General features: G+C 47.6%; 85 protein-coding genes (2 of these 85 running past the window's edge). 39 read left to right on the top strand and 46 right to left on the bottom strand.

What is annotated here, in order from left to right; all coding sequences use genetic code 11:
• Together ACOMHB_RS10385 and ACOMHB_RS10390 are read right to left on the bottom strand one after the other, a co-directional pair.
• Positions 1–171: the start of a hypothetical protein gene (locus ACOMHB_RS10385; RefSeq protein WP_448216559.1), read on the bottom strand. The gene continues 750 nt to the left of window position 1, outside the view; only the first 171 of its 921 coding nucleotides appear in the window; its start codon is at positions 169–171; its stop codon lies beyond the left edge, outside the window.
• Between the two features lie 470 nt (positions 172–641).
• Positions 642–1,877 (bottom strand): hypothetical protein, encoded by a 1,236-nt coding sequence (locus ACOMHB_RS10390; RefSeq protein ID WP_448216560.1) that lies wholly within the window; start codon positions 1,875–1,877, stop codon positions 642–644.
• A gap of 570 nt (positions 1,878–2,447) precedes the next feature.
• Here ACOMHB_RS10390 and thrS point away from each other — a divergent pair.
• The 4 genes from thrS (at position 2,448) to rplT (ending at position 5,781) form a co-directional block, all read left to right on the top strand.
• Entirely contained in the window at positions 2,448–4,370 is a 1,923-nt protein-coding gene (gene thrS, locus ACOMHB_RS10395) for a threonine--tRNA ligase (RefSeq protein ID WP_422133191.1), read from the top strand.
• 35 nt (positions 4,371–4,405) lie between these two features.
• A complete protein-coding gene (infC, locus tag ACOMHB_RS10400) occupies positions 4,406–4,996 on the top strand; it encodes a translation initiation factor IF-3 (protein ID WP_448216561.1) in 591 nt (196 codons plus the stop codon).
• A 200-nt stretch (positions 4,997–5,196) separates the two neighbouring features.
• A complete protein-coding gene (rpmI, locus tag ACOMHB_RS10405; RefSeq protein WP_034837404.1) occupies positions 5,197–5,388 on the top strand; it encodes a 50S ribosomal protein L35 in 192 nt (63 codons plus the stop codon).
• A 36-nt stretch (positions 5,389–5,424) separates the two neighbouring features.
• A complete protein-coding gene (rplT, locus tag ACOMHB_RS10410) occupies positions 5,425–5,781 on the top strand; it encodes a 50S ribosomal protein L20 (RefSeq protein WP_257254376.1) in 357 nt (118 codons plus the stop codon).
• 69 nt (positions 5,782–5,850) lie between these two features.
• Here rplT and smrA read toward each other — a convergent pair whose 3' ends face one another.
• The 6 genes from smrA to thiS all read right to left on the bottom strand — a co-directional run bounded on the left by smrA (position 5,851) and on the right by thiS (position 10,291).
• A complete protein-coding gene (smrA, locus tag ACOMHB_RS10415; protein ID WP_448216562.1) occupies positions 5,851–6,429 on the bottom strand; it encodes a DNA endonuclease SmrA in 579 nt (192 codons plus the stop codon).
• A 149-nt stretch (positions 6,430–6,578) separates the two neighbouring features.
• Positions 6,579–7,451: a hypothetical protein gene (locus ACOMHB_RS10420; RefSeq protein ID WP_448216563.1), complete on the bottom strand. Its 873-nt coding sequence runs from the start codon at positions 7,449–7,451 to the stop codon at positions 6,579–6,581.
• A gap of 92 nt (positions 7,452–7,543) precedes the next feature.
• Positions 7,544–8,002, bottom strand: coding sequence for a type III secretion system chaperone (locus ACOMHB_RS10425; protein WP_448216564.1), 459 nt, complete (start codon positions 8,000–8,002; stop codon positions 7,544–7,546).
• Between the two features lie 148 nt (positions 8,003–8,150).
• Positions 8,151–9,266, bottom strand: a complete 1,116-nt coding sequence (thiH, locus tag ACOMHB_RS10430) for a 2-iminoacetate synthase ThiH (RefSeq protein WP_448216565.1) — start codon at positions 9,264–9,266, stop codon at positions 8,151–8,153.
• Positions 9,266–10,033: a thiazole synthase gene (locus tag ACOMHB_RS10435; RefSeq protein ID WP_448218628.1), complete on the bottom strand. Its 768-nt coding sequence runs from the start codon at positions 10,031–10,033 to the stop codon at positions 9,266–9,268. Before ACOMHB_RS10435 ends, thiH begins: the two co-directional genes overlap by 1 nt.
• A 57-nt stretch (positions 10,034–10,090) precedes the next feature.
• Positions 10,091–10,291, bottom strand: a complete 201-nt coding sequence (thiS, locus tag ACOMHB_RS10440) for a sulfur carrier protein ThiS (RefSeq protein ID WP_448216566.1) — start codon at positions 10,289–10,291, stop codon at positions 10,091–10,093.
• 240 nt (positions 10,292–10,531) lie between these two features.
• Between thiS and ACOMHB_RS10445 the strand changes: the two genes are divergently transcribed.
• From ACOMHB_RS10445 to ACOMHB_RS10470, 6 genes are all read left to right on the top strand, one after another.
• Positions 10,532–11,110, top strand: coding sequence for a hypothetical protein (locus ACOMHB_RS10445; protein WP_448216567.1), 579 nt, complete (start codon positions 10,532–10,534; stop codon positions 11,108–11,110).
• A 375-nt stretch (positions 11,111–11,485) separates the two neighbouring features.
• Positions 11,486–13,990, top strand: a complete 2,505-nt coding sequence (locus tag ACOMHB_RS10450; RefSeq protein WP_448216568.1) for a DnaA ATPase domain-containing protein — start codon at positions 11,486–11,488, stop codon at positions 13,988–13,990.
• A 227-nt stretch (positions 13,991–14,217) separates the two neighbouring features.
• Entirely contained in the window at positions 14,218–15,246 is a 1,029-nt protein-coding gene (gene pheS, locus ACOMHB_RS10455) for a phenylalanine--tRNA ligase subunit alpha (RefSeq protein ID WP_448216569.1), read from the top strand.
• Positions 15,247–15,290: 44 nt separating this feature from the next.
• A complete protein-coding gene (gene pheT / locus ACOMHB_RS10460) occupies positions 15,291–17,669 on the top strand; it encodes a phenylalanine--tRNA ligase subunit beta (RefSeq protein ID WP_448216570.1) in 2,379 nt (792 codons plus the stop codon).
• A gap of 89 nt (positions 17,670–17,758) precedes the next feature.
• Positions 17,759–18,070, top strand: coding sequence for an integration host factor subunit alpha (ihfA, locus tag ACOMHB_RS10465; protein WP_317145884.1), 312 nt, complete (start codon positions 17,759–17,761; stop codon positions 18,068–18,070).
• The gene (locus ACOMHB_RS10470) at positions 18,042–18,410 is read left to right on the top strand and encodes a MerR family transcriptional regulator (protein WP_317145885.1); all 369 of its coding nucleotides are present in this window, start codon (positions 18,042–18,044) and stop codon (positions 18,408–18,410) included. Before ihfA ends, ACOMHB_RS10470 begins: the two co-directional genes overlap by 29 nt.
• A 41-nt stretch (positions 18,411–18,451) precedes the next feature.
• Here ACOMHB_RS10470 and ACOMHB_RS10475 read toward each other — a convergent pair whose 3' ends face one another.
• Positions 18,452–20,689 (bottom strand): tyrosine-protein phosphatase, encoded by a 2,238-nt coding sequence (locus ACOMHB_RS10475; RefSeq protein WP_448216571.1) that lies wholly within the window; start codon positions 20,687–20,689, stop codon positions 18,452–18,454.
• Positions 20,690–20,866: 177 nt separating this feature from the next.
• Between ACOMHB_RS10475 and ACOMHB_RS10480 the strand changes: the two genes are divergently transcribed.
• Positions 20,867–22,228 (top strand): substrate-binding domain-containing protein, encoded by a 1,362-nt coding sequence (locus ACOMHB_RS10480; RefSeq protein WP_448216572.1) that lies wholly within the window; start codon positions 20,867–20,869, stop codon positions 22,226–22,228.
• A 78-nt stretch (positions 22,229–22,306) separates the two neighbouring features.
• Here the strand turns inward: ACOMHB_RS10480 and ACOMHB_RS10485 are convergent, their stop codons facing one another.
• Positions 22,307–22,912 carry a YecA/YgfB family protein gene (locus tag ACOMHB_RS10485; protein ID WP_422133203.1) on the bottom strand — a complete coding sequence of 202 codons (606 nt, stop codon included), beginning with the start codon at positions 22,910–22,912 and terminating at the stop codon, positions 22,307–22,309.
• A 156-nt stretch (positions 22,913–23,068) separates the two neighbouring features.
• On the opposite strand from ACOMHB_RS10485, the gene recQ reads away from it, so the two are divergent.
• Both recQ and ACOMHB_RS10495 read left to right on the top strand, forming a co-directional pair.
• Positions 23,069–24,898, top strand: coding sequence for a DNA helicase RecQ (gene recQ / locus ACOMHB_RS10490; protein ID WP_448216573.1), 1,830 nt, complete (start codon positions 23,069–23,071; stop codon positions 24,896–24,898).
• Positions 24,899–24,983: 85 nt separating this feature from the next.
• Positions 24,984–26,723: a glycoside hydrolase family 36 protein gene (locus ACOMHB_RS10495; protein WP_448216574.1), complete on the top strand. Its 1,740-nt coding sequence runs from the start codon at positions 24,984–24,986 to the stop codon at positions 26,721–26,723.
• Positions 26,724–26,861: 138 nt separating this feature from the next.
• Here the strand turns inward: ACOMHB_RS10495 and ACOMHB_RS10500 are convergent, their stop codons facing one another.
• The 3 genes from ACOMHB_RS10500 to ACOMHB_RS10510 all read right to left on the bottom strand — a co-directional run bounded on the left by ACOMHB_RS10500 (position 26,862) and on the right by ACOMHB_RS10510 (position 30,133).
• A complete protein-coding gene (locus tag ACOMHB_RS10500; protein ID WP_448216575.1) occupies positions 26,862–28,514 on the bottom strand; it encodes an AMP-binding protein in 1,653 nt (550 codons plus the stop codon).
• Between the two features lie 351 nt (positions 28,515–28,865).
• Positions 28,866–29,378: a SprT family zinc-dependent metalloprotease gene (locus ACOMHB_RS10505; RefSeq protein WP_448216576.1), complete on the bottom strand. Its 513-nt coding sequence runs from the start codon at positions 29,376–29,378 to the stop codon at positions 28,866–28,868.
• A gap of 143 nt (positions 29,379–29,521) precedes the next feature.
• Positions 29,522–30,133, bottom strand: coding sequence for a Yip1 family protein (locus ACOMHB_RS10510; RefSeq protein WP_448216577.1), 612 nt, complete (start codon positions 30,131–30,133; stop codon positions 29,522–29,524).
• Positions 30,134–30,566: 433 nt separating this feature from the next.
• Here ACOMHB_RS10510 and ACOMHB_RS10515 point away from each other — a divergent pair, with 433 nt between their 5' ends.
• The gene (locus tag ACOMHB_RS10515; RefSeq protein WP_422409105.1) at positions 30,567–31,400 is read left to right on the top strand and encodes a glucosaminidase domain-containing protein; all 834 of its coding nucleotides are present in this window, start codon (positions 30,567–30,569) and stop codon (positions 31,398–31,400) included.
• A gap of 187 nt (positions 31,401–31,587) precedes the next feature.
• On the opposite strand, the gene ttcA is transcribed toward ACOMHB_RS10515, so the two are convergent.
• Entirely contained in the window at positions 31,588–32,508 is a 921-nt protein-coding gene (gene ttcA / locus ACOMHB_RS10520; RefSeq protein ID WP_448216578.1) for a tRNA 2-thiocytidine(32) synthetase TtcA, read from the bottom strand.
• 355 nt (positions 32,509–32,863) lie between these two features.
• Here ttcA and ACOMHB_RS10525 point away from each other — a divergent pair, with 355 nt between their 5' ends.
• Positions 32,864–33,199, top strand: a complete 336-nt coding sequence (locus ACOMHB_RS10525) for a TraR/DksA family transcriptional regulator (RefSeq protein ID WP_317145896.1) — start codon at positions 32,864–32,866, stop codon at positions 33,197–33,199.
• Positions 33,200–33,204: 5 nt separating this feature from the next.
• On the opposite strand, the gene ACOMHB_RS10530 is transcribed toward ACOMHB_RS10525, so the two are convergent.
• The 3 genes from ACOMHB_RS10530 to fnr form a co-directional block, all read right to left on the bottom strand.
• Positions 33,205–33,732 (bottom strand): hypothetical protein, encoded by a 528-nt coding sequence (locus tag ACOMHB_RS10530; RefSeq protein WP_448216579.1) that lies wholly within the window; start codon positions 33,730–33,732, stop codon positions 33,205–33,207.
• Between the two features lie 410 nt (positions 33,733–34,142).
• Positions 34,143–34,685, bottom strand: coding sequence for an adenine phosphoribosyltransferase (locus ACOMHB_RS10535; protein ID WP_448216580.1), 543 nt, complete (start codon positions 34,683–34,685; stop codon positions 34,143–34,145).
• Positions 34,686–34,716: 31 nt separating this feature from the next.
• On the bottom strand, positions 34,717–35,475 hold the full coding sequence (fnr, locus tag ACOMHB_RS10540; protein WP_422133212.1) for a fumarate/nitrate reduction transcriptional regulator Fnr: 759 nt from the start codon (positions 35,473–35,475) through the stop codon (positions 34,717–34,719).
• A 318-nt stretch (positions 35,476–35,793) separates the two neighbouring features.
• Between fnr and ACOMHB_RS10545 the strand changes: the two genes are divergently transcribed.
• Together ACOMHB_RS10545 and ACOMHB_RS10550 are read left to right on the top strand one after the other, a co-directional pair.
• Positions 35,794–40,026 (top strand): hypothetical protein, encoded by a 4,233-nt coding sequence (locus ACOMHB_RS10545; protein ID WP_448216581.1) that lies wholly within the window; start codon positions 35,794–35,796, stop codon positions 40,024–40,026.
• Positions 40,027–40,136: 110 nt separating this feature from the next.
• The gene (locus ACOMHB_RS10550) at positions 40,137–41,711 is read left to right on the top strand and encodes an autotransporter outer membrane beta-barrel domain-containing protein (protein WP_448216582.1); all 1,575 of its coding nucleotides are present in this window, start codon (positions 40,137–40,139) and stop codon (positions 41,709–41,711) included.
• A gap of 99 nt (positions 41,712–41,810) precedes the next feature.
• On the opposite strand, the gene hemN is transcribed toward ACOMHB_RS10550, so the two are convergent.
• Positions 41,811–43,202, bottom strand: a complete 1,392-nt coding sequence (hemN, locus tag ACOMHB_RS10555; protein ID WP_448216583.1) for an oxygen-independent coproporphyrinogen III oxidase — start codon at positions 43,200–43,202, stop codon at positions 41,811–41,813.
• Positions 43,203–43,607: 405 nt separating this feature from the next.
• On the opposite strand from hemN, the gene ACOMHB_RS10560 reads away from it, so the two are divergent.
• The 3 genes from ACOMHB_RS10560 (at position 43,608) to ACOMHB_RS10570 (ending at position 46,304) form a co-directional block, all read left to right on the top strand.
• Positions 43,608–44,705 (top strand): hypothetical protein, encoded by a 1,098-nt coding sequence (locus tag ACOMHB_RS10560; protein ID WP_448216584.1) that lies wholly within the window; start codon positions 43,608–43,610, stop codon positions 44,703–44,705.
• Between the two features lie 207 nt (positions 44,706–44,912).
• Positions 44,913–45,503, top strand: coding sequence for a hypothetical protein (locus tag ACOMHB_RS10565; protein WP_448216585.1), 591 nt, complete (start codon positions 44,913–44,915; stop codon positions 45,501–45,503).
• Between the two features lie 270 nt (positions 45,504–45,773).
• Positions 45,774–46,304, top strand: coding sequence for a DUF3605 domain-containing protein (locus ACOMHB_RS10570; RefSeq protein WP_448216586.1), 531 nt, complete (start codon positions 45,774–45,776; stop codon positions 46,302–46,304).
• 19 nt (positions 46,305–46,323) lie between these two features.
• On the opposite strand, the gene ACOMHB_RS10575 is transcribed toward ACOMHB_RS10570, so the two are convergent.
• The 10 genes from ACOMHB_RS10575 to ACOMHB_RS10620 form a co-directional block, all read right to left on the bottom strand.
• Complete coding sequence (locus ACOMHB_RS10575; protein WP_448216587.1) at positions 46,324–47,037, bottom strand: sulfite exporter TauE/SafE family protein; 714 nt, start codon at positions 47,035–47,037, stop codon at positions 46,324–46,326.
• A gap of 66 nt (positions 47,038–47,103) precedes the next feature.
• On the bottom strand, positions 47,104–47,277 hold the full coding sequence (gene ccoS / locus ACOMHB_RS10580) for a cbb3-type cytochrome oxidase assembly protein CcoS (RefSeq protein ID WP_422133221.1): 174 nt from the start codon (positions 47,275–47,277) through the stop codon (positions 47,104–47,106).
• A 6-nt stretch (positions 47,278–47,283) separates the two neighbouring features.
• A complete protein-coding gene (locus ACOMHB_RS10585; protein WP_448216588.1) occupies positions 47,284–49,782 on the bottom strand; it encodes a heavy metal translocating P-type ATPase in 2,499 nt (832 codons plus the stop codon).
• A 19-nt stretch (positions 49,783–49,801) separates the two neighbouring features.
• A complete protein-coding gene (locus ACOMHB_RS10590) occupies positions 49,802–50,380 on the bottom strand; it encodes a FixH family protein (RefSeq protein WP_422133223.1) in 579 nt (192 codons plus the stop codon).
• An 18-nt stretch (positions 50,381–50,398) separates the two neighbouring features.
• Complete coding sequence (gene ccoG, locus ACOMHB_RS10595) at positions 50,399–51,799, bottom strand: cytochrome c oxidase accessory protein CcoG (protein WP_448216589.1); 1,401 nt, start codon at positions 51,797–51,799, stop codon at positions 50,399–50,401.
• A 363-nt stretch (positions 51,800–52,162) separates the two neighbouring features.
• Positions 52,163–53,083, bottom strand: a complete 921-nt coding sequence (gene ccoP / locus ACOMHB_RS10600) for a cytochrome-c oxidase, cbb3-type subunit III (RefSeq protein ID WP_422133225.1) — start codon at positions 53,081–53,083, stop codon at positions 52,163–52,165.
• Positions 53,083–53,295 carry a cbb3-type cytochrome oxidase subunit 3 gene (locus ACOMHB_RS10605; protein WP_422133226.1) on the bottom strand — a complete coding sequence of 71 codons (213 nt, stop codon included), beginning with the start codon at positions 53,293–53,295 and terminating at the stop codon, positions 53,083–53,085. The genes ccoP and ACOMHB_RS10605 overlap by 1 nt, the downstream gene beginning before the upstream one ends.
• Before the next feature lie 5 nt (positions 53,296–53,300).
• Positions 53,301–53,912, bottom strand: coding sequence for a cytochrome-c oxidase, cbb3-type subunit II (gene ccoO, locus ACOMHB_RS10610; RefSeq protein ID WP_422133227.1), 612 nt, complete (start codon positions 53,910–53,912; stop codon positions 53,301–53,303).
• 15 nt (positions 53,913–53,927) lie between these two features.
• Positions 53,928–55,370, bottom strand: a complete 1,443-nt coding sequence (gene ccoN, locus ACOMHB_RS10615) for a cytochrome-c oxidase, cbb3-type subunit I (protein WP_448216590.1) — start codon at positions 55,368–55,370, stop codon at positions 53,928–53,930.
• 722 nt (positions 55,371–56,092) lie between these two features.
• Positions 56,093–57,277: a hypothetical protein gene (locus tag ACOMHB_RS10620; RefSeq protein ID WP_448216591.1), complete on the bottom strand. Its 1,185-nt coding sequence runs from the start codon at positions 57,275–57,277 to the stop codon at positions 56,093–56,095.
• Between the two features lie 291 nt (positions 57,278–57,568).
• On the opposite strand from ACOMHB_RS10620, the gene ACOMHB_RS10625 reads away from it, so the two are divergent.
• From ACOMHB_RS10625 to ACOMHB_RS10635, 3 genes are all read left to right on the top strand, one after another.
• On the top strand, positions 57,569–57,880 hold the full coding sequence (locus ACOMHB_RS10625) for a transcriptional regulator (protein ID WP_448216592.1): 312 nt from the start codon (positions 57,569–57,571) through the stop codon (positions 57,878–57,880).
• Positions 57,873–58,160, top strand: coding sequence for a helix-turn-helix domain-containing protein (locus ACOMHB_RS10630; protein WP_422133231.1), 288 nt, complete (start codon positions 57,873–57,875; stop codon positions 58,158–58,160). The genes ACOMHB_RS10625 and ACOMHB_RS10630 overlap by 8 nt, the downstream gene beginning before the upstream one ends.
• 97 nt (positions 58,161–58,257) lie before the next feature.
• On the top strand, positions 58,258–59,241 hold the full coding sequence (locus ACOMHB_RS10635; protein WP_448216593.1) for a transposase: 984 nt from the start codon (positions 58,258–58,260) through the stop codon (positions 59,239–59,241).
• A 35-nt stretch (positions 59,242–59,276) separates the two neighbouring features.
• On the opposite strand, the gene ACOMHB_RS10640 is transcribed toward ACOMHB_RS10635, so the two are convergent.
• The gene (locus tag ACOMHB_RS10640; RefSeq protein ID WP_448216594.1) at positions 59,277–59,927 is read right to left on the bottom strand and encodes a hypothetical protein; all 651 of its coding nucleotides are present in this window, start codon (positions 59,925–59,927) and stop codon (positions 59,277–59,279) included.
• Positions 59,928–60,406: 479 nt separating this feature from the next.
• On the opposite strand from ACOMHB_RS10640, the gene ACOMHB_RS10645 reads away from it, so the two are divergent.
• Both ACOMHB_RS10645 and ACOMHB_RS10650 read left to right on the top strand, forming a co-directional pair.
• Entirely contained in the window at positions 60,407–62,104 is a 1,698-nt protein-coding gene (locus tag ACOMHB_RS10645) for a hypothetical protein (protein WP_448216595.1), read from the top strand.
• A 304-nt stretch (positions 62,105–62,408) separates the two neighbouring features.
• Positions 62,409–63,008, top strand: a complete 600-nt coding sequence (locus ACOMHB_RS10650) for a hypothetical protein (protein ID WP_448216596.1) — start codon at positions 62,409–62,411, stop codon at positions 63,006–63,008.
• A gap of 158 nt (positions 63,009–63,166) precedes the next feature.
• Here the strand turns inward: ACOMHB_RS10650 and ACOMHB_RS10655 are convergent, their stop codons facing one another.
• From ACOMHB_RS10655 to ACOMHB_RS10675, 5 genes are all read right to left on the bottom strand, one after another.
• Positions 63,167–64,294: an ABC transporter permease gene (locus ACOMHB_RS10655; protein WP_448216597.1), complete on the bottom strand. Its 1,128-nt coding sequence runs from the start codon at positions 64,292–64,294 to the stop codon at positions 63,167–63,169.
• Entirely contained in the window at positions 64,294–65,169 is an 876-nt protein-coding gene (locus ACOMHB_RS10660; RefSeq protein ID WP_448218629.1) for an ABC transporter ATP-binding protein, read from the bottom strand. Before ACOMHB_RS10660 ends, ACOMHB_RS10655 begins: the two co-directional genes overlap by 1 nt.
• Positions 65,170–65,219: 50 nt before the next feature.
• The gene (locus ACOMHB_RS10665; RefSeq protein WP_448216598.1) at positions 65,220–66,224 is read right to left on the bottom strand and encodes an HlyD family secretion protein; all 1,005 of its coding nucleotides are present in this window, start codon (positions 66,222–66,224) and stop codon (positions 65,220–65,222) included.
• A gap of 152 nt (positions 66,225–66,376) precedes the next feature.
• A complete protein-coding gene (locus ACOMHB_RS10670; protein WP_448216599.1) occupies positions 66,377–67,300 on the bottom strand; it encodes a Dyp-type peroxidase in 924 nt (307 codons plus the stop codon).
• Positions 67,301–67,401: 101 nt separating this feature from the next.
• Positions 67,402–68,883: an MATE family efflux transporter gene (locus ACOMHB_RS10675; RefSeq protein ID WP_448216600.1), complete on the bottom strand. Its 1,482-nt coding sequence runs from the start codon at positions 68,881–68,883 to the stop codon at positions 67,402–67,404.
• Between the two features lie 198 nt (positions 68,884–69,081).
• Here ACOMHB_RS10675 and ACOMHB_RS10680 point away from each other — a divergent pair, with 198 nt between their 5' ends.
• The 6 genes from ACOMHB_RS10680 (at position 69,082) to ACOMHB_RS10705 (ending at position 77,205) form a co-directional block, all read left to right on the top strand.
• The gene (locus tag ACOMHB_RS10680; protein ID WP_448216601.1) at positions 69,082–69,732 is read left to right on the top strand and encodes an alpha/beta family hydrolase; all 651 of its coding nucleotides are present in this window, start codon (positions 69,082–69,084) and stop codon (positions 69,730–69,732) included.
• Between the two features lie 46 nt (positions 69,733–69,778).
• Positions 69,779–71,104 carry an MATE family efflux transporter gene (locus ACOMHB_RS10685; RefSeq protein ID WP_448216602.1) on the top strand — a complete coding sequence of 442 codons (1,326 nt, stop codon included), beginning with the start codon at positions 69,779–69,781 and terminating at the stop codon, positions 71,102–71,104.
• 11 nt (positions 71,105–71,115) lie between these two features.
• On the top strand, positions 71,116–71,361 hold the full coding sequence (gene tusA / locus ACOMHB_RS10690; RefSeq protein WP_448216603.1) for a sulfurtransferase TusA: 246 nt from the start codon (positions 71,116–71,118) through the stop codon (positions 71,359–71,361).
• Positions 71,362–71,668: 307 nt separating this feature from the next.
• Entirely contained in the window at positions 71,669–72,436 is a 768-nt protein-coding gene (locus ACOMHB_RS10695; protein WP_422133243.1) for a DUF5020 family protein, read from the top strand.
• 603 nt (positions 72,437–73,039) lie between these two features.
• The gene (locus ACOMHB_RS10700) at positions 73,040–76,087 is read left to right on the top strand and encodes a death domain-containing protein (protein WP_448216604.1); all 3,048 of its coding nucleotides are present in this window, start codon (positions 73,040–73,042) and stop codon (positions 76,085–76,087) included.
• Between the two features lie 332 nt (positions 76,088–76,419).
• Entirely contained in the window at positions 76,420–77,205 is a 786-nt protein-coding gene (locus tag ACOMHB_RS10705) for a hypothetical protein (RefSeq protein ID WP_448216605.1), read from the top strand.
• 255 nt (positions 77,206–77,460) lie between these two features.
• On the opposite strand, the gene ACOMHB_RS10710 is transcribed toward ACOMHB_RS10705, so the two are convergent.
• The 3 genes from ACOMHB_RS10710 to ACOMHB_RS10720 all read right to left on the bottom strand — a co-directional run bounded on the left by ACOMHB_RS10710 (position 77,461) and on the right by ACOMHB_RS10720 (position 81,298).
• A complete protein-coding gene (locus tag ACOMHB_RS10710) occupies positions 77,461–78,828 on the bottom strand; it encodes a hypothetical protein (protein WP_448216606.1) in 1,368 nt (455 codons plus the stop codon).
• Between the two features lie 179 nt (positions 78,829–79,007).
• On the bottom strand, positions 79,008–80,411 hold the full coding sequence (locus ACOMHB_RS10715) for a hypothetical protein (RefSeq protein ID WP_448216607.1): 1,404 nt from the start codon (positions 80,409–80,411) through the stop codon (positions 79,008–79,010).
• Positions 80,411–81,298 carry a protein kinase domain-containing protein gene (locus ACOMHB_RS10720; protein WP_448216608.1) on the bottom strand — a complete coding sequence of 296 codons (888 nt, stop codon included), beginning with the start codon at positions 81,296–81,298 and terminating at the stop codon, positions 80,411–80,413. The genes ACOMHB_RS10715 and ACOMHB_RS10720 overlap by 1 nt, the downstream gene beginning before the upstream one ends.
• 601 nt (positions 81,299–81,899) lie before the next feature.
• Here ACOMHB_RS10720 and ACOMHB_RS10725 point away from each other — a divergent pair.
• The 4 genes from ACOMHB_RS10725 to ACOMHB_RS10740 all read left to right on the top strand — a co-directional run bounded on the left by ACOMHB_RS10725 (position 81,900) and on the right by ACOMHB_RS10740 (position 84,062).
• The gene (locus ACOMHB_RS10725; protein ID WP_448216609.1) at positions 81,900–82,304 is read left to right on the top strand and encodes a hypothetical protein; all 405 of its coding nucleotides are present in this window, start codon (positions 81,900–81,902) and stop codon (positions 82,302–82,304) included.
• A gap of 238 nt (positions 82,305–82,542) precedes the next feature.
• Positions 82,543–82,890 (top strand): hypothetical protein, encoded by a 348-nt coding sequence (locus tag ACOMHB_RS10730; protein WP_448216610.1) that lies wholly within the window; start codon positions 82,543–82,545, stop codon positions 82,888–82,890.
• Between the two features lie 190 nt (positions 82,891–83,080).
• A complete protein-coding gene (locus tag ACOMHB_RS10735; protein WP_448216611.1) occupies positions 83,081–83,428 on the top strand; it encodes a hypothetical protein in 348 nt (115 codons plus the stop codon).
• A gap of 217 nt (positions 83,429–83,645) precedes the next feature.
• Positions 83,646–84,062: a hypothetical protein gene (locus tag ACOMHB_RS10740; RefSeq protein WP_448216612.1), complete on the top strand. Its 417-nt coding sequence runs from the start codon at positions 83,646–83,648 to the stop codon at positions 84,060–84,062.
• A 106-nt stretch (positions 84,063–84,168) separates the two neighbouring features.
• On the opposite strand, the gene ACOMHB_RS10745 is transcribed toward ACOMHB_RS10740, so the two are convergent.
• A complete protein-coding gene (locus tag ACOMHB_RS10745) occupies positions 84,169–84,858 on the bottom strand; it encodes a hypothetical protein (RefSeq protein WP_422133253.1) in 690 nt (229 codons plus the stop codon).
• A gap of 81 nt (positions 84,859–84,939) precedes the next feature.
• Positions 84,940–86,004 (bottom strand): DUF3080 family protein, encoded by a 1,065-nt coding sequence (locus ACOMHB_RS10750; RefSeq protein ID WP_448216613.1) that lies wholly within the window; start codon positions 86,002–86,004, stop codon positions 84,940–84,942.
• A 142-nt stretch (positions 86,005–86,146) separates the two neighbouring features.
• Here ACOMHB_RS10750 and pdxB point away from each other — a divergent pair, with 142 nt between their 5' ends.
• From pdxB to ACOMHB_RS10770, 4 genes are all read left to right on the top strand, one after another.
• Entirely contained in the window at positions 86,147–87,298 is a 1,152-nt protein-coding gene (pdxB, locus tag ACOMHB_RS10755) for a 4-phosphoerythronate dehydrogenase PdxB (protein WP_448216614.1), read from the top strand.
• Between the two features lie 109 nt (positions 87,299–87,407).
• The gene (locus ACOMHB_RS10760) at positions 87,408–87,803 is read left to right on the top strand and encodes a disulfide bond formation protein B (protein ID WP_448216615.1); all 396 of its coding nucleotides are present in this window, start codon (positions 87,408–87,410) and stop codon (positions 87,801–87,803) included.
• Positions 87,804–88,172: 369 nt separating this feature from the next.
• On the top strand, positions 88,173–89,030 hold the full coding sequence (locus ACOMHB_RS10765) for a hypothetical protein (protein WP_448216616.1): 858 nt from the start codon (positions 88,173–88,175) through the stop codon (positions 89,028–89,030).
• Between the two features lie 398 nt (positions 89,031–89,428).
• The gene (locus ACOMHB_RS10770; RefSeq protein WP_448216617.1) at positions 89,429–89,623 is read left to right on the top strand and encodes a DUF3955 domain-containing protein; all 195 of its coding nucleotides are present in this window, start codon (positions 89,429–89,431) and stop codon (positions 89,621–89,623) included.
• Positions 89,624–89,720: 97 nt separating this feature from the next.
• On the opposite strand, the gene ACOMHB_RS10775 is transcribed toward ACOMHB_RS10770, so the two are convergent.
• The 7 genes from ACOMHB_RS10775 to ACOMHB_RS10805 all read right to left on the bottom strand — a co-directional run.
• Positions 89,721–90,650 carry a hypothetical protein gene (locus tag ACOMHB_RS10775; protein ID WP_448216618.1) on the bottom strand — a complete coding sequence of 310 codons (930 nt, stop codon included), beginning with the start codon at positions 90,648–90,650 and terminating at the stop codon, positions 89,721–89,723.
• Between the two features lie 454 nt (positions 90,651–91,104).
• A complete protein-coding gene (locus ACOMHB_RS10780) occupies positions 91,105–92,175 on the bottom strand; it encodes a hypothetical protein (protein WP_448216619.1) in 1,071 nt (356 codons plus the stop codon).
• A 406-nt stretch (positions 92,176–92,581) separates the two neighbouring features.
• Positions 92,582–94,303: a bifunctional protein-serine/threonine kinase/phosphatase gene (locus ACOMHB_RS10785; protein WP_448216620.1), complete on the bottom strand. Its 1,722-nt coding sequence runs from the start codon at positions 94,301–94,303 to the stop codon at positions 92,582–92,584.
• Positions 94,304–94,570: 267 nt separating this feature from the next.
• Positions 94,571–95,980, bottom strand: a complete 1,410-nt coding sequence (locus tag ACOMHB_RS10790; protein ID WP_448216621.1) for an HlyD family type I secretion periplasmic adaptor subunit — start codon at positions 95,978–95,980, stop codon at positions 94,571–94,573.
• Positions 95,973–98,102 (bottom strand): type I secretion system permease/ATPase, encoded by a 2,130-nt coding sequence (locus tag ACOMHB_RS10795; RefSeq protein WP_448216622.1) that lies wholly within the window; start codon positions 98,100–98,102, stop codon positions 95,973–95,975. The genes ACOMHB_RS10790 and ACOMHB_RS10795 overlap by 8 nt, the downstream gene beginning before the upstream one ends.
• A 367-nt stretch (positions 98,103–98,469) precedes the next feature.
• Positions 98,470–107,343, bottom strand: coding sequence for a hypothetical protein (locus tag ACOMHB_RS10800; RefSeq protein ID WP_448216623.1), 8,874 nt, complete (start codon positions 107,341–107,343; stop codon positions 98,470–98,472).
• A 785-nt stretch (positions 107,344–108,128) separates the two neighbouring features.
• On the bottom strand, positions 108,129–115,343 hold the 3' portion of the coding sequence (locus ACOMHB_RS10805; RefSeq protein WP_448216624.1) for a hypothetical protein. Its footprint extends 2,538 nt past the window's final position; 7,215 of the gene's 9,753 nt are visible here — the last part of the coding sequence; the start codon falls outside the window, past its right edge — the gene reads right to left on this strand; the stop codon is at positions 108,129–108,131.

Raw genomic sequence — 115,343 nt, forward strand, 5'->3', positions numbered from 1 at the left:
AGAGCCCTCAAGGAGTACGAACATCTCCACGCCTTCCATAATCCAGATAGCAACGCTGGTAAGAAGCGGCTCGGTACCTTGTTTGCTTTTTTTGGCGACAGTTGCAGTAGAGCTTTCACATCCCAGTTTATCTTTAATGGCGTTAAAGTCAGAGCTGTTGCTATAAAACACAGTTGAGTTATTCGGGTTGTTGATTTCTGAGCAGACAAAGGCTTTCAGCTTTCCTCTGTTCTCCCCGCAGCTGATATCGTCTGATGCTGTCTGCGGCAGTCTGGTGCTCATGGAAACCCTATCCGGTACTATGATATTGAATTTTGAAGCAGGTGTGCTTCCGTTAACTGCTGAAGCCACTGTGGAGTAGTCAGATTTAACTAATTCTGAAGTATTCAGAGCAGGACTAGCCAGAGCTGAATGAACAGAAACATAAGCAATCATCGTCGATATTAAGAGCACAAGACAGGTTTTTGACCGTTGCATTGGATGTGTCTCCATGAGCGGGCTGACTGATATAAATTGAATTCAGATAAGCTGGTTTGAACACATTCGTATTGGCTCGAGTAGGTATAGTAAATTTGGGATGAAACGCAACTCGTTTGCATTTACAGGATGACCCAGCAGCCCAAGAGAGAGCTTGTATGGGATTACAACCCCGATGCCTCTGCGCTATCAGGCGTTAACAGACCAATACCTGTGGGTTGCACTCTGTGGATAATAAGATAGAGGCTTGCAAGAGTTACCACTGTAAAATAGCCCAGGCCGGACGTTAAGGTGATAACCGTAGGATCGGGTCTGTATCCAAAGGGAGCAATAATCGACATTGGCAGTTTTTTATCGCTGAGTATCTCATAGCCATCGCCCACCGTTGTTTGTTTGCCCAAATCCCAGACAGTAGCGGATTCACCGGCAATTTTTTCAAAATCATGCCAGGCTCCCGAGAACAGTCCGGCCCCGAGACTGGCTATTACAAACCATGAGAGCTTCTGCAAAAAGACACTGTTGGTTTTCGGGTTGAATTCTATGAGTTTTGAAGCAATGATCCCCATAGGGATTAAACCCAATAGGCCGGCCTCGTAATTTTTATTAAGGATCAGCGGTACAGTAGTGAGAGCGGCATTACCGGTTTCGCGAAACGTGTTCGAGATAACATTTATCAGTAACGCCGATAAGACGAGTTCTTTTTTACCTGCAATGCCTCCAACCATCCCAATAGCCCAGCCACCAATGCAGAGACTGGCTTTTAATTTTGTTAACCCGTTAATAAGTTGAATCCATTTCTCGGGAATTTCCTTACCGGATTCCGCGTTTGCAGCGCCGATGCCGTAAAGGCTACCCGTAGTGATGAAGCTGGTCAGATACGCTGTGTACAAAATCTGCTTTCTGGCTCCGGGGCTAACTTTTATAGAGGCACTAAGCAGTATAAACATCTCCACGCCCTCGCGAACCCAGATGGAAATACTGCTCACCCAGCGGTCGTAATCGGGTTTATTTTTTATGGTCTCTTCTGGAAGGGGGACGTCACATCCCAGATGATTTTTAATATTGTTCAAGTGAGAGCTGTTGCCATAAACGAAAGTTGAGTTACTTGGCAGGTTGATTAGTGAGCAGATAAAGCCCGTCAGTCCACCTTGGTTTTTCCTGAAAAGGATATCGTCTGATGATGTCAGGGGCAGCCTGATACCCAGGGAAACCGTACTCGATGAGCTGACATTAAATTCTGAAACGATTGCAGGCTCACTGAAATTTGAAGAAAAGGTGGAACTTTCAAGATTGACTGACGCCGTCGTATTTATGTCAGTTTTAGCCAAAGCCGAATGACTCAGGATATAAACAATCAGCGTCGATATTAAAAGCAGACGATCAGGTTTTAATAACTGCATTGGATGGTTCTCCATCAACAGGCTGATTGATATAAACTGAATTCGGCTCGACCGGCTTGTCGTGGCTCGGGTAGGTATAGACAATGTAAGATGAAATGCAACTTGTTCGGATTTACTTGAAGCTTCCGGAATTTTTACTTTCTGGCTGAGCATGCTGAGCTATCCCTCCCGGAAGGCTGTCGCAAAAGTACTGAGCTTCTCACTCTTTCCGGTTAAAGAGCTCCCACGTTGGGAGGATACTTCTCCATTCTTGCCTTTAAAAACTCAAGAGCCCTGTTGAGGTTATCTTTTTCCTGACTTGACACAGGCTGTGAAAAACTCAAAATAATAATCTTTCGGCTTTTCTTTGCTAAATACTAATGACTGTCCGAAGATTTTCTCCTTTCGATCGGTGAGAAAATCCAAGCATCCCCTGGTATGGGTTGCCACTGGTACAAAAGTTCTCAGCCTCTGGTATGGGCTGGCAAGAACGTTGAGCAAGCAGCCTTCGGTACAGGTTGCCACTGAAGATGAACACAATGCCAATAGCGGCAAAAGCCCTGGCGGCAAAAAATTAAGGAATATCTCCTCATGCCTGTAATTACGCTTCCCGACGGCAGCAAGCGCGAATTTGCTGACGCCGTTTCTGTCATGGAAGTGGCCCAGGATATTGGTCCGGGCCTGGCCAAGGCGACTCTGGCGGGTCGTATTAATGGTGAGCTGGTAGATGCCAGTGCCAAAATCACCGATGACTCTGAGCTGGCTATTATCACTTCCCGTGACGAAGAAGGTGTTGAGGTGATCCGTCACTCAACGGCTCACCTGCTTGCAATGGCCACTCAGGATCTGTACCCCGGTGCCCAGGTCACTATTGGTCCCGTGATTGATAATGGCTTCTATTATGACTTCTCCTATGAGCGGGCATTTAACCTCGAAGACCTGGAGAAGATTGAAAAGCGCATGGCTGAGCTGGCAAAGCAGGATCTGGGGATTGAGCGAGTGGTGATGACTCGTGACGAAGCCATTAGTGCTTTCAAAGCCATGGGTGAAGAGTACAAGGTCGAGATCATTAATGACCTGCCGAAAAATGAAGTGATTTCTGTTTACCGTCAGGGTGAGTGGATGGATCTTTGCCGTGGCCCACATGTTCCCTCAACAGGTAAGCTGAAAGCCTTCAAACTGATGCGTGTGGCCGGTGCTTACTGGCGTGGTGATTCCAGCAACGAAATGCTGACCCGTATCTATGGAACGGCCTGGGAAGACAAGAAAGCCCTGAAAGCTTACCTGCAGCGTCTGGAAGAAGCGGAGAAGCGTGATCACCGTAAATTGGGTAAGAAGCTGGACCTGTTCCATATGCAGGAAGAAGCACCGGGCATGGTGTTTTGGCACCCCAATGGCTGGGCCATCTATCAGGAACTGGAACAGTACATGCGTAAAAAGCAGATTATGCATGGCTACAAAGAGATCAGAACGCCTCAGCTGGTGGATCGCTCCCTCTGGGAAAAATCCGGTCACTGGGACAAGTTTCAGGACGACATGTTCACCACCAATTCGGAAGAGCGTGATATTGCTGTTAAGCCCATGAACTGCCCGTGTCACGTCCAGGTCTTCAATCAGGGGCTGAAAAGCTACCGTGATCTGCCGCTGCGACTGGCGGAATTTGGTTCCTGTCATCGTAACGAGCCATCTGGTGCGCTTCATGGAATCATGCGTGTCCGTGGCTTTGTTCAGGACGATGCCCATATTTTCGCAACAGAAGATCAGATTCAGTCGGAAGTGGCTGCTTTTATTGATTTCCTCCATGAGGTGTATGAGGATTTTGGCTTCAGTCGTGAAAACATGCTTTACAAACTGTCTACGCGTCCTGAAAAGCGCGTAGGTTCTGATGAAATCTGGGATAAAGCCGAAAAAGCCCTGGCCGATGCTCTGGATGCACAGGCGCTGCCATGGGAAGAACTACCGGGTGAAGGTGCTTTCTACGGACCAAAAATCGAATTTTCCCTGAAAGACTGCATTGGCCGGGTGTGGCAGTGTGGTACGATTCAGGTGGATTTCTCGATGCCGGGCCGTCTGGGTGCTGAATATGTCGATGAAAGCGGTGAACGCAAAACACCGGTCATGCTCCACAGGGCGATTCTGGGGTCGTTTGAGCGGTTCATCGGCATACTCATTGAACACTATGAAGGGGCCATGCCGCCATGGCTGGCTCCCAAGCAGGTTGCCATCCTCAACATTACTGACAGACAGGCTTCTTATGCGGTAGAACTGGAAAAAATGTTGATGGAAAAGGGAGTTAGGGTAAAAGCGGACTTGAGAAACGAGAAGATCGGCTTTAAAATCCGCGAGCATACCTTAAATAAGGTGCCTTATTTGCTGGTTATTGGCGATAAGGAAATGGAAAACAGAACCGTTGCTGTGCGTACCCGCACAGGTGAAGACCTGGGTACCATGCCTGTAGAGGCATTCAAGGAGCGCCTTGCAGCGGATATCAGCAAGCGTGGCCGTACTGCGTAATTAATCTGTAACGGGCTTGTCGATCTTGATGTTAAATGTCGACGAGCCCTTTCGCACAGGCTGCCTTTACAGGAGATACACCCATCAGACGTAACAGCTTCCGCGATCGTCGCCCGCAGAAGGCGCCGATTAATGAGAATATCCGTGCCAAAGAAGTCCGTCTAATAGGAGCCGATGGCTCTCAGGTAGGGGTGGTCGATACCCGTGACGCTTTGTCCATGGCCCAGGAAGCAGGGCTGGATCTGGTTGAAATTAATGCAACCAGCGAACCGCCAGTCTGTAAGATCCTTGACTACGGCAAGCATCAGTACGAGCAAAAGAAGCAGAAAGCCGCAGCCAAGAAGAAACAGGTTCAGACCCAGGTGAAAGAAGTCAAGTTTCGCCCGGGCACAGAGGAAGGGGATTACCAGGTAAAACTGCGCAACCTGGTACGTTTCCTGACAGAGGGCAACAAGGCGAAGGTTTCTCTTCGTTATCGTGGTCGTGAGATGGCTCACCAGCAGCTGGGCATGGAACTGATGAACCGGGTTGAAAAAGATCTGGAAGAGATTGGTACCGTTGAACAGCGTCCAAAGATGGAAGGTCGTCAACTGATCATGGTTATTGCCCCGAAAAAGAAGAAGTGATTTGAGTATGAAAAACCGGTCACTGCCTCAGTGGCCGGTTTTTCATGTCCTGGATGAGGCTTTTCTACACAGAAAATTTTCTCCCGGATTAAACGACAGTCGCTTTTATTTTTAATATCCCGACACCTCCTGGCCCTGAAACGGGCGCCGCTTTCCAAGATGAGAAGGGGTAGGTGGTCGCGAATGCGGAGTGCTTTTTCATGCCAAAAATGAAAACCAACAGTGGTGCCGCCAAGCGTTTCAAAAAAACGGCCAGCGGTTACAAGCGTAAGGGTGCCTTCAAGAGTCACATCCTGACCAAAATGACCACCAAGCGTAAGCGTCAGCTGCGTGGTACCTCCATGGTAACACCTGCTGACCAGGGCCTCGTTAAGCGTATGCTGCGCGACTAATCGCTTTATAGATCATTTTTTTCGGAGATATAGCTCATGGCACGTGTAAAACGTGGTGTAATCGCGCGCAAGCGTCACAAGAAAGTTCTCAAGGCCGCCAAAGGTTACTACGGAGCACGTTCACGTGTATTTCGCGTAGCCAAACAGGCTGTAACCAAAGCTGGTCAGTATGCTTACCGCGATCGTCGTCAGCGTAAACGTCAGTTCCGTGCTTTGTGGATTGCCCGTATCAATGCCGGTGCGCGCACCAACGGTCTGTCTTACAGTCGTTTCATCGCGGGTCTGAAAAAGTCTGCGATCGAAATCGACCGTAAGGTTCTGGCTGATCTGGCTGTGCACGACAAGGCTGTTTTCGGTCAGCTGGTTGAAAAGGCTAAAGCTTCTCTGGCTTGAGCCTGATTCATATCAGCCTTTAACGGGGTTATGGTTTTCCATAACCCCGTTTTATTTGTTGGGTCAGAATCAGGCGGTGCGTTTGGAGTGACGCTCCCGGTTTTCCAGTTTTTTTCTTTCACTCTTTCTTAGCACCACATACAGCGCCGCAGAACCGCCATGAAACTTTAATGCGGTATGAAAGCAGAGTACCTGATCCATTTCCCGCAGCCAGGTGTTGACGTAGCTTTTAATGATGGCCGGGGGATTAGTGTTCAGGCCCCGGCCATGATTGATAATGAGTGAGCGAAGCTCGTGTTGCTGACAGTCGTTGATGAAGTCAAAAACCGCTTTTCGAGCCTCAGCCGCTGTGTGATTATGCAGGTCGAGTCTGGCTTCAATGTCGTATTTGCCCAGTCTCATTTTCTTGAAAACACCTTCCTGAACACCGGAGCGTTTATATTCCAGGTGATCGTAAGGCTGGACTCTTTTCGGGTTATCCAGAGATAAAAAATTAGGGTCATTCAGCTCAGCCTGGGCTGCCTTCCTTCTCAGGGCCTGACCGGGAGTCGCTGTCTGATGTTTCTTGAGGTTCGCTTTGGTGCGGCTTTTCAGGGGAGCCACTCCCTCCATTTCCTGAAGGAACAGATCCTGGTCATCGTAACTCATAGCTTTGTACTTTTGCTGGAACGGTCAGAGGTGCTCCCCGGTCAGGAAATTTGACATTGGGGCACACCTTAATGGCTTTTGATATTACTCGTTTTTGTGTATCTGGAGAACCATAACCGTTTCGAACGTCTTATGTGGGAAACCTGAATTCACGAAAAGCCCGTCTTTTCATAGTCTCTGGCGTACATAGCAACGGGTTTTCCGATGACTTTATCCTGAAAAAAACGGTCATGCTTTTCCAGATTCAATGCAAACTCATCTTCCACAGGCTGGTAATGGATGATGGCTTCACTGGCGTCTTGCTGTTTTTCCTCGTCCAGAGAGTTAATGATATGCTTGCTCAGGAGCTCACTGGAAAAGCATCTGGCTTGTAAAACCTTATCCTGTGAGACCGCTGCATAAGCCGCCTGTGCTCCGCCTTTTTCGTAGCCCGATAATTTCAGAGTCCAGCCTTTAAAGGCACTGTTTTTCTTCATCAGGCTCTGAACCTGCCTGGTGAGTTCACTGGCTTGCCTGAAACTTTCAGGCACACTTTTTCGCCTTGCGTTTCTCAGATTTCGTACCCAGCGCACGAGAGTAAACGCTTTTTTGAACCTTCCAGTATGAGAAAGCTCATCCGGTTTTTTCAGGGCATCCCAGCTGCCAAAAACAATGCGAACTTCGGGTGGACTGGTTTTGGGGTTACGAAGAATATAGGCAGTGAGCCCGGTTTTCTTGTCGAACACACAGCCTTCGGATCCTTTGGTGGATAATCCGGCTGCTTTGCCAGCATTCAGGGCGAGAGGGCGATCAGTATCCCAGGACTTAAGTTCATTCAGGATCTTTTTGTCTTTTAATCCCCAGTCGTCTATTGACTTTTCGTAAGGGTAAGCGGCAATCCTTGCCTCAACGGCCATAGCTTCACCCATTCGCCAGTTATTTCTGGGAGTACCTTTATCCGGAGTCAGAGTTCCTACGTGATGCTGCCAGGGGTTGGTCAATGATGCAAAATTTCCAATATAACCCGGAGGTGAGTTTGTCATTGGTTTGAGCTTGGGCTTTTGAGTATCTTCACTTCTACTGTTTGCTTCTGCGTATCTACTTGCAGATAAACCTGCTCCAAAGAAGACTCCTCTCATTGTGCTATCCCTCCAGCAGGTGATGAGTTGTAGGCAAGCTCCTGCTCTTCTTCTGTCAGTTCCCGGGTTAATGTGCTGGCGAGCTCTATGAAGCCAAGCACCAGGTTATTGAAAGTCTCATGGGTCAGACTGCCGACAGGGTGACTGGTCATAAGGTGCAAACCTATTCCATCCTGGTCCGTATAAAACCAGGCACCTTTGAGCTTGTCTGGGGCTCCGTTGAGAGACAACAGCTGCATTGCTCTGGCGGCCTGTAGCTCAGGATCTGTTGGCATGGGTGCCAGCATGCGGTGCAGCAGTAACAGATCACTGTTTTCAGGTAACTCTATGATCACTGCGATCTCATTGTGCTCGTCTACCAGAGCGCAGGTGTTGTCTTCTGTGGTCAGGTCATGACCAATATGTTCACCAAAGTCCTTTAAAAACTCTTTAAATTGTTCGTAAGGCTCAATCATAGCCGGGCTCTCCATAGCAAATCATTAGTGTTTGGTTCGGCTTGGATAAATGAAATTGAAGGGTTTGGCGGAAGAGCTATGTATCATCAGGCTGTCAGAGCCTGTCTTAATGACCAGGCCCGACAATCAGATCATGAGATGACTTGGGTTAGTGGCTATAACTGCGGTCCCAATCCTTCCAGACCGGTTCCAGACCTTTTGATTTAATCGCAGCTGCAACCACTTCAGGACGACGGTTGTCGTCGATGGCGAACTGTTCCAGAGATTCTTCGGCACCATTGGCATAACCGCCAGGTTGAGTGCTTGAGAAAGCGCTCATGGCGGTAATACCCAGAGGCAATACATTGTCTCTGAACGATTCCGACTCTCGAGTGGACAGTGACAGTTCCGCTTCCGGTTTAAACAGGCGGTAAGCACAGATCAGCTGTACCAGTTGTCTGTCTGAAATGACGGAAACGGGCTGGAATTCACCTTCGCAGGGGCGCAGTCTGGGAAAAGAGATGGAGTATCGGGTTTTCCAGTAGGTCTTTTCCAGGTAGTCGAGGTGTGCGGCGACCATGGCAGAGTCTGTACGCCAGTCTTCCAGACCAATCAGGGCGCCCACACCAATTTTGTCGATGCCTGCTCTGCCGAGTCTGTCAGCGGTTTCCAGACGATAGTCGAAATCCATCTTGCTGCCTCGCAGGTGGTATTTGCCGTAGGCCGGGCGATTGTAAGTCTCCTGGTAAACCAGCACGGCGTCCAGTCCCAGCGCCATCAACTCTTCGTATTCGCTCTGTTCCAGAGGTTGTACTTCCAGCGTAATGTGGGAAAAGTGCAATCTGACTTTGTCCAGTACGGTTTTGAAATATTCGGTGCCCACCGTGCCCTGGGCTTCGCCAGTCACCAGCAGGATATGATCAAACCCCATGGCTTTGATGGCTTTCAGTTCCCGGTCCAGCTCTTCCGTGCTCAGGGTTTTGCGTCGAATTTTGTTGTCAAGGCTGAAACCACAGTAGGTACAGATGTTGGTGCACTTGTTGGACAGGTACAAGGGAATGTACATCTGAACTGTATTGCCAAAACGCTGGCGGGTGAGTGCCATGCTTTTCTGTGCCATCTGTTCCAGGTAAGGTTCAGCCGCTGGGGAGATGAGCGACAGAAACTGATCATGGGCCAGTCTGCCGGTGGACAGGGCATGTTCGACATCCGCAGCGGTTTTGCTGAGGATGCTCATCCTGATTTCATCCCAGTTTAACTGGTTAAACGTGTCTACAAATGACATTAAAAGTCTTCCAGAAATGCAGTCAGTGGGCTGCTTGCCTGAGCCTGGTGCGAACGTATTCCGAGGCCAGCCTCGTAAGCTCGTCTGCCAGCTGTCACGGCTTCCCTGAAAGCAATACCCATGGCTACCGGGTCATTTGAAACAGCAATGGCTGTATTCACCAGCACGGCGTCAGCTCCGATTTCCATCGCTTTAGCGGCGTCGGAAGGGCTGCCAATACCGGCATCTACAACCACAGGGACCTGGCTCTGCTCGATAATGATGTTCAGAAACGCCTCGGTTTTCAGGCCCAGGTTGCTGCCAATGGGTGCCCCGAGAGGCATAACCGCAGCGGCACCCGCTTCTTCCAGTCTCTTGCACAAGACCGGGTCAGCGTGAACATAAGGTAGAACAACAAATCCCAGTTCGACAAGTTCTTCGCAGGCTTTTAGTGTTTCGATGGGGTCAGGCAGTAAATATTTAGGGTCCGGGTGAATTTCCAGTTTTAGCCAGTTGGTCTGCAGGGCTTCTCTGGCCAGCTGGGCTGCATAGACGGCTTCTTTGGCGTTGCGGGCACCGGAAGTATTGGGCAGCAGGTTAACACCTGCTTCAATCAGGGGTGAGAGAATATCATCCTGATCATTACTCAGGTCCACTCGCTTAAGTGCCATGGTCACCAGTTCGCTCTGTGAAGCCCTGATGGCTTCAGCCATGGTCTGGCTGTTATTGAATTTCCCGGTACCGGTAAACAGGCGAGAATGGAAGGTTTTATCAGCAATGGTCAGCATACCAGCCCTGTAGTTCGATAAATTGTCGGTCATTCGAAGTGCGATTTCTGCGCGCTATCAGCCACCTGCGGTAGCCTTGATCAGGGTGATACGGTCACCTTCTTCTACTTTTCTGCGGGGCCATTGGGAGCGACTGACGACCTCTTGATTGACCGCAAGTGCCACGCCCTTTTCAGCCTGATTGATCTGTTCCAGCAGCTGCTCGAGCGTCAGAGGGGCTTCAAAGCTCAGGGGCTGGTCATTAACAAAAAATTGCATAGATCATTCTGGGAGGTTTTGAAAACAGGGGGGGAAGTTTAAAGCAAATTCTTCTCCGGATAAATGGTGGGCAGTCAGGAGCCGTTCTTGTGATCTCGGTCAGCCTTTTTGAGCGGCGTAGCGAGACTTGCCATGGCAGGGCTTATGGGCTAGTGGATAGGGTCAGAGACGAGAATATTGAACTTAAAACTGAAAAACAGGTTAAACAGTTTACATATATGCAATGACTTGAGGTTGTATATGGTTTTCAGAAAAATAGTAACCGCTTTAGCTTTTCTGGCTGCATCGGTATGTTATGCGGATTCATCGGTATGTTACCCTGATTCACTAATAACTGTTAAGACAAACAGCTTGCCGTTATCGGATTCATTTAAGGCTTACATTGAGCATAACCTGCCACAGGCTTTGAATAAAAGATGTTCTACTCCAGAACGTGTTTCTGCGTTAATTCGAAATGAATTGTTTTCAAATGGTTATGTTGCAACACCGGAGGATGTTGTTTTTTCGGTGCAGTATATCTTCGATAAAAAACTTTCTGGGAATCAACTGATTACTTCGGACGCCTGGTCATCAACAATAAAAGTTTTTAGCACTTATCATGAGCAGATAGACTGTGGAGCAGGCTTGGGAGTCGAGGAAAAAGACTATTTATCTATAAGCCAGCGTAAGCTTTCTCGCTTTGTTAGTGCATTAAACAGAGAATTGAATGGCTATGAGCTAGGAAGTGGCTTGTTTTTTATATTGGTTCAGCCAAGCTCGCAGTTCCCGGGAAAAAAGAATATATTTCATTGCGATGTCCTTTATTCAAAACACAGGTAGATGGAAGGTTTTAAATCACAGCAACGTCACTGCCCTGGCTGAAGTTGAGTCAGCTGCCAATGCCGCTGATCTGGACCAGGTCGGGCAAGGCTCCTTGGCAAAAAAGGCGAGCTTGATCAAAAGGTTAGGTCTGACCTGATGCGATATTTAGTAGATTATGTTGCAAGTTCCTGAAACGGGCACCTCCATTTGGCAATGAACTAAATCATTTCCTGGTTGTCAAAACTATTAAGACGATAGTTTCAGTACCATATAATTCGCACGTTCTCTTGAGATGACCTGAAATACTGTCAGGCAGGACTGAACAGGCTGACTAAATGAGCTGACTTCAAGAAGGTATTAACAGCAAACATAAGTGAATGGAGGATAAGAAATATGGATATTAAACCTGAAGGCTTTCAACCCGGCACATATTTTCAGCCCAGAGCAGAGGATGTTAAATATACTAAATTGGATTCTGACGAAAGTTCCACGAGAAAATTTTCGGTTAACCCTTCAAGGTGTGTATCACCTGTGCGATTTGATTCTTCAGATTCGCAAGCTTTAACCGCAATCGATATCGAGCGAGAAGAGAAACCGATACATAAACCTGTTTTGTCCAGGCGCGTATCATCTTTGCTATCAGGTGATGAGAAGAAATCAGTTTCAAATAATGTCTCGGACGACGATACTGCTACTTTGAACGATCATCTCAACTCTATACGTCAGATAATCCCCACTTACAAACCCTTTCCGAAAAGTCGCAGCACTAAGTCCGTGGCTGAGCAGTTCGCCGAGAATACAATTGACTGGCTCCAGCTCAGTAACACATCCTACGCTGATCGGGACTCAGTTGAGACAAGCTTTCAGCGTCGAGTGGAAGGTTCTGAAGCAGGAGAAGAACCATTTCAGGATGATTTTTGTATCAAGAAATATCGGACCCAAGTAGAAAAAAAACGTCTGGGTATTTTTTATCCTGAGGATTATCGGACTCACGAACTTCCCGGTCTGTCAAAAAGTTCATACCTCGGGAAGCACTCACTGCCGGAATATTTTGACATAACGAACAAGTATAACTTTGTAGCAATGGATAATGGCTATAAACCAAGTGAGCGTCTGAATGCTTTTTTTCATGGCCCTACCATTGCAGACTGTGCAACGACCCTTTCGGCCTGTCAGTATCGGGCCATTGAAACCATCATTGGCACCGACGAATTCGACCGCATCTTTGGCGCACCGATCTCAAAGTTCAGGATTCCAGTCACCCTTTTCGGTCACATGTCCCAAGTTATTGGATGCTTCTCAAAGGGTGAATATGTCAATCGGATCAAGTACAGCAACCCTCTCTATAGTCTGTTTGAGTATCTCGAGTTTTACAAAGGTTCAGGGAGTAATGAGCAGTCAGAGCTGAAAATAAAAAAGGGTGATATCCTCTATATTCAGGGCGTAGAAGGCTACGATTTGAAGCACGCAACTGGTGATGCTGTCGGTTTTAATCTGGTATGCACCGGGCAAAACAACAGCGGACAGAATCTCTATCTGGGGTTTGGTCCGGGTGAATTTGATGAACCGAAAACCTACGAGCAGGTCAAAAAAATACTGATTGATGGCTACAATAGACCACAGGGTCCTGAGACAATCCTCGCCATTAAAGAAGGGAAACCAAGCTATAAAGAGTGGACCGACGATATCCTGCCCTTCGATCACCCTATTGGTGGTATCACTATCGTGGCTCGATTTAATACTGTGACCTGGGAAAATTTTTTGTCCGAGTGTGATCAAGTCTGGCACCGTCAACCGCTTTTGTCTGTCACTCGGGCTATGGAACCAAAGCCGGTGCACCAGGTGTCACGTTTCCATACTGAAAATCTTGATGCTGATATAGATCAATTCGAACCCCGCTCAACACAGCAGGAACTGATGCATGAGACGGCCCTGAAGTTCACGCGCGCTGTGATTAATAATCAGGGTGGAGCCTCGTATAAAAAGCCCATGGGACTGTTCCTGACCGGATCACCGGGACTAGGAAAAACACATCTTTGTGTAGCTGTCACCAAAAAAGCAGCCGACTATGGTGTCAACACCCTGTATCTGGACGCAGATAAGGCAGGCGAACTGTATCAGTGCTTCCAGGGTAATGAATGGGATAGCAAGATCGAGGAAATGCTTGCCGGTAAAGATTTGGTGGTAATCGATGATGCTAACGGCGGTCACTTTAGCAAACAACTTCTGGCAAAAACAATGAAACATGTGATGACTGCTCAGAAAGCTATCATGGTCAGTTCAAATCATCATATTCCTGTCAAAGCTGAATTCCTTGGCGATATCGAGCCCTTAACCAGGTATGCCCATAATTTTCTTTACCTTAGTGATTTGCAGGGAGACAGTTGCCGTTCCCAATGGTGGCACAGCCCTGATGTACAGGCTGCTGATGCAATAGCGCAACTGGGTCAGTATCATGGCCGCAATGCGGCAGGAGTGATCACTGAGCATGCCGTACCAATAGAGGAAATGGCCAGAGTACTCAGTATTCCAGCTGATCGGATCCGCCAGGTGGGCCCTCCCGTATTACCTGGAACAGAATTTCTAAGCCAGGATTTCCATTTCAGCCATTTATCCAAAACGGAGCATCAGGCTGTTTTTATGGAGTGTAATTTTACTGTTAGTAGTACTTGGATAAAGCAGTTCTTAAATGTTGTTCAGAAAGTACACGACGAAGGCTTGAAGCTGGTAGTGAAAACCAATAACCGCACATTATTCTTGGAAGCTGTAATGGATTATTTAAAATTTCTTCAACTTCTAAATGGGGAGGTTCGTATCGGAGAGCGGCTAAAGTATATGTTCCCGGACTTTTCGGAATCCGGACCGCAGGAGCAGCCTGACAGACTTAAGCGTCCTTAGCTAGGATCGCGATAAATTGAGGATAAAAATTTCTGATTCCGAGGAGAATAGCGAGCTATTTGACGAGGGAGCAGGAATTTTCAGGCCGATTTATCGCAGTACTGTTATGAATGTCAGGGCTTTCCTGTACTGGTGAAATCTGTCCTGCAAGTAAATCTATTCAAACCCTTCCTCAACCGCTAGAATTGGCGGTTTATTTTCTCTACGCATCGGTTATCAGGAATCCCATGGAGAATCTGGAAACACTTGTTTCACCTATAGTCGTCTCTGCCCTGGCTGAAGTTGAGTCAGCTGCCAATGCCGCTGATCTGGACCAGGTTCGGGTACGGTTTCTTGGCAAAAAAGGCGAGCTGACCCAGCTGTTGAAAGGACTGGGCAAACTGTCTCCGGAAGAACGTCCGAAAGCGGGCGGCTTTATTAACGAAGCCAAGCAGCAGGTTCAGGCCGCCCTGGATGTGAAACGTGAAGGTCTGGAAAAAGTGGCTCTGGAAGCTCGCCTGGCCAGTGAAACCATTGATGTCACCCTGTCCGGCCGTAGCCAGAACCTGGGGACGGTGCACCCTGTTACCCGCACCATGGAGCGTATCACCGATTACTTCGGCAACATCGGCTTTGAAGTGGCCCAGGGGCCGGAAATCGAAGACGATTACCACAACTTCGAAGCGTTGAATATTCCCGGTCATCACCCGGCCCGTGCCATGCACGATACTTTTTACTTCAATGACAACACCGTTCTGAGAACCCACACCTCTCCGGTTCAGGTTCGTGTCATGGAGGCCCTGAGCAAGGCCGGTGAGAAACCTCCTATTGCCATTGTTTGCCCGGGCAAGGTTTACCGTTGCGATTCCGACCAGACTCACAGCCCGATGTTTCATCAGGTCGAAGGTCTTTATGTGGCAGAGAAAGTCAGTTTTGCTGACCTGAGGAGTGTTCTCAGTGACTTTCTGAGGGTGTTCTTTGAGCGTGACGACTTGAAAGTCCGCTTCCGTCCGTCCTACTTTCCGTTCACTGAGCCTTCTGCAGAAGTGGACATCGAGTGGGGACGCAATGAAGACGGTTCCATCAAGTGGCTGGAGGTTCTGGGCTGCGGTATGGTCCACCCGAAAGTGTTTGAATACTCCGGTATTGATACCAGCAAGTACACAGGCTTTGCCTTCGGTCTGGGGGTTGAGCGTTTTGCCATGCTCCGTTACGGCGTAAACGATTTACGTCAGTTTTTCGATAATGACCTGCGCTTCCTGAGCCAGTTCAATTAACGGTTTGCGGCGATCAGATCGAATAACGGAGTTGAGAAAAGTCTATGAAATTCAGTGAACAATGGTTACGTCAGTGGGTTGCCCTGGAAGCGGACACTCAGGAGCTGGTAGATAAGATCACCATGGCTGGCCTGGAAGTGGACGACGTTGACCCGGTAGCAGGCGAGTTTTCCGGTGTGGTTGTGGGTGAAATTGTTGCCTGTGAACAACACCCGGATGCTGACAAATTGCGTGTCACCCGTGTCAGTACTGGTTCAGAAGAGTTCCAGGTGGTTTGTGGTGCGCCTAATGCCCGTGTGGGTATTCGTGTACCTTTTGCAACAGTCGGTTCCGTTCTGCCGGGCAATTTCAAAATCAAGAAAGCCAAACTGCGTGGTGTTGAATCTTTTGGCATGCTTTGTGCGGAAGAAGAGTTGGGTATGGCTGAATCTTCAGACGGCCTGATGGAGCTGCCAGCGGATGCTACTGTGGGTCAGGATATCCGAGAGTACCTGAACCTTGATGACAGGATTATTGATGTTGACCTGACGCCAAACCGGGGTGACTGTTTGAGCATTGCGGGTCTGGCCCGGGAAGTCAGTGCGAACTTCCTGGCTGACGTCAGCGAGGTTCAGGTTGAGCCGGTAGCTCCGACCATTGATGATACTTTTAAGGTGGTTGTTGAATCCAGGGAAGGGGCGCCACGATTTCTGACCCGTATCCTGAAAGATGTTGATGTTACTCAACCTACCCCTTTGTGGATGGTTGAGCGCCTGCGTCGTTCCGGTATTCGCTCCATTGATCCCGTTGTCGATGTGACCGCTTATGTCATGCTGGAGCTGGGTCAGCCTATGCACGGTTATGATCTGGATACCCTGAAGGGTTCCCTGGTTGTTCGCATGGCCCACGAGCAGGAGAAGCTGGTTCTGCTGGACGGGCAGGAAGTGATTATGAATACCGGGACTCTGGTCATTGCCGATGAGCAGCAGGCTCTGGGTGTTGCCGGTGTGATGGGCGGAGAAGGCTCTGGTGTCTCACAAACCACCCGTAACGTGCTGCTGGAAGCGGCTTTCTTTGATCCCATTACCATTGCCGGTAAAGCCCGTTCCTTCGGACTGCACACCGATGCTTCTCATCGCTTTGAGCGTGGTGTGGACTTCCAGCTGCAGCGTAAGGCCATTGAGAGAGCAACCGCCCTGATTCTGGAAATCTGCGGTGGTCAGCCAGGTCCTGTTGCCGAGGCAGTGAGCGAAGACAACCTGCCTGAACTGAGCACAGTCAAGCTGAGAGCTGAAAAAGTGGCTTCTCTGCTGGGCATTACCATCGAGAATGACCTGATCGAAGCTCTGCTGACACGACTGGGTCTGGAGATGAGTTCTATTGCCGAAGGTGAGTGGTCCGTTTCAGTTCCAAGCTGGCGCTTTGATATCTCTATAGAAGAAGACCTGGTGGAAGAACTGGGTCGTATCTACGGTTATGAGCGTCTGCCAGAAACCATTCCAACGGCTCTGTTGAAGCTTAAGCAAGTGAATGAAAACAGAGTTAAAGAAGCGGATATTCGCCGTATTCTGGTCGCTCGTGGTTATCAGGAAGCGGTCTCCTTCAGCTTTATTGACCCGCAGTTGCATCAGCTGTTTGATCCCGGTCGTGAGCCTGTAGTTCTGGCGAACCCCATCGCCAGCGATCTTTCCGTCATGCGAACATCCCTGCTGCCGGGCCTGGTTAAAACAGTCAGCTACAACCTGAATCGTCAGCAGAGCCGTGTTCGTCTGTTCGAAACCGGTCAGACGTTTGTTCGTGAAGGCGACACACTGAGGCAGGAAAACCAGATTGCTGTCGTGATTACAGGCAGTCGCTACCCTGAAAACTGGGCGATTAAAGCGGAGCCCGCAGACTTCTACGACCTGAAAGGGGATGTGGACGCTCTGCTGGAACTGGGTGGTGCTGCAGGGGAGTTCCGTTTTGAAAACAGCAGCCACGATGCCATGCACCCAGGTCAGTGTGCAGCACTGATCCGTGATGACAAGGTGATTGGTCACATAGGCGCCCTGCATCCAAGCCTGGCGAAAAAGTTGGGGGTGAACGATGCGGTGATCGTGTTTGAGGCAAGTCTGGAAGCGATGAGCTTGGGCAAAGTAACAGAGTTCACACCGCTGTCAAAATTCCCTGAAGTTCGTCGTGACCTGGCCTTGCTTGTCAAGCAGGAAGTGGCGGCTGACAGTCTGAACCAGGTCATTCGGGAAGAAGCCTCTGAGCTGTTGAAAGATGTTCGTATTTTCGACGTTTATGCCGGAAAAGGCATTGCGGAAGGTCATAAGAGTCTTGCTTTGGGCTTGACCTTGCAGCACGCTTCCCGCACTCTAAAAGACGAAGAAGTTAATCAAGTGATTGACAGCATCGTAAGTCGGCTGGGATCGGAATTTGGTGCCAGTCTCCGAAGCTAATCAGCCAATGCGAGCGCTCTGTATTGAGCCTGTTTTCTGAGCAGGCTCGACAGTTCGCTGCCCTGGTTATAAGAGAGCGGAAGTTATCCATGGGAGCTCTGACGAAAGCTGATATAGCCGAGCGTCTGCACGAAGAACTCGGTTTGAACAAGCGCGAAGCCAAGGATATGGTCGAGCAGTTTTTCGAACAGATCCGTCAGGCATTAGAGAATAATGAACAGGTCAAGTTATCCGGCTTCGGTAATTTTGAACTGCGAGACAAAAGTCAGCGGCCCGGCCGAAACCCCAAAACCGGCGAAGAGGTTCCTATCTCTCCTCGCAGGGTGGTGACTTTCAAGCCTGGTCAGAAACTCAGGTCACGAGTCGAGGCTTATGCAGGAAACAGAGCTCAGGAAGAGTGATCTCCCTGTTATTCCCGGCAAGCGTTACTTCACCATCGGTGAGGTCAGCGACTTGTGTCAGGTCAAATCCCATGTCCTGCGATACTGGGAACAGGAGTTTTCGCAGTTAAAACCGGTCAGGCGCGGGAACCGTCGTTATTACCGGCGACAGGATGTGCTGCTTATCCGGCAAATTCGCAGTTTGCTCTACGACAAGCGTTTTACCATTGACGGCGCCCGTAATCATCTCAAAGGCGAAGTGCAGAAGCTGGACGCTTCCCAGTACAAACAACTGATCCGGCAAACTATTGCTGAACTGGAAGATGTTGTCGATGCGCTGGATGGGATTCCTTCCAAGTAAGAATATGCAGATAAAAAAATACCGGCGGATGCCGGTATGATTTACCTTCGGGAAGGAGTGGGCGGGGGGCCGTTTTGCGTGTGGTTATTGACGATTTTATCAATAAGCTGACCTATCTCACTCCAGTTTTTATCTGCTTTCAAGGTCTTGGTGTATTTAGAAATCTCAACGAACTGTTCCTGATCCTGAATCTTATTTGCCTGACGCAAGACACGGGTAAGTTCAGTGGTCAGCGTCTGTCTATCGAATGTTTGTATTGTCATTCCATACCCGCCGCCAGTAATTTTATCCAGCAATTCATCGGCATCTTTAGGGCCATTGTTTCTTGTTCTCTTCGCTGCTACCGGCGGTAAGTCTGGAGCCTTTTCAACAGAAGTTTTTGTTTTATCTGCAAAGTTGACATTGACGTAAGTGTCATCCCTATTGGCTCTTCTGAGTCTGTCAGCATCTCGCGCTTGCTTATTGACGACGGCATAATCTTCTGAGCCGTACCCCAGTCCGTTATCTTTGGGCTCCGGGGCTTTTTGAGGGGTAGCAGGTGTCGCAACGGTCAGACCCGCTTCTTTCAATAAGGGATTAAACAAGGGTGTGAACCGTCCGTGAACTGCTGTGAGGGTATTGAATTGTCCTGCTGTTTGCACGAATTTGTTCCTGACCTGGCGGGCGGTAGTAATGGTTTGAGTGAAATCCCGGGGAGCCTCACCCGTTTTTTGGTACTGCCGCAGGCTGTTATCAATCGTGATGAAGGTTCCGGTTCTGCCGACTCCCGCATTGCAGTTGACGACGGTGGGGTTGTTTGACCTGGCTGCAACAGAGGGGTGCTGACGTAACTTTTCAACCAGTACCGACAGTTTTGCCAGTCTTTCCGGGGTGCCGGCGCTATGGTCTGCCCAGCCTTTATCATAAACCCTGAATTGTGTTTCGCCATTAATGGAGAGTTGTTTGACGGTAACTCTACCCTCATCAAAAGAGTACTGTCCATCCAGTCTAACCTTAACGCCGCCACAGTTTTTTTCTTCGCCGACTTCCTTAGGGCCAACTTCAATAGAACGTTTCTTATCTGGTTTATGGGAAGTTTTCGGATCTTCGAGTTCTTTGGAGTTAACAAGAGAAACTGAAACGGCAGGACGATGATGAGCAAGCATTTTTATGAAGTTGTTTTCTGTGTTTTCAAGTGGCCCCTGACTGGCGATAAAACTACCACCAGGCAGGTCGACTTTTGCAGCATGATAGGGAGCTCCTGGTGCAAATCCTTTGCTTCTATTATTACCAAGATGGATGTCAGAAAATTTTGGATGTGCCTCATTAATGAAGAAATGTTGGTTATCGATCCTTCCTTGTATCTGTGGGCTTTTGATATTTTTGTATTGCCTATTAATTTCAGCGTCGTCAGGCCTAAAGGGGAACTCCTGACCCAAGTTAAGCGAGGCTCCCTGGTGAGTGCCAAATTCAAGTTGGGATCCATGGTTTGACCCATAGATACCCTGCAAGGATGGAGTCAGTTCCTTAAGTTCAAGGGATCGGGAGTCGGGAGCTTCCTGAAGACCAACTTGACGATCTATCTCTGCAAGCATCGCAGCTGCAAGTTTGGGGGAATCGGCATAGCGTCCGGCAAATTCGTTTTTGAGTCCCTGCACATTCTCACCAAATTTTTTCAGCCCCTCGGTGACTTTTCTTTCAGCATAAATTTCTCGTACTTCTTGCATGATCGTATCATAACCAGGGTCTTCCTTTTGGCTAAGTTGAAACAACAATTCCTTGATATCCGCAGTAGAGAGCTGTTGGACGGCTTCCGAGAACTTGTTGAGTGAGAAGCCGGATTTATCCTCAAATTTGCCATGCTCTAAGTTTTTAATGATTTCCGGAGCTGTCAGGGCTTTAGCCGGTTGGGTTTCAGGACTGCTGTTTCTGACTGCAAGCGGTATATTAGCAGGTTTAGAATGGGTCTTGGGTTGCTCATTCATCTGGTTGGGAAGCTTGGGCAGTGGGCGGGTACTTCTTTCTGAAAGCGGTGTTGAAGGCGCTTTTGGTGGGTTCGGTGTATTATCAGCGCGATGTTCTTGCAACTTGCCGTGGAAGTGGTCATAGACGGGTTTAACCAGGCCGTGAACACCGAGAACTTCCCGTGCAACTCTCAAACCCCAGACTTTCGAAGCACTGCAATTGTAGAGCTTACCGTTGACCTTGACTGTCTTGGTTATTGAATTCTGTGGATCAGCGCCCGCTGTTTGAGAATGGCCTATTGAAGAAGTCCCGCCGTTATTAATTGTATTGCCCACAACCTCTCTCCTGAGAATTTTCCCTGATTCTTGCAGTATAAAAGGCTATGTAACATTTTCCACAGAGTCAGGGTCAAGCGGCGCTGACAGGCGTTTATCGTTAATGGGTGTCATATTTCTGTCATAATTCGCCGATAGACTCACCGAAAAATTAGAAGTGTGCTCTGAAATTTACTCATGACAATAACAACATTCCGATCTCTGCTGTTTTATTCATTCTTATCTCTTGTTTCTTTTGGCGCTCAGGCTCAAGAAGAATTATTGTTCTCGATTCATGGCTCAAATACTGTGGGTGCCAGATTAGGGCCATCATTAGCTGAGTCCTATCTGAAGTATCTGGGGGCAGAAGGCGTAGGTGTTTTCCCGACCGGTCTGGATAATGAGGTCAAAGTGACTGGCTTTTTACCCGCTAAGGGTCAATTGGTCAGCATCTTTATTGCTGCACATGGTTCATCCAGTGGTTTTAAAGCACTGGCCAGCGGGAAAGGACAGATTGCCGCCGCTTCACGACCGATAAAGACTAAAGAGCAGGCCATGTTGTCTGGCATGGGCGATTTCAGCGGTCTGGAAGCAGAGTATGTTGTTGGCATTGACGGTCTGGCGATTATTGTGAATCCGGGTAACAGTATTAACAAGCTGGATATCAAAGATATTGCCCGTCTTTTTTCTGGTGAAGTGAAGAACTGGAAAGTATTGGGAGGGGCCGATCTGCCGGTTTCGCTGTTTGCCCGCGATGATCGTTCGGGAACCTGGGATACTTTCAAAAACCTCGTGTTGGCCAAAAAATACCAGCTCGACCCAACTGCCATGCGTTTTGAGTCCAATGCCGATGTCTCTGACAAGGTGGCATCGACCCCGGGGGGCATTGGTTTTGTCAGCCTGAATACCATTGGTCGAGCCAGACCATTGATGGTTTCTGAAGGCACTGACAGAGCATTGAAGCCTGAGCTGCTGCATGTTTCGACGGAAGATTATGTTCTGAGTCGCCGTCTTTATATGTATCTGCCAGAAAAGGACGCTGATCCTGATGCTCTCGACTTTCTCCGTTTTGCAACCAGCGATCAGGCACAACCTGTCGTAGCTTCTGTTGGTTATGTTCATCAGGCGGTTGAGCTGATGAGCCCTGATGTGCAGTCTGCACCAGAGGATTATCAGCGGATTGTTGACCAGTTTGACCGTGCGTCTGTTAATTTCCGCTTTGCTCAGGGGCGTGCCCAGCTTGATAACAAGGCTATCAATGATATTGAAAGGCTGGCGCGTTTCATTGATCGACAGCCAGGCGAGGTTCTGTTAATTGGTTTCGCAGATCAGAGGGCGCAATCGAGAAATTCAGATCTTTTGGCTAAGCTCAGGGCTGATGTGGTCAGAAGAGCTCTGGTCAAGGCTGGAGTTCCACGGAAGAAAATCCAGTACCGGGGTTACGGTCAGTATATGGCATTGTCTTCAGCAGAGAGTCTGGCCAGTAAAATAAGAAACCGCCGGGTGGAAGTCTGGGTCAAAGCAGACAGTGAATCCAATCAAGTGGCGGCCTCCTTTTGAATTCACCGATAAATTTCATAAAGGCGGTACAATAGCATGAAGCACTGTTCACTTCCTTCTTGAGCAGTGCAGACTATGTTACCGGTGCCTGCGCGGTGGGGCCTTGCGGGCTGATTTTAACTTATTGGCTGGCGGCTTGCCGCTGGCCTCCTCTGGAGAGTTAAACATCAGATAAAGCTCCATCAACACCTCAGGTATCTGGCTGCACATATCTTCAGTCAGCTTTTCGTCTTCCAGAATAGCTTCGAACTCAGGCTCGTCGTCAAACAGACCAGAGCCGAGCATGACCGGGAGCAACAGTTCACTGACTTCCTGTTCATTCTCTCGGAACCACTCTTCTTCCGTCATCATATGAGCCTGAAGAAAACCGCAGCACCAGTCCAGCAGGTCTTCATCATTCGGGTCGGCAAATTCTTCACAGGAAAGCTCAAAGCCTTCTTCTTCATTGAACTGTCGATCTATCGCTCGTGACAACTGATCAAGAGCCTGTTCCAGAAGGGCTGAATCTTCCCCGGAGAGTGTTACCCGAGTGCCAAACAGAATCTCATTACGCACATCGGTCTTCAATTCGAACGGGACGATAGCCATGGCGCTATAGAAACCATGGATGGCGTGGAAAGTAAAACCTTCCTCATCCGCATACCTGTTCAGCAGCGGCTCCAGAGTAGAACAGATGTCCTGCATTTAAAGAGAATCCGGTATGAATGAAAACCGGGGAGTCTACAGTAGTTTTCTGAAAGATTCCTGTCTATTCTCGGTCAGGTCCTCAGTTTGATGGTATACTGGTTTGTCTTTTCTTATCTAATTAATCACCGTCGTTTAAATGTGCATTGGACTGTAATGACTGATCCTGCTCTGAATGTTCTGCAAAATACTTTCGGGTTCGAATCTTTCCGTGGCTTCCAGGGAGAGGTCATCAGAGAGGTCACAGAAGGGCGTGACACGTTGGTCCTTATGCCTACTGGCGGTGGTAAGTCACTTTGCTACCAGGTACCGGCTCTGGTTATGGCGGGTACAGCTATTGTTGTGTCCCCTCTGATTGCCCTGATGGAAGATCAGATCCGTAATCTCAAGCAGATAGGTATTCGGGCCGAAAGCCTGAATTCGGGCATTTCCATGGAAGAGCAGTACCGAATAGAGCAGGAGCTGTTCACCGGGCATATTGACCTGCTCTATGTTGCTCCCGAACGTCTGATGACTGAAATGATGCTAAGGAAGCTGGATCGGATACAGATTTCTCTGTTTGCTATTGACGAGGCTCACTGTGTGTCGCAATGGGGGCACGATTTCAGGCCTGAATATCTGCAGCTCTCGGTACTGAAAACACGTTTTCCAACGGTTCCCAGAATTGCCCTGACCGCCACAGCAGACAAACGAACCCGACAGGAAATTATCGAACGTCTGGGTCTGGCGCAGGCCAGGGTGTTTGTTGACAGCTTTAACCGGGCCAATATTTTTTACCGCATCAGTCAGAAGAAGCAGGGTAAGCAGCAATTGTTGAGATTTCTGGAAAAAGAGCACCCTGATGATTCGGGCATAGTCTACTGTCTTTCCAGAAAACGGGTGGAGGATACTGCTGCCTGGCTGAATGCCCAGGGCCGAAAAGCACTGCCTTATCATGGCGGTATGACAGCTCACGATCGCAAGAATAATCAGCATCGTTTTCTCAACGAAGACGGCATGATTATTGTTGCTACCCTGGCATTCGGAATGGGGATTGATAAGCCTGACGTTCGTTTTGTTGCTCACCTGGACCTGCCAAGAAGTATCGAAGCTTATTATCAGGAAACCGGTCGGGCCGGTCGTGATGGACTCCCGGCTACTGCCTGGATGGTTTATGGTCTTCAGGACGTCATGTTGCTGAGACAGATTCAGTCGAATTCTACCGCAGCGCCTGAAATTCAGCGAATTGAGCAGCAAAAGCTGGAGGCCATGTTGTTTCTCTGTGAAGTAACGGGTTGTCGCCGTCAGGTGTTGCTGGAGTATTTTGATGAACCCTTGAAAGATAAGTGTGGCAACTGTGACCTTTGTCTGGAGCCGGTGACGACCTGGGATGGTACGGAAGCCGCCAGAAAAGCCCTTTCCTGTGTTTACCGGACCGGGCAAATGTTTGGAGTCTCTCATCTGGTCGACGTTCTGCTTGGCAAAGAAACGGCCAAAGTCAGTCAATTTGGTCACCGACGGATAAGCACTTTTGGTATAGGTAGTGAATTCAAACAGAGTGAGTGGCGCTCAATTTTCCGGCAGTTGGTGTCCAGAGGGTATATAAATGTTGATGTAGAAGGGCATGGGGCTCTCAAATTGAATGAAAAATGCCGTCCTCTGCTCAAAGGCAGTGAGCGATTATTGCTCCGTCAGGATCGCTTTGAATACGCCTCTGAGAGTGCAGCACGCAAAACCCGGAGAGTGGATCAGGGCAGAGTTATTATTGACGACCATGATCGTCCATTATGGGAAGCCATGAGAGCGCGTCGTAAAGAGCTGGCGGAAGAGCAGGGTGTTCCTGCTTATGTCATTTTTAATGACAAAACACTCTATGAAATGTTAGCGGTTAAACCCGCCAGTTTGGAAGCTCTGTCTCATATTTCAGGGGTGGGTGAGTATAAGCTGGAAAAATATGGGCAGACCTTTGTAGAGTTAATATCCGGGTTTGTTGTTTCGACTGTTTGATCCGGGTATTTTTTTCTATGCTGGAGTATGGGTGCTTTTCGAATCACGCTATCGGTTTTCTTTTTATCGGCTTTAGCAGGTTCTTATGTCTCATACCATTCATCTACCGTGTCACAGAGAAATCACATTGGCAAATCCAGACCTACTGGATGAAGCTCGTGAAAACCAGGTGACCTTTCACTATATCGGTTTACATAACGATCCAATACCGGACAACTATCAGCTATTCACCAGTGAGTTTGATTTTGGTCATAGTGCGACTTTGCTGGGTGATGGATTTCAGATGTTGGCGCAAACCACCGGGACGTACGACAAACCGGTTGATATTGGTCGATGTCCGGATAGCAGCAGTAGTTACCGGATTTATGGAGAGCAGCAGGGAAAGCGTTACTACAACTACCTGGTTGTAGACGATTCAGCGGAGTACACCCTGTTTGGTTTTACCTGTTGTCATCGCTATGCGGGCTACTTCGAAATAGTCAGTGGTGAGAGAGGTGTTTTGGTCTCAGCCTCTATCGATGGGGAAGGAACTTCTCCTCAGGACTGGGACAGCAGAGAGTTGGAATCTGTCGTCGTGCTAACTGGAGGCTCTTTACCTCAACTTTATCAACAATACGCGGGGTTGATTGCTCAGCATCACCCCCCAAGGGCAGGCGTCGTGCAACCAGCCCCCATCGGCTGGTGTTCCTGGTATGCCTATTATGCTGATGTCACCGAAGACAATATCCGCCAGAATCTGAATGTAATGACGGGAGATCTCAGCGATCTGGAGTGGGTACTGTTGGATGATGGTTATCAGGCATTTATGGGCGACTGGTTGACTCCGTCGGATAAATTTTCTGGAGGAGTGAAAGAATTAATAGCGGAGATCAAGCGCAAAGGAAAAAAGTCGGCGATTTGGCTTGCTCCTTTTATTGCTCAGCCTGAGTCAGAAGTGTTTAAACAGAATTCATCGTGGTTTGTTCGCCATCATAGCGGTGATCTCCTCAAGGCCGAAGATGTGACCTACGGAGGTTGGCGTTGTACCCCCTGGTACGTATTGGATACATCCAACCCCGAGGTACAGGCTCATCTAACTCACATAGTCAAAACCATGCGAGAAGAGTGGGGTGTTGAGCTGTTTAAATTTGATGCCAATTACTGGGGAACGCTCAAAGGAAAACGTTATCAGAAAGGCGTCACCGGAGTGCAGGCGTACCGAATGGGTATGGAGGCAATAGCGAAAGGCGCTCAGGATGCTCTTTTACTTGGGTGTAACGCACCCATGTGGCCGTCGTTAGGACTTGTTGATGCCATGAGAGTCTCGGACGATGTGGAGCGGAGCGCTCAGCGGTTTGAGCAAATTGCGAAAGAAACCTTCCATCGTAGTTGGCAGCATCGTAAATTGTGGCAGATTGATCCTGATTGCGGCACCTTTGTTTCGCTTGCTAATCAATCAACGGATCCCTGTAATTATGACTTTCATCGCAATGTATTACTCGCCAGTGGCGGGCTTCTGCTTTCGGGCGATCCGCTGCCTGATCTTACTCCGTTTGCTAAAACGACGTTAAGCAAATTGATACTGCGCCATCGTTATAGTCAAGACGCCGCTCAATTTACTTCACTGTCTTTACATCACGCTTCTCTGGCATTAACAGAGGGTAAAAAACTCCACTGTTTATTTAACTACAACGAGAATGCCAGGGAGGTGACATTGACCTCCGATCACCCTCTTTATTGGTACGATTACTGGAGCGGCGAGAAGCTCACTGAGGGGCCTGTTCAAAAGGTCAGGGTTTTATTGGCAGCAGGGCTAACGGGCCGCGCGATCATTGCTTCGATGTAAGAGAGGCTCACTCCCAAAAAACAGAGGTTTACCTCTCTTTAATTGCCCTGGAAGCAATGGTCTTCAAACGCAGATTATCTCAACGAACTTTAAAGGCTGTCGAAACTGGGTACATAAATAGACTGTACCTTTCACTTTTTAACTGCCTATTTCCTCTTCAAAAATAACTTCTGAGTCATGTTTCAGAGTTAAAAAATGACCATATTCCTTTTCAAGCTGATCCCGCTTTAGCTTCAGTGTTGGAGTGAGCATTTCATTCTCAATACTCCAGGTCGTTTTGGCGACTATGATATGATCCAGCTTTTCATGAGCCTCCAACTCATTATTAACCGATGTCATCGTGCTGACCAATTGTTCTTTTTGCTGGTCACGATCTTTTGAAGCGCCTTCTCCCAGCACAATCATTGCTATAGGTTGTTTGCGCCCAATCCCCATAACACAGACCTGCTCGATATCCGGGTTACGACCGAGGCTCGACTCGATAGGTACCGGAGAAACATATTTGCCTTTGCTGGTTTTAAATTGTTCTTTAACCCGACCAATGATTTTCCATGAACCCTCAGAGGTTATTTCAGCTTTATCACCTGTTTTAAACCAGCCGTTCTCAAAGGCAGCGTCTGTTGCTTCAGGATTGTTGTAGTAAGACTTAAATACCGCTTCTCCTCGAATCAACACTTCTCCTTGCTCGGAAAGTGACATTTCGACACAAGACTGAGGGCTGCCTATGGTGCCAATATCAGTGGGTTTGAAGGGGATGTTGCAGCACGATAAGCCTGAGGTTTCGGTCATACCCCAGCCTTCGCTAATACGAATACCCAACTTTTGGAACCACTTCAAAACCTCTGGAGAGATAGGTGCGCTACCAGAGCCGAAAATTTTAGCTTCCTGCAGGCCAAGAGCAGTGCGAATTTTCTTTGCTACTAATTTACCGATAATGGGGATTTTCAAAAGAGTTTGTAGCTTTTTGTTGGGCATTTTGGCCAGAATTTGTGACTGAAACTTAGTCCATAATCTGGGCACTGATAAAAAAGCAGTGGGACGAGCATAACGAACATCATCGACAAAAGTATCTAAGGACTCAACAAAGAAAATCTCGGCGGAGTAATAAATTGATGGGAGTTCAACAACGCATCGCTCAGTAATGTGGGCAAGAGGTAAATATGACATTACCCGTCTTTCTTGACCTGTTAAAAACTTCTCACCTCCAGCCATGGCCGAAGAAGCTACATTTCTCTGGCTGATCATGACGCCTTTGGCAAGGCCTGTACTGCCTGAGGTATAGATAATAGAAAATAGATCGTCGATATCCGGATTATGGAGTGTTTTTAGTGGCTCATAATTATTCAACCAGTCAAGCCACTGCTCTTTGCAATCAAGTGTAGGGTATGGAAATGAGATGCTGAGAAAGTCATCTGGCATTGCTTCTGAAAGGGCTTCAGTGCTGTCCAGTTTGCCAACAAAAATAGCCTTTGCATTACTGTGCTCAAGCACATATTTTATGTTGTCTGCCCCAGCTGTTGGGTATATCGGCACACTGATCAGGCCTGCCATCATGATGGCTAAATCAGCAATATACCATTCGGCTGAATTTTTGGCGATGATGGCGACTTTATCGCCCTTTGATATTCCATTGGATAAAAGACCTCGAGCGATCTTGCGGGCTTGCTCGTCAGCTTCCCCCCAAGTGTAAGAAGTCCATTGCCTGTTGTCAGGCTGATTAAGCCAGACCTTATCGGGATGCCTTGCAACGTTTAGCTGCATTTGTGCCAGGGGGGCTCTACGATTTTTCATATTATTATTTTTTCGTACATTCTTTGGTTGCTAACATTAGCTAACGGATGAACTCTAACTTGTACAATGGATAGATACAACAATTAAGTACTCAACCATACGAAATCATATTTTCTGACTTATTGTTCAGGCACTCGCGGCAACTGCTCCTGCGTTGCTCTAGCTCCTGCATCCATGCAGTCGTGATGCGTTGCAACTCTGGTCACATAGCTTGCTATGTTCCCGTTGTTGCGCCTTGCAGAGCACCTGCCCAATAAGCCAGAAATATTCGATTCCGTATGGCTGAGTACTTATTGTATTTTAAAAAATTTAACGATAATTGATCCGCAATTCCCCCTGAAGCACTGATCATCAAACGTTGATTTTCTCAACGAATTTCAAAGGTTCTCGACACTGGGCGCACAAATAGACTGCACCTCTTACGGCCCTGTTGTGGCGAATGGAACTGAGCGGGATGGTCTTTCCTGCACAGCTGCAACTGTATAGGAATGGTCTTTTGCTGGCATTGCTGGTGTTGTAGCTGTGGGTTCTCCGGGCCGGGAGTCTGAACACCTCTTGCATAATCAATTGCCACTCTCTGCCATGGGGGCGGATTTTTCTGCCAAACAGTTGGTGGGCAATGAGGTGTGCGACTTCATGACCCACGGTATGCTTCAGAAAATGTTCCTGGTTTTCTTTGAGCAGTTGTTTGTTCAGACGAAGCAGGTTTTTTTCGGTCCAGGCTTGTCCGGCCGTTTCGCCTCTTAAACTCAGACTGATCCGGGGGCGTGGAAATCGTTTAAGAAAATGCCGCTCGGCCAGGCAGTAAAGCTCACTGACCCGTAACTCAACGGTAGGCAAATAGGGGCATTGTATATTCGACATAAACAGGCTGACTTGGAAAACTCATGGGAGGATAGCAGAGGGATTGTATCTGTACAGTGGGTTTATTGGAATAATCAGGCAGGTTTCATCAAGGCATCACTTCCAGATGATACAGCTTAATTCATCTGGCTTGGCGCTGAACTTCAGTAAACTTGAATGTATTCGGGGCTTACACCCATACCCCAGAAGATCACGGTAGTGATCATAATCGAGACCAGAACAACCAGCCCGATGCAAAGCACAGAACTGGCATAGACAAACCCCTGCTCCTTAGGTATCTGCATAAAGGTTGGCAAACCGGAATACAGCATCAGGGCTGAGCAGGACATGGCGATAGTGCCAGCAACAATAGTCAGCCAGATAGAGGGATAAAGCCCGCACAGGCCCGCCAGAAAGAGTGGTAAAGCGGTATAACAGCTAAATGCAACACTCTGTGTCATGTTGGGTTTGCTGCCAAAGGTTTCTGCCATCCATTGGATGAATGCACCCATAACGGCAACGCCCGCCAGTATGGCCAGCCAGGCAAAAAATGCCATGAAAGCAGCACTGGTTTCCGTTAACTTGACGACCTGATCACTGCCCGGGACTGTCCAGCCGGTTCGAGTCGTCCCCAGATAAGTACAGACCGCTGGCAGGGCAGCCAGCCATATGACCTGACCCAGGTAAAGGCGAATAATGCCGGGAGGGTGCTCCCGAATATCGGTCCACTCTTCTTTCGGACGAAAGAGAAGCCCCCAAAAGTGACTTAATATCATGGTGCAACCTCCGTTATGGCTGTACCAGTAGCTGGTAATCCTTACGTTTTGCTAAGTTATCAGCTACAAAACAGCGGCTAATATGTTGTTATTATTCACTGTGACAGGCATCGGCTCTTCCTGTTCAACAGGATCGTTCGATAGCCTTGACTTCAGTGTTTACATATTTCTTATACGAAGTAAAGTAATATCGTCCCAATACAGGTTCTTTTATTGAATAATAGGGCAATTATTTCCTCGTTTATCAGTCTCATAAAGGCTTCGGCATGACTGTCTGGTTCAGTTCGCTGGTTTGGTGGATTGTGAGACTAAACGGTTAGTATCATAGAACTCCGGAATGATTACATGACTTCAGGCGAAGCCGTTTTTGTTAAAAAGTAGTGTCTAAATAGTTTCGTTTTTGCCGGACGGGCTCAGGAGAATGACATAGACCATGATGACTAGAATTGATCGTTTGTTTCTTTTACTGCTGGCAGGGCTCGTTGCTCTGGGAAGCGGGTACAACAGAGATTTTCAGCCTGTTAAAGAGCCCGCAATAGAACAGGTGCAAAAGGTCACCAGGGAGGAAGTCAAGGTTGAAAAAAAGGTTCAAAAGAATATTCCCGACTTTGCTGCCATTGAGGACGTCAATAAGAAGAAAAGTCAGTTCTTTGCCCACGTGAAGCAAATGGTTGATGAAGAGAATGAGCGTCTGGCGGGTATTCGTCAGGAAGTTAAGATGCTTAGGGAAAAATCGGCTCTGCATGAAAGCGAAGAAAAGTGGCTGTTGGATATGGCCCGAAAGTTCAGAGTGGATGAAGAGCTTAAAGTCAGTGATGCGCTTTATGACGACCTGCTGCACAGGGCGGACGAGATCCCGGTATCGCTTGCTCTGGTGCAGGCGGCTAACGAGTCGGCCTGGGGGACTTCAAGGTTTGCCGTTGAAGCCAACAACTACTTTGGCCAGTGGTGTTTTACTCCGGGCTGTGGTGTTGTTCCTGGTGAGCGTCCGGAAGGTGCGACCTACGAAGTCAGGAAGTTTTCTTCATTGGAGGCATCGGTACGGTCGTATATGCATAACCTCAATACCAGTCATCATTATGAGGGTTTGAGGGAGCTGCGTTCAAAAAGAAAATCCATGGGACACCCGGTTACCGGGCCGGTACTGGCACAGGGACTTTATGCCTATTCCTCCAGAGGTATTGATTATATAGAAGAGTTGGTATCCATGATTGAGAGTAATGATTTGTTGAAGTACGACCTGGAAAAGCCTCTAACGGGCCACTAGTCTGCCCAGAGCAATAGTGTAGCCATTGATTGCACTTATATTGCTGATGCCTCAGCAGCAGGCAGCACCCTCCGGTGAATACCGGAGGGGTTGGATAAAAGTAACGAGTCAGGGAAGGCGTGTTGCATCAGCAAGGTTCCTGGAGTGATTCAAGAACCTGGCCAAAGCAAAGCCAAGAGTGTGCGTGTCAGAGGTTAACAATATTCACAATGGAAGCTTGTTCAGGCTTTTCCTCTTCATCGTTTTCATCCCTGAAGGCCAGAGGTACATCCACCGGGTCAAACGCAGTGTCTCCATCTTTAACAGGCTGACCATCCGCCGACAGATTGTTGAAATCAAACAGTGAGCTGTCTGCCAGATGGGAGGGCGCTACGTTCCTCAGAGCTCTGAACATGCTCTCCATTCTACCGGGGAAGCGTTTGTCCCACTCGGTGAACATAGCCTTGATTGCCTGCCTCTGAAGGTTTTCCTGAGAGCCGCAGAGATTGCAGGGAATAATCGGGAATGCCTTAAACTCGGAAAAACGGACAATATCCTTTTCACGACAGAAGGCAAGAGGACGGATCACCGTGTGCTGACCGTCGTCACTGACCAGTTTGGGCGGCATGGCTTTCATCTTGCCGCCGTAGAACATGTTCAGGAACAGGGTTTCCAGAATATCATCCCGATGATGGCCCAGGGCAATCTTGGTGACTTTCAGTTCGCTGGCCGTGCGGTAGAGGATGCCTCGGCGCAGCCGAGAGCAGAGTGCGCATGTGGTTTTGCCTTCAGGCACCTTCTCTTTGACGATGGAGTAGGTATCTTCCTCAACAACGCGGTACTCAATACCCAGGGTTTCCAGATAATCAGGCAGTACATGTTCAGGAAAGCCAGGCTGTTTCTGATCAAGGTTGACTGCAATAAGGTCAAAATTGACCGGCGCATAAGTCTTCAGGTTCAGCAGAATATCCAGCAGGGTATAGCTGTCCTTACCCCCGGACAGACAGACCATGATGCGGTCGCCGTCCTCAATCATGTTGTATTCGGCGATGGCCCGACCTACCTCTCGTCTCAGGCGTTTCTGTAGTTTGTTGAAGTGGGTTTTTGCGCTTTTTGTTTGGCTCTGCATTTTGGTTCTGTCTTGTCTCTGAAAGTACCCAACTTCATTTAAGGCCCTTAGAGGGGGCGGTTAAACCGGGTGACTTACTGCTCTGGATAATGGTGAAACGGGCAAGATCCCGAAAATTCACAACATTATAATCAAAGGTTTCACGATAGGCATCAGGGATAATGACAGCAGCAGCTAAAGTACCTAACCAATTAGTTACCTCCCGAACTCACAGGGCTGACGGCTGCTATTGTGAATGAGCTGTCGAAATATGGTTAAGTGAAGCTATGCTTATCTAATGGACAAAATGCGCAGGGACACAGGTTCCAGTCGTTTATACACAGAATAATCGTGGACATTTATTCAGGGGACTTCCATGGCTGATTACGAGAAACTGAGAGTCTGGTTATTATCTCGCAGAGACGAGTTGAATATCCGGCTCGGAAACATCAATAAAGATATGACTCGCAGAGCCAATGCCGATTGGTCGGAGCAGGCGCAGGAGAGGGAAAATGATGAGGTTATTGATCAGCTGGGTAATGATGCCCGGGCTGAACTTAATCTGATAAACAAAGCATTGGATCGTATGAATCATGATGATTACGGCTTCTGTACCGGCTGCGGTGACAAGATAGTTGAAGCCCGTCTGGCAGCTATGCCTTACGCCGATCTTTGCATCAAATGTGCAGAAAAGCGGGATCGCGCCAGCTGACAGCGTCAGGGAGTCTTCAGGCTCTCTGACACTGTCTTTTCTGTCTCAGTAGAATTCGTTATCAAAGCCCTGTAACTGTCCACAAAGCTCTCGACGGGGCCTGGGTGGTGGCGATGATAGTAATTATGCCAGAGCTTACCCAGGGCATGGATATCATCATGGGGTACCTTGTGGATAGGCTTTTCGGTTCGATAATAAATCATCCAGGAAATGGCGGTAGCGTAAGAGAGGTTGGTCGCTAATTCCAGATGTGGATGAGCCAGAAATTCTCTCTGGCTGGCCAGTCCCCGTATCAAACTGGAAAGGTCGGATTTCTTCGCCAGGTAGTGATCCCAGATATTACGGTGCATTCTGGGTGAGATTTGATAAATTCCCAGAGCTTGATGATGCTCCTGTTTAAGATGAAAACCCAGGCCGGATTCTCTGGCCGCAGTTCCCAGCAGCAGGTTTTCTGCAGTAGGACTCCACATTCTCAAATGCTTCAGGGTAGGGCGAACAACATAGTGGCGCAGCTCCTTTGCACAAATACCCATTGGGATTTCCTTTGTCTTAGAGCATTATTTTCATTATTGAGATTATCGTAGCACTCAGAAAATTCTTAAGTACAGTAAAATTTAACCAACGAATACTTCGGGTGTGGAAACCACAAAAGCTCTTAATGGTCATTTTCCGATAAAACTGAATATCAGGAGATTGCAAAAGCACTAAGTACTCAGCCATACGGAATCGAATATTTCTGGCTTATAGGGCAGGTACTCTGCAAGGCGCAACGACGGGAACATAGTAGGCTATGTGACCAGAGTTGCAACGCATCACGACTGCATGGATGCAGGAGCTAGAGCAACGCAGGAGCAGTTGCCGCGAGTGCCTGAACAATAAGTCAGAAAATATGATTTCGTATGGTTGAGTACTTATATGAGGGGCATGAAAGAAAAGAAGGGGACTATTCCCCTTCAAATTCACACAGTGAGAAGACAGGAATTCCTGCTTCATTTAGTATCTTTGAACCACCAAGGTCTGGAAGATCCATAATGGCAGCTGCTTCCAGAATTTGTCCGCCCAGTTGTCTGACCAGTTGACCGGCCGCAAGCAAAGTGCCACCTGTAGCAATCAGGTCGTCAACCAGAATGACTTTATCGCCTTTCTTAATAGTGTCTGCATGAACTTCAAGCGTTGCCTTCCCGTACTCAAGTTCATAATCCTGAGCGACAGTATTGTAGGGCAGCTTTCCCTTTTTTCTAAACAGGATCAGTGGTTTGTTCAGGGCATATGACAATGCAGAGCCTATCAGGAAGCCCCGCGCATCAAGAGCGCCGATCCGGTCAAACTCAACATCCAAATAGCGATGAATGAGGCTGTCCATGACCGACCGCCAGGCTTTGGGGTTCTCGAAAAGAGTGGTCACATCCCGAAACTGAATGCCGGGCTTTGGCCAGTCAGAAACGGTTCTAATCTGTGCTTTCAGATAAGCTTCGTCAACGATCATATCTTTCCCTTAATGTCCGTTCCTGGTGCGCTTATGCGGAGGAGATAATCTGTTCCAAACCGACAGACTTTCCACCCGCCAGGGAGCATAATTGAATCGGGTCACGGATTTCAATTTCTTTGCCCACTGCGAAGATCAGATCGTTTTTCTGGAACCGGGTAAATACCCGGCTAACGGTTTCTACAGCCAGTCCCAGGTAATTGCCCATTTCATTGCGGGACATGGACAGGCGGAATGACTGGGATGAGAAGCCTCTGCGACGAAAACGACTGGCCAGGTTGATCAGGAAGGTCGCAATTCTTTCATCAGCGTTTTTCTTGGACAATAGCATCATCATCTGCTGATCTTCACGAATCTTCTTACTCATCAGACGCATCATATGACGACGCAACTCCGGGAATCGGTCGGATAGCGTTTCCAGCTGGTCAAAGGGGATTTCACAGATCATGGTGGTTTCCATGGCCTGAGCAGAGACCGGGTAGACGTCAGTATCGAGACCACTCAGGCCCAATATCTCACTGGGAAGATAGAAAGACGTAATCTGTTCCTCACCTTCATTGGTGGCGGTATAAGTTTTTAAGGCCCCGGAACGGACAGCGAAGACGCTGGTAAACCGGTCTCCTTCCAGGAACAGGTGTTCCCCCTTCTTGAGAGGGCGGCTTCGCTTGATGATGCGATCAAGCTGGTCAATGTCTTGTAGATTCAATGCCAGAGGTAGGCAGAGGGAGCTAAGACTGCAGTCTCTGCAGGCCACATGGCCAGGTTGTCGTACATTGGGCTTTGACGTCATTGAGTGGCCTCAAAGTCGTATTGGCGAAATCGCTGACGATTCTATTGAAAATGCTACCAAAGTGTAAGTCTGTGCTTTCCGAGACTAAAGCGTAATTCCTTCATACTTAAGGCTTTTTCGGAAAATACTTACTGGGTTGCGATAAGTCCGCACTAAAAAAATGTTGTACTTGATCAGTTGCCTGGCAGTTAAGTCATTGAGCTTGATGAGAAGGCTGTGAACGCTATCAATACCTATGATGCAAGAAAGATGTTCTTCAGCGCCAATGTGTCGATAACTGTACTGAATACAATTTCGTAAATCAGGGAGATTTACGCCATGAGTCTGCTCAGCTCAGTGACAGGGATTCTGTTTACTCCAACCGTGCAAGTGGCTGAACCTCGAACCTTTGAGGAACTCGTTGCCGCTGAGGATTTGACGTTCAATGATCTTTCACCACAGGAAAAGCAAATCCTGATGGCCAGAAAGGGTGAGCTGACAATTGAGGAACTCAGAGCATTAAAGCTCGAAGAGGCCGAGTGTGCTGAGCTTGAAGAGGCGCATCGTATCCGGCTTCAAAAAAGTGCGATCTGGGATGGCCGCAGAATTGCTGTCACGATAGCCAAGGGAACCGGGGTTCTAGTCGTCGGTGCTTTTGCCGCCGGGGCCGCTTCTGTATCGGTGCCTGTTGCTGCCGGACTGGCTGTATGTTCAGGGGTGGGCTACCTGTTTTATCTGCGGACCCATTCAGGCGAGCTGGAAACACGTTCAAAGCAACTGACTGATTTTGTCATTACCCATGCACAACCCCAGAGAATCATTCGGGAACAGCTGGAGCTAAGAGAGTCTGAGCGTGCAGAGGCTCTGGATAGAAGGCTCCGTGAGGCAGAAGACGCGCTGAAGTTGGAGAAACAGCGAAAAGCAGAGTTGGCCGACCAGCTCCCGGGAAAAGCGGATCTGGCATCAGGGCAAGAACACTTTAAACAAATGCAACATAGAATCGAAAAACTCAGGGCTGCGGAGAAACAGCAAAAAGAGTTGGCTGGTGAGTTGAAAACACTGACTGAGCAGCACAGGAAAGTTGATCGTGAGATGGTGGAAGTGCTTGATGAAGTTGAACAACTGAGTGAGGCGCTCAGGAACAGGCAAGGCAGTGATAAGGGAAGAGATCGCCAGCAGTTAAAACAACAGGATTTGAGGTTACAAGAGACACTTCAGCTTTTTCAGGAAAAGGTCGAGGCGCTTGAAGATGAAGCACGGATTCTGACTGAAACCATTAAAGAAAAAGATATTGAGTTTGAAAGGCTGAATCGGCAGAAAAACCATCAGACTACTGACATTCAGGCACTGATTTTGCAAAAGAAAGCCGTTGAGCGAGACACCATTAAACCATTGCAAAGAAGACTCAGGGCAGCCGAGCGGATGCTGATGGAGGCAGGAGCCGATCAGCAGGCTATTCAAAACCAGCTGTTTCAAACCCAGCAGACAGTTCGATCTCTGGAAACGGAGGTAAAGACGGTTTCTGATGAGGCAGTTACCCAAAAGCTTGATTTGGAGAGGGCTACTGAGAAGGTACTGTTCCTGGAGTCTCAGCTGAGTTCTGCCATTCAGCATAAAGACAAAACCTATAAGGACTACCTGATTGTCATTGATGAACTTAATGCTGTTCGTATGCAGCTTGAAAGCAGTCAGATGTTACAGCATGAGCTGGAGAATCAGCTGGAGGAGGATAAGGCGGCTCAACGCATTCAGGAAAGGCAACTGAGGTCAGATCTGGAACAATTGCAAAAAGAGAAGGCCGGGTTGATCAATAACTCAGCAAAGGTCGCTTCCGAGAATCAGTTTTATCGGGAGCAGATTGATCTGCTCACCCGGGAAGAGCAGATGGTCAGAGCCCGTTGGGTAGAAGCCCATAAGTCGACTCAGCGTCTCAAGGATGTTGAAAAAGAACTGCAGGCTCAGGGGGAACTGCTCCAGGAAACCAGAGTTCAGTTGCAACATGAGGCTTCTTCCAGAAAAGTGCTGACAGCAGAGCTCAATGGTTTTAAGCAACGGGAAGCAGCCGTTGCTAAAGAAAAAGGTTTGCTGGAGGTGCAGATCCAGCATCTCAGGGAACAGGAAAAGACCGATCGGGATGCGCTCGTCTTGACAGAGCGTCAGCTTGAAGAGAAAAAGAATGAGCTTAAATTGTTGCAGGAAAGTTATACCTGCCTTCAGGAGAATATCAGTCAGGGTGAGCTTTCGAATCAACAGCTCAGAGCTGAACTGGACCGGGTGAGACTAGAGGTGCTGGTTAGAGACAGAGAGATCAGGGAAGTTCGCGACCTTTTACAGAAAACAGAAAGTGTTCTGGAAAGCTCTGAGCAGAAGGTATTTGACCTGAATGCAGAGTATGAGTCTGTGCGCAGCCAGGCCATAGAGGGGACTGTGGTCAGCGCTATGGATCACGTGGATCAACTGACCAGTGATTCGCTGAATAGCAAAAACCACTCAAGAAAGGTTGAGGAGCAAAAGCATAACCTGGAGCTCCAGTTTCAGGCGCTGAGCAGTATGAATAAGCAGCTGCTCGAAGAAGTCACTCAGTTTAATAATAAACGAGGTCAGAAAAAAAGAAGAGTCTGGCAACAGCAAATCAGGCAGGCCAAATCTCAAGCTGAGCAGAGTCAGCTTCTTGCCAGAAAATTACAGCAGGACCTGATCAGCAAAAACGACTCAGTTCATGAAATGAGTGAGAGACTTAAGCAAGTTGAAGAGGCGTTCGCTCAGGTCTCGGAGCAGTTAAATGCCACAAAGCAGCAAGCGAATGCTGTATCCGTTGAGCTGGAGTCAACCAGGATAGAGTCCGAAGAGCGAAGGCTAAAGCTCAAAGAATTGGAAGACTCCGGGGCTAAACTGCAATTCAGACTGGATTCCCTGACCAACGAGCTTGAGCTGCTCAGGTCAAAACCCGAAGGCATTGATAAAGAAGCTCATCAACGAGTCGTGGACGAGCTGGAAAAAGCACAAGGCAATGTCAAAAAATTACAGGGAGAACTGAGTGCCAGTGACAATCTTGTAAGCGAATCTCTGGCTGATGTTCAGACGTTGCCAGAGCTCAAAGGTAAGCTCAGGGACATTGAGGAACAGCTGTCGCTCCTCGGGGGGTATTTGCAAACGCCTCATGAGTCGTTTCAAAGTAATGCTGATGAGTTTACCAGGACCTTGTCCCGGCTGAAGTCTGAATGTCAGGAGATCGTTGTTCTGACGGGACAGGAAATGACCGCTCTCAAACGTCAGGTCGAACAGCTCCATGATATGAACTATCTGTTGAAAGTTCAGGAAATAGAGGGTCAGACCAAGACTCTGGAAACCCAGGTTAAGCTGGTTGAAGCTCTGAGAACGCTCAATGGGTTGCAAAAGGGCAGCGACCCTGAACAGGCAGACAAGTTTGCTGAAGAATTGGTTGCCGCTGAAACCTCGCTGCAGGCATCAAGACAGGAAGCGAAAGAGCTGTCACGGACTCTCATGACAGTGAAGAATCATCCTGTTATTCAGGCTGAAGCAGATCCCGAAGCCCTGGCGCTGGAACGGGTGCGCGATGATCTCTTGCTGGAGCAAAAAAAGTCAGCAGATTATCTCAGTCAGATCAATACGCTGAAGATGCAGTTTGTTCTACAGCATTCTGAAATGCCACTGTCGGAGATTCCTGATGAAGACTACCCCAGGGTAATTCTGGAAGTGGTTAAAAAGTACATTGCCGTTGATGAACATGAAACCCGTCTCGGGGCAGGTCTGGAAGCCATGCTGACCGAACCTCTGGATTATATTCACCGCATTGACGATTATGACGATGACGCCAGAGACTGGGAGATTGAGCTGGCTGGCGAAGAAGCTCTTGAGAGCTGGCAGCAGGCCCTGAATGAAGAACAGCTTCGCTCAAGGGCATACTTCAAAGAATTGATGGCCCTTCGGACATACCTGATCGCTGAACTGGAATATCGTGGATTAACAACAAAAGCGCTGGAATGGGGCATGGGCGAGCTACAAGACATTATTGTTGATCAACTGCGAAGGGATGGAAGGCTTAAAGACTCCTCCCAGACGATTTCACCCACAGCGATAACCGTGCTTTCGTCATTGCAGTCGACGGCAAATGACCCGGGCAGTCTGCAGCTCGATGACCCTGTGGGATTGAAATGGGATTATAGTGATTTTTTAGATCACTATTCAGGGGGCTTTAACGATTTAACTTCTTGTGCCTCTGACGATGAAGACAATCCGCCATCAGAATACGATTCGACCCAGTCTGAAGTCGACAGCCTTGAGGATTCTGTTGAGAATGAGACGCTCTGGCAGCAGTTGCCTGAAGATTTGGACTATCAGGAAGAGTTTTACCTTTACCAGCAAGTGAGGTCTGCAGTGGATGAGCTGGAGAAAATTGACCGGGAGCTTGAAGAGCTGGATTGGTCTGAATCTTCCGATGAAGAAACCGGGCCAGAGAGTCCGCGAGTCAGGCTGGAACAGAGGAGGAAAGAGCTTATCGACTGGCTCCGGCAGGAAGATGCTGTCAATATAATGCAAAAGTTTCGTTAGCAAGCGGGCAATACACAACCGTTAATATAACAACCTTGTTAGTCAAATCCTGAAAATAATCGGTCATAGTCCCCCGAAGGAATTAAATCAGTACTCCGGGGGAGGGAATTATGGCCAGAAAATCGCTCAAATTATCTTTGGTCTTGGTCATGCTGTTGGCAACCGCTGTGTTGCCATTGCCAGTGCTGGCCATTGATCCGGCCATAATTGTGACCGGGGGAACGGCCCTGCTGGGGACTGGGCTTGGCGGACTCTCCTACAAATTTGGTCAATGGCTATACGGCCCGGACAACGGCAGTGATGATAAACCTGCTCCGGTATTGGTTGAACCGGTCTCTTTTTTTAATCCCGGTGAAGACAAGCCTTATGAAATTACTCTCAGGCTCCTTGAAAATGGCGGTGACGGAGGCGGTGGTGAAGGCGGAGAAGCGCACGTTAATCATAAACCTGACTCGGATTCGAGTCTCATCCCGACAGATCCTGCAAGTCCGAAAAAGCCTGGAAAACCTGTCGATGGGGTAAAAGGTGCTCAGGAAAAATGGGTGGTTGTCAGAGTTGAGAAAGGGGCTGCCAGTCGTGAGTTGCAGTCACTGATTGATCAGTCTCTGCCTGAAGCCGGAGAAGTGCTCTTTCATCCGTCTCCCAGTGCTCAGGCGACGTTAAATGGCTCACGCCACTTGGAAATGGCTACTACCCGGGCGCTGTTCAGTCAGTTGAGTGATCTGCGTCAGATTCTGGATTTCTACCGCAATGGTCAGGCTTTTCTTCTTGATAATGCCAGTCTGGATCAACGTACTGTGAAAGGCGGTAACCAAACATCTACCGGGAAGTTGCAGAGCGGTGAGAGCAGTCAGTGGCACAGCTTTGTACAAACTTATGGTTCGAAATCCCATTACTCATCACTGCCTGGTTTAGAGGGAATGAATGCCGACAGTCACGGGCTGAATGTCGGAGTATTCACTCAGGCCACTGAAAATACCCTTGTCGGCCTGATGCTGGGTAGCCGGAAAACATCAGCCAGTTTTCAGCAGAAATTGGGTTCGGGCTCCATAGAGTCTGTTCACTTTGGTCCGTTCCTGTCCTGGCAGAGGGATCAATGGCAGTTTGATGGTGCCCTGACTCTTGGTACCAAACAATACAGCAGCAAACGCACGGGTAGCGATGGTCATCGACTTCGAGCCTATCGCTCAGGCACCGACTGGAATGCCTTCGGTGCCCTGGGTTATGACATCGATATGGATAACTGGCTCGATGGTCTTACCGTCACACCTATGGTTGAGTTCCTTTATCATCATTCAGAGTCGGACAGCTTTAGAGAGAAAGGCTTGTCTGACGGAGCGCTGGCTGTGCGCGGGCAGTCTTTTGAGCAATCGATTTTACGATTGGGCAGTGACTTTGTCTTACTGAATGAAACCGGGGATACCCCCTCGGCCCTGAAGTTTTCTGCGGGCTACCAGCAGCAGACGGTGTTGAGTGGAAAGTCCAGATACACAGTTAATAATACCGGCCAGCATGCATCGTCAGAATATCGGGCTCAGGAGATTAACGACAATGGGTTGTATCTGAGTATGGGCTACAACACCACAATGTCCGGGCAATCCAGTCTGAGCATGAATTATACGGCGATTCGATCCAGTCGCAGTACCAGTGATGGCCTTCAGCTGAGCTACACACGATCTTTCTGATTGTTACCACAAAAACCGGGCTGTCTGGCTATTCTGGCCTTTAAAAGGATAACCAAACAGTAGAAATCGTGCATTGCCCGCATTTCTACACGAAAAGTGTCAAATAACCTTTGAATAGAGGTTCTGCTGCTGTTGTATCTGCTGCTTAAAATAACCATCAAACTGCATGCAGATGTTTCTGATCAGCATTTTGCCTCTGGGTTCCACCTTAATTCCCTGCTCAGTCAAAGAAAGCAAACCATCGTCAGCCATAGGTTTCAGTGCTGCCAGTGCATCAGAGAAATAGTCACTGAACTTGAGGCCATAATGCTCTTCCACCTCAGCAAAGTTCAGTTTGAAATGGCAGATCAGTTCGTTGATAACACTTTGGCGAATCTCATCATCACGATTCATAGTCAAACCACGGTAGATTGGCAGGCGGGCTTCGTTGATCGAGTTTTCATACGCTTCCATGCTGATATGGTTTTGCGCATAAACACCACCCACCTTGCTGATAGAAGAGACGCCCATGGCAATCAGATCACAGTGACTGTGTGTGGTGTAACCCTGGAAGTTCCTGTGCAGGGTGTCTGTTTCCTGAGCAACAGCCAGCTCGTCATCAGGCAGGGCAAAGTGATCCATGCCGATGAAGACATAGCCCCGCTCCACCAGCCTCTCGGTAGCCTTATGGAGAATGTCGAGCTTTTCCTCAGGAGAAGGCAGATCTGCCTCGTTGATCCTTCTCTGTGGTTTGAAACGGTGCGGCAGGTGAGCGTAGTTAAATAATGACAGTCGGTCTGGTGCCATCTTGATCACCCGGTTCACGGTATTCATAAAACCTTCGACGGTCTGATGAGGCAGGCCATAAATCAGGTCCATATGAACTGACTTGAAAGCCATGGTTCTGGCGGCATCCAGAACAGACTGAACCTGTTCTTCGGGTTGCACCCGGTTGATGGCTTTCTGAACCTTCTCGTCCAGATCCTGTACACCGATACTGATACGGTTAAAGCCCTCGTCACGCAGGCGAGACATCATGACCCAATCCACCTCGCGAGGGTCCAGCTCGATGGAAAAGTCCGAATGACTTTGACAGTTGAAGTTGAAGACGGATCTCAGCTTGTCCATCACCGCAGAAATCTGGTCCGGGCTCAGAAACGTCGGAGTGCCGCCACCAAAATGAAGCTGTTCGACTCTCTGCTCCCGGCCAAACAGACTGGCTTGCATGTCAATCTCGCGAAACAGGTAGTCAAGGTAGTCTTTTGCCTTGGAACGGTGTTTGGTGACTATCTTGTTGCAGCCACAGTAGTAGCAGACGTGGCTGCAGAAAGGTATGTGTACATAAAGCGACAGGGGTTTATTAGTCGCACTGCTTTCCCGGGCGCTGGATTCATAGTGCTCGGGTTTAAACCCCTCCTGAAACTGAACGGCAGTGGGGTAGGATGTGTATCTTGGGCCACTGAGGTCATACTTTTTGATCAGACCTGTATCCCATACGGGGGCTGTACTCATATTAACTCTCGAATTGGTTACAGCTCATCTGGCTGGGCTCTGTTGATGACTATACAGGTAAACAGCCGATTGACCGGTTCATTTATTAACAGTTTAAAGACTAAAAAGCCAAATGTATTTGACGTGTGTCAATAAGTAGGTGACGCAATTCATACCGGTTCCCATGCTTTCGCGCCTGTGGGGCTGACATGGAAAAAGTTTTCTTTAGGGCTGTGGGTTCAGGAGAAAGGCCGTTAGAAATGCTAACCGGAATGTCATTAAGAGGTCTTTGCGTGAAGGCTAAAATCAATTGATAGCAAAGTAAGGAATTTGCTTCACTGCAAACCTGAGAGTTCATACAGGCAATCGGGAACTTTTAATGTCCGTTGCCTGTCTAAAACTATAAATTATCACGGAGGATAGATTATGGCTTATGGATTAACACCAACAACAGACAGCTCCGCAACCGGGGCTGAATTTCAACCGCCGCAGAACAGCTCAGCGGGGTCCGGTAGCTATCCGGCGAAAACATCGAACGGTCGACGTCTGGTTGAGGTTGAGCCTGCATCTAATACAAGTAGTACAAGCCCAACAGGATTCGATCCGCGCCAACGTGCTTCATTGGATCAACGTACCTCTCAGTGGTTGGAAGAAGTCCAAAGCTTTACAGGCCTGAATGTACCCGATGTAAATCGGGCTGCAAGCAGCGTCGCAACCACAGCGGAATCAGAACCATCGCAGTATTGTGAATCGGAGGGCACTGGCTATTCGGCACCAACATATGTTGGTATAGGTTCATTTGTAAGAAGAGATGCTGTTTCATCTGATGAGGACGTCAGCCACCTGAAGGTGGCCCATGCATCGCCTGCAAACACTGGCAAAGTTTTTGAAAAAAACGGAAAAATTCCTGTTGAGTTTATTAAAGAAATGGCCAACTTAGTGTTAGAGAAAGAAAGATTTAAGCCTGAAGAATTATCCCAATTAAAAGAAGATCAAAATGCCCTGCTAAAATTATTGATACCCAATGATGTAGAAGACGAGCACGGCAAGAGTTACAGTATATTCATAAATTCAGAGGGTTTTGAGGTTGAGGGCGTTCCGGATCCAGAATCTTTAAAGGAGTATACACTGAAGCCAGACATTGAGCCAAAGGTAAAAACAGTTTACTCATTTATGGAGGAGACAGTGAACAGAATAGAAAGCTTCTATGGATTTGGAATCCTGGAAAGTGGTCATCCATTCAAATTCCAACTAGATGTTGATAACAGTAACCTGGGTAATGCATGCGATCCATGTATTACTATTGCACCTGACTGGAACAGTATGATTGATAATTTACATGATTATGATCTGAAATATCTTCTAGAAAATATGAATAAATGCAATTCTAAATTGCTCGACGATTGGCTAAAAATCACCCCATCATGCAGCCTTAATGATGTACGTGATAAATTGAAAATTGTTTTAAGTCCCGACTTATTGAATATGTTCTGTCAGCGGGTGTTCAAGATGATCAATCATTGAGCCACCTGCTCAAAAGGGCTGTTGCGTGCCCTATTGATTAGAACGGCTAACCAGTATGTCATCAAAAAGCTTTTGCGAGAAGGGTATAGTCCATTTACGACGAAGCAAGGATTTGCTGCGTTGAATAGTCAAAGGGGCTCCAGGTAATCGGGAACTTTTAATGTCCGTTGCCTGCCCAAAACCATAGATTATCACGGAGGATAGATTATGACTTACGGAACAACAACTAGCAGCGCTGCAACCAGAGCTGAATTTCAACCGCCGCAATACACTGCAGCGGGGTCCAATAACTGTTCGACAACAACGTCAAATGGTCGAAGTCTGGTTTGGGTTAAACCTGTATCTAATGTAAATCCAACAAGGCAAGATCCGCTCCAATCTGTTTCATGTGCTCAACGTACCTGTGAGAGTCTGGAAGTAATCCCAAATTTTACAGGCCGAAATGCAGCCGATGTAAGTCAGGGTTCAGGCAGCGCCGCAACCAGAGCGAAATCTCAACCACCGCAGAATTGTGAATCGGGAGCCAATGGCTATTCTGCACTAACTTATAGTTATCCAAGTGAATCTTCGAGTTCACCTAATAGTTTTTCAAGAGGAAACATGATGGGCCGAACTCTTGGAATTGGAGGAGAGCCCACAATCTTTCCTACAATTAATGGAATGTTTATTGAAACGAACCAGGGCTTTTATGGTGAAATGTTTATTGAAACGGAGCAGGACTTTTATAAACGTCGGCTGAACGATGATAGTAAAAATCTGACCGATTATAGAGAGCCAGGACCGGCCCAGCCACATTAGTAAAAAACGTTGCTGTAGAAAGGTAAGTGCACAAAAAGCGACAGGGGTTTATTGATCGCACTGCTTCCTCGAGCGATTCATTACTCGTTCCCACACCGGGACCCACAGAGCCTAAAAGCAAGGGAACGAGTTAACCTCATCAATTATTACAACTTTAGAGCATCCACTTCTGCGCCGAAAGCACATAATCAGTCTATGCTGGACAACAAATAACATTGGACTCAACCGGGAGAGAATATTTTGGGAGTTATTGGCCTTTGCAGTCTTGCATTGTTCAAGGTTCTTTTTGGTATTGTCACCTTCTCCGGAGTGATTACCTGGCAAGAGATTCAGTCAGGCCATATTGATACCCGAAGAAGTCCTGGCCAGCTGGCGGCTTACCTTGGCTATCTGACGCAATTGAAGCTGACTGGGAAATCGCCTGAAACTGCTGTTCTGGAGAATATTTTCAAGCTATCAAAGCAAAGGGCGCTGGAATGCAGTGATGGTCATTGTATGTTGGAAAGCCGACTGGCGTTGAATAGTTTTCCTTATTGGCTGGAAGACGACGTAGTACATCTGTTGCTGTTTATATCCGGCAAGGACTGGCAGGAAGAGTTTTTGCAGGAAGAGTCAAACCGGCTGTTAAAGAAAAATCTTGGCGAGTTACTGTCAAAGTACTCTCTGGAATGGTATATCCATGTGAATCCACCTCATAAACGAACGGTGGCGGGTCTGGCTCATGCTCATATCTTCCTCAGGAGTGTGAACTCAAAGGAGATTGCTGATCAGGTCGAGCAGATCTTGCAGTCTGGTCAATAAGGGCGGGATCTCTGGTCGTTCAGTAATGCCCGCCGTGTCCAACAGAGAGTACGGACATGACCCAACCCTGTTGCGGGCCCGGAATACTGTAGAGACCAAAGAGAATCATCATAATGCCGGCAATATTGCGGGTCATGCTGGCTTGTATGACAGACGCCAGTTGTCTTGCAAATAGTCCGGTCAGAAATACAGAGGGCAGGGTGCCCAGCCCAAAAGCGGCCATCAATAAGGCAGACTGAGTCGGGTTATTCTGACTGGCAGACCAGATCAGTGTGCTGTAAACCAATCCACAGGGAAGCCAACCCCAAAGGGCACCCAGGGCCAGAGCATTAGGTGTGCTGCGAATAGGCAGTAGTTCGCTGGCAAGCGGTTGAATGTGTTTCCAGAGGTGTTGCCCCAGCTTTTCCGTTTTCATCAGGCCTTTCCACCAACCGGTGATATAAAGACCCATGGCGATCAGCATAGCGCTGGCAATGATTCGAAGTGAAGATTGCAGGGTTTCGCTGGCATCCCCCAGGAACCAGCCTACTAATCCAAGTAGAAGGCCCGCCAGAGCATAACTGCTGATTCGGCCTGCATGATATGTCAGCATTAACCAGCTGGTTTCAGCTTTTGAGCGCCCTCTGAGGGAAAGGCTAAGGGCCGAGGTGATACCCCCACACATGCCAATGCAGTGAGTACTTCCCAGCAAGCCAAGGGTGCTTGCGGCTAGTAGAGTGGGTACTTCGGTCATGGCTATCTATCTGCTCAGGGTTGTTTATATGCTCAGGGCTTTTTATAGGCTCAGGGCTGTTTCTGATCACTCTTTTTTGGACGGACGACTGGCTTTTGGCGGGCCATCGTCAAAAAGAATACTATGGGCGGGCCCTTCCAGATCATCAAACTGGTCATTATCGACTGCCCACAGGAATATCCTGACAGCAACGGCAATCAACACTACGGCTATAGGGATAAGAATGATCAGGCTTTCCATAGGGCTCTATACCTTCACAGCAACTTGCAGATTATTCGCATTTTCACGATCACTATCCCGGCTGGCAAGTTGTTCTCCCCGGGGAGCAGGCTTTTTGTCTTTGCTCAAACGCAGTGCGTTGCCTACTACCAAAAGAGAACTCAGTGCCATGCCAATCGCAGCCATCCAGGGAGCCACCATAGCGGCCGCTGCCAGGGGCAGGGCCGTCATGTTGTAGCCAAATGCCCAGGCCAGATTCTGGCGAATGATCTTGCGGGTTCGCCTGACCAGGTCAAAGGCGTCAATCAGACGACTCAGGTCATCGGATAGAAGAACGGCATCGGCACTGGTCTTGGCCAGATCTGAAGCATTGCCCATGGCCAGAGAGATGTCTGCGCCGGCAAGAACCGGTACGTCATTAATACCATCGCCCACCATCAGAACATGTTCGCCATCAGCTTGTCGCTGACGAATAAATTGCAGTTTGTCATCCGGACTGGCCTGAGAGTGCCATTGTTCTATGGCTAATTGTCGGGAGACAGCTGCTACCACCGGCTCCTGATCACCACTGAGCAGTGTAACCCTGAAACCGGATTCTTTTAACTGAGCAATGACACGGGCCGCTTCGGGTCTGAGACTGTCTGCCACTTTAAACCAGCACAGTGGCAAGTCATTCTCGGACATCAGTAACCATTGTCCTTGCTGCTCCGGAGGTGCCGGTCTATTTGTTTGACAACAAAAATCGGGACGACCAATTTTGTAGTAATTTGCAGCCACTCTCGCTTCAATGCCCTGTCCGGTATGACTGACGACCTCTTCAGCCCTGAGGTCAGTGGCGACGGCAAAAGCTCTGGCAATCGGGTGTTCCGAATGCGCTTCAATGGCTGAAGCAATGGCGAGCAAATTATCTTCAGAATACTGGCAGCCGGCAACGGGATAAATGCCTTCCATTCTTAAACGGCCCTGGGTCAAGGTGCCGGTTTTATCAAAAACAATGTGGGTGATTTTGCCCAGACCTTCGAGTACATGACCCCGGGTAACCAGGAATCCTAATTTATGCAAATAGCCTGTTGCTGCCGTCAGAGCCGTTGGCGTTGCCAGAGAGAGTGCACAGGGGCAAGTGACGACCAGTACCGACAGGGTGATCCAGAACGCTTCTTCCGCTGCAACACCGGACCAGTAAAAGTAAACGACCGTTGCGGTCACCAGTACCGAAGCTACAAAGTAACCGGCAACACGATCTGCCAGTCGGGCAATGGCAGGTTTGTCCTGCTGGGCATGTTTTAGCAGTCGGAGAATCGCAGACATCCGGGTTTCTTCGCCCACATGAGTGATTTCAATTTCAAGGGCGTTGTCGATATTAAGGCTGCCTCCCATTACTGATTCACCTTTGCTGCGGGCTATTGGCAGATATTCGCCGGTCAGCATGGACTCATCGACACTGCTGCTTCCCTGCACTATAACGGCATCAGCCGGGATGGAATCACCGGGCAATACCCGAACATAGTCTTTGGGTTTCAGATCTTGAAGAGGGACTCGAACATACTCATCACCGTCTTTTTTCAGGCAGCTGGAGGGCAGCAGGTTGCTGAGGGCCCGGGCTGCCCGTGAGGTTGAGTGTCTTGCACGGAGTTCCAGATAGCGACCGGTCAGCAGGAAGAAAGTAAACATTGAAACCGAGTCGAAATACACTTCGCCACTGCCGTTTACCGTTGCCCAGAGGCTGGCAACATAGGCGCCACCGATGGCAATGGAGACCGGTACATCCATGCTGAGATGACGGGTACGGACATCTCGCAGAGCTGCTTTAAAGAAAGGTGCAGCAGAGTAGAGTATCACCGGAGTGGCCACCAGGGCACTGATGTATCGGATCAGATCCCGATAGGGGGCCGTCATGTCATTACTGATCGCTCCGGAGTATAGCGCGATGGCATACATCATGACCTGCATGGTGCCAATACCGGCAATGGCGAGGCGTCGTATAAATACGCGGTTCTCTTTCTTGAGCATGGCTTCCTGACGATCCGCTCGCCAGGGGTAGGCCTTGTAACCAATCTGGTGAATGGCGATCAGAATATCGCTGAGTGGAACCTGTTCATTATTCCAGCTGATCTGGGCTTCATGAGTACTCAGGTTAACAGTGACGTTTTCCACACCCTCGATCAGGCCAATATGACTCTCCAGCAGCCAGATACAGGCAGCACAGGTGATGCCTTCTATCAATAGGCTGGCCTGTCTTTCAGAATCGCCATTGCGGATCACAAAGTCCTGCTGAATGTCATCCCGGTCGTAGAGCTGGAGTTCTTCTTCCAGTCGCTGACTGAGTGCATTGGCTTGCAGACCGGGATCGGTGCGGTGCTGGTAATAGCTGTCCAGACCGCCGGCAATGATGGCTTCAGTCACCATCTTGCAGCCAGGGCAGCACATAGGCTGTTCTACATCTTCAACCATCGCCGTGTAAGGCGGAGTCCCTTCGATAGGCAGGTGACAATGGAAACAGTGGCAACTTTCAGAATGTTTACTCATCCACTCAATCCAAAATGCTTCAGGGTTCAGAGCTGGCTTTTGAGCTACCACGTGGCAGCAGCGCGCTGACAACACCGGCTTTCAGCATCAGAGGCTGATTCAGGCGCCAGCCTGTTTCGTAACCGACTTCAGGAATCAGTTCATCCAGTGTTTCCAGCTGGACATAGGTTTTCCCCTCAACCGCTTCATCAACCTGGCCCACATAGATCTGGGTGGACTGATCACCAGAGATGGAACGGTTGACCATGATGACCTTGTCCTGATCGGCGAATACCGGAGAAAGCAGGCTCAGTTTTAATTGTTTGGGCCACTCACTGATGTCGCCCTTCAGGGTGATTCGGACCTCTCCTGTCAAGTCATCAATCAGCAGGTTGGCACGAATGCCATAGTCCCTGGCGTTGTGATCACGGGTGAGGTCTTCATTGATCTGTTTACCTGTTTTGTAGTAGTCATCGACCACCACACTGTCCTGAATCTTGAACGCATAGTAGGTCCGGTAGCTGCCCCAGACAAAGGTGACGGCCAGTACTCCCAGAATTCCCCATACCCAGGGTTCCTGGTACCAGCGGGTGACGGGTTCATTCTTCACAAGGCTCATAATCGTTATTACCTGTCTTCAGATTTGCGGAGCAAGGAATCGGCTTTCGGCACTCACAGGCTCAATATCCGGCTGATCGCTGCTGATTATAAATTCAATATCGCGGCTGCCGGAATCGATAGAACCCGCAGGCAACACCAGTCGAACTACGTGTTGCGCAACTTCGCCAGCATTGACCGTAAAGCTCATATCGCCTTTGGTACTCAGATCCCCTATGTCCCTGACACTGACGGTCATGGTCAGCGGGCGCTGATCCTTGTTAGCCAGTTTGAGGATATAGGTATTTTCAATGCTGCCATCAGAAGTGGTGCGATAAAGCTGATTGCGGTCTCTGAGAATGTCCAGTTCCAGTGCCGAGCGATTGTTCAGGCTTCCTATGAACAATCCGATCATTGCTAGCAGGGCAGTGGTGTAAGCGATCAGCCTGGGACGTACGAAACGGGTTTTCTTACCTGAAAGCTCATTATCTGTGGTGTAGCGGATCAGGCCTTTTTCGTAGCCCATCTTGTCCATAATGCTGTCGCAGGCATCGATGCAGGCCGCACAGCCTATGCAGCCGATCTGCAGCCCGTTCCTGATATCAATACCGGTCGGACAGACCTGTACACAGACGCTGCAGTCAATACAGTCACCCAGTCCCTGGCTTTTGGGGTCCACACCTTTTTTGCGAGAGCCCCGGTTTTCACCACGGTTATGATCGTAGGCGACCACCAGAGTGTCCCGGTCAAACATAACACTCTGGAAGCGTGCATAAGGGCACATGTGCAGGCAGACCATCTCTCTCAGATAACCTGCATTGCCGTAGGTTGCCAGGGTAAAGAAGCCCAGCCAGAAAAGCGCCCAGGGACTTACCTCCAGGGACAATATATTCGGAACCAGTTCCCGAATCGGAGTAAAGTACCCAACAAATGTGATAGCGGTGGCAACAGAAACACTCAGCCAGATACCATGCTTTGCCAGTTTGCGCAGAACTTTTTCTGCCGACACTGGACCTTTATCCCTGCGTATTCGCTGGTTGCGTTCACCTTCTGTGATCTTCTCCGCCCACATAAATACCCAGGTGAACACACTTTGGGGGCAGGTGTAGCCACACCAGATCCGACCGGCAAACACCGTTATGGCAAACAGGCCAAAGGCGCAGATAATCAAGAGCCATGACAGCAGAATAAAGTCCTGCGGCCAGAAAGTAGCGGAAAAAATATGAAATTTACGCTCTGGCAAGTCGAACAGCACAGCCTGTCGGCCATCCAGATTTAGCCAGGCCGTGCCGAAATACAGAAGGAATAACAGCGCTCCCCCGACGAGCCTGAGATTGCGAAAGTACCCCTGGAAACTGCGAGTGTAGATTTTGTCCGGTTTTTGATACAGGTCAATCAATTCCGGTCCATTGGATTGGATTTTTTGGTCTGACTCTGGCATTTCACTTCACTGCCCTGATGGTCGATACAGGCTGTCCAGCGAACCGAATTCTCCCCTATGAATTTGAGAAGCGGTCCTTCGAACGGCATTTGTTTTTCATTGCTTATAAAAGATGCTATCGGAAACTCGGCATTATTTTACATGATAAAAAAAACCGCAGCCAGATGACTGCGGTTTTCATGACAAGGTGCCAGAAGGTAATTATACCAATCGAACTTTCTAACTCCCTATTGCGCTGAAGATTTGAGCCTTAATCCTGCGTTGCCGATCGTCGCCATAGCTAAGGCTATGACTCCTCACGCCGCCTTGTCTTAAGGCTCAAATCTCCATGCTCATCACGGGAGTTAGAAAGCACGATTGGTATTAGTCCTGCGCTTCTTCGTTGTCTTTGTTGTCTGCGTCCAGACTGAATACGTAGGTAGCGACCAGATGGACTTTTTCACTGCCCAGAATGTCTTTCCAGGCTGGCATTACACCGTTACGACCTTTGCGAATGGTGTATTCCACCTGAGCCTGGCTTGAGCCATACAGCCAGATCTCATCGGTCAGGTCGGGTGCCCCCAGCGTCTGGTTACCTTTGCCGTCGGCACCATGACACACTGCACAAGTCGTGTCATAAATCTTCTTGCCTGCAGTCATTGTGGCCGTGTCTACCTTGTCGATCAGACCTGCATTAGCACGGATGAAAGTGGCAACATCACGAACACCTTTCTCTCCAATCACCGCACCCCAGGCAGGCATCTGCCCGTTGCGGCCTTCCATGATCGTGGTGGTGATGGCGTCAGCCGTGCCACCATAGAGCCAGGCATTGTCGGTCAGGTTCGGGAAGCCAAAAGCACCGGCGGCATCACTTCCGTGACACAAGGCACAGTTGTTCAGGAAGATACGCTCACCCATCTTGACGGCTTTAGGGTTCTTAACCAGCTCTTCGATCGGAGTATCAGCGTACTGGGCAAACAGTGGCTGATAACGGCGATCATGTTTTAGCTGGTGACGTTCCAGTTCACCCGTAGAAGTCCAGCCCAGAAAGCCCTTCCAGTTTCCCAGACCCGGGTAGAGAGCCAGGTAAACAGCAGAAAAGATGAAGGTGGCGACAAACAAAGCCAGCCACCATTTAGGCATGGGATTATCCAGCTCTTCGATACCGTCGTAGGCGTGCCCGGTGGTTTCAGTCGTTGTCTCTTCGCGCTGCTGCTTCCAGGTAGTAAACAGCACATAGATTACAAATGCCAGGCAGGCCAGAGTAAGGATGACGACCCATCCACTCCAGAAACTACTCATCATTATATGGCCCCTTTGTCCTTGTCTGCGTGCTCAGTATTTGCTATGCCACTGGCGTGTTGCGTATTTATATGAGCTTCGTCATCTGCAAACGGCAATGATGCCGCTTCATTAAAGTCGCGCTTTTTATGGCCACTGTACGCCCAGAAACAAACCCCCACAAAGGCGAGCATGGCTAACACAGTGGACAGTCCTCTCAGATCATTAATATCCATGAGTGTCACCGTTTGTTCTGGAGTGCGGTGCCCAGTGACTGCAGATAAGCCACTACGGCGTCCATTTCAGAGTGACCCTTGACAGCGGCAGCTGCACCTTCAATGTCATCATCGGTGTAGGGTACGCCCAGGCTTCTCAGAACTTCCATTTTCTTGCCGGTCAGTTTGCCGTCCAGAACGTTTTCATTCAGCCATGGGTAAGATGGCATGATGGACTCGGGCACGACATCTCTGGGGTTGTTCAAGTGGGCACGGTGCCACTCGTCAGAGTAACGACCACCAACTCGGGCCAGGTCCGGGCCTGTTCGTTTAGAGCCCCACAGGAAGGGATGGTCGTAGACAGATTCGCCGGCTACAGAGTAGTGACCGTAACGCTCTACTTCAGCACGCAAGGGGCGAACCATTTGTGAGTGACAGCCTACACAGCCTTCACGAATGTAGATGTCACGACCTTCCAGTTGAAGGGCGTTGTAAGGCTTCAGGCCTGCCACCGGCTCAGTGGTGGTTTTCTGGAAGAACAGAGGCACGATCTCAACGAGGCCGCCAAAGCTGATGGCTACTACGATCAGTGCCACCATTAAACCAAGATTTTTTTCAACTAAATCATGTTTTTTCATGGTGAACTCCCCCGGTCAGGCCGTCTGTACAGGTGACGCCTGAACTTCACCTTCCTGCTGGTTTTCACTGCCCTGTCTGACAGTGCGGTATAAGTTGTAAGCCATGATCAGAACACCTGCTACGAAGAAGGCGCCACCGATTGCACGGACAACGTAGCCAAAGTGGCTGGCGGTTACAGACTCGAGGAAGCTGTAGGTCAGGGTGCCGTCGTTGTTTACAGCTCTCCACATCAGGCCCTGGGTAATGCCGTTGACCCACATAGCCACAACGTATAGAACGGTTCCGATAGTAGCCAGCCAGAAGTGAGCGTTGATCAGGCCAACACTGTACATCTGTTCACGACCATACACCTTGGGAATCAGGTGGTACAGGGAGCCGAAGGAGACCATGGCTACCCAGCCCAGTGCGCCGGAGTGGACATGACCGATCGTCCAGTCGGTGTAGTGAGACAGAGCGTTGACTGTCTTGATGGCCATCATAGGGCCTTCAAAGGTCGACATACCATAGAAGGACAGGGATACCACCAGGAAACGCAGAATTGGATCGGTGCGCAGTTTGTGCCAGGCGCCGGACAGGGTCATGATGCCGTTGATCATGCCTCCCCAGGATGGAGCCAGCAGAATCAGGGACATTACCATACCCAGGCTCTGGGCCCAGTCGGGCAGTGCGGTGTAATGCAGGTGGTGTGGGCCTGCCCAGATGTAGATGGCGATCAGTGCCCAGAAGTGCACGATAGACAGGCGGTAAGAGTATACCGGACGCTCAGCTTGTTTGGGTACGAAGTAGTACATCATTCCCAGGAAGCCAGCGGTCAGGAAGAAGCCTACTGCATTGTGTCCGTACCACCACTGAATCATGGCATCCATAGCGCCAGCGTAAGCAGAGTAAGACTTGGTCAGGGTGACGGGTACAGAGGCGCTGTTGACAATATGCAGGATCGCAACAGTAATGATAAAGGCACCGAAGAACCAGTTGGCAACATAGATGTGCCTGGCTTTACGTTTCATGATTGTGGCAAAGAAGACAATCGCGTAGCTTACCCAGACAATGGCAATCAGGATATCGATGGGCCATTCCAGTTCGGCATATTCCTTTGAAGAAGTCATGCCCATAGGCAGGGTAATAGCGGCCAGAACAATCACCAGCTGCCAACCCCAGAAAGTAAAAGACGCCAGTCCGGGCATGGCCAGTGGAGCCTGACAGGTTCTCTGAACGACATAGTAAGAGGTGGCGAAAAGGACGCAGCCTCCAAATGCAAAAATAACGGCGTTTGTGTGTAAGGGTCTCAGTCTGCCAAAACTGGTCCAGGGTAGATCGAGATTCAGTTCAGGGAATACCATCTGGGTAGCGATGAACAGTCCCATCCCCATCCCGACGACGGCCCAAACCACCGCCATGATGGCAAACTGCCTGACAACCTTATAGTTATAGGTTGGCTGTATCGTTGCAGTGCTCATGCTCCGTGTTACCTTCGGGTTCTGCTAACAATTATTACGACTTGGAGATAACCTGAGGCTTTGCAACTTTGACCGAAAATCCAGTAACACATTCCAATTTTGGTATTCACTTTGACACTGGGCGCAGTGTTTTCAGAGTCAGGCCAAGGCTATCTGGTCGCCAAAGTCTTCTGAAAAGTAAAGGTGAAACTGTTTTACTGGATTTCAGGCCAGATATTCTTTGCTACTGGCCAGCTCCCCCGGGTTTACGTAAGGCCGTGCTTCCTGCAAATTTTTTGTTAGTAAAAATGCAGTTAACGAGTTGAGTCGGAACGTTGCGCTCATGAGGGCGGCCAAAAAGCTGCGCTCGCGAGTGTTTGATATAAGACAGTTGTCAAATTCATTACCTGACAGAGATCCTCAGGCTCTGGCTGAATGACTTGGGACTGACCTATTACCTTCAGACTCCGAGTGTTTTGATCCTGATCCGATAGTCCTGATCTTGCACACTTCTGGTTATTATCCGGTCCTTATCGGTTGGCAGAGTTTTGTGATACCGCCAAACCCGTCGCAATCATACAGAAATATTACTTGGCCTGCTAATGCTTTTTGGGTATGAATGGCTGCCATGTATTGAAATCTTTTGTGATGGCCTGTTTTGTATAGAGTCTGTCAGGATCGCCATGGGGTCAGGGCTGTATCAGACGAGTAAGATGGGTCATTGCTGTCAATTTCTGCCATTGTCAGAGGATGTTCAGTTTTGTGTCAGTGTCAGCAGAAGCCAGAAGCACAAAAGTCTGCTCTGCATGAGATCTGACTATTGCTGGAAGAAACGCCAGTAGCCGCATAACAACCCAGATGGCTATTGAACTGAACTGTTCGTATTCATCAGAGTGAGTAGGTGATTGCTGTTCCAGAATGTTTATAGATAATTTGCACAGCCCTTTTATAAAGGCCTGTAAGGGAAAGCCAAACATATGTGCAAGTCCAAAATCATGATTTCTATCATCGTCCGCTTTATGAGAAAGTGAATCATTATGGATTTCCTTTGAAGTTTTCATTATCTCTGGATCAGGTCTTTTATTCTGCTTGATATGTGAGAAATAGTTCTGGTACTTATGATCATATCTTGAAATAAAAAAATCCTCCGTCATTTCATACGGCTGCATAGCGGACCAATAGACTATTTCTAATGAGGTTCTATGTAGCCATTTTTCGAACTCTGTATTATCCAACCCAAGAGCTTGCTGTAAGCTTATTGTATCGGTTGCATAATATCCCTGGACAAAATGCTCAAGAATATCTCCGATAAATCTTTTTACATCTTCAACAGCTGTAGGGTTTTGGTAATGAAACTCATGGGATAAACGTTTTCCACGGGCATAAACAATAACAATGGCAACGATATTATCCATAAGAGCATTAAAAAATGCTAACAGGTTTCCGACTTTTGGAAAGAAATTAACATTCAAAGCATTTTCAGAGGACAGGCAGTGCAACCGCCTTTCACCACCCCTATCAGGAACAAATATTTGGCTGTCACCAAGATCTCTCAGACCGGACCAGGATAAATCTGAGCGTTCAGTGTCTTCTACCCAGTTACAAATTGATCCGGGAAAAGCTTCATTTTTGCCATATCCATAAGAAATCAGTTGCCCTAAAGTCATCCACTTTGACAGACCTGACCAGTCAACACATAAGTCTTTACTATGCTGCGATTTAATAAGGCCATCGAATGACAGTCCGTATCTTGCATACTTCCCTATATCAATAGCAGATTTTTTTAACCCTTCTTCGGACCTGTAATGAGGGTTTTTGGAATTTGTTGGATCTAATTGGCACGCATAATTAGTGCCTGTCAGAAAACCCAGCACAATTCTGACTGACATCCATTCATAGCGACTGAACTTTACTGCTACGGCAAGCAAAGGCTATTTCTTATACTCATTTGTGTGAAATATAAACAAAAACACCCTTTCCAAATCGTGCAAAACCCTCATGCATAGCACGATAAAACAAAAACTGACCGGTAACAGGCTGGAAAGCTATTGACGATCTCTACTCAGAAAAATTTTACCTAATCGCTTTAGATTGCTGGCAACAACAGCCAGCGCAACGGGGAAAAAAAAATGACACCCATAAATTTGTTTTCTTCAGGAATAGAGCCATTAAAATAGGTGAATTTGACAAAATACGGCAATGCCGTATACTTCTAATCTATGATTTTCATCGAAACAAGTAAATTTACCAAGATACTCTCTTATTATTTGTCAGATGATGAATACAGAATGTTGCAATGGCACCTTCAGGAGAAACCTGATTCTGGTGACATTGTTCGTGGTAGCGGAGGTGTCCGTAAAGTACGTTGGGCACCAGAAGGTAAAGGTAAAAGTGGTGGCGTTAGAGTAATTTATTACTGGAAAAAGAGTGACCATGAAATATGGATGCTCACAATGTACAGTAAGTCTGAACAAGCCTCTATACCCGGCCACATACTTAGAAAGATTGCGGAGGCTATCGTAAATGAATGATCGTGATATCGGCCAAGAAATTCTTGATGGTATAGAAGAAATTAAGGCTTTTAAATCAGGTAAGGGAAAGTTGAAAACTTCTACTCTTTCAGAGCCATCTCCAGCCAAAGAAATTCGACAAAAATTACAACTTTCACAATCAGCATTTGCTGGTTTCATGGGAGTGAGTATCAGAACCATTCAAGACTGGGAGCAAGGCCGTAGAACGCCACAAGGTCCGGCAAAAGCCTTGCTCAGAATAGCAGAGCAGTGTCCTGAAGTATTTCAAGAGTTACGCTAACCCATAGAAATAAAAAGGACATCCATAAATTTGCTTTATCATCCACCTGGTCTACTTTTTCATCCATCACTGATTTTTTACCAGGACAGGTGAGTCCATGGCTCAGGCCCGCAATACTCTGATTGACCCCAGTTCAACGCCTTATTACCACTGCATGGCAAGATGTGTTCGTCAGGCTTACCTCTGTGGAGAGAACCACCTGACTGGCAAGAACTACGAGCATCGCCGCCAGTGGGTGGTGGATAAACTCCGGGAACTGGTTTCAGTCTTTGCTATCGAAGTCTGCGCTTACGCTGTCATGTCGAATCATTATCACGTGGTTTTGCACATCAATCAGTCATCTGCCAGAGGCTGGTCACGGAATGAAGTGCTTCACCGTTGGACGACCTTGTTTACAGGCCCACTTCTGGTGCAAAGGCATCTGGCCGCTGACAAACTGGGCAGCGCTGAATTGGCCCGTATTGATGAATATGCTGAGGAATACCGGCGTCGTTTAACGGATATCAGCTGGTTTATGCGCTGCCTGAATGAACATCTTGCTCGTGAGGCCAACAAAGAAGACGAGTGTAAAGGACGCTTCTGGGAAGGTCGCTTTAAAAGCCAGGCATTGCTGGACGAAGCAGCGTTACTGACCTGCATGACCTATGTTGACTTGAATCCGATTCGGGCTGGAAAGGTAGAAACACCCGAAGAGTCCGACTACACGTCGATTCAGGAACGCGTGGAGCAGGTTACACATTCTGAGACTAAAAAACAGCCGCTGACCCTGAAACCTTTTTGTTCGCAGGGCCAGAATACGGACGTTGCCCTTCCCTACCTTCTTCACGACTATCTGGAACTGGTTGACTGGAGTGGCCGCATTGTCAGGACAGATAAGAAAGGTTCGATCCCGTCGTGTACCCCTCCTATTCTTCAAAGATTGGACATTGATCCGGATGAGTGGCTGAAAACCATGCAATGGAATAATCGTTTTTATCGGGCAGTTGGCCGTCTGGAAGCGATGAAGGCCTTTGCACTTGAAGCCGGACAGAAGTGGCTTCGAGGTTTAAACGCCTGCAGTTGTTTGTACCTGACAGGTTAGCGTAGAAGTCAGTTAAGGAACTAAACACTTTCTCTTTATCCTTCCTCGACTTTAAGTCGAAATAGGTTTGTATTGTCTGAATCATGGCTTGAGCAGCCTCTGTTCGTCGAATCCTGTTGTGTGGCTCGGTGATAAGCTATTCGAAGATAGATTTTCTGATCCTTTTTGGGGTTACAGTTTTTGAATGTCTTATTTTTTATGGGTGTCTTATTCTCTTTATTCTTTATGGGTGTCTTATTCTCTTTATTCTCTTTTAAGTGCGAATGATGAACTACATCTTCAATTTTGTATCTCAATATTTGTAATTTGGTCATTTTTATTAAAAAACACTCTTTTTTTGTTCTACTGGATTCTTTTTGAAATGCTTCCTGTTTTTTTCTGTTGATAATCCTCTTACCCATTTTTATTATCAGATAGAGCCAGTCATCGTCACTGAAGTGCTGAGTGTTTCCGTGCAGGTAATCTTCCATTAATGATATTTTGTATTTTTCGCCAACGGTGAAATAGCCTGCTGGTTTTTCCAGGGTTGTTATTTTTCTTGTTTTTATGGGATGAAGGCTCTGTTGCTCATCTGAAAGAGTGTCATCTACAGGCAACCGCTTGGTAATTTTCGGGCACGGGCCCGCCTGGCAAGTCGTATCTGCCGAGATGTGCTTTGGCTGTGAGGAGATTGGTGGTAAATGCATGGATATAGTCCTTTATAATTCCAACTCATTACTCTATACGATGATATTTTGCCGAAAAAGTTCAAAAGGTTTTAAAAAAAATTGAAAAGCTTGCCAAAGCCGGTTGAGTACTTATGAGTCTTCGGGAGTGGCCGGTGATTGCAGCTGTTCAGACACCATTGCAGAAGCACGCCTGCTGGTACTGAAAGATCCCAGCCTTTGGTAGCAAATTAATCTGAGTAAAAAATGTACGAAAGTACTATAAACGACGAGAGATCAGCCCAGTAAGTGAGTGGGTGCAAGTCGGCAATGCCACGACGCTTTTGCCAGTCTGACGAAAACGCGCTTTGTGTATGATCTTTCATTCCAGGGTCATCTGCTACAGATTTACAGGCAGTAGGGGCGCAAGTATGGAAAACTTGATTGAAATGGCATCCTGTAGTCTACCATGTAGGCTTCGCCCTAATTTCTGACGGCTATAACAATACAGGAGTCTTGGAATGTATAGACACTTCTTTTTTTGGCTATTAGTAATTTATCTACAAGATGCAAGAGCAGTTGAAGATTTAAGAGTTTTTTTCGTTGTCGAACCATCTAATTTGAAATTCTTGATGGATGGGTGTTATCAGTTTAATACAGAGTTCAGTTACTCTATAGAAGATGTTAAAGATGAAAATAAAGGGAGTCGTAAAGCAGTAGTCGTCTTTATGAAACATTTAAAAAACCCATTCTCTTGTTTTTTGGTTCCTTCTCGTGAGTTTGGGGTTTTTGCTGAGGGTTCTGATGATTATAAATTTTATTTGCATTATTTTGATTTTGGAGATGACGAGCCAGGTTTTACTCAATATTTTATTACCAAGTCTTTTTGGTATCATCTTTTTTATACGTCATTTATCGAGCAAAAAAATAGAGAGTCAAAGTTTGCTGAATCATTTGTTAGTAAAATCTCTGATTTGGAAGTAGTGCTTTTATTTAAGTGCTTTGGTGATGAAGAGTCGAGAAATGACTGTAAAGACTATTTATTAGAGAGCCTTGAGTGGTTTGGGTGGAATATTGAAACTAAAGACAGAAGAAAAGATGGTTTTATATACATTAGAATTATTATTCCTCTTGGAAATGAAAACCATAATAATTCCCAGACTTTTCAGCTAGATTCCAATGTTCGTTTGGATATTGAAAAGTCCGGTGTAAGAAGGAAAGGAGAGAGAAATAAAGGTTCTATGATTTTTTTTCCATCATTAGTATGTCAGAAGAAATCCTGCGAAACGCTGGCCCTCAGCAGCGTACAGAATCAGGAAGACTATTGCGCTTTCGGAATGATTGGTTCAAACAATGCTTGTGTATGGACATTTCCCAGAAGCTACAACCAACTGGAAACCTTTGTTGAAGAAAGCCCCAGCACTGGCACTAATGTTACTGCTAAAGCTAAAAATATCTATGAAGCCTGCAGAGAGTACACTAAAACCTCGGCAGATGTCTTTAGCATCACTAAAGCCTTATTCGTTGCTCTGACGGGAATTGTCAATAGTTTCAAAAGAGTAAAGTCAGACGGTTCTAACAGTCTGGAAAATACGAGTAAATATTTAAATGAGCTCGGCTTTGAGGTTCATAATATGCCAACTGATGGCTACTGTGGCTGGCATGCTATCCTCAGTTGGATCAGAAACAATAGATATGAGCTTTTATCTGAAATGACTGAAAATCCAGATGAATTAACGGCAAGTGACGTATTTGAATATTTTTCTGCCAGAGCGCAAGAACGGGTTGATGAAGGTGATGAACCTGACTTTTTCGTATCAATGGCCAATGAAATGAATGGGTCTCATTCGGATAGAATGTGGCTTGAAGATAATCATATTCGTTACCTGATTGCCCCGTTTATCAACCAAAATATTTTAATGTTTGATATAGCTTCTAATGCTCCCACTTCAGGATGTCCTTTTCAGGTTAGCTTGATAACACCAGATGGTGTTGATATTAACTTTCAGAATCAAAACGAAATTGTTGAAGCGTTACATGAAAATCGTCATTGTATGATGTTGCTTCATGCTTCTAATCATTGGTTGTTGATAGTGCCTGCTGATCAAGTGGCCAGAACTCAAGCTAATCAAGGAAATACAACTTCACAGGATTTACCCGGAGGGTGGCTTGAAATTGACTGGAGTAAAGTCGTTGTTCCACAGTCTCTTTCTGAATAAGTAGTTCAGAGCATTATAATGCCCGTTTTTGCTCTTGAGGCAGTTATTGTCACTGAAATATCGGGTATTTTCATACAACTTCACTATTGGTCCATATTTTTCCTGAATGTTCAAAAAAATTTGATAAACAATAAGGTCGATGGCTGTCTGAGGGGATTCTCCGGATCAGAGGCCATCTACCACAGAGTGCAGCTGTTGGAATTGTGTGTGAGCATAACCGATGAAGGGTTTTGATTAGTTTCATTTGTCAAGAGTCATAGTACTACTAGAGTTCACAAACAGTGATCCAAGAGGAAGTGACGCAGTGAAAGCATTTTTTTTCATTCTTATCTTTTTTTTTACGCAATTTTCTGTGGCAGGGAGATTTTCTGATGCTATTTTAGGTAACAATTTTACAGCAATAGAAGAGCTCATCAAGAAAGGTTATATGCTCGAAAGAGAGAATGACGCCGTGTCCGACGCACTTAATTCCGGTTCATTGGAAATGCTGCTTTTTGTGCTTAAGCATGGTGCAAACCCGAATTCATTTACCTATACACATACCTATAATAGTTTGAGGGTCGCACATATTTTAAATGATGCCTCAACGATATCTGAAATTGTTGCATTGCTCAGTTTTGGTGCAGACCCTTTTGCTGACTCTCTATGGGAGTGTAACCATGCATTAGTTGATAAAAGGTGGCTGCATTTAATTATTTATTATTATTGGTGGAAAACGTTAAAGTACGGTAATTTTACAGCCCCCAATAGCCTTTCTGAACTCAATGTCATTATAGGGTCTTTACCTTTCCTGATAATTAACTCTTTTGTTGTTTTTATGGAAAATAATCTTGATTTGGAAGAGATATTACCTGTGTTGCCAGAAGATCTGAAATGGTTATTTGATTTTGTAAGCAGACAATAACCAGACGACAAGGGAACCGTAGAATAAGGTCTGATTAATTCGAGTTATATTTACGACATATCAGGCCACTTTGACAGGCTCTTCCTTGCAGTTTTTTTGTTTCTTGCCATCTTGGCATCTTCAAAGTTGATCAGCCCTGTGCATGTTGATAAGTGCTTTTAATCCAAACTCTTCTTAAATCGTTTTGCTGCAGCCACTAATCCAACGATCGTAAAAACGCCCAGGTAAGCAACATCTGTTGTCATGCCCTCTAATTCTGCGCCTCTTAAAATAATACCCCTCATCAACCGCATATAGTGGGTTGCAGGCAAGAGTTCGGAAAACCATTGCGCAGCGATTGGCATGCCTTCAAAAGGAAACATAAACCCTGACAACAAAATAGAAGGCAGCAGAATGAAAATGGTCATTTGTGAAGCCTGCAATTGCGTTTCCGCGCAGGTGGAGATAATCAGCCCCAGTGTCAGACTGGCAGAAATAAACAGCAGGGTAGCCAGTAACATCTGGAAAATACTGCCGACAAAGGGCACATTAAAAATCAGATTACCCAGTAACATAATAATGCCGGTCTGAATAAAACCTGCAAAAATATAGGGAATGATTTTGCCAATCATCAGCTCTATCGGGTGAACGGGTGTTGCTATCAACAGTTCCAGGTTACCCCTTTCCCGTTCACGAACCAGTGCGGCAGAAGTGAACATAATCATCGTCATGGTCAGAATAACGCCCACCAGACCAGGAACAGTGTTAACGACGGATCTTTGCTCCGGGTTGTAATAAAGAGCAACTCTGAAAAGCTCTCTCGAAGGCTCTGGCGCAATGCCTGCAATGGCAGACAATGGCATCTCCCGGAGCTTTATAATAGCTGAGCTGATCATGGGGTCTGAGCCGTCAACCAGCCATTGCGCGGGGATTCTGCCATCGTCCAGGCGCTGGTTGAAGTCAGTTGGAATGATCAGGGTAGCCCTGACTTTTCCGTTCAGGAGTGCCTCTTCCGCTTCCTGTGGGAGCCTATCCTGTCGAACAACTCTGATCACCTGAGTCGCCTTCAGCGCCTCTACAAGAGCCCGGCTGAAGTAAGTTTGGCTAGTATCCACAATACTGACCGGTATTTCTCTGACATCGGTATTGATAGCGAAGCCAAACAGCAGCAATTCAACCAGAGGAATAATAACGATCATGGCAAAGGTGGCGTGATCGCGTGACAGTTGTCGAAATTCCTTCATCAGGACTGAGAAGGTTCTTTGCAGGCTGTTGCTCACGCCTGACAGGGTTGAAGCTTTTTCCACTACTGTCGCCGCTGTCGAGTGCAATGAACAAATACGTCCTCAAGACTGGGACGCACCCTCTCAATGGTTCTGTCTTTCATTTCTTGCGGCCATTGGCTTCGTAACCAGGCTTCAGGCTCAGTGATCCTGTTGCTGATCAGAACCCTGAGGCGAGTTCCCTGCTGGGCTGAGGATAAAATTTCTGATCGGGCTGCCAGAATCTCCCTGATCTGACGAAGATGATTGCCGTTCACCTCCAAAACCGTGGCCTGTATATCGGCCATGAGTTGTTTGGGTGAACCTTCGGCCTGTTTGATGCCACCCTCCAGAATGGCCAGGTTATGGCAGCGCTCAGCTTCATCCATGTAATGAGTGGACACCAGAATAGTGACTCCCTGATCACAGAGATCAAAAAGTGTTTCCCAGAAATCGCGGCGGTTCTCAGGGTCTACCGCTGAGGTTGGTTCGTCCAATAACAATAATTCGGGCTTGTGCAATGTCGCTGCTGCAAGCGCAAGCCTCTGCCGCTGACCACCACTGAGACTGCCCGTCATACGCTTGCGGCGCCGATCCAGACCGTAGGTCGTGAGTTGGCTATCAATGCGTTTATTGATCTCTCTGCCCGGCAGGTTGAAAACTTGTGCCATGAACTTCAGGTTTTCTTCTATGGAAAGATCGCCATACAGAGAGAATTTCTGGGTCATATACCCCAGACGTCGTCGAAGGGCTTCTGATTGTTCAGGTATGTCCAGCCCCAGAACACGGATGTCACCCTGACTGGGCGTCAGTAAACCGGTTAACATTCTGAGCGTAGTCGACTTGCCACTGCCATTAGGCCCCAAAAAGCCAAAAATTGTTTTTTCTTCAATGTTCAAATCCAGATGATCCACGGCCATGAAATCACCAAAACAGCGGGTCAGCCCTGTGGCTGAGATAGCTTGGCGACTCACAGGGGAAGGTCCACTTGTACAGGCAGGCCTGATGGCAGATCGGCAGCGGTTTCTGGAAGTTGTACTTCGGCCATGTAAACCAGTCGGGAGCGTTCCCTTTCATTGAGGGCATAGTGGGGAGTGAAAGCCGGGTCCAGAGATACCCAGCGTACCTGACCAGTAAAGGCTGTCTTTACGCCATCAACATGTACCGTTAAATGGTCGCCTACGTGTACAGCCGCCTTATGGGGTTCTGGAACGTAAATGCGGGCATAGGGGGCTTCATTCAACAGCAGGATGGCCAGTGTGCTGCCTGCTGAAACTCTCTCGCCCTGGCCTCTGGGCAGACTATCCAGCCAGCTGTCTCTTGTCGCATAAATGGATAGATCCTCCAGCTTTCTCTGTTCCAGAAACTGATTGGCTAATGCCTTTTTCACAGAAGCCTCTGCCTGTTCTATGGCTTCAGGGCGGTTGCCATTGAGCAGACTCAGGAGTTTTTCGTTGGCATTCACTTTTTCTGCAATAAGCACATCACGTTCTGCTCTCGCCCGATCCAGTCTCGATTGACTGATCAGTTTGCGCTTTAGCAGTACTTCGTTTCTCTGAAACGTTTTGTTGGCATCCACCAGCCGGGCTTCTATTTGCCCGACACTGGCTCTCGCTGCTGCTATATCTTCCATTCTTGCTCCGTTGACCATTTCATTGAGGTAGGCTCGTGCCCGCTCCGTTTCGGCCAGGGTGGCAGCAACAGCGGCCTGTTGTTTGCGATCATCCAGCTTCAGGATCAATTGACCGGTTTTAACAGGGTTTCCCTCAGGGATAAGAATGTCTGTAATCAGCTCCGAAGCGGTGGCTGTCAGAGTGACTCTGTCTCGTTCAAGTGTCCCTAGCGCCTGATGGTGATCGGAAGAGAAGCAGCCGGAAAGCAGGAGTGTCAGAGCGGCAGCTGTAGTTAACGCAAGATGACTTTTTAGCAATCGGTTCATAGAGTGAAGGTGTGTTTCGTGACGATTAACATCCAACAAATGTAGACACAAAACGAAGAGACGTCTTATAACTGTCTCGCCAATGTCTAATACGTGATGAACCCGAAGTCTGTGAGAAGGAAAGCAGTGAGTACCGAATCACTCAGGAATCGGGGAAGATCGGTACTCAAATAGACGTTTAAGGTCGATCACCCAGCTGATGTCAGGAACTCAACCGAGGGTGCAAAGAATGCGCATCCGGTGACGGCCTGTGAATAATCCATCAAGTGATCGTAGTGACCATGGTTATCGGCCTTGATCATGGACTCCATCATCTTGTCAAAATGGACTGGAGTGCGACAGTAGGAGACAAAGTAGAGTCCTCCCTCACTGGCATTACCATAGGGCATACTGTGACGGAGTATTTCCATACTTTTGCCTTCGCTGTTCTTGACGTTGGAACGTTTTACGTGAGCGGTTGGTGCTTTTTCTTCGCCACTGAATTCAATGTTGTCTTCCTTGGTGCGCCCGATCACTTTTTCCTGCTCGGGTACTGCCAGTTTGTCCCACTTTTTGAACAAGTGAACCCACTTCTGGGTGTGGATATAGCAGCCACCGGCAAACGACTGATCTTCGTCACCCACCAGAGTGACGCTGGCTCTGTCATCGCCCTGTGGGTTTTCGGTGCCGTCTACAAACCCGCTCAGGTCACGGCTGTCCAGGTAACGAAAACCTGTCTCGTCTTCCTGAATGTCAACCGCCTGTCCAAAATGATCCATGGCTCTGTGCAACAGGATAAAGTTGATATCCCGGCGGTTGGAACGGATATGAAGCAGCAGGTCACCCTGAGTGGCAGGTGCAGTCCGGTCACCTTCTGTCAGTGCTTTGAAAGGAGCAAGAAGGGCCGGCTTACCGTCTTTGTACAGAACATCCCAGGCCTCGCTGCCAATACTGATCGTGGAGGACAGCCTTGCATCGGGATACTGTTGGCTGAGCTCCTCAGTCAGTCGGGGAATCAGTGCACAGGTCTTTCTAATCTGTTCAAGGCTGTCTGCATCTTGTCTGATAGTTAAAACCAGAAAGCAGGCATCGGTATTGGCTTCTGGAGTAATTCCTGATTGTGGTGTGCTCATTTCCAAATCTAACGTCAGTTTTCGTAACAATGGGAACCTGTCTGTTTTCTGTCAGGTTACCTTGCATAGCATGAAGGGGTTTATAGTTTGGATCAATACGCTTATCTGGCTTTATCGGATAGATTGCGGGCCTCTTCGCACTCACCCTCTTCAGCCATTTGTGCCAGTTGCGAACATTCCGATGACATCGGCTGGAAAGGACAGGCTGTGGTCTCTTCCCGACGGGTCATGAGGCTGGCAATAGTGTCTTGCCTGATAATCTTGCTCTCAATGGAGTCAATGGTTCGAAAGCTCAGCCAGACTGCTATCAATGAAAACAGGACGCCTCCGGCTGCCTGACCCACCATTACCCCATAAGCCCCCATATATTCAGAGGCGACCCAGATGAAAGGGACTGTACCCAGTGTCGCCCGGCCCCAGTTTAACAGGGTTGAGTATCCGGGCTTGCCCAGATTGTTAAAGGCCGCATTGGCAACGTACATAGTTCCTGTAAACAAAAAGCTGATGGCAATCCAGTTGCAGAAAAACGACACCAGACTGGCAGTTTCACCCCGGGCTCTGAACACCTGAATGAGAATGTCCTGCAGTAAAAACAGTATGACTGAAATCACAAGGACATAATACACGTTAAAGAGGATAGCATTTCGAAGCGACTCCCTGACCCGGCTCATGCGTCTTGCCCCAAAATTCTGGCCTATTATGGGTCCAACCGCGCCAGACAGGGCAAAAATGACACCAAATGCAACAGGTATCAGCCGGTTAATGATGGAATAGCCTGCTACGTAACTGTTGCCGTAATGTGACATATAGCGAACCATCCAGGCACCACTGAAAGGCATGGCCAGATTGGTGGCAATGGCAGGGAGGGTGATGGCAAGAATGTTTTTGAGATCCTTGCAAAAAAGCGACCAATCAAAGGGGGAGTAGAGTTTATGTTTATAAAAAATACCGTAAAAGGAAATACCAAACATTGTGACACGGGCCATCACTGAGGCAATGGCTGCCCCCTCTATACTGAGTTCCAGAAGAAAGATCAGAATGGGGTCCAGGATGGCATTCACAGCACCGGCTGAGAGTGACGATGTCATTGAGAGCCTGGCATCTCCAACAGCTCTGAGTCCGGCTCCAAGGGTCATGGACAGGCTGACCAGAGGCATCGAGGGAATCACAATATGCAGGTAACTGTCGGCCAGTTCATGAACTCGTCCGGTGGCTCCCAACAGAGCAACCATTTGCGGAATAAGAAGCCAGAAGAGGATGGCCAGCGTGACACTGACTAATAGCACCAGGAAACAGATGTTTACCTGATATTGGCAGGCTTTTTTCCGGTTGTGGCTGCCAATGGATTTGGAGACCAGAGCCCCTGCGGCAATGGATAAACCAATACCCAAAGCGGAAGTGATAAACAGGATAGTGCCCGCATAACCAATAGCTGCAGCCAGATATTTTTCACCGAGCAAACTGAGAAAGAACAGGTCGAGCAGGTCGACAAAAAAGAGCGTAGTGATGCTCGCTGCATTGCTGAGACTCATAACAATGACGTGCTTCATTGTTGAGCCCTGGGTAAAGCGGGCATGGGTCATCGTAGGCTAACCTTTCGACACTGTTTAGGTGAGTTGGGCATAAAACGACAAAAGTCGTTAGAATTCTGGATAGTAAAGAGCCGTATTTTGCTCAGTGAACAGGATATTGTGTTTCGACCAGCTTAGTTCAGATCCCGGCGACGGGTCGGTTAAATGGCGTTACAATAAAACGCTTTAGCAATTGCGGACTGTTTTTCTATGGATCTTATCTGGAACCGGGCTGAAACCGGGTCCCCATTACTGATACTGGCCCATGGTGCCGGCGCGGCCATGGACAGTGATTTCATGAATCAAATGGCTGACTTATTGGTGACAGAAGGTATCAGTGTCGTGCGCTTTGAATTCCCTTATATGCGAGAGCGAAGAGAAACCGGAAAAAAAAGACCACCGGACAGGCAGCCAAAATTATTACAATGCTGGCAGGATGTGATCGGGCAAATCAAAAATGAATACAGCGGCTCTCTGCATGTTGGCGGTAAGTCAATGGGTGGACGAATGGCCAGCTTGCTGGTGTCTGAGATGACTGATCTTTCGTTGAGTGGCGTCGTATGTCTGGGTTACCCGTTCCATGCACCGGGTAAACAGGACAGGCCCAGAACAGAGCATCTTGCCGATTTCCCATTACCCATGCTGGTGGTGCAGGGCAGTCGGGATGCCATGGGTGATTATGCAACCGTTCAGGGCTATGAACTGTCAGAGAATATTGAGCTTCACTGGCTGGCGGACGGTAATCATGATCTGAAACCCCGGATAAAATCGGGTTTTACTCATCAGCAGCATTTGGTTAAAGCCGCACAAAAGATCTCTGACTTCATAAAGACAAAGTTTACGTATACTGGTCTGAACTAAAGTCTCATAGAATAGTCTCAATTCTGTCGGGCAATAGTGAGGATTGGTGTTGACCTCAACAGCAGCGTTGTATCGGCGGGTCTGGAAGTTTGCCTGGCCTGCTATTCTTTCCAATATTTCGGTTCCCCTGCTGGGTCTGGTTGATTCTGGGGTCCTGGGGCATCTCTCCAGTGATATTTACCTGGCAGGTGTCGCCATTGGCAGTACATTATTTACACTGCTGTTCTGGGCTTTTGGCTTCCTTAGAATGGGTACTACCGGACTGGTGGCTCAGGCCCTGGGTCAGGATGATCATCAGGAAACCCGGCAGTGGCTGGCCCAGTCGATCCTGCTGGCTGTTGTAATCGGTGTTTTCCTGATCCTTTTATACCGTCCGCTTCTGGATATTGCCCTGCCTTTATTTAACGCGGCTCCTCAGGTGACCGAGCAGGCCAGAATCTATTTCACCACCCGAATACTTTCAGCTCCTGCGGTCTTGATTAACTACGCGATCGTCGGCTGGTTGATCGGAATGCATCGTCCCAAGGGGCCCATGTTTATTCTGGTACTGGCCAATGTGGTCAATATTATTCTGGATCTGCTGTTTGTTATGGGTCTCGGAATGGCTACCCGAGGCGCAGCAGTGGCAACAGTGATCGCTGATTATACCAGCCTTTTGCTGGGGGTATGGATGGTCAGTCAAACCTTGAGAGGTATGTCCGGAAGCTTTGTTCGCGCAAGGATTCTGAATCCGGGCTCTATGCGCCGCCTGTTGTTATTAAATCGACATCTGTTTGTTCGCACGCTTTGTCTGCTTGCAACTCAGGCTTTCTTTATGGCACAGGGGGCCCAGAGCGGTAGTCATATACTGGCTGCCAACGCTCTGTTACTGAATATGTTGCTGCTGATTTCCAATGGATTGGATGGCTTTGCCCACGCTGCCGAGGCACTGAGCGGCGAAGCTCTGGGGCAGCGAAAAGAAGATCGCTTTAAGCAGATTGTCAGGGTAACAGGCTATTGCTCGCTCATGTGTGCCGTTCTGTTTTTCCTCACCTTCTCGCTGGTGGGGCAGGGCATCATTGGCTTGTTGACGGATATTCCTGCTGTCGCAGAAACTGCCAACATCTATCTGCCCTGGCTGGCCGCCATGCCATTATTTGCTGTCTGGTGCTATTGGCTAGATGGTGTGTTTATTGGTGCCGTGCGAACGGATACGATGCAAAACACCATGCTGGTGGCAACGTTAATTGTTTTCCTGCCGGTCTGGTATGTCACCCGGGATATGGGAAATCACGGCTTGTGGTTAGCCTACAGTGCCTTTATGCTGGCCCGCAGTGCAGGGCTGGCTATTGTTTATCGATCCCTGAGTCGGTCCGGGTCTTGGGTCAGATAACAGGAGTGAATGTGTCGGAGACTATAGAAATCAATCATGAACTGGATACTTCAGGTCTGCTCTGCCCGGAGCCGGTCATGATGTTGCATAACAAAGTGAGGGACATGAAGACGGGAGAAACGGTCAGGGTTATAGCGACTGATCCTTCGACCGAGCGTGATATTCCCAAGTTCTGTAACTTTCTGAATCATGAGCTGCTGTCTCGTGAGCAGCTGGAAAAACAGTATATCTACCTGATTCGCAAGGCCGGTACCTAGCCTGTACAACAGTATTACTTAATCTGGCAATCATTTCACATAACTGTTCCGGGGTCCCAGTATGGTGCGCTATGCACCATGCTGGGTCGTTGCGAAACGCATTGCGGTAGAGAAATTGAAGAAAATTGACTAAATAGTTAGTTTTTATATAAAGTTGACGAGTTGGTCAGGTATTTGCATTGTCTATACCAGACGCTGATACAGCGGCTATTGGATATATAGCTATAAAAGCACGGGTTACGCTCAAAATAATTGCGTGCATTTATTCAGAACAGAATTATTACAATAAATCCTGAAGGGAATAATCATGAAGTTAATGAAACAAGCCGCTATTGCTGCAACCATTGCTGCTGCCTCTGCAGGCGCTCAAGCGGATATCCTGTGGAGTAATGTCTCGGCAACTTATTTGACCGGTGACGGCTATTTGAATGCTTTTTCCGGTGAAGAGGGTAAATCCCAGGTGGTAACTCTCGAGCATGCTGCTGCATACACCTGGGGTAAGAGCTTTTCTTTTGTTGATCGTTCTTTTGTAGAAGATGACGTTGATAATGATGATACCTACGGTGAGGTACATATTGATTTTTCGCTTACTGGAGGTGAAGGCTTTAAAGACTCTGTGATCAAGGACGTTTATTTTGCGACACAGTGGGAACATGCTGCGACGGTAAATCTGGATAATATTTTATTGGGTGGTGCAATCGGTTGGAATGTACCTGGCTTTATCTTCCTGGATACTGCCGTTTATTATCGTGCTAATGGCAAAGACTCTTTTGACGTTGAGTTGGATGACAATTTTCAATTTACTACAGCCTGGGCCGTGCCTTTTTCTCTAGGTTCAACTAAATGGTTATTTGACGGTTTTGTGGATATTACTAATGCTACGGAAAATAACTCGGGTAAAGATGTCGAAATGCAAATTATTGCACAGCCTCAGTTAAAACTGGATGTGGGTGATTTCTTCGGTAAAGAAGGCAAATATTACGCCGGCATTGAATACAACTACTGGAAAAACAAGCTTGGTCGTGATGGGCAGGATCAAAACCTGCCACAGTTCATAGTGCAGGCAAATTTCTAAAAGCTTTCATATCTGTCAGTTGGAACAGTGTTGTGATGGAAAAGCCAGCGCTTTGCGCTGGTTTTTCATCATATGGATTTCAGGGCATCCATAAATTTGATCCCCCAATTCTTAAAAGCAGGTTTTAATCCTTTTAAATCTAAGCTCGGCAGGTCATAGCAGTCTGTCCCGCCTGAACGCTTACCAAGTAAAATCATTCTGATAATGGTACTTGAGTAACATTCCAACGAGACTATGTGCCTCTCTGTAATGATGAGCTATCAGATCCCGAACCTGCTCCGTCAACGCAAGCCATCAAACACGCGGCCGCACATCCCCTATCAGAAGCAAGCAGATTACAGCCTGTGACATTGGAGTCTGCCGTAGCAGAAGAGCATCAAGTCTTGTCAAATCACAGAAGGCAACACTGGACACTATTGTTTGATGATGCAAATTCAAGTGATTGATTTCTGCTTATCACAGGGTCAGGAGGGAAAGGCACTGCAACCGTTTTCGAATACCTGAAATAAATAAAGCACTTTCAAATATAATGTCTATTGTTATTTTTTGTCGATAAAACCTTAAAAAATAAATTCAGAAATGAAAGCAACGAGGTTCCTGACTATGGATCACCTGTTTTTTTTATTTATTTTGTCTGTTACTTTGCCGCTCGCTGGTCACTGCAATGCTTATACCAGCCTGTTGAGCTGGGCAGGTTGGGGGAGTTCCTCCAAAGTTACTGAGACATGGGGTGAGACAACGGGAGAAATTAGTAAACTGTCGTTTAGAGGGAACAATCCGCCTCTTCTTCTAACTTATGATCGCAAAGCGGTTGGTGAGAACGGTAAAACAGTTTCTGAATTGGAGAACAATCAGTTTTATGTCATTCTCGATAGTCAACCGGGCGATCAATTTAATTTTTGTTTCCGGACGTCTCCTGCATCGTCGACAGGGGATTTTCCCTCTCTGCCGGTATTTAAAAAGCCTGTAACGGGTCAGGGTATGCCGGATATGCAAAGTGGGAGAATAAGACGGGTTGCTTCAACACCCGACAGGGGTCGATGGCAACACGAGTACTCGGCCAGATGGCGTTTACCGGCAGGTCATCAATCGTTGGTTTTAGCCATTGAAGATAATGATGATGGGTGGATTATAGAACCGGAATGCAGCGGTATTGTTTCAGAAAACGGGTCTTTACCGTTTTTACCTGGCAGTAATGCGTCTGCTAACAAAAAAATATCATTTGTCGATATTTTTTACCGCGATAAACCGGCTGAAAAGGATGGGTCTGGACATTCTGACGACAGCAGTCGTGTCAGCGGGCCTTTTGCGATACCCGGAGCCTCGGGTACTGCGGATAACAGCGAACCATTCACAAGCTCTGGCGGAGGCGGTTTTGGCAGTGGCGATGATTTAGGCGATTTATTCAAGAAGAGGCCGAGTGGCGGGATGGGCCCCCTTTACTCCTTTGAATGGATGAGTGAGCAGGTCAGCAGGATTATTCTGGTGCCTGGCACTGACGGCCAGGCCGTAAAAAAACAGATTTGGGATGCCCGGATTGTGCTCAAAATCAAGCAGGGTTGGAATGAGCAGGCCATTATTATTTCGCAAGAACTTTGGGATAAAATAAAAGCTGCAAATCTTGAAAGGAGTTCAGGGCTTTTTCTGGCATTGTCGAGAAATCCTGATAATCCGGAAGCTGTATTTGAACATTACCTGAGCAGTAACCCGCCACAACCGCTACAAACAGAACACTACCGTCGATATGGACAGCAAGCGTTCATTTTAAGTCCCAAACAATTACGCAGCGTGTCCGTTTTTCCTGGCCAGATCCCCACCGGGATCGGCCATCCTGGAGGAACCGGAACCGGTCAGACTGGGAGTCAAAAGGGCGATCTCAACGGGGCCCAGCCAACTCAGTTTCAAGGTGGCTATGGTCGTCAAAATCAGGACAGCGGTGGTGGAAGAGAGAGTGGCGGAGATGATGGGGCAGGTGGTTCATCAAGCGGTAGATTATGCCAGAATTGTAATAATAATAAGCCTGTACTCGCCTTTAATAAATGCAAAGAATGTCTGGATCGTGAATCTGGTGTACTTGAGCAGGAATCGACTGAAGCGCAGCCTTCCGCAATGGCACAAGACAGGGAAGAAGAACCTGTGTCAGGTACACAAGACGCTGATACTTCAGTAACCGATGTATTTCAATGGTTCAAAGCTTTGGATTTAAATGAAAGGGAGAGAGAAGATTGTTTTCGCATTAATCATTACTATAATTTACCGGCACTTTATAACCTTTTAACGCAAAATTTGATGTCAGATAAAAATGCGTTAAGTGAATTTTATCCGAAATGGTTTGAATTTTTAAAAGGCAGTCTGTCTCTTTATCACCTTATTTTACAAGTCGGTGAGTTGGCAAAAACCCAGGGAATTGAAGATTACGCTGAGGTGACAAGGATTGTTAAAACACTTGCTATTCACAGGGATGAGTTTGAGAGCGAAACCAGTTTGAATCGATTCGGAAACGAATTGCTGAACCAGCTAACCGGTAATGACTTTTTAGCTTCTGATGATCCGGGTCAAGTTTTTTATTCAGGAATAGATAGCCAACAGAAAATAGTGTTAATCAATTATATTTATAAAATATTTGAAGAAATGAGTCGGTCGCTAAAAGCTGAAATATTTCCATCAAGTTTTTTAATAGTAATAATGTTCAATAAATTTGGCAGAGATGTTTATGATAGGTACGGTTTTGGTATACCGGATCCGTACAATAATCGTGGGGAGTTAACAAGAATTCTTAAGTTTGGGTTTGGTGGTGAATACTCTTTTATTACTCCAAGTAACAGAAGTTATTTAACTGGAAGCAATAGTCAATCATTTCATGATCTGGCATTAAATATTAGTACCAATCAGTTTATAGATTTTTATGAAATTGAAACTCTATTGACTGCTTTTGTTCTCATAAGATCAATGCACGGAAAGCGTTTAAAAGATCTATTCTATGAAAATGTTCGTTTTGCGGAAGATGTATCAAGTAAGCAACTTGAGCTTCTAAGAACCTTTGCCTTAAAAGGCGTTGAACAGCTTGTTACGCTTCTGGAACAGAAGGGAGCAGAAGAAAAAGACAAGTTTATACATAGTATGTTTTTGATCTTTGGTATGGCCCCTGGGGCACTATTTGGTGAGCCATCGGATCAATCGTTTGATGAGCTATCGGATTCTGAACCTGTTCCGTCAACACAAGCCGTTGCACATGCGTCCGCAGATCCACAGTATCAGCAATCAGAAATAAGCAGGCGACAGCCTGCAACTTTGAGCCCTCATTTAGAAAAAATGATGGGTGTTTGTTCTAAACTAGGCATCGATCCTGACCAAATTGTCGAAAGAAAAAGCACTGTAAAGTTGAGCTCTACCGTAGCACAAGAGGAACTCCTGATTATTGCTTCTAAACTGGGAATCGATTGGCAAAGATTTGCCAAACAGACCGGTGTTCTTAATGAAGAACATCTAAGAGAGATTAATAAGGGTGACGATCATGATAAGGCAAGGGTAATGATAGAAAAATGGCAAAAAATGAAAGGTCGGATTATCTTCGATGACTTACTGGAAGTTTTTGCAAAGATCGGACGATACGACCTTATACAATATTTAGTAAGGCGTTACCATTTTTGAAATGAGTATCTTTGCAGTGCCCCTCTGTAATATGGGGCTGGGTTATAAGAAGCATCAGCAAGTCTACTGTCTGGCTCTTGATCAAGGGTTGAGCAAAACTTTTGCGGTGGAGCTGGCATTGAACGACACTCTTCTTGCAAACTTTGGGCTTGTTACTCAGAAAGACTTATGGATCCGGTTTAACTATCCCCAGTGAATTGCCGACTGTGGACCGGCTTGCCATGGTGTAGGGGCTAGAGACCTCCGGCTAACGGATATTTATGTGCAACCTCTGACTCCTTTGCTACTTTTATCCACTATGTCTTGTGAACTTTTGGATAACCGGATCAACTATGAAAATTTTATGTTCAAATATACAAGCCATTGCATTATGTATTTGTAATTTAATTTCATCTGTTTGTCATTCTACTCCGTTTATTGCAGAGCACAGAAGTGGATTTACGATTACCGGAGATATTAGCAGATACGAAAATAGTGTGTTATTTAACAATGTAAGAATGATTCGCTATGCAAGTAATGAAAGCTTGGAAGAATATTCTCATGATTATGTCTATTTTAAGGGGCTTTTGGAAGGACGTAATGATAATAGAGATATCCCCAATGAAGAATTTTTTCTTTTTATGGATAAATTTAAAGATGTAAGTGTTATACGAAAATTATTACCACTAACATTTTTTGTTAGCGAAGTTACTGATAAGCCTGTCTATATCACAGATATTCAATCTCAGAATGATATTACAATTGCCCATGGTATTGTAACAACACTAAGCAATGAGAATATAACACTTGTATTTTCGGAAAAAAGTATCCACTCCACTGAGTTAGATAACAAATGGACACTTAGGAAAATATACTTATATAAATCTCTTTTAAACTTTGACGGGCTGAATAATGCAAGAGAGGAGCTTTCTTTCACTGAAGTTTATACTGGTAGTCGATGTGAGTTTCTTATTGGTAATAGTAGAGAAATAACTTATCCATCAGATATTGCAGTGAAACTACTATTTAGTGCAAGTGCTTCAGTATTTTCAGTGGCAATCATTATAGTAACCCCAATAGTAGCTGTTTGTATTCCATTTTTACTTCACTCCTTGAAGCAAAGACTTGAATTCCGTTAGTAGTATGATTCACTTACAGCATATAACGAGCCTGTAGAAAAAAACCAAAAACAAAGCCGTAAAACTTGCGGCTCCTGTTATCAGCGAATGCTGATCTAAAACCTTTTCCCAAAGTGGTGTAGTTTTTTTGTTCGGAAAGCCTCCGCTGGACTCGCCATCAGTAATATGAGCATAAATATTTCTGATTTAGGAAAATACAGAATTAACCAGCAGCCGACTCCTGCCTGAAATATCAGTCCATTGTCCTTAGAATTTTTACCCTACCCAGGTCTTATCATGCCCATGATAATGATACTTGAGTAATTGCATTCCAACGAGGTTGTGTGCTTCTCTGTAATATGGGTCTTTATTATAATAATAAATATCTGGATTTTGATGAAGGTCTATAACGCAGGGGGCCTTTAGAGCACCTTCTAAGAAAAAATCTTTTGAATGCTCCGCCAGAAACAGACAACTATTGTCTCCCTTAGAAAAAACGAAACTAGTGTATTTCAATAACTTAACGTAATGAGATGCAACATCTGCTATCTGTTTTACTAGATATTCATAGTTGGACTGTGCCTCACCAGATAAAATATAATCAGACAGGTTTCTAGCTTTTTCAATAGACCAATTTCCTGAATTGTATTTATTTAAGTGAGGCATAGCAATGAAAAATGATCTATGCGTTCTTAAATGCTCTCTAACCTTATCAGATAATCCGTTTAAAATCACAAGTTCTAATTCGTTTAGTGGCAAATATCTTGAAAATATTGGCTGAGTAAATGTTCCATGGCTAGCTAGTATATAAGGTGGTTTGGAAAGCCATTGATTATCAATATCTGAATAAAACAAATGATTGCTCCCGAGCTTCTCAAAACGATTTACTAAATCAGTTTTGTTTTCTGATTTTGCCTTATCTATACAAAAACTTATAGTCTTGGTAATGTTTTGAGATACAGCAATTCTAATAGAATCCATAAACATTATGCCCATGGATGAAGCATAATTCTGTAGTTGTATGGGTAATTTCAACTGCAGGTCTGATTCAAAAGAAATACACAGGATATTGTCATGGTTTTTAAATTCATCTTTCATTTCTTGAATTTGATGTTTTGTGAGATTCATGTCCGAAAACACAATGAACAGTGGGATATCATGCCTACTGAGGTTAGTTGCTTCTTCTAATATTCTCTGAATATAATTTATTCCTGGTTGAGTTCGAGGATTGTTCTTGCCATTAAATATGGTCGTGCCGTGCAGTGCGACCCATGTGTGAAATACCGGGCATGGAGGACATACCTTCAAATCCATAGCTGTGGCTTTCTCTAATGAATTTATGCCCGAAAACTTTAAACTATCAGCCATGTTTTTCCAGGAATCGTCATCAATGGAATCAAAATAAACTGGATCCAGAGTGGCGACTATATTCTTTGCCAGTTGGAAGTGGTGGTTGTCGTTACCTTTTTCGGGTGTTACCGGAGCAACGTATCTTGATGATAAGTCCTTATAACTAAGAGAATCTCCATCGTTTTTTGCTTCAGAGAGATATTTCATAGCTTCAGATGGGCTCTCATACTCGGTTTTAGAGTATGGTGACGAATATTCTCCTGGAAATATGTTCTCTCCTACAACTTTATCCACGTCATTGCTCCTTTTGATACCCAATAATTTTTAGAGTCTTTTAACTTTGTTTAGTTCTAATTAATTGCTAACAAGAGTGTAAGTATCTCTGACAAAGTGTGATTGAAAGCCGAAGTCGAGATATAAAAACATTGATGATGGATATTATTTACATGGTGTCAGGGTCACTCTGTTTGAGTTTACCAGGTAGCAATGTGCCAAGTGTTATCATTTCCATGAGAATAATATTTGAGTAGTTGCATCCCAACGAGACTGTGTGCTTCTCTGTAATATTGATCTGGATTATAAGAGTCATTATCAAGTCGACTATCTGGCATTTGATGAAGGTCTATGATGAAAGGCCTTTTCAAAGCGCCTTCTAAAAAAACATCTTTAGACTGCTCTGAAAAAAAACAACAACTATTTTCGCCCTCCCAGGAAACTGCTCTATCAGGAATCAATAGATAATTGTGGTGTGGTGAAATATGTGCAATCTGTTTTGATAAATGTTCATAATTACTTTCTGCGTCACCACTTAAAATATAATCAAATAACTTTTTCGCTTTTTCTACAGACCATTTTGTTGATTTTCTTTTTTTGAAGTAAGGCATTTCTGAGAAAAATGATTTATGCCACCCTAAGAGCTCTCTATTGATTTCAGATAACTTTTCTACAACGCCTTCTCGTATGTGAGTTAGTGATAATATTTTTGAAATCATTGGCTGAGTAAAAGTCCCATGACTCGCTAATATATAAGGTGGTCTGGTTAACCATTGATTATCAATATCTGAATAAAATAAATGATTAACCCCGAGCTTTTCTAAACGATTAGCCAGTTCTGTTTTGTTTTCAGACTTTGCCTTATCTATACAAAAGCTTATAGTCTTAGTAATGTTTTGCGATACAATAATTCTAATAGAATCCATAAAATGAAAGTTCATGGATGAGGCGTATCGCTCTAATTGGGCGAGAAATTTTAGTTGCAGATCTGTTTCAAAAGAGATGCATAAAATATTGTCGTGATCTTTAAATTCAGCTTTCATCTCATTAATTTGAGATATTGTTAGATTTTTATCTGAATACACTATTAGTAGTGGTATATCACTTTTACTGAGGTTGGTTCCTTCTTCTAAAATTCTTTGAACATAATTAAGTCCCGCTAATTTTTCAGGATTATTCAAGCCATTAAATATGCTGGTACCATGCAGTGCGACCCATGTATGGAAAACCGGACATGGTGGACATACCCTCAAATCCATAGCAATAGCTTTTTCTAATGAATCAATGCCTGAAAATTTTAAACTGTCAGCCATGTTTTTCCAGGACTCTTCATCAATTAACTCAAAATAAGTTCGATCCTGGGTAAAGACTATATTTTTTGAAAGCTTGAGGTGGTGATTATCATCATTTTTTTCGGTTTGAGCCAAAGAAATGCATCTTGATGAAAGGTCTTTATTTAGCAATTGATTTTCTGTGTATTCATCAAGATTTGGAAGATACTTTTCAGCATCAGCTCTATATCTGGATGGAGTGTCTGCCACCACTTCGGGGTATGGCAGGATGTACCCCCATGATGATATGTCTGGTTTTATCGCTTGATCCATTATTCCATATCCCTTTGGTCTATATGTGCTTTAATATTTTCTCCTGAGATTAAATTCTCGGGCACAGGTAAAAGCTCTAATTTCTCACTTAGATTGTTCAATAAGGTTGTGATATCTGGAATACTAAATACACCTTTTGATAAGTTAATAATTAATTCTATGTGTTTTTTATCTAAATCCTTTTTCCAATCTAAATATGAAAAGTCAGGCTCGAAGAAAATTCTTTTAAAACATTTTACATTACAAAAAGCAGCTTTTCCCTCATAAGGCAGAGCATCACAATTATGGCTTAATCGGGTTAAAACATAATAGACAAGATTCCCGATTTTGGATTGTGTTGTACTACCATCCCAGTTAATTCCAAAATCTGTCAGTTTTAATCTGTTTTCACTTTTAAAATAGAGAACATTGCCTTCAGATAAATCAGTGTTGTTTAATAATCCCTTACTCTCAATATACTTATAGGCCTCTAATAACTCAGTAAGTAAAAAATCAAGTTGTCCAATTGATAATTTTATTTTTTCTTTACCCCATAAACCAACAAGTTTATCCAGAGAACAGTCTCCAAGTTCTAAGGCTAAGCATACTTTGTGATCAGAAATAGAAAAATCTAACAGATTTACAATGTTTCTATGAGGGTTTAGCTTACTTAATACGTTGATTTCAATCTCTCCATATCTTTGTGCTATTTTAAGAGCAACAAAATTATCTTTGTTCGTAGATTCTGTTTCATTTTTAGCTAAATAAACTTTTCCATAAGATCCGCAACCAATCAATTGTATTTTTACATAATGGCCTTTAGCTAAAACAACTGTTGTCTCATTAGTTGAGTTTGGGGGTGGTATTTGTGCTCCCTTTACATGGGTCGCTGAAGAAGTCGGCTGCATTTTGGTAAACCTGTAATGTATTGTGAATTTATACATTAGTGTGCTTTACATTTAAAATGTTTCTTTATTTGTTAGCATTACTTACCAATAAGTTAGGAGGATAATAAGCAAAACCGTAAATTTGACCAATCTACCGGTGAACAATTTTCATCCTGTTAAGTACTTGGCCAGTTGGTTTCGCATATTCTGGCGAGTGGATTTTTTCATCCTTCAAGGCGCAACGACGGGCGCGTAGCCATAGCTACGCAACCAGAGTTGGAACGCAGAAGGATGGAAAAAGCCGCAGTCCAGAATATGCGAAACCAACTGGTTAGGTACTTATCTATTCTTGTCGTTTTAGTTGGTTATTCCAGGGCTCGTGCTCGCAGCAGCCTGGTCGTTTCTATTTTTTTGTTTTCCGAAATATCCAGTGCTATTTTTCAAGGTAAATAGACCATGAGAACAGTTTATTATGAGGTTCAAAAAGACGATCTCATTGTTGCTGATATTTTTGCTTTCATTTCATTCGTACGCAACAGTTCTTTCAATCAGTTCTCGTTTTCTTTCGATTAACGACAGAGGATTAATAATATCATATAAAAAAAGTGCTGAGTGTCATCAAATGTTTTTGAATGCTTGTGAAATATCTGGGCTTGCAGAAATAATTGATATGATTCGAATTATATCTTCAGTAGTCTTAATTGGAACTCAATATAATCCAAAAAAACCAAAAGAAATATATTTGAGGCAATTAAAAAGGTTGGCAGAAGATGGTTTAGGTCGCACTGGTTTTAATCAGCCGATAAAGTCTTCTTCTGTATCCGCGTCAGGTGGTTTTGTTGATTTTACTTTTCTGGGTTTGCAAAAAAATAAAGACTTAAATGATCAGTTGATGGAGCTCTTACTAGGAGTTTTGAATGTTTTGAATGAAGGTGGAGAGTATATCAACATATGTAGTGACTTAGGCTTGAGCGAAGAGCTTCAAGAGTTAAAAAGTGAAATTATGGGGTTAAAGCAAAGTAAATAAAAGCATTATTCGTATCAGCTTTCGTTTTTCAAGTCTGACTATTCTGGTCTTGGCAGAGTCAATAGAAATATTTTGCAAGATGCATTAGCTTAGTTTGTGAAAATTCCTGCATCTGCCAATTCTATCCGGGACTTGGTTCGACTGCTCACTGCAGTCGGTGGTTCAGCTGAAGCTGGTGTTATGTTCCCGGGCTGGTCTATGCTATGACTCAGTTCTGTACAGTTGAGGAGCTCAAAGCATGACCGATCCATTGAAGATAGCAAAGTATTACTTCCAACTCTCAAATGACAGTAATTTTGATGAGATCACAAAGCTATTTTGTGAAAGTACTACTTACAGATCGGGAAAGGGTGAGCTTTTTCTGGGTGTGAATGACATCATGACTATGCAGAGACTTTATCATGGTATGTTTGCAAGCCTTGAATGGCAAGTAAGCAGTGTCATAGAAACCAAACCCGGAATTGTTCATTTTACTTTTAACTTTGTCGGTGAAACACACACTGGTGAAATTGTAGAGTATTCTGGTTCGGAAGATGTGGTTGTGCATGATGGGAAAATTCAGCACATTCAGGTTCAACGACGGTGAAACCTTGAAACTCTTTTAATAAAACTCATCAAGACGATTAAAAGCATACTTTAAAATCGGACCATAAAAAATACAGGCTCTACGGCGTACCTGAATACAATTTCGAGCGTATAGGTTAGTGATTTAATATAAAGTATAAGGGGGAAAGAGTAGAACAAAGAGCATCAGAGTTAGAGGTAGTGGAGGAAAGATGATTAAAAAATATTCCCATGTCTTTCTGTTAGTGGTTCTAACTGGTTGTTTTTATACCAGTCAGGGTGATATTCATAAATACGTTTATAGAGGGAGTATTTCAGGTTATGCATACGACGAGTATAGATTGTATTTATGTGAAAATGATAAACTCTTATCCAATCTTCAAGCAAAAAACCTTGAAGTTATAATTTATTCTCCAGTCAACCTTACTTTAGAAAATGATAAGCCTGTTGAAATACTGAAAGATGGTAACTATGTCATCAGGGTTTTAATGAAAAGAGCCTTTTCAAGAAGGAATGCTACCTATAATTATGAGCTATCTCTTTGGGTGTATGGTCATTAATTTAATACATTAGAATCAATTTAAAACTGTGAGAAGGTATTTTATAGAATCTTTTAAGTGGTTCTGGTGATGAAAATTATCAAACTAATAAAAATGCACCTGGCAGGGTTTTTCACGAGATTCCTGCTGTGCGCTCCTCAAGCGACAGGCGTTATAAGCCTCTCACTATAAGCTATAATACCCAATCTGATTTTGTTCTATTTAAGTTGGTGTTGTAATGAAGGTTTCTGTTCTACTCTTTGTTGTTGTTAAATTTATTTCAATAAACACTTGGGGCATGATGGAAGAAGATAACTCAGGTTCTGATAAGAATATCAGCCAGGACACAACTGTAAAAAAAACTGTAAAAAAAGAAGAGTGCAGTGTGAAATCACTAACTTATTTATTAAATCCTCCTTTGCAAGTAATCGTAATAACAACTGATGGTGATATTTATCAAGCAATTACTGGCGTGATGATGGGGCAATTTTATTTGACTGTGGCACATGTTTTACCTTTGTACGATCTGGATTCAATTAGCCAAATATTTGTTGGTCATCCCCAAGGCTCATTTTATAAAGAAGTGATTGTAGATTCCATAAGCTTTAATCCTGGGCAAGGAAGGGATCAGTGCGTATTAAAACCAAAATATTAAGAAATAGAGTTAATAACAAAGATTAGCAAGGGACTTTCCCTGTAGCCCAGCCTCTCCAAATGGGGGTGTTTAATAATTAGAAAAAATCTTCCCTGACATCAGGTGCTTAATCTTCGATCATTTCAGTGAAGGCTGCAATGGCATCAGGGTCACCATGTTTAATTTTGTTGGCAATGATGTGGTGAAAGAAATACTTGAAATCTTCATGCTCCTGCGCTGGAAAAAGGCATTCATCTTTGGGCAGAATGGGTGTGGTTTGTACTTTTTTCTCATCGGCCAGCATGGCATGAATTCGGCCGTCATTGTATAGGCGCCAGCTAGTGACATGAATCAACATCAGGGTGTGAAAGTTGTCTTCTGTCAGGATCGCATGAGTGCCAATATTGTCGCCAATTTCCTGCAAAACGAAGTCGGGGTCTTCTTCTTTCGTTTGAAAGTATAGGGCGGCGGTTTCCAGCTCTGTTATTTTGTATTCGGGAGGCTCAAAAAAGGCGTGATCATGAAAGCTGTCGTAGTAGCCTTCCCAGCGTCCATTCAGCGGATCATTGAGCTCTCGGGCAGGCACCAGCTTATTGAGCCATGGCACCAGAGCATCGACCGTACCATCTTTTTTCAGTGCCCAGCAGAGAATTTTCATACTGAACAGTTTTCCGGGATTAGCGTCGTTGCTGTAAAGCATTTCCAGGCCATCCTGCTCCGGCGCCAGCCTGATAATTTTTTCACTTTCGGTTTCGTTGACGGGTTTGCGGGTAAAAAGGTCAATCACATTCCCTTCGTCATCCGGCTTTTTATCCATTGAATCTCCCGTGCTGCAGGGCGCTTAAGTGTGAGTCAGGAATCGCCCTTAAGGCTGTCTATCGGCACTGGAGTCTGGAAGTTAATTCGGAGGGATTTGTCCGGGTTGCATCTGGCATTCAGACAGCACTTTTTGCCAACTTCGGGTATGGCGCAGAATGGCCTTGTCCAATTGATGCCAAACTGAAAAGGCGTAATCAGAACCGGTAATGGCCAATAGGTAGTCTTTCATGGCCTTGTCTGGAGCAGGTGGCAGTTCAAGCAGTAAAGGCAACATGACAGATCGCCACTCTCTCCCTTCCGAAACGACTTTGGCCATGTAGGGTTGGATACTGTCGACGTAGAAAAGTCTGAAGACATTGTTGAGTCGTTCTATTTTTACAGAGCGCCGACCTTGAGGGCAGATATTGTCGCTCTTTTCCAGCATCACTGAAACACGGTTGAGAGTGTTGGTAATAGCTGACGCGGCAGCCAGTAGTTGACCACTGTAGTGAGAAGCGGTTAATTGTTGCAGTTGCATTTCCAGAGACTGTTGATCGTAGGGAGGAGCAAAACGGTCATCTTTCAGATAAAGCCTCAGATAGTTTAAGGCTTCCAGTGTTCCCTGACGGCCATTATCTCCATGGAGAGGAAGCAGGGTCTGAAAGCCGCTCAACTGGCTTGGCAGTTCAGTTCCAGACAGCAGCATGTTCCATTTGGCGGCAGGCAATGCGGCTTCTTTCCGCTGAAGGATAGCTTTCAATCTGGTTCTTAGTTCTGCCTTTTTATTCTGCTGCTGTAAATAGTTTGTGCAGTCTTCCAGCTGGACGATCAGTTTTTTTTCGTAGTGCAGCAACTGGGAAGGCTGCATCTGCTTACCTAAACTGTTGTTGCGGTGTGCAATAAGCTGCGTAAGTCTTGGGCATTCGAGAAGATTCAGGGCTTCCAGTGCTTTTAAACGAATATCCGGTAATGGATATTGACGCTGTCTTAACGGAGGCATTTCAGGAAAACTGACCGTAGCAGACTGCATTGGCTGTCCGGTAACGTTACTGATTCTTTCTTCATACTCTTCCAGCTGGTATTCAGCTGTGGAACGATAACCACAGCCTGCCAGTGTGATCAGCAAAAGCAAGGCAAGGGAGCGAACAGTTACTTTCAAAGTCATGAGCAGTGATTGACAGGATTGAGTGCAGTATAGGTTTTATTTCTCAAACAGGAGTGACTGATCCACATAAGCCCTGAGTTGTTAATTTTAAGAATGGACTATAGTATCACGCCATCACTGGACTTAACGAATACGGCCATCGATGAAAATTGTTGCTGACGAGAACATTCCATTACTTCATGAATGCTTCGGGGCACTGGGTGAAGTAGTGGCTTTACACGGGCGAGATATTACTGCAAGCGATATTGCGGACGCAGACGCGCTGCTGGTGCGTTCAGTAACAGTGGTGAATGAAGCACTACTGCGGCAGGCTTCATCTCTCAGGTTTGTTGGTTCTTGTACTGCGGGCGTTGACCATATCGATCAGCAAACTCTGGCTGGCCGGGGCATTACTTTTGCCAATGCGCCTGGCTGTAATGCCCGTTCTGTTGTTGAGTATGTGCTTTGTGCCCTCGATATTCTTGCCGATCGGGATGGCTTCAGTCTGGTGAACAGAAAGGTAGGTATTGTGGGTCATGGTCAGGTGGGCAGCCAACTTTATAAAACCCTTGAAGGGCTGGGTGTTGAGGTCATGGCCTGTGATCCACTTTGTGAACGAACGGCGGGTGTTCGGTTCGAATCCCTGGAAACTTTGTTACGTCAGTGTGATGTCATTGCTCTGCATACTCCCCTGACCCGGGACGTGGATTATCCTACCTATCATATGTTGGATTATGACAGGCTGAGCAAGATAAAACCGGGCTCTATTCTGATCAATGCCGGGAGAGGCCCGGTCATTGATAATCAGGCGCTGTTGGAATTACTCGAAGAAGGTCTGGATCTCAGTGTGGTGCTGGATGTCTGGGAATATGAGCCCGATGTCAATCTGGATTTGCTGGCTCGCGTGGATATCGGCACCCCCCATATTGCTGGCTATAGTCTTGACGGCAAGATCTCGGGTACCGAGAAGGTCTATAAGGCCCTTTGCCAGACCTTTGGCTTGCCGTGCAGGGTTAGACTGGCCGCTATCACTCCCATGCCTGCACTGAAGAGAATGGGTTTTAATGACTCAGCTACCGCTGCCCAGGCCGCAGGTACTGCGATGAAATCCGTCTACGATCTGCGCCGTGACGATGCGCTTATGCGACGTCTCATCACCATGAAGAAAGAGGCGCGCGCGATCGAATTTGACCGGATGAGAAAGCACTACCGGGAGCGGCGGGAATTCAGCACTCTGGTGCTTCAGGCCAAAAAATGTGAGCCTAAGGTTCAAGAACATCTAAAGGCCCTGGGCTTTAATCTTCAGGAGGTCTGAGACAGTTTTGTTAGTTTCTCATATGCAGATCGATACGATCACTTCGTTATAAAGAGTCTCAGGAATCTTACGATAAACCTGTACAGATGAGTGCACTGGGACAGGTTACATGATCAAAACACTGGTGATGAGCCGCTACATTAGACCTTTGGGCTGGATAGCTATTGCGATTTGCGCAGTGACCTGGTGGATGGATCTGACAGAGATCGTGAAAACCTGTCCATTCTGCCGCACGGAAAGAACTGCCGTTGGTCTGCTCGGTGTTCTGATGGTTTTGCCTCATTACCGCTATATCAGTATTTTCTTAACCTGTCTGTTTTCCGTGGTCGGTCTGGTCACGGCTTCCCAGCATCTGTTCCTGATGATAAAAAGCTGGCACTTCTCGTTGAATACCCCGCTGGTTATCATTGCTCTGTGTTTGCTCTGTGGCGAGTTGCTGCTCTTGATCGAACGGGCTTTACTAAGCCGTAAAAGTCTGAAACAAAAGTCTGAAGCAAAAGTCTGAAACAAAAGTTCGAAGATAAGTTCCTGCTATTTGTTATGCTGGCTTACTTTATTGTTAGTATTAATATCCATAAAAGGAAATTATTATTCGTTTTATCTGTCAAATGAATAATAAGATTTTTAATCTGGAAGAATAAAAAAACTGCCATCCAGATTTGATAAACCATCTGGACAGGTGCTTAATGAAATACTAATGGATGTACAAGTACCTAACCAGTTGGTTTTGCATATTCTGGACGGCGGCTTTTTCCATCCTTCTGCGTTCCAACTCTGGTTGCGTAGCTATGGCTACGCGCCCGTCGTTGCGCCTTGAAGGATGAAAAAATCCACTCGCCAGAATATGCGAAACCAACTGGACAGGTACTTAACAATGAACTCAATGACAGAAATGCAATTACAATTCAACCTGGCTTCAATTCAATCAGAAAGTACTGAAGCTAAAGAGTCAGGCGCTAAAGAGTTAGGAGTTAATCAAGTTAGCTCTGATCAACGTTACCAGGCACAGGTTGAAACAAAATTATTATCAGAAAGAAAGGTTGATTTTGCTAATGATTTTCGTTTTCTTGATGAAGAGCGCTACGTAGTAAAGTGGTATCTTGAAGAACATTACGCTGAAAATCTCAATGTTGAAAAAAATTCCGGGGTTAAAAAAATGCATGTTTTTCCGTTTAGTTTAAATGGGGTAAAGCATTATAGATTAAGTCCGGATTACCCTGTTTCAGAAAAAGACTTTTCAGTGTCTTTGCCTTTGAGCGAAGAAGTAAATCTTGATTTATGCTATCGGGAGCAAGTAAAAAAAAGATTGTCAGATATCTTTACGCACGGCTTTGAGAATGTTTGTAAAACTTTTTATTTTTTTGAAGATCAGGGAAGTGTTGTGAGTGGTTTATGTCATCAATTTGTTAATTACCTGGCATTTGGGATGGATAAACAAATAAGTCAAAATTTCAATGGCTGGTATGAAAAGCTTTCATTTGTATCTATTCAAAAATTCGATCAGGAAAAAGTACGCTGGGGAGACATCGTTCAATTATTATCAGGTGAAAGTTTAGTTCATAGTCTTTTTTACATAGGAGATGGAAGGTATATAAGCAAACATGGAGTGTGTGATATATTTTTTCAGTCATTGTCAGCTGCTCAGGAGTCATACCCTTCAGACTCAGTGAGGATCGTTAGATTAGCGCCTGAATATTATTCAAAACAAATAACCTTTGAAGGAAATGACTGAGCCTTCTGGTTATCTGCGGCACGCCTGGTACTCCAAAAAAGTTTTGGTGCACTCAATGCAAAAACTGCTTCGGTAATGACTGCTGGTATCAAGTTAAAAGGCAAAGTGAAAAAAATGAGCTATTTTTAGTTTCTGATGTTAAAAACACAGGGTGGTACATCATGAAAAGTATAAAGATGTTCTTGTCAAAAGCGAGGAGTAAGTAGATAGTAAAGCGAAAAAATTGGATGGCCAGAGGTTTCTGGTATTTATCTACAGCGTCCGATAATAGCTTCTTTACACCGGCGGTTCACAATGGTTGGTGATAGAATCATAATTAATAGCTACTTTAAGATAATCGAGAATCATTTTTTTGAGCAGAAGCTTAAACATCGAAAGGTTAGAGCGTTGAGGTTTTTATGTTCCGTAAATATAAGATAAGTCTGATCTTGAGCTTATGTGGCATAGGCTGCTTAGTCGTCTACTACTCTGTCGGTGCATACGTAAATCACAACGGAATACTAACCGAGTCATTCGGTTTTCTCCCATTGTTCTGGATTTTTCAACTGTTGGCTTTGGTGGCGTTTGCTATCAGTTTTTCTAAGCCAGGATGAGCTAAAAATAAATAATTGTCATAAGTACCTAACCTTGCGAAAAAAAATGCCTCTCATTACTTTAGGTACTTGTCATTTCTTCTCAAAGTAATATTTGTCAATAATGGAAATGGTTATGTTGCTCGGTATAAGTATCGAGAAAACCATCAATAGCTAACGATTTTGTCAATAAGACTTTTTTCCATCGATTGTCATCAGGTAGGTAATATTGAGTATATAAATAACTATTTATTGAGTATGCTTCAAGCCCTAACATTAAGCCTATAAGAAGAGAGCTGCCAAAATAATCACCGAAGGTTTGATATCGCTTCCAGAAACCGTAACCTTCTCGCATGCGAGCAAGTCCGGAAATGGTCCAGAGGACAGGAAAAGATGTCATTCCTATTATTGCAGTTCCTTCACCGCGAGGGAAGCTATAATACTCGATTGTTCTGTAATTCGAAAAATTATTCTTTAGATTGTTTTTGAAAATTTCTCCAGCGGAAATACTTCCATGCCGAGCCAGCTTATCTGAAAAAGCATACAGTGTTGTAGATATATCTGTATTAATTTCACTGGGTGATGCAAATATATGTGACACCCATCGTTTAATAACGGGAGATTTATACTTTTCAGTTTTAATATCGATTACTGTATTTTTCCGTAAAACTAACTCAATATTATCAGCCGCTAAAGTTGTGGTAGGGTAAAATGAGAGGCCATAGGGTTTAAGATAATCGATTACTTTAGTGGAAGTGATTGGGCCAAAGATATTAATTCCTTTTATCTCGGATAAACTCACTTTTCTCTTTTCGGTATTATAGTTGATTCGTTTTTTTAGCTCATTTATATCAACAGTGTCAGTGCAAAAATGAAATGCGGAATACCCGTTTAACTCCAGGCTATCCATATAATGTTGAATCGCACTATTATAGTTTTTACAATAATTTTCATGAAAAACCATTACGTAAGTTGGTCGTAGCGCAGAGGCATCTGCACTAAGTAAAAAAGGAAATAAGTATAATAAAACTATTATTCTGAGCAACATAACTTCATCTCCATACTGTGTATATTGTATTAGACATTAAAAAAATGAAATAGTTTCAAACTACCAGAGATCGTGAAACGGCAGCATTGGAGTCAGGCGTTCATGCGGCGAAAAGGGGAAATAGGAAGGGGGAAGTAAGGGGAAGTAAGGGGAAATAGGACATCCATTAAATGCTTCTAAATCAGGAAGGGCTTCACATGAAAATCATTATTCTCATTGCCTACGAAGGAAAGATCTTCTTGCTATGCACAAATGTACGTATGCCACTTTTATCTTTACGAACTGCTTTAGCTGTTTCTGCCGGTTTAGGGTGTTGTAGCTCTAGCGCCGGAATGCCAGCGCGGTGTCCTTCTATAGTGTCTATTTTTTCACAAGGGCTTATGAACACCACTCAGAAAAAAACTCTCAACAAAATTACTGATATTAAGGCACTACCTGCACCAGAGAATTACTTTCATACTGGGTCGTACAGCGCTTCGTCAGGTCTGACATGGACATGCACATCAAACCACTTATACGCCTCTTTGTCGGTAATCGATTCATCAATCCTCTCCACCAGCTTGTGATGATAACTAACGGTGATACGTTCAATAATCAGTCCAAGATCCCGTGCAACATTAACCGTACTCTTTCCGTTTACCGTTGTTTCCAGGAAGGTTGTCTTGAAAGCGTCCGAGCCGTAATCTTTTTTGTGCTCTAACAGGATCTCTATGGTTTTCTGATTCGTAATCGTTTCCCGGTCAATGATCTCTGGCAGTTCCAGAAGCCATCCGAAACTGTCGAAACTCAACTTAAACTGACGGGCAATCACATTGCTCATATAGAAGTCTCTGGGCTTGATAGCCCCGGATTTGCGGTTATCTGAAAATGCCCAGCGGCTTTGGGTAAACTCGTTTTTAAACATGTATTGCGCAAAAGGTTCGCCCGGTTGATTGCTGCCTTTAGTGATCGCCTCATCGAGGACGGTTATTTTGGTTGTGGTCAGCTTATCGAGTTTTTCAAATTCAGAAGCATATTGCTTCTCCAGCTCCATCAGCCGATTTCGGATCTGCCGGTCCCGCCGGATTCGGTTTCGGAAATTTAAAAGGGTTTTAAATTCAGTGCTTAAAGTGTTCTTAACCTCCGGCTTCCATAACGACTTGCCTTTAGCCGTGGGTAGCAGGGCCGTAAACCGTTGTTCCAGCATTCGGCGCAGTTTCGGTTGATGGCATTCATCCTGCTCTGCCAAACGGACAATCCGCCCTTCCGCTGTCATGCCAAGCTTGTTCAGTGACTCTTTGCCAGAATTGTCCTTCAGGTAGCGCTCTATTGCTTGCGTCGTTTCTTCAACCGATGTTCCATGAGTTACAGTTGATTTCCCTGTATCGGCTAATAGGGGCGATTTAGGCAGTGAAGGTTCACTACTGTTACGTACTGTGACGTCCCTACCCATGATAACACCGGTGGATGTTTCCTCTGTTTTAGCTTGCTTAGGTTCTGGTGGAAATGGATTGAATGACTCATTTCTTTTATTGATACCGTCCATGTCTTATTACTCCAAAGCCAGTATTTATCTTTACCCAGTCAGGATAAAAGGAGTAAGTTAGAATCAGATTTATAAAAGAAGTTCATAACAAGTTGTTAAGTGTAACTAACAAAGTTTTTGTCTGTCAGTACATGCATGATGGTATGCGAAACCAACTGGCCAGGTACTTAAAGCTCTCGAGTGGATCAGACCTCATTCTCGCGTTGTGTAGACAATCACGGACATATGTAATACCAATCGTGCTTTCTAACTCCCGTGATGAGCATGGAGATTTGAGCCTTAAGACAAGGCGGCGTGAGGAGTCATAGCCTTAGCTATGGCGACGATCGGCAACGCAGGATTAAGGCTCAAATCTTCAGCGCAATAGGGAGTTAGAAAGTTCGATTGGTATAAAACCCGCTCTGGTTTAACTGCTTAAATACTGGATCAGATTGACAATAAAAAGTAACAGCGCAATCAACTGCCAGGTCAACACCGGATTTCGTTCTATCAGGGGCTGAAAGTCGTGGTTCCTGAATGAACGGTTCGGTTGTTTGAGATCTTGCAAAAACTCAGACAGGGCAGGGTATCGTTTAGCCGGGTCAGCAGCCACGGCTTTTGCCAGTGCCGAATCAATCCATGAAGGAATGGATGAGTCAGACAGGTTGGCGTGGCGGTATTGCATATGCTGATAATGTCTGACCCTGATACTGCTGCCTGAATGTTCCGGGTAGGGCAGTTTACCGGTCAGCAATTCATAGGCCATCACGCCAATGGCAAACTGATCCGCTCTTTCGTCGATAACCCCGTCCAGAAAGTATTCCGGCGCCGTATAGTTTTTGCTGCCCTGGGGTAAATCGCTGTGATGAGCCTGCTGATTTTCCAAATCCCCCGCGACTCTTGCTGATCCAAAATCAATCAGTTTCAGACGGCCCTTCTGGTCAAACATCAGATTTTCCGGCTTCAGATCCTGGTGCAGAATCTGAAGTCTGTGCAGCCCCCGAACAGCGGTGATCATCTGGGCGACAATATCCCTGACCTGAGTCAGAGTCGGTTTGGGGTTCTCCTGCATCCAGCTGCGCAGGGTCTGACCTTTTATGTATTCACAGGTATGGTAAAGAAATTTCCGACCTGGCCTGGGGGCCATGATTGCCATAATAGAAGGATGTTTTACTCTGCGACCAATCCATTCTTCACGCATAAAACCTTCGAGGTAATCGGGGTCATCTTCATAGTTGATAGAAGGGGTTTTGATGACCACATGATGGGCAGCGACTTCCTCAGGCCCAATATCTTCTGCGAGATAAAGCTGGCTGCGTTTGCTGGCGTGAAGTTCTTCAAGAATACGATAGCCGTCGAGTATCTGACCAGGGTAGAGATCTGGTGGCAATCTCAGTTGGGAAAGCCTTTCCAGGTTTTCACCAGCATCTCCGGCAGGGACTTCATCAATGCGACCGATGACGCAGGTCAGGTTGTCATGGCTGCCGTTCTTTAATGCCAGGCCCACCAGATGTTGTGCCACTTCATCCAGTGATCTTTGATCGGAAAAGCACTTTTTGAGGGCATCCTGTGAGAGAAAATCATGAATGCCATCGGTGGTCAGTAGCAGTATGTCTCCGACATCCAAAGCTTCTGATCTGTAATCCACTTCCACATCAGGCGCCATGCCCAGTGCCCGACCTAAATACTGTCGTCCACCCAGAGTGGCAGTATGATCCCGGGTCAGACATTCCAGCTCATTATTTCTTATCCGCCAGGCTCTGGAGTCACCGGTATGCACCAGATGCAATGTCGCTGACTTCAGAATCATGGCGGTAAAAGTGGTACACCAGCTGCCCTTATCCATGGGGTCCGTATGACCCTGCTGATAAAGCCAGCGGTTCAATGCGCTGAGAATCCTGGCGGCCGAATAACGGGCCGTCCAGGAATCCGGGGTACTGTAATAATCAGAGGTAAAGCTGGAGATAGAGGTATGGCTGGCCCGACGGGCTTCACTACAGGCGCTGACGCCGTCGGCCAGAGCCAGAACAGCACCTTTGTTATGCATTACATGGGTGTTTGCTGGCACCTCCGCCACCCAGGCGTCCTGATTTTCTTCCTTGACGCCGACACTGCTGGCAGCGGCTGTGGTCATTTTTAACGGCTTCATATTCTTCTTTTCTGTTTCCCGGCGCCTAGCAGCCTGTCGGACTTAAGACTGTCCTACTGCGGTTGCAATAAATTGGTCTAAAAATCCCTGTTTCTTCGTCAAATAGCTCGCTATTCTCCTCAGAAACAGAGATTTTTATCCTCAATTTCTTGCAATCCTCGCTACGGACGCTTAAGTCCGACAGGCTGCTAGAAAACCATTGCTGGCAGGTGCTGTCAAATGCAATAACAATACCGTGAAGTGCTGTGGTCTTGCATTAACATTGACCTACATGGTTTCTCGGAAGGTTTCTTTCTGATAACGCAGCAGGGGTGACAGGAAGTATTCCAGTAAACGACGCTGGCTAACAATAACGTCAGCGGTGACTATCATCCCCGGCTGTAATCTGATCCTGAGATCTTCCACCTGAAACCAGTCTTTTTCCAGATCAATATAGATTTGGAAAACCCAGCCCTTTTGTTCATCGTTAATTGCGTCGCTGGATACTCTTCGGACATGACCGTCCAGATAGCCATAGCGGGTGTAGGGAAAGGTTTCGACTTTTACCTGTACTTTTTGCTCGGGCCTGACCCAGCGAATGTCTTTATTAAGAATGATGGCTTCAACGATCAGCAGCATATTGGTGGGCACAATCACCATAACAGGCTGGCCCGGCTGAACCACATCCCCGGAGGAGTGGGTCTGAATTTGCTGGACAATGCCATCGATGGGTGCGATTAATATCTGGTTTTTTTCTCGCTGGTTCGCCTTTTGCCCCGTCTTGTCTGCACGATCCAGTTGTTCGATCGCTCCCAGATACTCCTTAACATGGTTCGAGATAAAAGATTCACGCTTTTGTTGTCGTTCGGCCAATAAAGCCTGATATCGCGCTTCGTGTTCCTTATGGCGCAGCACCATGACTTTCAGTTGCTGAGTGGTGTCAATCTGTTTTTCCCGTCGTGTCAGCCAGTCCACTTCGGACATCATTTTTTTCTGATAGAGGCCTTGGGTAATGGTGGCCAGCTTGTCATGAATAGGGTGTAGAAGCCGCAGACGTTCAATTTCTTCGGTATCAACCAGCAGGGTCGTAGACAACTCATCAATGGTTTTTGCTATAGCTTTATCCGCCGAAAGAAAAGCATCCAGCTCACTGGTCAGGTTGCTGTTTTCTGTCGACCATCGCTGTTCGTCAGGGGGGACCTCAAAAACCAGCTGTGCAAGGGCGGCTTCCTGTTCCAGATTAACGGAAACCGGCTGGTTAAGGTCCGGGGTGTTGACCATCCTGAGCAGGGTTTTTTCTCTTAGGGCAGACAACTGGGCACTGGTAATTTCACGGGCGGTTTGCAGGGTATTATTTTCTGAGTCAGTGGGGTTGGGGATCAGTTCAATAAGTTTGTCACCCTTTTTGACCCGACTACCCTCATCGACAAAAATGGTGCTGACTCTGGCCACCTGTATGGGACTGATTTTTTTTGAGTACCCGTCGGGGATAACACGCCCTTCCGCTTCTACGACGACATCAAGATTACCAAACCATGCCCAGACCAGAGCAATCACCAGTAACAGGCAGATACCGAGGGTTAAGACGTGCTTAAGGGGGGAAGCGGGGGTCTCCAGGATTTCTACCGCAGCGGGCAGGAACTCGTTTTCTTCTTTGGGACGAAAAGCAGAGAAGAGACGCTTGAGTCGTTTAATCATCTTGGTTACCTGACTGGATGTTCCACAATCTGGTGTAGTAGCCGTTCATTTCAATCAGGCTATGGTGGGTGCCATCCTCGGTAATCCTGCCATCTTTCATGACGATAATTCGGTCACAATGTCGGATGGTTGAAAGCCGGTGGGCAATGGTGATCACCGTTCGGTCTTCGGAAATGGCGTCCATATTCTGTTGCAGTACATGTTCGGACTCGTAGTCCAGTGCTGAGGTTGCCTCATCAAAAATAAGAATTTTCGGATCGCTGATCAGTGCCCTGGCAATGGCAATCCGTTGTCTTTGTCCACCGGACAGTCCTGTACCACGCTCACCCAGCTCGGTGTCGTAGCCCCGGGCCATACGGGTGATGAATTCATGGGCACCTGCCAGTTTGGCAGCACCAATCACAGCTTCCATTGGTAGCAGGGGGTCTGAATGGGCAATGTTCTCCCGGATGGTACCGTTGAACAGTGTGTTCTCCTGCAGCACAACGCTGATTTGCCGCCGCAACCAGGAGGGGTCAAGAAGCGCAATGTCGTTGTCGTCTATTAATACTTTCCCGGTGTTTGGCACATACAGACGCAGCAGCAGTTTTGCCAGGGTCGACTTACCGGAGCCGGACTCGCCAACAATGCCGATAGTTTGTCCGGCAGGAATTATCAGGGAGATGTCGCTCAGGGTATTCTGCAGTTCGCAGCTGTAGCTGAAATTGACCCGCTCCATCTGGATATGACCCTGCAATGCCTCTATGGGTGGTTTATCCAGACTCTGCTGTGGCTCCTGGGGGGTGTTCAGAACATCACCCAGGCGGGCAATGGATATCCGGAACTGCTGGAACTCCTGCCAGAGCTGGGAAAGCCTCAGGATCGGTTGGGCGACCTGGCCTGAAAGCATATTGAAAGCAATCAGCTCACCAATGGTCAGTTGCCCGCTAATGACCTCTTTGGCGCCAATCCACAATAGGGCTACGGTGACTATTTTGTTAATCAGCTCCACCAGGTTGCTGCCTACTGTGCCCAGTACACTGCTGTTGAAGCTGGCTTTGGCATAGCTCGACAGGTAACGCTCCCAGCGGGACTGCATTCTTGGCTCAACAGCGGTTGACTTCAGGGTTTCCATGCCGGTAACTGCTTCAGTCAGGAAGGCCTGGTTGATGGCACTGCGCTCAAACAGTTCCTTGGCGCGGTTGTGCAGGGTTGGGCTGATCAGTACGGAAAGCAGAACGTAAAACGGGATGGAAGCCAGTACGACCCAGGTGAGTGTGGATGAGTAGAAGTACATGGCGATAAATAAAACAATGGTGAAAAACAGATCCAGTATCAGAGTCATGGCATTGTTGGTAAGAAATGCCCGAATGTTCTCCAGCTCTCGAACCCGGGCCACCACCTGGCCCACAGGCCGGGCACTGAAATAGGCAATGGGTATTTTCAACAGGTGCTCGAACAGTCGGCTGCCCAGCTCTACATCCACCCGGCAGCTGGTGTGGGAGAACAGATACATCCGCAAGGTGCTCAGGGCCACTTCAAACAGCGACATGGCCAGCAGGGCAATGGCAATAACATTCAAGGTGGATATGGCCTGGTGCACCAGCACTGTATCCATAACCACCTGGAAACAGATCGGGGTAATCAGGGCGAACAGTTGCAGGAAAAATGAGGCAAGAACCACTTCGCCCAATACCCGACGGTATTTGATCACCACCGGAATAAACCAGCTGATGCCAAAGCGTTTCATGGTGTGAGCTAAATCAAACCGCCGGGTCATCCAAAGGGCGCTGCCATCCCACTTTTTCCAGAGTTCAGGCAGTTTCAGAATACACGGCTGCTGACCAAAAAATTGTACCATCGCGTTCTGCTTATCTGTATCGATATTGGCAATGATAAAAAACTGGTGATCTTTTCCCTGGGCGATAAAGGGAAGAGGGGCTTTATGAAGGTTGTTTTTAATTCTGACCTTCCGGGCCTTCATGCCAAGGCGTCGGGATAACCTGACAAGTTCCCTTAAGTCGATACTGACGTCTTTGCCGGATAACTCATGAATCAGCGAGTTGATGTCGACGTTTTTTTCATGGAATCTCAGCAGCAGAGCGAGTGCACTTGCTGCCGAGTGCGTGTTGGGTTGATCCATTGTGTACTGCCTGCAATGTTTTTTTGTGCAAATGAACTATGTGCAAACCAGCTTTGTGTAAACAAACAAAGCCTGAAAAAAAATTATTCTTAAGGTCATTTCTGTAGGTTAGTTCCCATCAAAAAACACAATCTATTGAAAACCTTGATTATTGAAACCTTGGAAATTGATCTTGAAAAATAAATAAAGCCCTTCTGTTTTTTTCAGCCATCACCCAATATCAATAAACATCAGGGAATGTTGAAACAGAGGGCTTCAAATGCGTAAAAAACGCAACACGCAGTGTAGTATGGAACTCCGCCATGTTCCTCACAGAATTTGCACACAAACTTCCGGACTATCGTAATGACTTGATCAGCCTGTTTACTCAACCCCGGTTTATCAACGTCAAATTTAGCGGAGTCGTCAGGTTTTGTGTCATTCCCTGGCTTGCCGATGTAATAAACGACGGGCTCTCGCTACTGTGATTGCCTGATAGGGCACTGAGGTCCTGAACAAGTCGCTGGTAGTGCTGGTACAGTTCCGTATCATTCAGGCTTGCCCCTAATGGCCGCTCGCTCTCTGATTCAATGTCGCCTTTCTCACCTCCGGCCAGGCTGCACAGGTAATTCACCAGCCGTTGCCCCCTGCGAATGATCCTGTTCAGAAAGGTCACGGCTTCATTCTCTCCCCCGTCACTGTCGTCCATGGCTGACGTACTGTCATTTCTGTTGATCATAGCCATAGGGTTCAGGCTGACTTGTCCACCTTTAAAGTGCAGGCTGGCCAGCACGTCCGGTTTCACCAGTGCCAGTGTCTGGTTGTTGCGGGTATTGATGATCCTGAAGGTTTGGCTATCCAATGGCAGGGAGTGGTTGTTGTGGGTGAGGTTCTGCGGGTTACACTGGCTGAACGCCACCTGTTCCGGGGTCAGGTCGGTAAAGAACAGTGCGGTGCTGTTATCACCCGACAAACGTCGTAAATCCGCCTTAGACCCGGACGAAAGTAGAACATAATGCTTGCCACGGCTGTCGATTGTGCGGGCTGGCCTGCACGCCCGCAGGTCATAGACGTCATTGCCAACACCGCCGACCAGCGGGCGGGTCCAGTCCAGGATGGCTTGCCACAGGCTGCTGTTGCCGGGCGTATCCAGCCTCCGGTTGTCACACTGGTCGCCCCGGTTTGCCAGCACTTCTGGCCGTGCTGCGATGTTGCCTGAGGTTCCCAGCAGCAGCAGGTCATGACCGCCCCATCCACGGAGTGACCACTGTCGGGCGTCGGCGCCAAGGTACAGAATATTACTGCGGCTATTGCCCCAGAGTCTCGCTGTCCTGTTACCGACGGCGGACGAGCTGATTACGGAGGGTAGAAACGGCCATGACTGGTAACCGCTGTCGGGTTTCGGCCCGCTCACCTGAACACTGCCCGGCTCCCAGCCCCACTGTCCTGTGCCGGTAATAAACACCTGACGTCTGACGTATGTGGCGTTCAGGGGTTCCAGTGTCAGTTTAATCCCGTCCATCGCCTGGTAGGTGACGATTTTTACGGGTTGGTCCTGCTGGATGTACAGGGGATTGCTGGCTGTGGCGTTGATGAATCGGAGGCGTTCCTTCCTGACGAGGCTGCTCACCGTGAGTGGCAGGACGACCCCCTGACCTGAGTCCGTCACCCGTGCTGCCAGGTCGGATAATGACAGCTCAAGGTCATTGAACACCAGCGTTGTGGGTTGCAGGAACTGGTCGTGCTGTCTGGCCCAGACCTGCTGAATCTCGATCTCGGCATCGCCGGTGGTAAGCCGGTTGGACAGCACCAGGTTCTGACCCCGGCGCCAGGCAAGGAAGAGGAAGGCCGATACATTCAGTTCAATGCGGGTTTGTGCCCTGTCGTGCTTGGTGATGCTTTCTTCAGCCAGGCCGGGATGGATGAGGATTCGGGCAAAAAATGACAAGTCTGTCTCATCCAGTTTAATCACGTCGGACCCACCCTGGCCCTCCACCATGATCCCGAACCGCTGTCGGGTACCATTCCGGACAAAGGCCACCTGATGCTCTTGGTAGTAAGTGTCCAGCCGCAATGTTTCCAGTTTGATCTTGTCGGCTCCGGGGGTTCCTGACAGCAGCAGACCCTCGGCCATCACAGCTACCCCATTAAAAGTACCCAGAGACTGGTAACCTCTGAGGTTAACCCGGTACAGCGTTTGCTGATCCTTACTATAAACGACTGTAGCTGCTGAATGACGGAACCAGTACCAGTGATGGTCTTTCATGATGGCCGAAGTTTGCCCAATCAGTTGCTGAACACTGTGCCCCTTGTCAGGCAGGCCGAACAACAGTCTCTGTTGTGCGGGAAATCGGCCCCGGTAATCTATCCAGGCTGTCTGGGTTGGGAGATAGCCAGGGCGCAGCCTGAGGTCGATCAGTCCGGTGTCGATCCGCTCTCGAATGTCTCGTGGCAGTGATCTCATGCCATGGTTGAAATCCTGCCGGGTCCTGAACATTCGGCTGTTGGAAGCTTTCCTGGGCCCCATCCGGCTGAGGTCGAGGGCCACCAGGGCCAGACGCTCCCGGTTGGCCAGGTATTGGGCCTGCTGCGTTTGGACCCGCCATGCCTGAGCACTGGCTTGCCACTGGTAACTGCCTCGCAATTGGGTGTCATAGGGCAGATAGGGCAGGGTGTAACTGCAGGGACAGGAGATCAGGGTGTTGAACTCGTTGGGCACCCCGGTCAGCGGAACGGCGGCAGCCTTGCCACAAAAGGGATGGCCTTTGGCGCCCTGGTCAGGCTGGGGGAAAAACTCGAAAGCCTCCTGTTTGCGGGTGTCTGAAAGGGCGAGCAGCTGGCCATCGTCGTTCACCATGACCTCAAACCGGTCTCGGGTGTTGGCCGCCAGCAGGGTATCATGGCCTGGGAAGTACTTGAAGTCCAACTGTCTGATCGCGCCTAGCAGGGGGTGGTCGGTCATCGGGGTGATCGGTCTCAGCGGCACCAGTCCCACCGTTGCCGAAAACTGCTTCCGGGCCTCTGCCACCAAGGTGCGCAACCGTTCCTTAAGCCCACCGATGAATGCCCGGGCACTGGCGGTGGTCCAGGCTGTGCCGGGGTGTCTCAGGGTTACTTTGGTGAAGACCTGGTTGACTATCTGGCCCAGGTTCAGGCTGTCCATCACCACGCCGGATTGGGGGGTGAACTGGCGCACACTCAGGGTCTCGTTCGACTTGGCGACAGTCTGCCCGGTGGCCTTGACTTCCCAGTGCTCAAAGGGTCCTGACTCCACTGACAGGTTTTCGCTGACCACCCGGGTGTTGTCCCAGGCCTGGTCTGGTATCCACAGCCGGTAGCCACTGAGGGTATCAGCCAAAAGGCCGCCGGAGCGCGCCTGCACACGGGCAAAGATCCGGTTGTCGGCCATCTGTGCCGGGGACCGGCGCTCGCCCGCCGGGCGGATCACCTGGAAACCGGAGCTCAGGCGCTGGACGCTCTTGGTATTTTTGACGACAGTAGTTATGTAATACAGATTGCCGGAATGCTGGCTGAACAAAAGGTAGTAAACACTCCAGCCCTGCACCACCTTGCGCACCGGCAGGTGCTCCTCGCGCAGTGTCTTCTGGACTGGCTCATTGATCTGCCGGAAGCGGCTGCCGTCGTCCTTATTGATCAGCGGGCCGCCATCCAGCAGGCTGCTCAGGAAGGCAATATAGGTTCGGGTGGCACCGTCATAAAAACCGGTCCTAAGTATGCGTGGACTGTCGTATTCATCGACCATCCGCAAGGGAATCAGCTCCTCGTCAGATGTCGTTGTGTCGGGTGTCGCTGCAGGTGGGGTAGGAGGTACGCTGAGCTGCCCATCCAGTGTTTCTGCCGCAATAACCTGGTGAGCCAGCTGACCGGACGGGCTGGCCGTCAACAGGTAATAATAGGGGGCATCAAACACCAGCAATTGTGACTCATCTTTGTTCGGCACTGTCTTTGATACGTGGTTACCAAACAAGGCGCCATGTTTGCTGACCTCAAGCTCATGGAAGTGGCTGATGTCCCGGTTCAGGACTCCGGTGGTCTGTAGTAACACCTGGCCGTTGGCGGAGTCAAAAAAATAGTAGCCAGTGTCCGGGCCTCCCTGGAGTGGTTCTACCTGGTCATCGGAGGGAGCAACGAGCGGGATTACCGTGCTGTGGTGGGTATCGTACCAGAGCCGGATCCGGTCTAACTGATCCCAGTCCGCTTCTGCCAGTCCCAGCTTGTCAGGGAAGCAGCGGTAAGGTTTTTTAAGATACTCATTGACCTGTCGGTCACAGTCCTGCTTATGTTGCAGCCAGGCCGGGTTCTGCTCGACTCGCGGGGGCGGATCAGCTTTCATGGGTAACGGGTCAATAGCACCGCCCATCGCCCGCAGCTTCGGTTTTTTGGGCGCAAACCGGGATGTGAGCCACTGTTCCGGCGCAACGGCCATACAGCGTGCGCGGATCCGGGGTGAGGCGTCGCAGTCTTTCAGCTCCAGCGGCAGGAAACGGCTGGCCCCGGTGTAGTTGATCATTATTCCTTCCAGCTTCATGGCCCTTAACGAACTGTGATTCAGTTCGCCAGTGTCGTACAAGCGATGAATCACTTTGCGGTCCGGCAGCCACTCAAACTCGGCGTTGGTATCCTGAGCTATCACTCTATAGGGTGTGTCTGGCGTCGGGTTAGGAAACTGGAAGCGGGTCTCACCTAGTGTGAGGGTCCAGGTTTGGTTGTCAGTCGGCCCGGATGAACAGCGTTCCACCCCTCCACCCCATCCGTTAATGCAGGCATAGGGGAGCCGCCCGTCGTAGTTCAACACCCAGGTAGAGGTCTGCCCCCGGGGGTGAACGCGGATGAGGTGGTTACCGTTGGACATCAGGACGTAGGTCTTGCCGGCCCCTTTAGCAGGACTATACAGGTCATAACCCAGCAGTCTGGAAAATTCGTCTGAGACCTGACGAAAAACGACGAGGTGATTGTGGCTATCGAGATACAGACTGCTGGTTGACGGACGGAACTTCAAACCGTCGGTACTGGTGAGCATCTGGCCAAGGTATTTATGGTCGTAGCTGAAATGGTCGGAGCGGACATAAGTGGAGCCACGCCGCTCAAGCTCGGTATACCGGATGTCTTTCACTATTTTGTGGTAAAGCCATTTCAGCTTGCTGTCGCTGACGGCATCCAGAAGCTTCAAACCGGGGGAGCTGCTGTCCAGCGCACTCCTTGAAAGGATATTTTCTAAGGGGGTGTAGCGGAGCTTGACCTCCCACGGGGGTACGGAAGGCATTAAGATGATCATTTTACCGGTCATCTGCCGCAGGTTGTGGAATACCCCGTCTGAGCATTGATACCCGGTTAAACGCGACTCCGTCCTGCATAATGTCGTCAGGGCATCGTTGATCAGGTTAAAGGTGTCAGGAGAGTATTCGATGCGGTTAATGTCGCTGGCGCAGTATGGTTTGAAATGGTTAAGTATAACGGATTCGTCCTTACATGGTTTCCAGTCGTCTTTTTTTCCGGCGATTAAGGTTGTCTGGAATGAATAGCCGCCACCGTAGGTCAGGGTTCGGTTCACCAGGTTGATGGACTGGATGTTCAAGGTCAGGAGATTTTTGCCATCCCCGCTCATCAACGCATTGAGGGTCTGGTTGTTGGCCAGGAAGCTTTCGGGGTCTAGTTGGGCGTGAATCAGGTCAAAGATCTGTGTAGTCTTGGCCGGAACGTCCCGCAATCCTTTAGAGGCCAGCTCCTCTAACTGTTCCTTATAATAGCCATTAAAAACTTCCCTGACATGGTGCATGAAACTGTCAATGAAGACCCCGTACCGCCCGGTAAACTCAGAAGTGGTGGAATTTGCCGTATCCACCGACTCGAAGATCACCCTGGATTTCATGAGTTTGTTGACTTCCGGGTCCTGTTCTTTCTCGTACTCATTGACGGTCAGGTTGAGACTGGCTAACGGCACTCCGCTACCCAGCAAGGGCATAAAACGACCAGCTTTTTTCAGACCTCCAGCGGAGGTTTTTTTCCCTTTGACTCGGAACCCTTGATGATCTGGCCCCTGGAGAAAGCTGCGGAAGCGTTCAAAGGCTCCGGACGTAAACCGGATGTTTTTTCGGGCCTGGGTATCGGGTTCCAAAAAGTCCATGCGCCAGCCCCGGCCACGCCTGTGGAGGGTATCCAGTCGGGGGACCATGCTGTCGGGGAGTGAGTGCCCGGCTTTAACGTCCCTCAGGGCGGTGTCGAACTCCAGCAGCCGCTGCCTGAATTCGCTCCGTTCACTGGCCACACCTGAGAGACTGCCTTCAGTCCGGGGTTGCACCGGAACCGAAGGGTGGCCGGGCGGCAAATAGCGGAGGGAGACTTTTGCATCTGATGGCCGGGGCGACATCAGCACAGCCGTTTCGCCGGGGAGCAGCCGGTACTCCGGTTGCCGGGTGGCCGGGGAGCGTAGCACAAGGGTTTCAATCGCCGGGCGGTCCTTTGGCATCAGGCGCTCGATATCCTTCACCAGTCGTTTGAAGACATGGGCACTACGACTTCTGGGCTCGATAATCAGTTCGCCCACCAGGGGTTTGCCGTCGGTGGGCGAACGGGTCATAAAGGTTTTCAGGGCGTTCAGGGCCTTGATTCCGCGAGGCTGGCTGCTGCTGGCAAGATCACCGACGGTCAGGGTGGCGATGCGGCAGTCTGGGGTAAATTCGACCAGTGTCGTCAAAGCATGAGCGATGAGTCGAGCTGGTCGGCCGAGGACAGTAACGTGGTTGCCCTCTCCTCCGGCGATGGCCGACTGAACCCGGCCAGCGGGTGTGAGCAGCACATAACTGGCAGAGGGGGTGGCTTTCAGCAACAGGGGCTGGCCACTCAGCGTCCCTTTCTTGATTTGCCTTTGGGCGAAATCAAACGAGGCGTCGTCCAGGGCAATGACAGAGTGAGTGCCCCGTGTGTGAGCTAATGCGTCCTTGCCTTCCAGGCGACGAAACCGGGTGAAAAAATCCTGCAGCCAGCGCTCACCTTCGTTGGAGCTTTTCAGCAGGGCGATATCCGTTTTGTCGTTGTCGTCGCCAAGATAGAGTTGGGTATCGGAGCCGGAAAGTAAACGGAGGGCATTTGCCAGTTCTTTACGCCGGATGACACAGCTGTTGGTATCGGCTGATCTTCGAGGCCTGTTACAAGGCCCCGGTAGCTCGACTGTGAGAAAATCGATGTTGTCGAAATCATTTTTGTATCTCCCGTTAAGTCTGGCGGCACCTTCTACTGTTAAAGGATCGACAGTGTGAATATCGTATGATTTTGCCTGTATCCGTCTTTTAAGGGTTTCGAAGGCCTTGACCTTCGCTTCTTCACTCTTGAATTTGTCCATTTCCCGCTCAAGCAGGTCGACTTCGTGAGCCTCGGGAAAACGTCTTTTGTAGCGTGCAAGCCATTCACTGTACGAGGAAGAATGCTCAGCCAGGTAGAGTGAGTCTGATAAACGATCAGTTTTTCTGTGATCCGGATTGACGAAAGCAACTTTTTTATTGCCATTATTTTCCCATAATCCATGAGAGATTGCGGCTTGGAAATTAAATTGTAATTTATAATCTCGAGCATCTTTTCTGGGATCGTTAAAGTCATCTCCCATCTCGTTACAGTGCTCACCTTCGAGTCTTTGAGAGGAAGAATGACCTTCGGGGTTGGCACCGATAAATGGAATTTTGTCTAAGGCTTTGATCGAATCTTCTTCTAAATTAACAAAAGACTCATCCTGGCTTAAGACATCAACAATCTTACCTGCGGCTATGGTACCGGTACACTCACCTTCGGGTCTGGCATAAGTCAACTGACTTTCGGGGTCAATGGAGGCCAACCCGAACCTGGCTTTATATTTAATGGTATCGTCGTCGTTCAGGGTAAAAACAATACGGTTGAGTTCAGGATAGGGCGTATCTCTCGAGGTTGACGGCTTATCAGGATCACGACTAGTGGTTTGCTGAGGAGCGCCTGCTGACATCGACTCTCGAACCGCAACAGCTGAATGTGCACGGATACTCTCTTTGGCCAACTCCCTCAAAACTTCAGGGACAACATAATCTTTCTGTCTAATATCCAGTAAACCTTCAGAGCCCGGAATGTCTTGCGCAGAGTTGTCAAACAAGAACGTTATGTTTTGTACAGTGGTATGCCTGGGGATCACCATTCGCAGGACTGTTGATAGCTTTTCCACCAAGTACCTGGTGTAGAGAGGAGAAATTGCATTCAACTTGGTATCAAAGAAGTGAAGGTTTCCAGTAATGATGACTTTAGTGTCTTCGCCAATATTTGTGATCCGAGCGCCTTTTATTGTTTCAAGTTTTTTTCTTTCCGTTGAATCGACATTAACAGCGTTGTACAAAACGCTGCTGTCTTCAGTGCGGTAGTTATCATAAACTTTACGACACTTTTCTAAAGAATCGATCATGTCGATCTGATTATCAGAAACATGAATCATTATTAGTTTTTCGTACGGCTGCTGCCGTACTATTACTGACTGGACAATATCCGGGGTGTAGGGTTTTCTGTTATAGAAGGGATTGTTTGCTGAGAAGTCATCAGTTAGCTTGATTGTCGGTTTTATTTTTATTTGGTAATTTTTTAATCTTTCAAAGGCCTGATAACCTAATTGGGCGATAAGCTGGTAGTCATCCTTCCCGGGATCATATAAAAGGTTAGTTGCCATGATTGCAACTTTATTGATGTCATCGCTGGAGACACTGATTGTTTTTTCTCTATAGAATTGATTCAAATACTCCTTTATCTTTGCTGTGAGTTCTTTTGTGTTTATTTTTGATTTTTTTAAACCTTCTACAGTGTTATGAATAAAACAGAGTTCATCGAGTTGTAGTATGATTACCGGGTTTTTTGTGCGAGATGTCACCATTATTGGTTTGAGTGAGTCATAAAGAGATCCATGGATAATGTTGTCTTCAAAATTTACTTCTTTGCTAAAAAATAATTTATTACTGGTGTGGTCCGTTAGTTCGTATTCCTCAAGTTTATTGAATACATCCCCAATATTGCTTTGTTTTATGATGCTTTTGATTAGAGTGAATGCCTTTTTTGGCAGGTCTTTGTCGTATGTTTCAAAATAAGGGTCAGGGTCTGAAATAGTTCCATCTGCAAACATCTTTTCTAAAAGAGCACGTATCACAGCCCTTTCGATCTGCTTTTCCCTCCCATCACCTGCTGCCATCCCCGATATAGGGTTGAGCAAATTGCTACTTTTTTGAATGAGTTCAGGATCCATTTTTGGTAGTAGTCCTTTATCAATATATGTTCCCCCAAGCTTGAAGTGATGATGCAGTCCTATAAATCTTTCGGTTATTAAAGTGTTGTCAAAGCCTAAAGTGTACCTGATAAATTTATCGGTCGGTCCGTCAAAATCATCCAGGCTTCTATGGATGAGAGCCTTACTGATAGATCTTTCAATTTGATCTAATATATGGTTGGTTTTATTCCATTGGGTGAGAAATTCCTTCTTTACACCATCTGAAAAAACAGAATGCATTATATCCAAATTATTTATGTCACGGTTTTCACCGAAAAAGCTATCAATTTTATCCCAGATGCTGCGTTTCAACTGAGCAATACCTCTGGGGTAATCTTTTTCAATAGCTTCTGCTTTTATCTCAGATAACAGCAACGAATATAGAATTTTTTGGTATATCAAACGTTGAGGGGCCCATACATGGAGGGTATGGTGCGGGTTCACCCTTGCCCATATTGTTAGAGTACTAATCTCCCAACCTTTAACAGGACCGACAATACTGAAATGAATATTCTTGGATATTAGCATGATGACACCTGATAGATTAACCCGTACGGTTCCCCGAACGGGTGTGATGCCTGACTTTTCAACGGTGTGATCAGAGAGCTCTAAATACGCAAAAACCGCATCCTGCAGTGTAGTACGGAACTCCACCATGTTCCTCACGGAAACTGCGCATCTTTCCGGTCTATCGCAGTGGCTTGATTTACATCCTTAGTTCAATGACTGGATTTATAAAAAAATAAATGCTTCGTAAATGTTGTTCAGCTCTGGCCTATCGTAGCTAAAGGTTGAGGAGTCGTCAGGCTTTGTATTGTTCCCCGATTTGCTGACGGAATAAACGACGGGCTCTCGACACTGTGATTGCCAGTCAGGGCACTGAGGTCCTGAACCAGTCGCTGGTAGTGCTGGTAAAGTTCCGTATTATTCAGGCTTGTTCCTACTGGCCGCTTACTCTCCGACCCAATGTTGTTTTTCTCACCTCCGGCCAGGCTGCACAGGTAATTCACCAGCCGTTGCCCTCTGCGAATGATTTTGTTCAGAAAGGTCACGGCTTCATTCTCTCTCCCGTCACTGCCGTCCATGGCTGACGTACTGTCATTCCTGGTGATTACAGCCATGGGGTTCAGGCTGACTTGTCCACCTTTAAAGTGCAGACTGGCCAGCACCTCCGGTTTCACCAGTGCCAGTGTCTGGTTGTTGCGGGTATTGATGATCCTGAAGGTTTGGCTATCCAATGGCAGGGAGTGGTTGTTGTGGGTGAGGTTCTGCGGGTTACACTGGCTGAACGCCACCTGTTCCGGGGTCAGGTCGGTAAAGAACAGTGCGGTGCTGTTATCACCCGACAAACGTCGTAAATCCGCCTTAGACCCGGACGACAGTAGAACATAATGCTTGCCACGGCTGTCGATTGTGCGGGCTGGCCTGCACGCCCGCAGGTCATAGACGTCATTGCCAACACCGCCGACCAGCGGGCGGGTCCAGTCCAGGATGGCTTGCCACAGGCTGGTGTTGCCGGGCGTATCCAGCCTCCGGTTGTCACACTGGTCGCCCCGGTTTGCCAGCACTTCTGGCCGTGCTGCGATGTTGCCTGAGGTTCCCAGCAGCAGCAGGTCATGACCGCCCCATCCACGGAGTGACCACTGTCGGGCGTCGGCGCCAAGGTACAGAATATTACTGCGGCTATTGCCCCAGAGTCTCGCTGTCCTGTTACCGACGGCGGACGAGCTGATTACGGAGGGTAGAAACGGCCATGACTGGTAACCGCTGTCGGGTTTCGGCCCGCTCACCTGAACACTGCCCGGCTCCCAGCCCCACTGTCCTGTGCCGGTAATAAACACCTGACGTCTGACGTATGTGGCGTTCAGGGGTTCCAGTGTCAGTTTAATCCCGTCCATCGCCTGGTAGGTGACGATTTTTACGGGTTGGTCCTGCTGGATGTACAGGGGGTTGCTGGCTGTGGCGTTGATGAATCGGAGGCGTTCCTTCCTGACGAGGCTGCTCACCGTGAGTGGCAGGACGACCCCCTGACCTGAGTCCGTCACCCGTGCTGCAAGGTCGGATAATGACAGCTCAAGGTCATTGAACACCAGCGTTGTGGGTTGCAGGAACTGGTCGTGCTGTCTGGCCCAGACCTGCTGAATCTCGATCTCGGCATCGCCGGTGGTAAACCGGTTGGACAGCACCAGGTTCTGACCCCGGCGCCAGACAAGGAAGAGGAAGGCCGATACATTCAGTTCAATGCGGGTTTGTGCCCTGTCGTGCTTGGTGATGCTTTCTTCAGCCAGGCCGGGATGGATGAGGATTCGGGTAAAAAATGACAAGTCTGTCTCATCCAGTTTAATCACGTCGGACCCACCCTGGCCCTCCACCATGATCCCGAACCGCTGTCGGGTACCGTTCCGGACAAAGGCCACCTGATGCTCTTGGTAGTAAGTGTCCAGCCGCAACGTTTCCAGTTCGATCTTGTCGGCTCCGGGGGTTCCTGACAGCAGCAGACCCTCGGCCATCACGGCGACCCTGCCAAAGGTGCCCAGTGATTGGTAACCCTTTTGGGTGACCCGGTACAGCGTCTGGTTGTTCCGGTTATAAACGACCGTGCTCGTTGACGGAGGGAACGAGAACTTCCGGACGCTGCCAATCACTTGCTGAACGCCGTGCTCCTTGCCAGGCAAACCGAACAACAGTCTTTGTTTACGGGAACTCTGGCCCTGGTAATCCATCCAGGCTACCTGGGTTGGGGAATAGCCAGGGCGCAGCGTGAGGGCGATCAGTTCGGTGTCAGCCTTCTGGCGTATGCCCGCTGGCAGAGATCCCATGGCCTGGTTAAAATCTTGCCGGGTCCAGTAGACCAGGCCGCCGGTGGTGTTTCTGGGTCCCATCAGGCTGAGGTCCAGCGCCACCAGGGCCAGATGCTCCCGGTTAGCCAGGTATTGGGCCGTCGGTGTCTGGATGCGCCACGCCCGGGCACCCTGTTCCCAGTGGTGGTTACCCCTCAAGTCGATACGCTTAGCCATGTAACGGCAGGGAACGGAGATTTGGTCATCGAACTCACTGGGCATCCCGGTCAGCGAAGCGGCGGCGGCCTCACCACAAAAGGGATGGCCTTTGGCGCCCTGATCAGGCTGTCGGAAAAACTCGAAAGCCTCCTCTTTGCGAGTGTCCGACAGGGCGAGCAGTTGGCCGTCGTCGTTCACCATGACTTCAAACTGGTCACGGGTGTTGGCTGCCAGCAGGGTGTCGCTGTCCAGGTTGTACCAGACGTCCAGTTGCCTGATCGCGCTGAACAGGGGGTGGTCGATGATTGCGGTGATGGGTCTCAGCGGCACCAGCCCCACCTTGGCCGAGAACCCCTCCCGGGCCCCTTTCAGCCGGTCTCGCAGCAGACTCTTGAGCTCACGGATGAAAAAACGGGCACTGGCGGTGGTCCAGGTTGTACCGGGGTGTTCTATGGTCAGTTTGGCGAAGATCAGGTTGACTACCTTGCCCAGGTTCAGGCTGTCCACCATCAGGCCAGACTGGGGGGTGAACTGGTGCACACTCAGGGTATCGTTCGACTTGGCGACGATCTGCCCGGTGGCTTCCACCTGCCAGTTCTTAAAAGGTCCTGACTCCACCGACAGGTTTTCGCTGACCACCCGGGTGTTATCCCAGGCCTTGTCCGGTATCCACAGCCGGTAGCCACCGTTGGTATCGGCCAGGAGGCTGCCGGAGTGCGCCTGCACATGCCTGAAGACGCCGACTCTGGCTATCTTTGCCTTTACTTTTGCCTTTTCCAGCGCTCGCTTCTCACCTGCAGGGCGGATCAAATGGAAACCGGAGCTCAGCCGCTGGATACCACCGGGGCGATTCACGTCGGTGCTGAAGTAATACAGTTTGCCGGAGTGCCGACTGAACAAAATGTAGTAAACAGTCTGGCCCCGAACCACCACCTTGTGGACCGGCAGGTGCTCTTCACGCAGTGCCCTCCGGACACGCTCATTGATCGTCTGTAAACGGCTTCCGTCGTTTCTATTGTTTGGCATGTCGCCATCCAGCAGGCTGCTCAGGAAGGTAATATAGGTTCGGGTGGCGTCGTCATAAAAACCGGTCCTAAGAAGACGACGACTGTCGTAGCTATCGACATCCCGCAAGGGAATCAGCCCATGGTCGGATGTCGTTGTGTCAGATGCCACTGCAGGTGGGGTAGGGGGTACACTGAGCTGGCCATCCAGGGTTTCTGCCGCAATCACCTGGTGAGCCAGCTGACCGGACGGGCTGGCCGTCAACAGGTAATAATAGGGGGCATCAAATACCAGCAATTGTGACTCATCTTTGTTCGGTACTATCTTTGAGACATGGCGGCCAAACGAGCGGGCACTCAACTCATCGAAGTGCCTGATTTCCCGGGTCAGTGCCTCTTTATTCTGAAATAACACCTGGCCGTTGGCGGAGTCAAAAAAATAGTAGCCGGTAGCCGGGTTTCCCTGGACCGGTTGCAGCTGGACCGGTTGCAGCTCGGCACTGGCAGCAATGAGCCGGATTACCTGACGGTTAAGGGTGTCGTACCAGAGTCGGATACGGTCTAATTGATTCCGGTTCGCTTCCGCCAATCCCAGCCTGTCAGGGAAGCAGCGGTAAGGTTTACTGAGATACTCATTGGCCTGTCGGTCACAGTCCTGCTTGTGTTGCAGCCAGGCCGGGTTCTGCTCGACCCGCGAGGGCCGATCGGGTCCCATAGGTGGCGGGTCAAAGGCACTGTTCATCGCCCATGGGTTCGGTTTTTCGGGCGCCAGCCAGATTGTGAGCCACTGCTCCGGCGCTCCGGCCATACAGCGTGCACGGATCTGAGGTGAGAAGTCGCAGTCTTTCAGCTCCAGCGGCAGGAACCGGCTGGCCGCATTGTAACGGCTCATGATTCTGTTCAGTTTCGACGCCCTTGATGGCCCGTCATTCAGTCCGCTATTGTCGTACAAGCGTTGAATCACTTTTTGATCCAGCAGCCGCCACTCAAACTGTGCGTTGGGATCCCGGGCCACTACTTTATACGAGGAAGCCTGTTCATACCAGGAGTGTGGTCTTGGTTCAGGAAATCGGAAAAGGGTCTCACCCAGCTTGAAGTCCCGGTTATCTTCATAGGACAGGCTCACCCAGGACCGACAGTTTTGTACCTGGTCATCCCGCTCAGTAATGCAGGCATAGGGGAGCTTGCCGTCGTAGTTCAACACCCAGGTAGAGGCCGTCTGCCCCTGGGGGTGAAGGTGGATAGTGTGTTTACCGTTGGATATCAGGGCGTAGGTTTTGTTGGCCCCTTCAGGACTATACACGTCATACTTCAGAAGTCGGGAGAATGTCGATGAGACCTCGCGAAAGAGGACGACGTGATCCTTGTTATCGAGATACAGTCTGCTGGTTGACTGACGGTATTTCAAACTGTCGGTATGGGTGAACATCTGGCCAAGGTATTTATAGTCGTAGCTGATGTCATCACATGAGCCAAGCCCGTCGCACTCGGTATACCGGGTGTCTTTCACTTTTTTCTGGTATAACCGTTTCAGCTTGCTGTCGCTGACAGCATCCAGAAGTTTCGCACCGGGGGAACTGTTGTCTGGCGCACTCCCTGGATCGCGCTGGTCAAAGGGAGAGTAGAGGAGCTTGACCTCCCACGGGGGTACAGAAGGCATGAAAATGACCTTTTTATCGCTCATCTGCCCCAGGTTGCGGAATACCCCGTCTGAGCATTGATACCCGGTTAAACGCGACTCCGTCCGGCACAATGTCGCCAGGGCATCGTCGATCAGGTTAAAGGTGTCAGGGGAGTATTCGATCCGGTTGATGTCGCTGGCGCAGTGCCGTAAAGGAGCCTTAGGTACATAGGGTATCTTCTCACAGTTTTTCTGTTTCCAGTTGTCTTTTTTCCCGGCGATTAAGGTGGGCTTGAATGAATAGACGCCACCGTAGGTCAGGGTCTGGTTCACCAGGTTGATAGACCGGATGTTCAGGGTCAGGAGACTTTTGCCATCCCCGCTCATCAAGGCATTGAGGGTCTGCTTGTTGGCCAGGAAGCTTTTGGGGTCCAGCTGGGCGTGGATCAGGTCAAAGATTTTGGCAGCCTCACCCGAGGCATCCTGCAACTTTTTGTAGGCCAGCTTTTCTAACTTCCTTTTATAGTTCTCCTGAAAAATACCCCTGACGTAGTGCATGATCCCGTCAATAAATGCCCCGACTGGCCCGAGGAACTCTGAAATGACGGAGACATAGGTATCCACCCACTCAAAGGTCACCATGGATTCCATGAGTTTCTTGACTTCCGGGTCCTCTTCGTTCTCGTACTCAATGAGGGTCAGGGTGAGACTGGCTCCCGGCACGGCGAGACCCAGTATGGGCACAAAACGACCGACTTTTTTACCCAGCCTGCCGACTTTTTTCAGACCGCCGGGCAACTTGCCCGACCCGGGAATATCGGGTAGCTTTGGTGGTTTCTGACCGGGGGGCAATGACGACCGGATGGCCGGGATGATTGTCTTGATCCCCTGTCGCCCGAGATTGATGATCTCAATCCCTTGCAATGCCACAGCCGTATAAAAAAGCGTCTGGCGCCCGGTATAAATCTGCTGTTGGGTGTCCGTCATATTCTGAGACGGGGGATTTTTGTAATGGTGTCCCACAGGGGAAAGCCCTGCTATCAGGTCGTAAAGGCCTATAAAAGACCTGAGCTTTTCCAGTCCGTTGGTGGAAGATTTTTTTCCTTTGACCCGGAATCCCTGACGACCCGTCCCCTGGAGAAAGCTCCGGAAGCGATCAAAGGCACCGGAGGTAAAGCGGATGTTCTTACGGGTCAGGGTATCGGGTTCCATAAAGTCCATGCGCCAGCCACGGCCATCCCGACGGAGGGTATCCAGTTGGGGAACCATGCTGTCGGCGAGTGAGTGCCGGGCTTTAATGTCCCCCAGGGCGGTGTCAAACTCCAGCAGCCGCTGCCTGAATTCGGCTCGTTCAGAGGCCACACCTGAGAGGCTGTCTTTAGTCCGGAGCGGCACCGGAACCGAAAGGTGGCTGGGCGGCAAATAGCGGAGCGGGGGATTTGAATCCGATGGCCGGGGCGACCTCAGCACAGTCTTTTCGCCAGGAAGCAGGCGGTACTCCGGTTGTCCGGTGCCGGGTGAGCGCAGCACAAGGCTTTCAATCGCCGGGCGGTCCTTCGGCATCAGATGCTGGATATCTTTCACCAGTCGTTTGAAAACCTGGGGGCTGCCACTTCTGGGTTCGACAATCAGCTTGCCCACCAGGGGTTTGCCATGGGTGGGCGAGCGGGTCATAAAGGTTTTCAGGGCGTTCAGGGCTGTGATTCCGCGGGACTGGTTGCTGCTGGCAAGATCGCTGACGGTCAGGGTGGCGATGTAGCGGTCCGGGGTAAAGTCGACCAGTGTCGTCAAAGCATGGGCAATCATTCTGGCTGGCCGACCGAGAACGGTGACGCGGTTGCCGTCTCCCCCGGCGATGGCCGACTGAACCCGGCCATCGGGTGTGAGCAGCGCATAACCGGCAGCGGGGGTAGCTTTCAGCAACAGGGGCTGACCACTCAGGGTCCCGTCTTTTATCTGCTGTTGAGCGCGGGTAAACGAATCTTCGTCCAGGGCAATGACCGAGTGCATGCCCCGGGCGTGAGCCAATGCGTCCTTGGCTTCGAGGCGACGATACCGGGTGAAAAAATTTTGCAGCCAGCGCTCAAATTCGTTGGCGGGTTTGATCAGGGCGATATCCGTTTTGTCTTTGTCGGCTTTAAGATAGAGCTGGGTTTTGAAGCCGGAAAGTAACCGGAGGGCATACTCCAGATTTTTGCGTTGAGCATTGCAGCTGTCGGCACCGGCTGATCTTCGAGGCCTGCGACAAGCCCCTTGTGGCGGGACCGGGAGAACATGCACGTTGTCGAAATCATTTTCGAATTCTGCGTTAATTTCGGCGGCACCTTCCGGCGTTTCAATATCGACATTGCGAAT

Source organism: Endozoicomonas sp. 2B-B, from assembly GCF_053470045.1.

What these genes read in the sequence shown, in the direction of transcription:
- ACOMHB_RS10390 (WP_448216560.1), bottom strand. Translation starts at nt 1,877, where the DNA reads ATGCAGTTATTAAAACCTGATCGTCTGCTTTTAATATCGACGCTGATT.
- thrS (WP_422133191.1), top strand. Translation starts at nt 2,448, where the DNA reads ATGCCTGTAATTACGCTTCCCGACGGCAGCAAGCGCGAATTTGCTGAC.
- infC (WP_448216561.1), top strand. Translation starts at nt 4,406, where the DNA reads ATGTCGACGAGCCCTTTCGCACAGGCTGCCTTTACAGGAGATACACCC.
- rpmI (WP_034837404.1), top strand. Translation starts at nt 5,197, where the DNA reads ATGCCAAAAATGAAAACCAACAGTGGTGCCGCCAAGCGTTTCAAAAAA.
- rplT (WP_257254376.1), top strand. Translation starts at nt 5,425, where the DNA reads ATGGCACGTGTAAAACGTGGTGTAATCGCGCGCAAGCGTCACAAGAAA.
- smrA (WP_448216562.1), bottom strand. Translation starts at nt 6,429, where the DNA reads ATGAGTTACGATGACCAGGATCTGTTCCTTCAGGAAATGGAGGGAGTG.
- ACOMHB_RS10420 (WP_448216563.1), bottom strand. Translation starts at nt 7,451, where the DNA reads ATGACAAACTCACCTCCGGGTTATATTGGAAATTTTGCATCATTGACC.
- ACOMHB_RS10425 (WP_448216564.1), bottom strand. Translation starts at nt 8,002, where the DNA reads ATGATTGAGCCTTACGAACAATTTAAAGAGTTTTTAAAGGACTTTGGT.
- thiH (WP_448216565.1), bottom strand. Translation starts at nt 9,266, where the DNA reads ATGTCATTTGTAGACACGTTTAACCAGTTAAACTGGGATGAAATCAGG.
- ACOMHB_RS10435 (WP_448218628.1), bottom strand. Translation starts at nt 10,033, where the DNA reads ATGCTGACCATTGCTGATAAAACCTTCCATTCTCGCCTGTTTACCGGT.
- thiS (WP_448216566.1), bottom strand. Translation starts at nt 10,291, where the DNA reads ATGCAATTTTTTGTTAATGACCAGCCCCTGAGCTTTGAAGCCCCTCTG.
- ACOMHB_RS10445 (WP_448216567.1), top strand. Translation starts at nt 10,532, where the DNA reads ATGGTTTTCAGAAAAATAGTAACCGCTTTAGCTTTTCTGGCTGCATCG.
- ACOMHB_RS10450 (WP_448216568.1), top strand. Translation starts at nt 11,486, where the DNA reads ATGGATATTAAACCTGAAGGCTTTCAACCCGGCACATATTTTCAGCCC.
- pheS (WP_448216569.1), top strand. Translation starts at nt 14,218, where the DNA reads ATGGAGAATCTGGAAACACTTGTTTCACCTATAGTCGTCTCTGCCCTG.
- pheT (WP_448216570.1), top strand. Translation starts at nt 15,291, where the DNA reads ATGAAATTCAGTGAACAATGGTTACGTCAGTGGGTTGCCCTGGAAGCG.
- ihfA (WP_317145884.1), top strand. Translation starts at nt 17,759, where the DNA reads ATGGGAGCTCTGACGAAAGCTGATATAGCCGAGCGTCTGCACGAAGAA.
- ACOMHB_RS10470 (WP_317145885.1), top strand. Translation starts at nt 18,042, where the DNA reads ATGCAGGAAACAGAGCTCAGGAAGAGTGATCTCCCTGTTATTCCCGGC.
- ACOMHB_RS10480 (WP_448216572.1), top strand. Translation starts at nt 20,867, where the DNA reads ATGACAATAACAACATTCCGATCTCTGCTGTTTTATTCATTCTTATCT.
- ACOMHB_RS10485 (WP_422133203.1), bottom strand. Translation starts at nt 22,912, where the DNA reads ATGCAGGACATCTGTTCTACTCTGGAGCCGCTGCTGAACAGGTATGCG.
- recQ (WP_448216573.1), top strand. Translation starts at nt 23,069, where the DNA reads ATGACTGATCCTGCTCTGAATGTTCTGCAAAATACTTTCGGGTTCGAA.
- ACOMHB_RS10495 (WP_448216574.1), top strand. Translation starts at nt 24,984, where the DNA reads ATGTCTCATACCATTCATCTACCGTGTCACAGAGAAATCACATTGGCA.
- ACOMHB_RS10500 (WP_448216575.1), bottom strand. Translation starts at nt 28,514, where the DNA reads ATGAAAAATCGTAGAGCCCCCCTGGCACAAATGCAGCTAAACGTTGCA.
- ACOMHB_RS10505 (WP_448216576.1), bottom strand. Translation starts at nt 29,378, where the DNA reads ATGTCGAATATACAATGCCCCTATTTGCCTACCGTTGAGTTACGGGTC.
- ACOMHB_RS10510 (WP_448216577.1), bottom strand. Translation starts at nt 30,133, where the DNA reads ATGATATTAAGTCACTTTTGGGGGCTTCTCTTTCGTCCGAAAGAAGAG.
- ACOMHB_RS10515 (WP_422409105.1), top strand. Translation starts at nt 30,567, where the DNA reads ATGATGACTAGAATTGATCGTTTGTTTCTTTTACTGCTGGCAGGGCTC.
- ttcA (WP_448216578.1), bottom strand. Translation starts at nt 32,508, where the DNA reads ATGCAGAGCCAAACAAAAAGCGCAAAAACCCACTTCAACAAACTACAG.
- ACOMHB_RS10525 (WP_317145896.1), top strand. Translation starts at nt 32,864, where the DNA reads ATGGCTGATTACGAGAAACTGAGAGTCTGGTTATTATCTCGCAGAGAC.
- ACOMHB_RS10530 (WP_448216579.1), bottom strand. Translation starts at nt 33,732, where the DNA reads ATGGGTATTTGTGCAAAGGAGCTGCGCCACTATGTTGTTCGCCCTACC.
- ACOMHB_RS10535 (WP_448216580.1), bottom strand. Translation starts at nt 34,685, where the DNA reads ATGATCGTTGACGAAGCTTATCTGAAAGCACAGATTAGAACCGTTTCT.
- fnr (WP_422133212.1), bottom strand. Translation starts at nt 35,475, where the DNA reads ATGACGTCAAAGCCCAATGTACGACAACCTGGCCATGTGGCCTGCAGA.
- ACOMHB_RS10545 (WP_448216581.1), top strand. Translation starts at nt 35,794, where the DNA reads ATGAGTCTGCTCAGCTCAGTGACAGGGATTCTGTTTACTCCAACCGTG.
- ACOMHB_RS10550 (WP_448216582.1), top strand. Translation starts at nt 40,137, where the DNA reads ATGGCCAGAAAATCGCTCAAATTATCTTTGGTCTTGGTCATGCTGTTG.
- hemN (WP_448216583.1), bottom strand. Translation starts at nt 43,202, where the DNA reads ATGAGTACAGCCCCCGTATGGGATACAGGTCTGATCAAAAAGTATGAC.
- ACOMHB_RS10560 (WP_448216584.1), top strand. Translation starts at nt 43,608, where the DNA reads ATGGCTTATGGATTAACACCAACAACAGACAGCTCCGCAACCGGGGCT.
- ACOMHB_RS10565 (WP_448216585.1), top strand. Translation starts at nt 44,913, where the DNA reads ATGACTTACGGAACAACAACTAGCAGCGCTGCAACCAGAGCTGAATTT.
- ACOMHB_RS10575 (WP_448216587.1), bottom strand. Translation starts at nt 47,037, where the DNA reads ATGACCGAAGTACCCACTCTACTAGCCGCAAGCACCCTTGGCTTGCTG.
- ccoS (WP_422133221.1), bottom strand. Translation starts at nt 47,277, where the DNA reads ATGGAAAGCCTGATCATTCTTATCCCTATAGCCGTAGTGTTGATTGCC.
- ACOMHB_RS10585 (WP_448216588.1), bottom strand. Translation starts at nt 49,782, where the DNA reads ATGAGTAAACATTCTGAAAGTTGCCACTGTTTCCATTGTCACCTGCCT.
- ACOMHB_RS10590 (WP_422133223.1), bottom strand. Translation starts at nt 50,380, where the DNA reads ATGAGCCTTGTGAAGAATGAACCCGTCACCCGCTGGTACCAGGAACCC.
- ccoG (WP_448216589.1), bottom strand. Translation starts at nt 51,799, where the DNA reads ATGCCAGAGTCAGACCAAAAAATCCAATCCAATGGACCGGAATTGATT.
- ccoP (WP_422133225.1), bottom strand. Translation starts at nt 53,083, where the DNA reads ATGATGAGTAGTTTCTGGAGTGGATGGGTCGTCATCCTTACTCTGGCC.
- ACOMHB_RS10605 (WP_422133226.1), bottom strand. Translation starts at nt 53,295, where the DNA reads ATGGATATTAATGATCTGAGAGGACTGTCCACTGTGTTAGCCATGCTC.
- ccoO (WP_422133227.1), bottom strand. Translation starts at nt 53,912, where the DNA reads ATGAAAAAACATGATTTAGTTGAAAAAAATCTTGGTTTAATGGTGGCA.
- ccoN (WP_448216590.1), bottom strand. Translation starts at nt 55,370, where the DNA reads ATGAGCACTGCAACGATACAGCCAACCTATAACTATAAGGTTGTCAGG.
- ACOMHB_RS10625 (WP_448216592.1), top strand. Translation starts at nt 57,569, where the DNA reads ATGATTTTCATCGAAACAAGTAAATTTACCAAGATACTCTCTTATTAT.
- ACOMHB_RS10630 (WP_422133231.1), top strand. Translation starts at nt 57,873, where the DNA reads ATGAATGATCGTGATATCGGCCAAGAAATTCTTGATGGTATAGAAGAA.
- ACOMHB_RS10635 (WP_448216593.1), top strand. Translation starts at nt 58,258, where the DNA reads ATGGCTCAGGCCCGCAATACTCTGATTGACCCCAGTTCAACGCCTTAT.
- ACOMHB_RS10640 (WP_448216594.1), bottom strand. Translation starts at nt 59,927, where the DNA reads ATGCATTTACCACCAATCTCCTCACAGCCAAAGCACATCTCGGCAGAT.
- ACOMHB_RS10645 (WP_448216595.1), top strand. Translation starts at nt 60,407, where the DNA reads ATGTATAGACACTTCTTTTTTTGGCTATTAGTAATTTATCTACAAGAT.
- ACOMHB_RS10660 (WP_448218629.1), bottom strand. Translation starts at nt 65,169, where the DNA reads ATGGCCGTGGATCATCTGGATTTGAACATTGAAGAAAAAACAATTTTT.
- ACOMHB_RS10670 (WP_448216599.1), bottom strand. Translation starts at nt 67,300, where the DNA reads ATGAGCACACCACAATCAGGAATTACTCCAGAAGCCAATACCGATGCC.
- ACOMHB_RS10675 (WP_448216600.1), bottom strand. Translation starts at nt 68,883, where the DNA reads ATGACCCATGCCCGCTTTACCCAGGGCTCAACAATGAAGCACGTCATT.
- ACOMHB_RS10680 (WP_448216601.1), top strand. Translation starts at nt 69,082, where the DNA reads ATGGATCTTATCTGGAACCGGGCTGAAACCGGGTCCCCATTACTGATA.
- ACOMHB_RS10695 (WP_422133243.1), top strand. Translation starts at nt 71,669, where the DNA reads ATGAAGTTAATGAAACAAGCCGCTATTGCTGCAACCATTGCTGCTGCC.
- ACOMHB_RS10700 (WP_448216604.1), top strand. Translation starts at nt 73,040, where the DNA reads ATGGATCACCTGTTTTTTTTATTTATTTTGTCTGTTACTTTGCCGCTC.
- ACOMHB_RS10705 (WP_448216605.1), top strand. Translation starts at nt 76,420, where the DNA reads ATGAAAATTTTATGTTCAAATATACAAGCCATTGCATTATGTATTTGT.
- ACOMHB_RS10715 (WP_448216607.1), bottom strand. Translation starts at nt 80,411, where the DNA reads ATGGATCAAGCGATAAAACCAGACATATCATCATGGGGGTACATCCTG.
- ACOMHB_RS10720 (WP_448216608.1), bottom strand. Translation starts at nt 81,298, where the DNA reads ATGCAGCCGACTTCTTCAGCGACCCATGTAAAGGGAGCACAAATACCA.
- ACOMHB_RS10725 (WP_448216609.1), top strand. Translation starts at nt 81,900, where the DNA reads ATGTTTTTGAATGCTTGTGAAATATCTGGGCTTGCAGAAATAATTGAT.
- ACOMHB_RS10730 (WP_448216610.1), top strand. Translation starts at nt 82,543, where the DNA reads ATGACCGATCCATTGAAGATAGCAAAGTATTACTTCCAACTCTCAAAT.
- ACOMHB_RS10735 (WP_448216611.1), top strand. Translation starts at nt 83,081, where the DNA reads ATGATTAAAAAATATTCCCATGTCTTTCTGTTAGTGGTTCTAACTGGT.
- ACOMHB_RS10740 (WP_448216612.1), top strand. Translation starts at nt 83,646, where the DNA reads ATGAAGGTTTCTGTTCTACTCTTTGTTGTTGTTAAATTTATTTCAATA.
- ACOMHB_RS10745 (WP_422133253.1), bottom strand. Translation starts at nt 84,858, where the DNA reads ATGGATAAAAAGCCGGATGACGAAGGGAATGTGATTGACCTTTTTACC.
- ACOMHB_RS10750 (WP_448216613.1), bottom strand. Translation starts at nt 86,004, where the DNA reads ATGACTTTGAAAGTAACTGTTCGCTCCCTTGCCTTGCTTTTGCTGATC.
- pdxB (WP_448216614.1), top strand. Translation starts at nt 86,147, where the DNA reads ATGAAAATTGTTGCTGACGAGAACATTCCATTACTTCATGAATGCTTC.
- ACOMHB_RS10760 (WP_448216615.1), top strand. Translation starts at nt 87,408, where the DNA reads ATGATCAAAACACTGGTGATGAGCCGCTACATTAGACCTTTGGGCTGG.
- ACOMHB_RS10765 (WP_448216616.1), top strand. Translation starts at nt 88,173, where the DNA reads ATGAACTCAATGACAGAAATGCAATTACAATTCAACCTGGCTTCAATT.
- ACOMHB_RS10770 (WP_448216617.1), top strand. Translation starts at nt 89,429, where the DNA reads ATGTTCCGTAAATATAAGATAAGTCTGATCTTGAGCTTATGTGGCATA.
- ACOMHB_RS10775 (WP_448216618.1), bottom strand. Translation starts at nt 90,650, where the DNA reads ATGTTGCTCAGAATAATAGTTTTATTATACTTATTTCCTTTTTTACTT.
- ACOMHB_RS10780 (WP_448216619.1), bottom strand. Translation starts at nt 92,175, where the DNA reads ATGGACGGTATCAATAAAAGAAATGAGTCATTCAATCCATTTCCACCA.
- ACOMHB_RS10785 (WP_448216620.1), bottom strand. Translation starts at nt 94,303, where the DNA reads ATGAAGCCGTTAAAAATGACCACAGCCGCTGCCAGCAGTGTCGGCGTC.
- ACOMHB_RS10790 (WP_448216621.1), bottom strand. Translation starts at nt 95,980, where the DNA reads ATGATTAAACGACTCAAGCGTCTCTTCTCTGCTTTTCGTCCCAAAGAA.
- ACOMHB_RS10795 (WP_448216622.1), bottom strand. Translation starts at nt 98,102, where the DNA reads ATGGATCAACCCAACACGCACTCGGCAGCAAGTGCACTCGCTCTGCTG.
- ACOMHB_RS10800 (WP_448216623.1), bottom strand. Translation starts at nt 107,343, where the DNA reads ATGGATCCTGAACTCATTCAAAAAAGTAGCAATTTGCTCAACCCTATA.